94 protein-coding genes and 1 pseudogene (1 of these 95 cut by a window edge) are annotated in these 115,343 nt (G+C 65.1%); 35 read left to right on the forward strand and 60 right to left on the reverse strand.

Annotation, left to right across the window (positions count from 1 at the left end):
- The 15 genes from ACYVNQ_RS32765 to ACYVNQ_RS32835 all read right to left on the reverse strand — a co-directional run.
- Positions 1-336: MFS transporter (locus tag ACYVNQ_RS32765; protein ID WP_460908922.1), on the reverse strand; the 336-nt coding region annotated here is incomplete at its 3' end.
- Positions 337-634: 298 nt separating this feature from the next.
- Positions 635-2,368 (reverse strand): SpoVR family protein, encoded by a 1,734-nt coding sequence (locus tag ACYVNQ_RS32770; RefSeq protein ID WP_460908924.1) that lies wholly within the window; start codon positions 2,366-2,368, stop codon positions 635-637.
- A complete protein-coding gene (locus ACYVNQ_RS32775; RefSeq protein ID WP_460908926.1) occupies positions 2,365-3,633 on the reverse strand; it encodes a YeaH/YhbH family protein in 1,269 nt (422 codons plus the stop codon). The genes ACYVNQ_RS32770 and ACYVNQ_RS32775 overlap by 4 nt, the downstream gene beginning before the upstream one ends.
- Before the next feature lie 147 nt (positions 3,634-3,780).
- Entirely contained in the window at positions 3,781-5,703 is a 1,923-nt protein-coding gene (locus tag ACYVNQ_RS32780) for a PrkA family serine protein kinase (protein ID WP_460908928.1), read from the reverse strand.
- A gap of 1,042 nt (positions 5,704-6,745) precedes the next feature.
- Positions 6,746-7,507 carry a 2-keto-4-pentenoate hydratase gene (locus tag ACYVNQ_RS32785; RefSeq protein ID WP_460908930.1) on the reverse strand — a complete coding sequence of 254 codons (762 nt, stop codon included), beginning with the start codon at positions 7,505-7,507 and terminating at the stop codon, positions 6,746-6,748.
- 531 nt (positions 7,508-8,038) lie between these two features.
- Positions 8,039-9,829: a methyl-accepting chemotaxis protein gene (locus ACYVNQ_RS32790; protein ID WP_460908932.1), complete on the reverse strand. Its 1,791-nt coding sequence runs from the start codon at positions 9,827-9,829 to the stop codon at positions 8,039-8,041.
- Between the two features lie 393 nt (positions 9,830-10,222).
- Entirely contained in the window at positions 10,223-11,152 is a 930-nt protein-coding gene (rbsK, locus tag ACYVNQ_RS32795) for a ribokinase (protein ID WP_460908934.1), read from the reverse strand.
- Between the two features lie 107 nt (positions 11,153-11,259).
- Entirely contained in the window at positions 11,260-12,294 is a 1,035-nt protein-coding gene (locus ACYVNQ_RS32800; protein WP_460908936.1) for a LacI family DNA-binding transcriptional regulator, read from the reverse strand.
- A gap of 123 nt (positions 12,295-12,417) precedes the next feature.
- Positions 12,418-13,482 carry an ABC transporter permease gene (locus ACYVNQ_RS32805; RefSeq protein ID WP_460908938.1) on the reverse strand — a complete coding sequence of 355 codons (1,065 nt, stop codon included), beginning with the start codon at positions 13,480-13,482 and terminating at the stop codon, positions 12,418-12,420.
- Positions 13,479-15,083: a sugar ABC transporter ATP-binding protein gene (locus ACYVNQ_RS32810; protein WP_460908940.1), complete on the reverse strand. Its 1,605-nt coding sequence runs from the start codon at positions 15,081-15,083 to the stop codon at positions 13,479-13,481. Before ACYVNQ_RS32810 ends, ACYVNQ_RS32805 begins: the two co-directional genes overlap by 4 nt.
- Before the next feature lie 403 nt (positions 15,084-15,486).
- Positions 15,487-16,443, reverse strand: coding sequence for a substrate-binding domain-containing protein (locus ACYVNQ_RS32815; protein WP_460908942.1), 957 nt, complete (start codon positions 16,441-16,443; stop codon positions 15,487-15,489).
- A 254-nt stretch (positions 16,444-16,697) separates the two neighbouring features.
- Positions 16,698-17,675, reverse strand: coding sequence for a magnesium/cobalt transporter CorA (corA, locus tag ACYVNQ_RS32820; protein ID WP_460908945.1), 978 nt, complete (start codon positions 17,673-17,675; stop codon positions 16,698-16,700).
- Positions 17,676-17,877: 202 nt separating this feature from the next.
- Entirely contained in the window at positions 17,878-18,336 is a 459-nt protein-coding gene (locus tag ACYVNQ_RS32825) for a hypothetical protein (RefSeq protein WP_460908947.1), read from the reverse strand.
- Positions 18,337-18,538: 202 nt separating this feature from the next.
- Complete coding sequence (locus ACYVNQ_RS32830; protein ID WP_460908949.1) at positions 18,539-18,958, reverse strand: PIN domain-containing protein; 420 nt, start codon at positions 18,956-18,958, stop codon at positions 18,539-18,541.
- Entirely contained in the window at positions 18,945-19,187 is a 243-nt protein-coding gene (locus tag ACYVNQ_RS32835; RefSeq protein ID WP_460908951.1) for a FitA-like ribbon-helix-helix domain-containing protein, read from the reverse strand. The genes ACYVNQ_RS32830 and ACYVNQ_RS32835 overlap by 14 nt, the downstream gene beginning before the upstream one ends.
- 175 nt (positions 19,188-19,362) lie before the next feature.
- Here ACYVNQ_RS32835 and cydX point away from each other — a divergent pair, with 175 nt between their 5' ends.
- Positions 19,363-19,521 (forward strand): cytochrome bd-I oxidase subunit CydX, encoded by a 159-nt coding sequence (gene cydX, locus ACYVNQ_RS32840; RefSeq protein ID WP_460908953.1) that lies wholly within the window; start codon positions 19,363-19,365, stop codon positions 19,519-19,521.
- The gene (locus ACYVNQ_RS32845; protein ID WP_460908955.1) at positions 19,518-20,123 is read left to right on the forward strand and encodes an AAA family ATPase; all 606 of its coding nucleotides are present in this window, start codon (positions 19,518-19,520) and stop codon (positions 20,121-20,123) included. Before cydX ends, ACYVNQ_RS32845 begins: the two co-directional genes overlap by 4 nt.
- 104 nt (positions 20,124-20,227) lie before the next feature.
- On the opposite strand, the gene ACYVNQ_RS32850 is transcribed toward ACYVNQ_RS32845, so the two are convergent.
- Both ACYVNQ_RS32850 and ACYVNQ_RS32855 read right to left on the reverse strand, forming a co-directional pair.
- Positions 20,228-21,325 (reverse strand): saccharopine dehydrogenase family protein, encoded by a 1,098-nt coding sequence (locus tag ACYVNQ_RS32850; protein ID WP_460908957.1) that lies wholly within the window; start codon positions 21,323-21,325, stop codon positions 20,228-20,230.
- A 250-nt stretch (positions 21,326-21,575) separates the two neighbouring features.
- On the reverse strand, positions 21,576-22,049 hold the full coding sequence (locus ACYVNQ_RS32855; protein ID WP_460908959.1) for an Lrp/AsnC family transcriptional regulator: 474 nt from the start codon (positions 22,047-22,049) through the stop codon (positions 21,576-21,578).
- 295 nt (positions 22,050-22,344) lie between these two features.
- Between ACYVNQ_RS32855 and ACYVNQ_RS32860 the strand changes: the two genes are divergently transcribed.
- The 3 genes from ACYVNQ_RS32860 (at position 22,345) to ACYVNQ_RS32870 (ending at position 25,209) form a co-directional block, all read left to right on the forward strand.
- On the forward strand, positions 22,345-23,745 hold the full coding sequence (locus ACYVNQ_RS32860; RefSeq protein ID WP_460911172.1) for a nucleobase:cation symporter-2 family protein: 1,401 nt from the start codon (positions 22,345-22,347) through the stop codon (positions 23,743-23,745).
- A 332-nt stretch (positions 23,746-24,077) separates the two neighbouring features.
- Complete coding sequence (locus ACYVNQ_RS32865) at positions 24,078-24,581, forward strand: Spy/CpxP family protein refolding chaperone (RefSeq protein ID WP_460908961.1); 504 nt, start codon at positions 24,078-24,080, stop codon at positions 24,579-24,581.
- A 190-nt stretch (positions 24,582-24,771) separates the two neighbouring features.
- Positions 24,772-25,209 (forward strand): PGDYG domain-containing protein, encoded by a 438-nt coding sequence (locus ACYVNQ_RS32870; RefSeq protein WP_460908964.1) that lies wholly within the window; start codon positions 24,772-24,774, stop codon positions 25,207-25,209.
- Positions 25,210-25,399: 190 nt separating this feature from the next.
- Here ACYVNQ_RS32870 and ACYVNQ_RS32875 read toward each other — a convergent pair whose 3' ends face one another.
- From ACYVNQ_RS32875 to ACYVNQ_RS32895, 5 genes are all read right to left on the reverse strand, one after another.
- Entirely contained in the window at positions 25,400-25,765 is a 366-nt protein-coding gene (locus tag ACYVNQ_RS32875) for a DUF3022 domain-containing protein (RefSeq protein ID WP_460908966.1), read from the reverse strand.
- A 39-nt stretch (positions 25,766-25,804) separates the two neighbouring features.
- On the reverse strand, positions 25,805-26,620 hold the full coding sequence (locus tag ACYVNQ_RS32880; protein WP_460908968.1) for a YhfC family intramembrane metalloprotease: 816 nt from the start codon (positions 26,618-26,620) through the stop codon (positions 25,805-25,807).
- Positions 26,621-26,723: 103 nt separating this feature from the next.
- Positions 26,724-27,902 (reverse strand): LacI family DNA-binding transcriptional regulator, encoded by a 1,179-nt coding sequence (locus ACYVNQ_RS32885; RefSeq protein ID WP_460911174.1) that lies wholly within the window; start codon positions 27,900-27,902, stop codon positions 26,724-26,726.
- 2 nt (positions 27,903-27,904) lie between these two features.
- Positions 27,905-28,396 (reverse strand): hypothetical protein, encoded by a 492-nt coding sequence (locus ACYVNQ_RS32890; protein ID WP_460908970.1) that lies wholly within the window; start codon positions 28,394-28,396, stop codon positions 27,905-27,907.
- Between the two features lie 61 nt (positions 28,397-28,457).
- Positions 28,458-29,357 carry a LysR family transcriptional regulator gene (locus tag ACYVNQ_RS32895; RefSeq protein ID WP_460908972.1) on the reverse strand — a complete coding sequence of 300 codons (900 nt, stop codon included), beginning with the start codon at positions 29,355-29,357 and terminating at the stop codon, positions 28,458-28,460.
- 130 nt (positions 29,358-29,487) lie between these two features.
- Between ACYVNQ_RS32895 and ACYVNQ_RS32900 the strand changes: the two genes are divergently transcribed.
- The 6 genes from ACYVNQ_RS32900 to ACYVNQ_RS32925 all read left to right on the forward strand — a co-directional run bounded on the left by ACYVNQ_RS32900 (position 29,488) and on the right by ACYVNQ_RS32925 (position 36,204).
- The gene (locus ACYVNQ_RS32900) at positions 29,488-30,576 is read left to right on the forward strand and encodes a YeiH family protein (protein WP_460908974.1); all 1,089 of its coding nucleotides are present in this window, start codon (positions 29,488-29,490) and stop codon (positions 30,574-30,576) included.
- 247 nt (positions 30,577-30,823) lie between these two features.
- The gene (locus ACYVNQ_RS32905) at positions 30,824-31,561 is read left to right on the forward strand and encodes a glutathione S-transferase (protein WP_460908976.1); all 738 of its coding nucleotides are present in this window, start codon (positions 30,824-30,826) and stop codon (positions 31,559-31,561) included.
- A gap of 176 nt (positions 31,562-31,737) precedes the next feature.
- Positions 31,738-33,471: a ClcB-like voltage-gated chloride channel protein gene (locus ACYVNQ_RS32910; RefSeq protein WP_460911176.1), complete on the forward strand. Its 1,734-nt coding sequence runs from the start codon at positions 31,738-31,740 to the stop codon at positions 33,469-33,471.
- A gap of 208 nt (positions 33,472-33,679) precedes the next feature.
- Positions 33,680-35,014, forward strand: a complete 1,335-nt coding sequence (locus ACYVNQ_RS32915) for a C45 family autoproteolytic acyltransferase/hydolase (RefSeq protein ID WP_460908979.1) — start codon at positions 33,680-33,682, stop codon at positions 35,012-35,014.
- 475 nt (positions 35,015-35,489) lie between these two features.
- Positions 35,490-35,741, forward strand: coding sequence for a hypothetical protein (locus tag ACYVNQ_RS32920; RefSeq protein ID WP_460908982.1), 252 nt, complete (start codon positions 35,490-35,492; stop codon positions 35,739-35,741).
- Between the two features lie 232 nt (positions 35,742-35,973).
- The gene (locus ACYVNQ_RS32925; protein WP_460908984.1) at positions 35,974-36,204 is read left to right on the forward strand and encodes a DUF2795 domain-containing protein; all 231 of its coding nucleotides are present in this window, start codon (positions 35,974-35,976) and stop codon (positions 36,202-36,204) included.
- A 105-nt stretch (positions 36,205-36,309) separates the two neighbouring features.
- On the opposite strand, the gene ACYVNQ_RS32930 is transcribed toward ACYVNQ_RS32925, so the two are convergent.
- Entirely contained in the window at positions 36,310-36,930 is a 621-nt protein-coding gene (locus ACYVNQ_RS32930) for a TetR/AcrR family transcriptional regulator (protein WP_460908985.1), read from the reverse strand.
- 367 nt (positions 36,931-37,297) lie between these two features.
- On the opposite strand from ACYVNQ_RS32930, the gene ACYVNQ_RS32935 reads away from it, so the two are divergent.
- From ACYVNQ_RS32935 to ACYVNQ_RS32945, 3 genes are read left to right on the forward strand one after another with little or no spacing between them, the layout of a single operon-like run.
- A complete protein-coding gene (locus ACYVNQ_RS32935) occupies positions 37,298-38,368 on the forward strand; it encodes an efflux RND transporter periplasmic adaptor subunit (protein WP_460911178.1) in 1,071 nt (356 codons plus the stop codon).
- Positions 38,365-41,547: an efflux RND transporter permease subunit gene (locus tag ACYVNQ_RS32940; protein WP_460908987.1), complete on the forward strand. Its 3,183-nt coding sequence runs from the start codon at positions 38,365-38,367 to the stop codon at positions 41,545-41,547. Before ACYVNQ_RS32935 ends, ACYVNQ_RS32940 begins: the two co-directional genes overlap by 4 nt.
- Before the next feature lie 20 nt (positions 41,548-41,567).
- On the forward strand, positions 41,568-43,025 hold the full coding sequence (locus tag ACYVNQ_RS32945; protein WP_460911181.1) for an efflux transporter outer membrane subunit: 1,458 nt from the start codon (positions 41,568-41,570) through the stop codon (positions 43,023-43,025).
- Positions 43,026-43,121: 96 nt separating this feature from the next.
- On the opposite strand, the gene ACYVNQ_RS32950 is transcribed toward ACYVNQ_RS32945, so the two are convergent.
- Positions 43,122-43,775, reverse strand: a complete 654-nt coding sequence (locus tag ACYVNQ_RS32950; RefSeq protein WP_460908989.1) for a hypothetical protein — start codon at positions 43,773-43,775, stop codon at positions 43,122-43,124.
- A 732-nt stretch (positions 43,776-44,507) separates the two neighbouring features.
- On the opposite strand from ACYVNQ_RS32950, the gene ACYVNQ_RS32955 reads away from it, so the two are divergent.
- The 9 genes from ACYVNQ_RS32955 to ACYVNQ_RS32995 all read left to right on the forward strand — a co-directional run bounded on the left by ACYVNQ_RS32955 (position 44,508) and on the right by ACYVNQ_RS32995 (position 54,774).
- Positions 44,508-45,356: an EboA domain-containing protein gene (locus ACYVNQ_RS32955; RefSeq protein WP_460908991.1), complete on the forward strand. Its 849-nt coding sequence runs from the start codon at positions 44,508-44,510 to the stop codon at positions 45,354-45,356.
- Positions 45,357-45,374: 18 nt separating this feature from the next.
- Entirely contained in the window at positions 45,375-46,271 is an 897-nt protein-coding gene (locus ACYVNQ_RS32960) for a TatD family hydrolase (RefSeq protein WP_460908993.1), read from the forward strand.
- Between the two features lie 88 nt (positions 46,272-46,359).
- Positions 46,360-47,535, forward strand: coding sequence for a 3-dehydroquinate synthase (locus ACYVNQ_RS32965; RefSeq protein WP_460908995.1), 1,176 nt, complete (start codon positions 46,360-46,362; stop codon positions 47,533-47,535).
- Positions 47,532-48,662, forward strand: coding sequence for a metabolite traffic protein EboE (eboE, locus tag ACYVNQ_RS32970; protein ID WP_460908997.1), 1,131 nt, complete (start codon positions 47,532-47,534; stop codon positions 48,660-48,662). Before ACYVNQ_RS32965 ends, eboE begins: the two co-directional genes overlap by 4 nt.
- Positions 48,640-50,004 (forward strand): alkaline phosphatase family protein, encoded by a 1,365-nt coding sequence (locus ACYVNQ_RS32975; RefSeq protein ID WP_460908999.1) that lies wholly within the window; start codon positions 48,640-48,642, stop codon positions 50,002-50,004. The genes eboE and ACYVNQ_RS32975 overlap by 23 nt, the downstream gene beginning before the upstream one ends.
- Positions 50,001-50,738: a UbiA family prenyltransferase gene (locus ACYVNQ_RS32980; protein ID WP_460909001.1), complete on the forward strand. Its 738-nt coding sequence runs from the start codon at positions 50,001-50,003 to the stop codon at positions 50,736-50,738. The genes ACYVNQ_RS32975 and ACYVNQ_RS32980 overlap by 4 nt, the downstream gene beginning before the upstream one ends.
- A gap of 49 nt (positions 50,739-50,787) precedes the next feature.
- Positions 50,788-51,597 carry a VOC family protein gene (locus ACYVNQ_RS32985; RefSeq protein ID WP_460909003.1) on the forward strand — a complete coding sequence of 270 codons (810 nt, stop codon included), beginning with the start codon at positions 50,788-50,790 and terminating at the stop codon, positions 51,595-51,597.
- A 90-nt stretch (positions 51,598-51,687) separates the two neighbouring features.
- The gene (locus ACYVNQ_RS32990; RefSeq protein ID WP_460909005.1) at positions 51,688-53,631 is read left to right on the forward strand and encodes a hypothetical protein; all 1,944 of its coding nucleotides are present in this window, start codon (positions 51,688-51,690) and stop codon (positions 53,629-53,631) included.
- Positions 53,632-53,676: 45 nt separating this feature from the next.
- Positions 53,677-54,774: a ferritin-like domain-containing protein gene (locus ACYVNQ_RS32995; RefSeq protein WP_460909007.1), complete on the forward strand. Its 1,098-nt coding sequence runs from the start codon at positions 53,677-53,679 to the stop codon at positions 54,772-54,774.
- Positions 54,775-54,836: 62 nt separating this feature from the next.
- Here ACYVNQ_RS32995 and ACYVNQ_RS33000 read toward each other — a convergent pair whose 3' ends face one another.
- Positions 54,837-55,754, reverse strand: a complete 918-nt coding sequence (locus ACYVNQ_RS33000; RefSeq protein WP_460909009.1) for a LysR family transcriptional regulator — start codon at positions 55,752-55,754, stop codon at positions 54,837-54,839.
- Between the two features lie 289 nt (positions 55,755-56,043).
- Between ACYVNQ_RS33000 and ACYVNQ_RS33005 the strand changes: the two genes are divergently transcribed.
- Positions 56,044-56,895 (forward strand): type 1 glutamine amidotransferase domain-containing protein, encoded by an 852-nt coding sequence (locus tag ACYVNQ_RS33005; protein ID WP_460909011.1) that lies wholly within the window; start codon positions 56,044-56,046, stop codon positions 56,893-56,895.
- 34 nt (positions 56,896-56,929) lie between these two features.
- Here the strand turns inward: ACYVNQ_RS33005 and ACYVNQ_RS33010 are convergent, their stop codons facing one another.
- The 5 genes from ACYVNQ_RS33010 to ACYVNQ_RS33030 form a co-directional block, all read right to left on the reverse strand.
- Positions 56,930-57,931, reverse strand: coding sequence for a beta-ketoacyl-ACP synthase III (locus ACYVNQ_RS33010; RefSeq protein WP_460909014.1), 1,002 nt, complete (start codon positions 57,929-57,931; stop codon positions 56,930-56,932).
- Between the two features lie 89 nt (positions 57,932-58,020).
- A complete protein-coding gene (locus ACYVNQ_RS33015; protein WP_460909016.1) occupies positions 58,021-58,365 on the reverse strand; it encodes an acyl carrier protein in 345 nt (114 codons plus the stop codon).
- Positions 58,366-58,411: 46 nt separating this feature from the next.
- Positions 58,412-62,320 carry a type I polyketide synthase gene (locus ACYVNQ_RS33020; RefSeq protein ID WP_460909018.1) on the reverse strand — a complete coding sequence of 1,303 codons (3,909 nt, stop codon included), beginning with the start codon at positions 62,318-62,320 and terminating at the stop codon, positions 58,412-58,414.
- Positions 62,321-62,357: 37 nt separating this feature from the next.
- Positions 62,358-63,635, reverse strand: a complete 1,278-nt coding sequence (gene ccrA / locus ACYVNQ_RS33025) for a crotonyl-CoA carboxylase/reductase (RefSeq protein WP_460909020.1) — start codon at positions 63,633-63,635, stop codon at positions 62,358-62,360.
- 82 nt (positions 63,636-63,717) lie between these two features.
- Positions 63,718-64,476 carry a glucose 1-dehydrogenase gene (locus ACYVNQ_RS33030; protein ID WP_460909022.1) on the reverse strand — a complete coding sequence of 253 codons (759 nt, stop codon included), beginning with the start codon at positions 64,474-64,476 and terminating at the stop codon, positions 63,718-63,720.
- A 151-nt stretch (positions 64,477-64,627) separates the two neighbouring features.
- On the opposite strand from ACYVNQ_RS33030, the gene ACYVNQ_RS33035 reads away from it, so the two are divergent.
- From ACYVNQ_RS33035 to ACYVNQ_RS33055, 5 genes are all read left to right on the forward strand, one after another.
- Entirely contained in the window at positions 64,628-65,725 is a 1,098-nt protein-coding gene (locus ACYVNQ_RS33035) for a carboxymuconolactone decarboxylase family protein (RefSeq protein WP_460909024.1), read from the forward strand.
- A complete protein-coding gene (locus ACYVNQ_RS33040; protein ID WP_460909027.1) occupies positions 65,722-66,192 on the forward strand; it encodes a MaoC family dehydratase in 471 nt (156 codons plus the stop codon). Before ACYVNQ_RS33035 ends, ACYVNQ_RS33040 begins: the two co-directional genes overlap by 4 nt.
- Before the next feature lie 303 nt (positions 66,193-66,495).
- Positions 66,496-67,293, forward strand: a complete 798-nt coding sequence (locus tag ACYVNQ_RS33045) for an acetoacetate decarboxylase family protein (protein WP_460909029.1) — start codon at positions 66,496-66,498, stop codon at positions 67,291-67,293.
- A 262-nt stretch (positions 67,294-67,555) separates the two neighbouring features.
- Positions 67,556-67,948, forward strand: a complete 393-nt coding sequence (locus tag ACYVNQ_RS33050) for a cupin domain-containing protein (protein ID WP_460909031.1) — start codon at positions 67,556-67,558, stop codon at positions 67,946-67,948.
- 124 nt (positions 67,949-68,072) lie between these two features.
- Positions 68,073-68,960 carry an alpha/beta fold hydrolase gene (locus ACYVNQ_RS33055; protein WP_460909033.1) on the forward strand — a complete coding sequence of 296 codons (888 nt, stop codon included), beginning with the start codon at positions 68,073-68,075 and terminating at the stop codon, positions 68,958-68,960.
- On the opposite strand, the gene ACYVNQ_RS33060 is transcribed toward ACYVNQ_RS33055, so the two are convergent.
- Positions 68,957-70,018: a methyltransferase gene (locus ACYVNQ_RS33060; RefSeq protein ID WP_460909035.1), complete on the reverse strand. Its 1,062-nt coding sequence runs from the start codon at positions 70,016-70,018 to the stop codon at positions 68,957-68,959. The genes ACYVNQ_RS33055 and ACYVNQ_RS33060 overlap by 4 nt on opposite strands.
- Positions 70,019-70,186: 168 nt before the next feature.
- On the reverse strand, positions 70,187-70,942 hold the full coding sequence (locus ACYVNQ_RS33065) for an aldolase (protein WP_460909037.1): 756 nt from the start codon (positions 70,940-70,942) through the stop codon (positions 70,187-70,189).
- Positions 70,943-71,387: 445 nt separating this feature from the next.
- Between ACYVNQ_RS33065 and ACYVNQ_RS33070 the strand changes: the two genes are divergently transcribed.
- Complete coding sequence (locus ACYVNQ_RS33070) at positions 71,388-72,701, forward strand: MFS transporter (RefSeq protein ID WP_460909039.1); 1,314 nt, start codon at positions 71,388-71,390, stop codon at positions 72,699-72,701.
- A gap of 125 nt (positions 72,702-72,826) precedes the next feature.
- On the opposite strand, the gene ACYVNQ_RS33075 is transcribed toward ACYVNQ_RS33070, so the two are convergent.
- Both ACYVNQ_RS33075 and ACYVNQ_RS33080 read right to left on the reverse strand, forming a co-directional pair.
- Positions 72,827-73,336, reverse strand: a complete 510-nt coding sequence (locus ACYVNQ_RS33075) for an ester cyclase (RefSeq protein WP_460909041.1) — start codon at positions 73,334-73,336, stop codon at positions 72,827-72,829.
- Positions 73,337-73,526: 190 nt separating this feature from the next.
- On the reverse strand, positions 73,527-74,297 hold the full coding sequence (locus tag ACYVNQ_RS33080; RefSeq protein ID WP_460909043.1) for an SDR family oxidoreductase: 771 nt from the start codon (positions 74,295-74,297) through the stop codon (positions 73,527-73,529).
- A gap of 545 nt (positions 74,298-74,842) precedes the next feature.
- Between ACYVNQ_RS33080 and tssA the strand changes: the two genes are divergently transcribed.
- A complete protein-coding gene (gene tssA / locus ACYVNQ_RS33085) occupies positions 74,843-75,916 on the forward strand; it encodes a type VI secretion system protein TssA (RefSeq protein ID WP_460909045.1) in 1,074 nt (357 codons plus the stop codon).
- 58 nt (positions 75,917-75,974) lie between these two features.
- Here tssA and ACYVNQ_RS33090 read toward each other — a convergent pair whose 3' ends face one another.
- The 21 genes from ACYVNQ_RS33090 to ACYVNQ_RS33190 all read right to left on the reverse strand — a co-directional run bounded on the left by ACYVNQ_RS33090 (position 75,975) and on the right by ACYVNQ_RS33190 (position 106,124).
- Positions 75,975-76,397 carry a hypothetical protein gene (locus tag ACYVNQ_RS33090; RefSeq protein WP_460909047.1) on the reverse strand — a complete coding sequence of 141 codons (423 nt, stop codon included), beginning with the start codon at positions 76,395-76,397 and terminating at the stop codon, positions 75,975-75,977.
- A complete protein-coding gene (locus ACYVNQ_RS33095) occupies positions 76,394-79,750 on the reverse strand; it encodes a serine/threonine-protein kinase (protein ID WP_460909049.1) in 3,357 nt (1,118 codons plus the stop codon). Before ACYVNQ_RS33095 ends, ACYVNQ_RS33090 begins: the two co-directional genes overlap by 4 nt.
- A gap of 10 nt (positions 79,751-79,760) precedes the next feature.
- Positions 79,761-80,480, reverse strand: a complete 720-nt coding sequence (locus tag ACYVNQ_RS33100; protein ID WP_460909051.1) for a PP2C family protein-serine/threonine phosphatase — start codon at positions 80,478-80,480, stop codon at positions 79,761-79,763.
- On the reverse strand, positions 80,477-82,303 hold the full coding sequence (gene tagF, locus ACYVNQ_RS33105; RefSeq protein WP_460909053.1) for a type VI secretion system-associated protein TagF: 1,827 nt from the start codon (positions 82,301-82,303) through the stop codon (positions 80,477-80,479). Before tagF ends, ACYVNQ_RS33100 begins: the two co-directional genes overlap by 4 nt.
- A complete protein-coding gene (gene tssM, locus ACYVNQ_RS33110; RefSeq protein WP_460909055.1) occupies positions 82,300-85,884 on the reverse strand; it encodes a type VI secretion system membrane subunit TssM in 3,585 nt (1,194 codons plus the stop codon). Before tssM ends, tagF begins: the two co-directional genes overlap by 4 nt.
- 4 nt (positions 85,885-85,888) lie before the next feature.
- Positions 85,889-87,298, reverse strand: a complete 1,410-nt coding sequence (gene icmH, locus ACYVNQ_RS33115) for a type IVB secretion system protein IcmH/DotU (RefSeq protein ID WP_460909057.1) — start codon at positions 87,296-87,298, stop codon at positions 85,889-85,891.
- Entirely contained in the window at positions 87,295-88,632 is a 1,338-nt protein-coding gene (gene tssK, locus ACYVNQ_RS33120; protein ID WP_460909059.1) for a type VI secretion system baseplate subunit TssK, read from the reverse strand. The genes icmH and tssK overlap by 4 nt, the downstream gene beginning before the upstream one ends.
- A gap of 89 nt (positions 88,633-88,721) precedes the next feature.
- Entirely contained in the window at positions 88,722-90,746 is a 2,025-nt protein-coding gene (gene tagH, locus ACYVNQ_RS33125; protein ID WP_460909061.1) for a type VI secretion system-associated FHA domain protein TagH, read from the reverse strand.
- Positions 90,743-91,195 carry a DUF6931 family protein gene (locus ACYVNQ_RS33130; RefSeq protein ID WP_460909063.1) on the reverse strand — a complete coding sequence of 151 codons (453 nt, stop codon included), beginning with the start codon at positions 91,193-91,195 and terminating at the stop codon, positions 90,743-90,745. Before ACYVNQ_RS33130 ends, tagH begins: the two co-directional genes overlap by 4 nt.
- Entirely contained in the window at positions 91,123-91,347 is a 225-nt protein-coding gene (locus ACYVNQ_RS33135) for a pentapeptide repeat-containing protein (protein WP_460909065.1), read from the reverse strand. The genes ACYVNQ_RS33130 and ACYVNQ_RS33135 overlap by 73 nt, the downstream gene beginning before the upstream one ends.
- A gap of 111 nt (positions 91,348-91,458) precedes the next feature.
- A complete protein-coding gene (locus ACYVNQ_RS33140) occupies positions 91,459-93,387 on the reverse strand; it encodes a type VI secretion system Vgr family protein (protein WP_460909067.1) in 1,929 nt (642 codons plus the stop codon).
- A 6-nt stretch (positions 93,388-93,393) separates the two neighbouring features.
- Complete coding sequence (locus ACYVNQ_RS33145; protein ID WP_460909069.1) at positions 93,394-94,890, reverse strand: tetratricopeptide repeat protein; 1,497 nt, start codon at positions 94,888-94,890, stop codon at positions 93,394-93,396.
- Between the two features lie 17 nt (positions 94,891-94,907).
- Positions 94,908-97,703, reverse strand: coding sequence for a type VI secretion system ATPase TssH (gene tssH, locus ACYVNQ_RS33150; RefSeq protein WP_460909071.1), 2,796 nt, complete (start codon positions 97,701-97,703; stop codon positions 94,908-94,910).
- Between the two features lie 86 nt (positions 97,704-97,789).
- The gene (gene tssG / locus ACYVNQ_RS33155) at positions 97,790-98,806 is read right to left on the reverse strand and encodes a type VI secretion system baseplate subunit TssG (RefSeq protein ID WP_460909073.1); all 1,017 of its coding nucleotides are present in this window, start codon (positions 98,804-98,806) and stop codon (positions 97,790-97,792) included.
- Positions 98,770-100,656 (reverse strand): type VI secretion system baseplate subunit TssF, encoded by a 1,887-nt coding sequence (tssF, locus tag ACYVNQ_RS33160; protein ID WP_460909075.1) that lies wholly within the window; start codon positions 100,654-100,656, stop codon positions 98,770-98,772. Before tssF ends, tssG begins: the two co-directional genes overlap by 37 nt.
- A 5-nt stretch (positions 100,657-100,661) precedes the next feature.
- Positions 100,662-101,165 (reverse strand): type VI secretion system baseplate subunit TssE, encoded by a 504-nt coding sequence (tssE, locus tag ACYVNQ_RS33165; RefSeq protein WP_460909077.1) that lies wholly within the window; start codon positions 101,163-101,165, stop codon positions 100,662-100,664.
- A gap of 22 nt (positions 101,166-101,187) precedes the next feature.
- Entirely contained in the window at positions 101,188-102,087 is a 900-nt protein-coding gene (locus tag ACYVNQ_RS33170) for a type VI secretion system accessory protein TagJ (RefSeq protein ID WP_460909079.1), read from the reverse strand.
- A 103-nt stretch (positions 102,088-102,190) separates the two neighbouring features.
- Positions 102,191-102,694, reverse strand: a complete 504-nt coding sequence (locus ACYVNQ_RS33175) for an Hcp family type VI secretion system effector (protein ID WP_460909082.1) — start codon at positions 102,692-102,694, stop codon at positions 102,191-102,193.
- Positions 102,695-102,813: 119 nt separating this feature from the next.
- The gene (tssC, locus tag ACYVNQ_RS33180; protein WP_460909084.1) at positions 102,814-104,307 is read right to left on the reverse strand and encodes a type VI secretion system contractile sheath large subunit; all 1,494 of its coding nucleotides are present in this window, start codon (positions 104,305-104,307) and stop codon (positions 102,814-102,816) included.
- Between the two features lie 8 nt (positions 104,308-104,315).
- A complete protein-coding gene (gene tssB / locus ACYVNQ_RS33185; protein WP_460909086.1) occupies positions 104,316-104,837 on the reverse strand; it encodes a type VI secretion system contractile sheath small subunit in 522 nt (173 codons plus the stop codon).
- Positions 104,838-105,059: 222 nt separating this feature from the next.
- Entirely contained in the window at positions 105,060-106,124 is a 1,065-nt protein-coding gene (locus ACYVNQ_RS33190) for a hypothetical protein (protein WP_460909088.1), read from the reverse strand.
- Positions 106,125-106,554: 430 nt separating this feature from the next.
- Here ACYVNQ_RS33190 and ACYVNQ_RS33195 point away from each other — a divergent pair, with 430 nt between their 5' ends.
- From ACYVNQ_RS33195 to ACYVNQ_RS33205, 3 genes are read left to right on the forward strand one after another with little or no spacing between them, the layout of a single operon-like run.
- A complete protein-coding gene (locus ACYVNQ_RS33195; RefSeq protein ID WP_460909090.1) occupies positions 106,555-107,490 on the forward strand; it encodes a hypothetical protein in 936 nt (311 codons plus the stop codon).
- Positions 107,487-108,374: a c-type heme family protein gene (locus ACYVNQ_RS33200; protein ID WP_460909092.1), complete on the forward strand. Its 888-nt coding sequence runs from the start codon at positions 107,487-107,489 to the stop codon at positions 108,372-108,374. The genes ACYVNQ_RS33195 and ACYVNQ_RS33200 overlap by 4 nt, the downstream gene beginning before the upstream one ends.
- A gap of 20 nt (positions 108,375-108,394) precedes the next feature.
- Positions 108,395-109,876: a serine/threonine-protein kinase gene (locus ACYVNQ_RS33205; RefSeq protein ID WP_460909094.1), complete on the forward strand. Its 1,482-nt coding sequence runs from the start codon at positions 108,395-108,397 to the stop codon at positions 109,874-109,876.
- A gap of 97 nt (positions 109,877-109,973) precedes the next feature.
- On the opposite strand, the gene ACYVNQ_RS33210 is transcribed toward ACYVNQ_RS33205, so the two are convergent.
- The 4 genes and pseudogenes from ACYVNQ_RS33210 to ACYVNQ_RS33225 form a co-directional block, all read right to left on the reverse strand.
- Positions 109,974-110,861, reverse strand: coding sequence for a LysR family transcriptional regulator (locus ACYVNQ_RS33210; protein ID WP_460909096.1), 888 nt, complete (start codon positions 110,859-110,861; stop codon positions 109,974-109,976).
- A gap of 274 nt (positions 110,862-111,135) precedes the next feature.
- Positions 111,136-112,131 (reverse strand): annotated as a pseudogene (gene gnd / locus ACYVNQ_RS33215) (phosphogluconate dehydrogenase (NAD(+)-dependent, decarboxylating)); the annotation flags it as partial.
- Between the two features lie 333 nt (positions 112,132-112,464).
- The gene (locus ACYVNQ_RS33220) at positions 112,465-113,049 is read right to left on the reverse strand and encodes a BPSL1445 family SYLF domain-containing lipoprotein (RefSeq protein ID WP_460909098.1); all 585 of its coding nucleotides are present in this window, start codon (positions 113,047-113,049) and stop codon (positions 112,465-112,467) included.
- A gap of 145 nt (positions 113,050-113,194) precedes the next feature.
- Positions 113,195-114,016 (reverse strand): aldo/keto reductase, encoded by an 822-nt coding sequence (locus tag ACYVNQ_RS33225; RefSeq protein WP_460909100.1) that lies wholly within the window; start codon positions 114,014-114,016, stop codon positions 113,195-113,197.
- Positions 114,017-114,198: 182 nt separating this feature from the next.
- Here ACYVNQ_RS33225 and ACYVNQ_RS33230 point away from each other — a divergent pair, with 182 nt between their 5' ends.
- Positions 114,199-115,161: a LysR family transcriptional regulator gene (locus ACYVNQ_RS33230; protein WP_460909103.1), complete on the forward strand. Its 963-nt coding sequence runs from the start codon at positions 114,199-114,201 to the stop codon at positions 115,159-115,161.
- A 141-nt stretch (positions 115,162-115,302) separates the two neighbouring features.
- Here the strand turns inward: ACYVNQ_RS33230 and ACYVNQ_RS33235 are convergent, their stop codons facing one another.
- Positions 115,303-115,343 carry the 3' portion of a hypothetical protein gene (locus ACYVNQ_RS33235; protein WP_460909105.1) on the reverse strand. The gene runs 328 nt beyond the window's last position, so the window shows 41 of its 369 coding nt (coding positions 329-369); its start codon lies off the right edge, out of view; it ends in the stop codon at positions 115,303-115,305.

A 115,343-nucleotide genomic window follows, 5' to 3' on the forward strand; every position in this document is an offset into this window, starting at 1 on the left:
CGTCGGCAACACGGCGATCACCAGCGAGCCGCCGCACATCATGAACACCGACACCATCATCGCGAAGCGGCGCCCGCGCTTGTCGGCGAGGCGCCCGAAAAACCAGCCGCCGATCGGCCGCATCAGAAAGCCCGCGGCAAACACGCCGGCGGTATTGAGCAGCTGCGTGGTGGTATCGCCCTTCGGGAAGAAGGCCGGCGCGAAATACAGCGCGCAAAACGAGTAGACGTAGAAATCGAACCACTCGACGAGATTGCCCGACGACGCGCCGACGATCGCGAAGATGCGCCGGCGCGTGTCCTGCGCGGAGGAGGTAAATACAGTCTGATCGACCATGATGCTTTGTCTTCCTGTCTGGAATGGAATGAGCGGTCGTATTGCCGCTTTCAGCGTTGCTTTCAGGACGCATCGCGCCACTCTGCGAATTTTATCTATATGTAAGAATTCGCGGAGTCCGAATGTTACCCGATATCGCGCTTGTTCCAGACGTGCTCTATACAAAATCCTCATGAAAACGCGGCCCGCGCTGCAGCATTGGATGGTGTGCGCGGGCTGGAAAACAAAAAAGCCAGCCTTGTCGAGGCTGGCTTTTTAACCGGATCGCCGTAAGCGATCAGAAAGTACCGTAAGCGCGCTAGGCCCGGATCGTCGGTGCTGTGTAGCGACACTCGTAGCGTTTGCGCACCGTGCCGTTTTCGTCGACGCTTTCCAGATACACGTCGAACTGCCACAGCCGTGCCATGTGCTTCAGCACTTCATCGCTATCGCCGGACAGATGCCGGTTGTCGCTCATGAAGTGGCGCAGCGTCAGGCTCCGGTCGCCGCGCGTATTGACCGACCACACCTGGATGTTCGGCTCGCGGTGGTGAATGTCGTACTGCCGCGACAACGACTGGCGCACGTACTGGTAACCACTGTCGTCGTGAATCGCCGACACTTCGAGCGCATCGCGCATGTCGTCGTCGAGCACCGAAAACAGGCGCATTTCGCGAATCAGATGTGGCGACAGGTACTGCGCCACGAAGCTCTCGTCCTTGAAATTGCGCATCGCGTAGTGCATCGCCGGCAGCCACGGACTACCCGCCAGTTCCGGGAACCACTTGCGGTCTTCCTCGGTGGGGTTTTCACAGATGCGGCGGATGTCGCTCATCATCGAAAAGCCCAGCGCATACGGGTTGATCCCGCTGTAGTAAGGCTTCGTCACCGGCGGCTGGTACACCACGTTGCTGTGCGAGTGCAGAAACTCCATCATGAAGCCGTCTTCGAGCTTGCCCTCGTTGTACATCGTGTTGAGCAGCGTGTAATGCCAGAACGTCGCCCAGCCTTCGTTCATTACCTGGGTCTGACGCTGCGGATAAAAATACTGGCCGACCTTGCGCACGATGCGGATCACTTCGCGTTCCCACGGCTCGAGCAGCGGCGCGTTCTTTTCCGCGAAATACAGCAGGTTTTCCTGCGGCTCGGGCGGATAACGATCTTCCGCTTCCTCGGGCAACGGCACATGCTTGTTCGGCAGCGTGCGCCACAGTTCGTTCACTTGTGACTGCAGGTACGCCTCGCGTTCGCGGCGCGCGGCAAACTCTTTCTGCAGCGACAGTTTCTGCGGCCGCTTGTAGCGATCGACGCCGTAGTTCATCAGCGCATGACACGAATCGAGCAGCTCTTCGACCCGGTCAAGGCCGAAGCGCTCTTCGCATTCGGCGATGTAGTTCTTCGCATAGACCAGATAGTCGACGATCGCGTGCGCATCGGTCCACAGCTTGAACAGGTAGTTGCCCTTGAAGAACGAGTTGTGGCCGTAGGCCGCATGCGCGATCACCAGCGCCTGCATCGTCATCGTGTTCTCTTCCATCAGATACGCAATGCATGGATTCGAATTGATGACGATCTCGTACGCGAGGCCCATTTGCCCGCGTCGATAACTCTTCTCGGTGGCAAGGAAGTGCTTGCCGAACGACCAGTGGCGATAGTTGACCGGCATACCGACGGATGCGTACGCATCCATCATCTGCTCGGAGCTGATCAGTTCAAGCTGGATCGGATAGACGTCGAGCTCATATTGCTCTGCAACATGCGAAATATGAGTGTCGTACTCTTCGATCAGTTCGAAGGTCCAGTCGGACGGACACGGCAACGGCCGTCGGTCGGCAACGTTCATACGGACTTCCCTTTGCCCTTGGGTGGGCGCCCCGGTTTGTCCTTGTGCGCGAGCAGCCTGCTGCGGCCCGCCTTTTCCGGAATCCGGCACATACGTCTTGTGTGCGCCGGCACCGGCGTCGGCATGCTGCACCTTGCTATCCGTCTGCACGCCTTTCTTGCGCTCCGGCTCGGAACCGGGCGCGTCGTCCTGCGAGTGTCGATTGGTCATGCTTCCACGTGCTTTTCGAACAGTTCGCGGAACACAGGGTAAATGTCCGCGGCTGATTCGACCTTTTTCATCGCCATATGCGGCACGCTGTGCGCAAGCTGCGCATATTCGAGCCACAGGTTCTGTTCTTCCGGCGTCACCTGGATGTACGCAAAATACCTTACCTTCTCGAGAATGTCATCTGCAAGGATCTTGCGGCATTTCGGAGAATCGTCGGTCCAGTTATCTCCATCCGACGCTTGCGCGCCGTAAATATTCCATTCAGTGGGCGAATAGCGTTCGTCGAGAATCTTCTGCATCAGCTCGAGCGCGCTCGATACGACCGTGCCGCCGCTTTCGGTTGAATGGAAGAAGGTGTCTTCGTCCACTTCTTCAGCGCGCGTGTGATGGCGAATGAACACCACCTCGATACGCTCGTAATTGCGCTTCAGGAACAGGTACAGCAGGATGAAAAAGCGCTTCGCGAGATCCTTGCGCTGCTCGTCCATCGAGCCCGACACGTCCATCAGACAAAACATCACCGCCTGGCTCGATGGCTCCGGCTGCTTCACGCGGTTCACGTAACGCAGGTCGAACGGATCGATAAACGGAATGCGCCAGATGCGGCCGCGTAGATGGTGAATCTCTTCTTCGAGCAGCTTGATCTCGTCGCGGCGATCGGCCGGATCGGCCTTCATCTCTTCGAGCTGCTTTTCGAGCTCGTGCAGATCGTTGACGAGCGGCGCACCGAGCGCAATGCGCCGGCCCAACGCGCTGCGCAGCGAGCGCACCACGTCGATGTTGTTCGGCGTGCCTTCGGCCGCCCAACCCGCACGTACGGCCTTCCACGTCGGGACCGCGAGCAGATGGGTTTTGACCAGACGCGGCAGTTCGAGGTCATCGAAGAAGTACTGCATGAATTCTTCGCGGCTCAGCTCGAACACGAAGTCGTCCTGGCCTTCGCCTTCGTTGCTCGCGCTGCCACCGCCGCCCCCGCCTCCACCGCCTTGCGGGCGCGCAATCTTGTCGCCGCGGATGTAGTCGGAGTTGCCTGGATGCACCATTTCACGCCGGCCGCCCGGCCCGTGCCGGAACGACGGTTCCGCAATGTCCTTGCGCGGAATCGTGATGCTCTGCGTGGTTTGAATGTCCTTGATGCTACGGTCGCGCACCGCGTCGGACACGGCGCGCCGAATGTAGCCCTTTACGCGGCGCAGAAAGCGCTCGCGGTTTGCGATGCTCTTGTTCTTGCCTGCCAGCCTGCGGTCGATGATTTGATGAAGCACACCCAGTCTCCCGCTCCGATTTCGAACACGCGAGACGCAAGTGGTGCATGCAACCTCAGGTCCATGCAGCCTGCGACTCGCAGAAGGCCCACGCGAGCACGGTTCGCTGTTGCTCGAACCCGCCGCGCGGGCTGCACATCACACGTGTCATGACGACTTGCGCACGCGCAGATACCAGTCACACAAGAGCCGCACCTGCTTCGGCGTGTAGCCTTTGGTGACCATCCGGTTGACGAAGTCTTCGTGCTTGCGTTGTTCCTCCGCCGACCCTTTCGCATTGAACGAGATGACCGGCAAAAGTTCTTCCGTGTTCGAGAACATCTTCTTTTCGATCACGACGCGCAGCTTCTCGTAGCTGATCCACGCAGGGTTCTTGCCGCCGTTGGCCGCCCGCGCGCGCAACACGAAGTTCACGATCTCGTTGCGGAAGTCCTTCGGATTGCTGATGCCCGCCGGCTTCTCGATCTTCTCGAGCTCGGCGTTCAGCGAAGCGCGATCGAAGCTCTCACCCGTGTCGTGGTCGCGGAATTCCTGGTCCTGAATCCAGAAGTCCGCATACGTGACATAGCGGTCAAAGATGTTCTGACCATACTCCGAGTACGACTCGAGGTACGCGGTCTGGATCTCCTTGCCGATGAACTCCGCGTAACGCGACGCCAGCACGTCCTTGATGAACGACAGGAACTTCTGTTCGGTTTCCGGCGGGAACTGTTCGCGCTCGATCTGCTGTTCGAGCACGTACATCAGATGCACCGGGTTGGCTGCCACTTCGCTCGTATCGAAGTTGAACACGCGCGACAGGATCTTGAACGCGAAGCGGGTCGATACCCCCGTCATGCCTTCGTCGACGCCGGCGAAATCGCGATACTCCTGGAACGACTTCGCTTTCGGATCGGTGTCTTTCAGGTTCTCGCCGTCGTACACCTGCATCTTCGAGAACAGGCTGGAATTCTCGGGTTCCTGAAGACGCGTGAGCACCGAGAACTGCGACATCATCTTCAACGTGCCCGGCGCACACACCGCGGTGGCCAGCGACGAGTTGCGCAGCAGCTTCTCGTAGATCTTCATTTCTTCCGAGTAGCGCAGGCAATACGGCACCTTGACGACGAAGATCCGGTCGAGCAGTGCTTCGTTGTTACGGTTGTTGCGGAATGCTTTCCATTCGGACTCGTTCGAGTGCGCGAGGATCACGCCATCGAACGGAATCGCACCGAATCCTTCCGTGCCTTTGAAGTTGCCTTCCTGGGTCGCGGTCAGCAGCGGGTGCAGCACCTTGATCGGCGCCTTGAACATTTCGACGAACTCGAGCAAGCCCTGGTTGGCCAGACACAAACCGCCGGAGTAGCTGTACGCATCGGCATCGTCTTGCGCGTATTGCTCGAGCTTGCGGATATCGACCTTGCCGACCAGTGACGAAATGTCCTGGTTGTTTTCATCGCCCGGTTCGGTCTTCGCAATACCGATCTGACGCAGCACCGAAGGATAGCGGCGCACCACGCGGAACTTGCGGATGTCGCCGTTGTACTCGTGCAGCCGCTTGACGGCCCACGGGCTCAGAATGCTCTTTAAATAGCGACGCGGAATGCCGTATTGCTCTTCGAGCACCGGGCCGTCTTCGTCGTAATCGAATAGCCCAAGCGGCGATTCGTTGACGGGCGAACCCTTGATCGAATAGAACGGCACGCGTTCCATCAGTTGCTTGAGACGCTCAGCAATAGACGACTTACCACCGCCTACCGGCCCCAGCAGATAGAGAATCTGCTTCTTCTCTTCGAGCCCCTGAGCAGCATGCCGGAAGTACGACACGACCTGCTCGATGACTTCTTCCATTCCGTAGAACTCACGGAACGCGGGGTATACCTTGATGACCTTGTTCGCGAAGATCCGCGACGTGCGCGGGTCGTTACGCGTATCGATCTGTTCAGGCTCTCCGATTGCCGTCAACATGCGTTCGCCAGCAGTGGCGTACGCGGCGGGATTGTCTTTGCAGAGCGCGAGGTACTCTTCGAGTGAAAACTCCTCCTCTCTGGTTCTCTCGAAGCGGGTCGCGAAACTGCTGTAGATATCCATGCTACCTCCTCGCCGAAGTCTGATTCGATGCCGTGCGCGGCGCGCTATCAGGAAACGACATCGCTCGAATTCATCCTAAACCCTTTTAAATTTTTTTTCACGAACTACGTTAAGAAATCGCGTGGCAGCGAACACTGGCAAGCTTCACTTGTGATCGCCGTTTCGTCCACCTACAATCTTGCGCCGCTCGCGACGATCGATGCGCGAATCAAAGCGGCCCTGCTGCGCGATTGCAGTACTGCATGCAAGCTACCTCAATGCGCGAAAACGTGCTGCCCTGCACGTGTCGTTCAAGCGTTTTCGGCACCTTCTCAAACACGTCTTGCGCGCGCCGTTGGCCGCCCCACATTGCAGCCGATATTGCGCCACATGGAGGCATGCCCGACCTGCACGCTCCCGCATTTACCCGTACGCAATCACACCTGGTGGCACAGCGCGCGTACGTGATGCATGGATGCGTGGCGTGCGCTGTTACATCTTGGTTCACGCGCTGTTATTACTGTGACCACGGTGACCGCATTTACCGCATTACCGCCTTTACGTTAACGCACGAGCCGCACCAACGTCGACACTGCAACCTGCTGTTACACGTTTCGCATCGGCACGTGCCAGACATTCGGCCCCGCATACCGCATTTCGTTCAACGCTAACTGACAACGCCGGAGCCAACCTGCCGGTAGCGTTTGCCCTTCGTCTCTGCAATGTGACGTTACACATAGCGTTACAGACGACGTTACAGATAACGCTACGCACATGATGCAAACGTTGCAGCGCGGCGATTCATTCCGATACCCGCGTCGTGCGCAGGGTTAGCTCAATGCGGTTCGCACCGGCATGCATCGATGCGTGTGCGTGCCCCCGCCTCGCGCGTCCGCTGTAACAGATGCCCTTAGCCTTATAACGATCGGGGCTTGCAATGTCTGCATCGGTAAATACGCGATGGCTGCATGCGATGCGCGATCGATATTCACTGCTGCGATGCTCCGCACGAAGCAGTAGCACGAAGCGCGCACGCTCGGCCCGCCGCGTGCGCCCCCTATGCTTACGTCAATTCGATTTCGACTTCGCCGAGGCCATCGATACGGCCGCGCACGATGCCCGGCTCGCCGATCCTGTGTGCGCCGACGTACGAGCCGGTAGTGATGGTCCAGTCGGGCTCGATCGTGATGCCCATCGCCGCGCAATGATTGACGAACCAGACCAGCAGTTCGCGCGGATCGCCTGCCGGATTGCCCGGTGCGTCGGGCACCAGAGACGCATTCTCGAAGCTCAGTTCGAGGGCCGGCGACACGAAGTCGAAATGGCGCACGAGGCTCGCATACGGCACGGGCTGGCCGGCGACCAGCGCGCCGTTATTTTGAGCATCGGCAAGTTGTGCGAGCAGCGCGACGTTCGGCCACTCGTCAAAGCGGCTGTCGACAATTTCGAGTGCCGGCAACGCGCTGCCGACCAGCGCGAGCACTTCGTCGCGCGCATAGGTTTGCCCGCGCGGCGCGACCGGCCCGGCGAAGCGAAACGCGATTTCGAGTTCGATCAGCACGTGAAAGAACGCCTGACGCTCGAGCCGCGCCGGCGACTGATAAGTGAGCGACGCGGGAATCGGCGCCCCCGACGCATCGCCGCCCGGCGACTTGGCACCGATTTTCCACGCGCCGGTGCGCACGCCGAGCCCGGCGATCACCGCCTGCTGGATCGCATACGCTGTGGCGGCGTCGGGCGGCAGGCTTTCGGCCGGCAGCGTTTCGATTGCGCGATGCTGGCGACGGGCCGCGATCAGGCGTTGCGTCAGATCAGGTTGCGTCATGTCGTTCCTTTCTGGCTGGCGTGTAACCGGAATACGAAGACAACGTGCGCGCTCAGGCGGACCGCCGCAGATTCAGAGACACGCGAACGCCGGCTTTCAGTCTCTTTCATTCTGGCTGGAAGCGGTTTTAATGCGCTTTCGGAATTCTTGCCGCCTCGGCACCCGCTATGCACCGCAGGTGCAAGCAACAAAAGGGGCAGCCGCGCCTGAGAATGTACCGGAACAAAGTCACGCCGGGTCGATTCCAGCACAGAGAATGCCAGAAGGATCAGGGGGCTCAACAAGGGGATGGTTGCCGCAGCGTCGCAGCCTGCGCTGCCGCGCGCGCGAACGGCGCGGCTGCTGCGGCAGCGACGTTGCGCGCGCGCCGCCAACCGTAACGAAGCCGTGCAGGATCAGGCTGCACGGCGGGCCGCGCGGCACGCTTCACGGAGCTCGACGCGCGCGCCGCTACGCGCATGCCGTGTAACTATTTCCGCTACCCGTGAACCGCGTGCAGCGCGCACCGAACCGGTTGTATCGACAACTGTGTCAGAAGGTTTCCCAGTCGAGATCAGCCGCTGCCGTGGCAGCCACTGCTGCGGGTCTGGGCGCGGCAGGCTTCGACGACGCAGTGGCGATCGGCGCAGTCGCCGGCTTCAGCGCCGCCGCGTTCGCTTTTGGCGCACGCCTTGGCGACGGCCGCACCGCGCTCGTGCTGCGCGCGGCAAAACCGGGCTCGCGCGGCGCGCTGCCGGACAGCGGCCGGTAACCTTGGCTACCCAGGTTACCCAGCGGGTTCCCCGCGAGCGACGCCTCTTCGACGTCGAACACCGAGACCGCCTTGCGCAGCTTTTGCGCCTGATCCTCGAGCGACTGCGCGGCAGCTGCGGCCTGTTCGACGAGCGCGGCGTTCTGCTGGGTCGCCTCGTCCATCTGCGTGACCGCGCGCGCGACCTGGTCGATGCCGCCGCTCTGCTCGCTCGACGCCGCGGCGATCTCGCCCATGATATCGGTCACACGCTGCACGGCGCTGATGATGTCGGTCATCGTGCGGCCCGCCTCGTCGACCAGCGCGGTGCCCGATTGCACGCGCTCGACCGAGGTATCGATCAGCTCCTTGATCTCCTTGGCCGCCGCCGACGAGCGCTGCGCGAGGCTGCGCACTTCGCCTGCGACCACCGCGAAGCCGCGCCCTTCTTCGCCGGCCCGCGCCGCTTCGACCGCCGCGTTCAGCGCAAGGATATTGGTCTGGAACGCGATGCCTTCGATGATCGCGATGATGTCGGCGATCTTCGTCGAGCTCTGGTTGATCTCGCCCATCGTGCCGACCACCTGGCCGACCACCGCGCTGCCCTTGTTAGCAATCTCCGACGCGTTGGCAGCCAGCTGGCTCGCCTGACGGGCATTTTCGGCGTTCTGCTTCACGGTGCCGGTCAGCTGTTCCATGCTCGCCGCAGTCTGCTGCAACGCGGAAGCCTGCTCTTCGGTACGCGACGACAGGTCGATATTGCCGGCTGCGATTTCGCGGGTGGCCGTGGCGATCGAGTCGCTGCCAGTACGCACCGAGCGCACCGTGTCGGTCAGGCTGCGCTGCATTCTGGCGATGCCGTCCATCAACTGCCCCATTTCGTCGCGCGAACGGGCGACCACCGGGCGGCGCAGATCGCCGGCGGCGATCGCGTCGAAATGGTCGAGCGCGTCTGCCAGCGGCTGCGCGATCGCGCGACGCAGCGTCAGGTACGAGAACAGCGCCGCGGCGAGCCCGGCGACGATCGCCGCGATACACACGATGCGAAACGTCGCGAACGTGCTTTGCGACGACTCGTAGTCCACCCGCGCCGAATTGAACTGGAACTTGCGCAGTTCGTCGGCGGTATTGGCCATGTCGTTGTAGGCGACCTGCAGCCGCTTGGCGCCGTCGACCACCTTGGCCTGCTCGTTGGCGCTGACGATCGCGACGAACTGGTCCATCACCTGGTACAACGCGTCGCGCTTCGCGGTGACCTGCTGGGTGACGCGGTCTTCCTCGGCGTCACGCGGCAGCGACAGGTAACGCTTCCAGCCGTCCTCGGCCTGGGTGCGCATTTCGCGCGCGCGCCCGAGCGTGGCCGGCACTTCCGGTGTGCCGAGCAGGAACGCCGCGCGGTCCAGCGCAAGGCGTTCGCGCGCAGCGAACATCTCCATCTTGTCGATCGCTACCGCGGCCGGCATTTCCTCGTTGTATGTGCTGTGCGCCGCGTCGTTCGCGCGGTTCATGCCAAATAGTCCCAGAACGCCGATTGCCGCCAGCAATACGGCCAGAAAAGCCATCGCCACGCCGATGCGCGCGTTGATCGTCATGCCTTTGCTCATTTTTCCCTGTGCCTGTCGAGAGTGGTCGCTGCGGATGCAGTCTGTGCGTGTGTGACTGAAAACGACGCCTTCTTTTGTGCGGCGCTCTGAGCGCGTTTACGACAAGACTTAAGGAATCTTGAAAATTCTATATAGTATGAGGATTATCCCTAATGCATACGTAAAAGCTGCAACGCCGGTTCATGTGCTCGTCACAACCAGAATTTACTAAGGGATACGACCTATTGCGCTGCGGCGTTGCTGAGGCGTGGCAGCGCGAGTTGCTGCTGTGCCAGGCTGGTCATCAGGCACCGTTCGGTGAAAGCAATCCACCGCTGTAAACGTCGACGGCCGGCCTTGCCGGCCGGCCGTCGTGGCATCTGAAAGTCGGTGCGCCGACGCTTACGAAGCGTCCAGCTCCGCGCGCGTCGGAATCGACGGCTGCGCGCCGGCGCGCGTCACCGACAGCGCTGCTGCGCGCTGGCCGAAACGGATCGCATCGCCGACCGCCGCGCCTTGCGCGAGCTGCGCGGCAAAGCCGCCGATAAAGGTGTCGCCCGCCGCGGTCGTATCGACTGCGGCCACGCGCGGTGCTGCGAAATGCTGCGGCACGCCGTCGTCGAGCACGGCCAGCACGCCTTGCGCGCCAAGCGTGACCAGCACGTTGCGCGCGCCCGCGCGGCGCAACGCGGCCGCCGCCGTCGCGGCCTCTTCCGGCGTGCCCACCGGCAGGCCGGTCAGCATGGCCGCTTCGGTTTCGTTGGGGATCAGGTAGTCGATCAGCGGCAACCAGCCGGCCGGCAGCGGCCCGGTGGCAGGTGCGGGGTTCAGCACGACGGCCTTGCCGAGCCGGCGCGCCGCGGTGAGCGCCGCCTGCACCGCATCCGGCGGCGTTTCCAGCTGGCACACCACTACGTCTGCGGCAGCCAGCACCGCTTCATGGCGCGCGATGGTGTCCGGCGTGAGCTCGCCGTTGCTGCCGGCGATGATCACGATCGCATTCTGCGAGCCGTCGTCGACGATGATCAGCGCGACGCCGGTCGGCGCCGACGGGCTGGTTTCGAGCGCCGCACAGTCGATCTGCTCGGCTTCGAGCCCGGCGCGCAGTTGCGCGCCGTTCGCATCGGCGCCGACCCGGCCGAGCATCGCCACCTGCGCGCCGAGGCGCGCGGCCGCGACCGCCTGATTGCCGCCCTTGCCGCCCGGCACCTGCGCGAAGCTCTGTCCGGCGAGCGTCTCGCCGGGCTGCGGCAGGCGCGCCGCGCGTGCCACCAGATCCATGTTCAGGCTGCCGACCACGGCCACCCGCGCGCGCGCTTGAGTCGATGCCACGCTGTTGTCTCCTTCGTTTGTTTATTCAGTTGCACAGCGGCACGGCGGCCGCTGCATGTCCCGCTCAAACCAGCCGCGGGCCGCACACCGCGTTGCGGCCGCATCCATCACGCCGGCACGCTGCCTTTGCGCCGCGCACCGACCCACGCTGCGGTCGATTCGCGCAACACCAGCCTCGGCGCGATCACCCGGCGCCGGCTCGGCGCCCCGCTTGCGCCGCCCGTCACGCGGTCGATCAGCGTCTGCGCGGCCAGGTCGCCGAGCGCGCGCACCGACTGGCCCACCGTCGACAGCGCCGGATACGTAAAGCGCCCGAGCTCGATATCGTCGAAGCCGATGATCGAGCAGTCGCGTGGCACCTGCATGCCGCGTTCGGCGGCCGCACGCAGCGCGCCGATGCCCATCATGTCGTTGCACGCGAAGATCGCCGACGGCTGCATCGTATCGAACAGTTTGCTGGCCGCCCAATGTCCGCCCATGCCGGAAAAATCGCTTTCGACGATCGCATCCGGCGGAATATCGATGCCGCGTTCGGACATCGCGCGAATAAAGCCGTGCACGCGCATCGCGCTCACCGCGGTCTCGACCGGCCCGGTGATGCAGCCGATCTTCGCGTGGCCCAGCTGCAGCAGATGGCGCGTAGCCAGATAAGCGCCTTTCTCGTGGTCGATCTGCACGAGGTCCGCCTTCACGCCTTCGATGTTGCGATCGACGATCACCAGCGGCTCGCGCGAATTGGCGAGGGTCTTGGCCAGCACCGCATCGTCGCCGGCCGACGCGACGATCAAGCCATCGATACGCTTTTCCTGCAGCACGCGCAGATAGCTGCGCTGCTTTGCAGGGTCGTCGTCGGAATTGCAGAAGAACACGCAGTAACCATTGCGCGCGCAACCATCCTCGATGCCGCGCGCCAGCTCCGCGAAATACGGGTTCGTACTGTTCGGCACCACGAGGCCGATCGTTGTCGTCGAGCGCGCTTTCAGCGAACGCGCAACCGCCGACGGCACGTAGTTCAGCTGGCGGATCGCGCGTTCGACCTTCGCCCGCACATCCGCCGAAACGGGCCGCGAGTTGTTCACGACGTGCGATACCGTCGTAAACGACACGCCCGCCGCCGCCGCTACATCCTTGATCGTCGCCATATCCTGTTGCTCCCTGCCTGTATTTACCGCGCCTCGGCACGGCCCACGCCGCCGCCGTCATGCCTGCAAAATGTCATGCGCGCCGCGGCGCGCTGCTGCCATACCGCCGCCGCGCGATCCTCGTCAGACACGCTTGCGGCGACTGCGGTACGTATCCAGCACGACCGCCACCACAATCACCGCGCCCGTAATGATGCGCTTGGTTGGCTCGTTTGCGCCGATCTGCGCCAGCCCGGCCGCCAACACCGAGATGATCAACACGCCAAAAAAAGTGCTGATCACCGAACCGCGCCCACCCATCAGGCTCGTGCCGCCAATCACGACGGCGGCGATCACCTGCAGCTCGACGCCGGCGCCCGCATTCGGGTCGGCGGCTTCGAGCCGCGAGATCTGAAACAGCGCCGCGAGCCCCGACAGCGCACCCATCAACGCAAATACGATCACCTTGTAAGGCTTCGGGTTGACCCCCGCCAGCCGCACCGCTTCCTCGTTCGTGCCGATGCCGATCAGATAGCGGCCGAATACGGTGCGCGTCAGCACCAGCTGCGCGACGATCATCACCGCCACCGCGATCAGAAAGGCCGGCGAAATGCCGAGCGCGATCGGGTTCGACAGGAAATCGAAGGCGTCGCCGATATAGGCGGTGCGCGAGTTGGTCATCTGGTACGCGAGGCCACGCGCCGCTTCGAGCACGCCAAGCGACACGATGAACGACGGGATGCGCCAGCCGACTGTCACCCCGCCGGTGATCGCGCCGGTCAGCGCGGCCGCCGCGAGGCCGAGCGCCGCGGCCGGCAGCGGCCCCCAGTGCCACTTCAGCGCCACCACGCTGACCACCGACGCACCCAGCGCCAGCACCGAACCGACCGACAGGTCGATGCCCGCGATGATCAGCACGAAGGTCATGCCGACCGACATCACGACCAGATCCGGAATCTGGTTCGCGATCGTGATGAACGTGTCGTACGTCAGGAAATGCGAACTCAGCACCGAGAACAGCGCGATCATCGCCAGCAGCGCGCCGGCGAGCCCCAGGTAATTCGAAAAGCCGAGCCGCGTGCCGGCCGGTTTGCCGCTTGCCAGCGGCGCCGACGGGTCGGCCGCGGCGGCCGGCTGTGCGGCCGGCTGCGCGGTTGACTGCGCCGCGCCTCGCGGGTTGGACTGCGGGTCGATTTGACGCTCGTTCATTGCAGTCCTCCTCGCGCTTCCGTACCCACTTGTCCCGCCGGCTTGCTCAGCAGCGCTTCGCGCTTGCGATAGCCGGCAAACGCCGCCGCCAGCAGCGCGTCCTGCGACCAGCCGTCGCGTTCGAACATGCCCGTCAACTGGCCGGCCGACATCACGCCGATCCGGTCGCAGATCAGCATCAGCTCGCGCAGGTCGCTCGACACCACCACCAGTGCGCGCCCCTCGCGGGCGAGCGCCCCCATCAGCCCGTAGATCTCGAATTTGGCGCCGACGTCGATGCCGCGCGTCGGCTCGTCGAACAGCAGCACCTTGCAGTCGCGCGCGAGCCACCGGCCGATCACGACCTTCTGCTGGTTGCCGCCCGACAGCTCGCCGACCGGCTGCGCAGGCCCCCACGTGCGGATATGCATCGCGTCGATCTGCTGTTGTGCGAGCGCGTTTTCGCGCCCCGCGTCGACCACGCCATGCCGCGCGATCCGCCCGATGTTGCCCAGCGAGATGTTCGCGGCGATCGGTTGCGGCAACAACAATCCTTCGCCCTTGCGGTCTTCGGTGATCAGCGCAATGCCTTGCCGCACCGCATCGGCCGGCGAGCCGATCTGCACCGGCGTGGGCGGCACGCCCGGTGCGGCGGCGAGCGACACCGTGCCGCGGTCTTTCAGGTCGGCGCCATAGATGAGCCGCATCAACTCGGTGCGCCCCGCGCCGATCAACCCGCTGACGCCGAAGATCTCGCCGGCGCGCACCTCGAACGACACGTCGCGCACCACGTTCGCGCGGCCCAGTCCATCGACCTTCAACAGCGGCGCGCCGATCCGGCGCTCGCCCAGGTCGATCCGCTCGCCGATTTCGCGGCCCACCATCAGCGTGACGATCTGGTCGCTGGTCAGGTTCGCCATCGCGTCGACCCGCACCAGCCGGCCGTCGCGCAATACCGCGATCTGCTCGGCGACGCGCGCCAGTTCTTCCAGCCGATGCGAGATATAAACCAGCGCGACGCCGCGTGCTTTCAGGCGATCGATCTGCTCGAACAGCAGATCGACTTCGCGCGCCGTCAGCATGGCGGTCGGCTCGTCGAGAATCAGCACGCGGCAATCGCCGATCAGATTGCGCGCGATCTCGACCATCTGCTGATGGCCGATGCCCAGTTCGCCGACCAGCGTGTCGGGATCGATCGCGTCGAGCCCCACTTGCGCCATCGCGTCGCGCGCGTCGCTGCGCAAGGTGCCGCGGTCGATCCAGCCGAGGCCGAACTTCGCGCGCGGCAGGCGATTCAGAAACAGGTTCTCGGCGACGGACAGCGTGGGCAGCAGGTTCAGCTCCTGCATCACCATGCGCACACCCAGCGCCTCGGCACTGGTGCGGCTAGTCGGCGCATACGGAGCGCCGGCCAGTTGCATGGTGCCGGCCGTAGGCGTAACGAGGCCGCCGATGATTTTCGACAGCGTGCTTTTGCCTGCGCCGTTCTCGCCAGTCAGCGCCAATGCTTCGCCGGCGCGCAGCGTAAGCGCGATATCGGACAACACCGGTTCGGCATAGGTCTTGCCGATTCCGGTCACGGACAGGACGGCAGGTGATGCGTCAGGGTCGGTCAAATCCATTATGTTCGAGGTTTCCGGCCGCCGCAGCGGGCCTCGTCCGCCGGGTACCGTCGGCGGACGAGGCAGCGCAGGACAGCCACGCAGGTCATGTCGACATATTGCGCACAAGGCACGCACCGGTCCCCCCGAACCGTTTTCGAACGACGCCCGGCAAGCCGGGCGCCCGTTCGGCGCATGCCCCACGCACACCATGCCGGACGCAAATATGCGCCGCGTTGGCCGTCATGACGCTTAACTCGATAACGGCTACGCGACAGATTTCTTTAACGTTTATTGAATAACCGCAGTGAAATTCGAAACGGTGAATCAATGCGCATAGATTCAGCGTGCAAGCCTTCGCCAGAGACGCAATAGCGTTCGCGATTCACGCACGCTAATGCGCATTGCTTGCCGCTTTTACCCACTATTTAGTCACGAGATCGACCGGCGTTTCGACTACGCCGGACAGTTGCGACTGCTTCTTGTGCTCGGACAACGCCTTCAACGCGGTATCGATACCGAACACCGCCTGCTTGGCCGCGTATTGATCGGCCGTGGCCAGCACGCGCCCGTCTTTCAGCATCGGCTTGATCGCGTTGATGTCGTCGTAGCCGACCACGTACACCTTGCCCTGCTTGCCTGCGGCCCGCACCGCCGACACCGCGCCGATCGCCATGTTGTCGTTGCCGGCCAGCAGCGCCTTCAGGTTCGGATACTCGTTCAACATCGCAGAGGCAACCGCATTGCCCTTGTCGATTTCCCATTCGCCGGACTGCACCGATACCACCTTTGCATTGACTTTCTGCATCGCGTCCTTGAAGCCCGCGGTGCGCTGCTGCGCATTGGTGGTGGTCGACACGCCTTCGATAATGCCGACCTCGTCGCCGGCCTTCAGCTTCTGCGCGAGGTAGTTGCCGACTTTCTCCGCGCCCTTGCGGTTGTCGGGGCCGACGAACGGCACGTTCAGATCCTTCGATTTCAGTACGTCGGGATCGAGCCGGTTGTCGATGTTGACGACGATGATGCCGGCATCCACCGCTTTCTTGACGACCGGCACGAGCGCCTTCGAATCGGCCGGCGCCAGCACGATCACGTCGACCTTCGACACGATCATCTGCTCGACGATGCGGATCTGGTTGGCGGTGTCGGTTTCGTCCTTGATACCGTTCGTGATCAGATCGAACGCAGCTGAGTTGTGCTGTTGATAATCTTTTGCGCCGGTTTCCATGGTCAGGAAGAACTCGTTGGCGAGCGACTTCATGACCAGCGCGACCTTCGGTTTTTTGGCGGCCTGCGCGTAAGCCGGCGTATACGGCAGTGCGGCGACGGCGGTCAGGGCAACCGCGGCGGCAAGCACGCGGCGACGAATGCGTTGGTTCATTGCTCTTATCTCCTGTTGTTAGTGACGGCAGGCCAGGGGGTTGCCCTAAGCCGTTAAGCCTTATTTATCAGCGCTCGCAAACGTTTGCGGGGCTATTCTCAACGCATCAGCTTACTCGTGTCAACGTTTGCAGGTGTTGCGCCGCACCGCAGACCCACCCGGTATGGTCATGGTCTGGCCTGCATATGTTGCGCACTGCACCTGCCGCGTTGGGCGTCGTGCCTTGCACGCTCTAGCCACGCCCAAGCCACGCTCTATAACCAGCCGACGCGCCGGAAGCGCCAGTACAGGATCATATCGACCACCGCCATCACGCCGAGACAGATCGGATAGCCATACGCGTAGTGCAACTCCGGAATCTTCTCGAAGTTCATGCCGTAGATGCCGGCGATCATCGTCGGTACCGCGAACAGCGCGGCGTACGAACCGAGCCGCTTGGTCACTTCGTTTTCCGCCAGCGAGATCATGCCGAGGTTCACCTGGATCGCGGTGACGATCATTTCGCGGCGGCCTTCGATGGTGCGCACGATCCGGTCGAGGTGGTCGTAGATGTCGCGGAAGTACGCCTGCATGCCGTCGCAAACCGTCGGGATGCGCCCGCCGGTCAACTGGCTCATGCCCTCGAGCAGCGGTGCGACGTGATGTTCGATGAGCACGAGGCGGCGCTTTAACGAATACAGGTCTTCGATGATCGCGCGCGACGCGGCCAGCGTGTGCTTCGAGAAGATGCGGTCTTCGATCTCTTCGATCTTGCTGCCGAGCGTTTCGAGAATCGGGAAGTAGCGATCGACGATGTTGTCGGCAAGCGCGTAAAGCACGAACGCGGCGCCCTGCCTCAACAACTGCGGCTCGCGCTCGCAGCGCGCACGCACTTCCTGAAAACCGTGACGCGTGCGGTTGCGTACCGAAAGCACGAAGTTGCTGCCGACGAATACATCGACCTCGCCGATCAGCAGTTCGCCGTCGTCGTCGAGTTCGAGCGTGTGCATCACCGCGAACAGCACCTCGCCGTACTCTTCGATTTTCGGCCGCTGGTGGCCATTGCGCACATCTTCGATGGCCAGTTCGTGCAGGCCGAACTCGTGCTTCAGCACTTCGAGTTCACCGGGGCCCGGATCCTTCAGCGCGACCCATACGAAGCACTCCGGTTTCGCCACATAGACGCTGATGTCGTCGATTTCGATATCGGCCAGCTTCCGGCCGTCCTGGTACGCAGCGCAATTGATCAACATGGTGAATACCTTACAAACGGATACGGGATCATGGCTCGGCAACGCACGGCGCGGGCCGCGCGGGCCGTCAATAGTACGGGCGATGTTAGGGTGCGGGAAGCGATCTGTCGAATCGGAGCGGTGCGTGGTTTCGCTGCACGTCGTTTTACACCGCGGTTGTACACCACGGTTTTACACCGCGGTTGCGCACCGCGGTATTTCGCTATTGCGCGACCCGGCGCAGCACGATGCGGTGGTCGCGGTCGAACGTCACGCTCGCGCGGTTCGTGTAGCGCGGGTCCGCGGTCACGACAAACTGCAGTTCGCGCACCGGATCGAACTGCGTCGACACCGCCAGACGATGCGTGCCCGGCGTCAGATAGAACGTCACATGTTCGCCGTTCATCAGATCGGTGACCTGCTCACCGTCGACATAGACCTGGGCGCTGCGAAACCGCACGATCACGTCGTCCGAGCGTTCGCGCCGCAGGTCGACGGCAGGCTTGCCGTTGCCGGGTTCCATCGGACCTTGCTTGAGGATGCGCTCGGCGGGCACTGCCTTGAACGGCACCGGCTCGGCGGGCGTTGCCCCGCATGCCGCGATGCATGCGGTGACGACGGCGAGCAGTACGTAGCGCAACGCGTCAGTCAAGGTCGCAGGGGTCCGGCTGGATCGCGGCATGACTCGTCTCCGTGAACGGATAAAGGTAGGTGCGGGGAAACTGCGCGGTAACTGCAGCCTAACTAACTTCAGGCTCACTACGATGGCATGCGCCGCAACGGCGGGGAACGGGTTGCGGCTGCTTGCAAATGCTACGCAGTGTAGAACGCTGGCATGCGCTGACGGCGCGAGCCTGGACCTCGGCGCGCAAGACTCGTTGCAGCTAGGTGCCGAACGGGTTCATCACGCGCGCGCCGGTGTCGGCGAAGTCTTGCGTATTGCGCGTGACGACGGTGAGGTTGTAGATCAGCGCGGTCGCGGCGATCAGCTTGTCGATGGAATGCTCGGCGTGCGGCACGCGCAAGCGGCCCCACGTTTGCGCGACGTCGTCGTCGACCTTCAGGATATGGCTCGAGAACGATTCGACGATCGTATTGAGCCACCCTTCAAGCCGCGCGGCCTGATCGGCATCACCGCGATAGCGCATCAGGTCGACGCCGCGCCGCAACTCGCCGACCGTCACGACCGACAGATACAGCTTCAGGCCTTCTTCTTTCGCACGTGCGAAAAACGCCTGCACACCCTTGTCGGCGCGACTGTGCTTGCGAATTTCGCTAATGACATTGGTATCAATCAAATACATCTCTGCCCTCCCCAATATCACTGTTATTCACACGCTCGAAATCGGCATCCTCACCGACATCGGGCATCTTCACCAGCAATTCGACGAAGCTGAGCTTTGGGGGCTGGTGCAATGCCTGCGCCAGTATTTCCCGATGTTCTGCTTCGACGCTACGACCATGCGCCGCCGCCCGTTCACGAAGGCTTTGCACCAGCGCTTCATCCAGACCACGAACCAGCAAGTTGGGCATTCCCATCTCCGGACCTCCGAATGTGATATCAATGCTATCACCGGGAGAATGAAAATGAAAGGAATTTTCCGGGGGCGGTGCACGACCTGCCGCGACGCTTGCGTGCGGCGCGCTTCCCGGTCAAGATCGGCGCACGTTCGGTGCAGAACAGCGGCATAAAGGCGGGGAGGTTTCCATGTGGTATTTCAGCTGGATGCTCGGCATTGGCGTCGCGCTGGGCTTTGGCATCATCAACGTGATGTGGCTCGAAGCAAGCGGCAAGCTGATGCACGACACCGACCTGCGCGAGACGCATGGCGCAGCTGGCACGCCCACCGATCCTCCGTCCACGTGAGCTCCCTGACGTTTTTTTGCGGCCATGCGGGCACCGGCAAGACCACGCTCGCGCGCCGGCTGCTGCGTCCGCTGATGCAGGCAACCGGAGAGCCGTTCTGTCTGCTCGACAAGGACACGCTGTACGGCCGCACCGGCGCCGCGACGATGCAGGCGCTGACCGGCGACCCGCACGATCGCGACAGCCCGTTGTTCCTGCAGCATCTGCGCGACCCCGAATACGGCGGGCTGATCGATACCGCGCGCGACAATCTGCGGCTAGGCGTCAGCGTGCTGGTGGTGGCGCCGCTGTCGCGCGAGATTCGCGAGCGGCGGCTGTTCGATCGCGCGTGGCTGGACATCGCCGGCGACATCCGGTTGCAGGTCGTCTGGGTGAGCACGGAGGAAGCCACCGCTCATGCGCGCATCGCCGCGCGCGGCGACCCCGCCGATGCGTACAAGCTCGCGCATTGGGACGAATACCGGCAACGCCGCTTCGAACTCGCAGACAGCGCGCGTACCGGCGTGCTGGTGTTCGACAACACCGCACCCACACAGGCCGACTTCGACGCATTGCTGCAAAAGATCGCGGGCCACCCACTTGCGCCGGGCAGCCCGCTGTAGAGAAGAAGGGAGAACGGCCACACGCCGGCGCCGATCAACCAGACAGCCGACCGGCACCTACGTGGCACCTACGTGGCACCTAAGCGACGCCCCCGCGCCGACGCTCAGACCGTCGCCATCGCATCGAGCGGCTGGCCTTCGTACAACTGGCCGAAGCGGTTGCCAAGGAACTCGCGCAGCGGCACCTGTTCCTGACGCACGAAACCGCTTTGCGGCAATTGCTGTTCGCGGAACAGGTCGAGCACCGCGCACATCGCGCCGGCGGTGGTGATCTGGATCGCGCTCATCGGCATGCCGCACACGGTCTTCGCGAAGATCTTGCGCGTGAACACCTCTTGCACCAGTTGGCCGTCGCGCAGGCCGGTCACCGTGATGAACACCAGCACGACATCCTGCGCGGTCGACGGCACCGAGCGGCGCATGACCGTCTTCAGCGTGTCGCGGTCGGTGGCAAACCGCAGGTCTTCGAGCAGGAACTTCATCAGATCGCGATGGCCCGGGTAGCGCACCGACTTGTAGTCGAGCGATTCGACCCGGCCCGCCAGCGTTTCGCATAGCGTGCCGAGCCCGCCCGACGTATTGAAGGCCTCATACTCGATGCCGTCGAGCGAGAAATGCTCGAGTCCTTCGAGTGGCTGCACCCATTGCGTGCGGTTGTCGCGAATCGCTTCGCAGGGCTGGCAATATTCGTTGATCAACCCGTCGACGCTCCACGTCAGGTTGTACTTCAGCGCATTGGTCGGAAACTCGGGCAGCGCGCCGACCCGCATCTTCACGTCGCGAATCTCGGTGAAGCGCTTGGCCAGCTCATGCGCGGCAATGCCGATGAAACCCGGCGCCAGACCGCATTGCGGCATGAACGCGTGATCCGCGCCATCGGCGAGCGCGCGGATCGCGTGGGTGGCGCGCACGTCCTCGGTCAGATCGAAGTAGTGAACCCCGGCGCCCTTCGCGGCCGACGCGACATTCACTGCGAGGTAGTACGGCAATGCGTTGACCAGCGCGTCGAAGCCTTGCACTGCGGCGCGCAGCGCGGCGGAATCGGCGGAATCGACACGGCGGGTGGGAATGCCCTGGGCAGCGAGCTTATCGAGCGCGTGCGGGTCGCGGTCCAGCGCGAGCACTTCGTAGTCGCCGGTTTCGCGCAGCATATGGGCAATGGTGTGGCCGATCAGGCCGGCGCCGACAATGGCAATTTTCATGCGCTTCTCCTTGTTTTATCGATGTGCTGATCGGTGTCTCGATCGATGTGGCGGGCGAGCCCTGCACAAAGTTTACGGAGAAGGCGAAACAGTTCCTACGCGCAGAATGCTGCGTATCGACCAGGGTTTTCGTCGATCTGACGACGAGTTCAGTCAATTTGACGAAAACTTGTTAAAAACGCGTAAACGCGCGTCTCAACCCCAGCGTGTCGACCCGAACGTGTCAGCCCGAGCCGCTCGCCCCACTCGCTCAACCGCGGTCACCACCGATCGTGCCGCGGTCGATCTTGCGCGCCAGGATGATCGATGTAGTAGTGCGTTCGACGCCCGCCAGCGTGCCGATCTGATCGAGCAGTTCGTTCAGGCGCTCCGGCGAATCGGCGCGCAGCCACGCAACGTAATCGAATTCGCCGCTCACCGCGCACAGCAGTTGCACTTCGGGCATGCGGCCGAGCCGTTTCTGCACGTCGGGCCCGAACTTCGGCGCGATGATGATGCCCACATACGCGTAGATGCTCGCATCGAGCACGTCCTGGCCGAGCCGCACGCCATAGCCCGCGATCACGTTGGTGCGCTCGAGCCGCTCGATACGCGACAGCACGGTGGTACGCGCAACCCCAAGCTGACGCGCGAGATTCGCCACGCTCTCGCGCGCGTTGTTCTGTAGCAGCGCAACGAGGTTGCGGTCGAGGTCGTCGAGTTGATCGAGGCGCGGTGGTCTCATCGAAAGCGGAAATGGCGAGGCGTTGAAGAGTAAGCGCCGCGCATCGATGGCGCGCGGCACAGCGTGTTCCGGCGTGCTACAGCGTGTTCCTGATTATGCCCGGGTTCGCCGCGCCGACGTGAGTGTCGGCGCATATCGGAGCGCGCCCGGGCGCTTGCAGAACGACCGCTCGCCGCCCCATCCCGCCATTATTTTTTTGCGGCGAAACTTCGGGCCCCGCACTACGATGATCGGAAACGCGCGCGAAGCAACGGGCATCGGCGGGAATAATCGCGCGCCGCGGTTGTTTCATACGATGCCGCGGCATCGCAGCGCACACAAAACACAACCGACACCGACAAGGGAAAACATGAACACTGTCCATCCATGCGACGAGCGGCTGCCCGCAGGCCGCCTGCTGACGCTGGGCTTCCAGCATGTGCTCGTGATGTACGCCGGCGCGGTGGCGGTGCCGCTGATCGTCGGCGGCGCGCTGAAGCTTCCCAAAGACCAGGTTGCGTTCCTGATCAGCGCCGACCTGTTCGCATGCGGCATCGCCACGCTGATCCAGACGCTCGGCATCGGCATGTTCGGCATCCGGCTGCCGATCATCATGGGCTGCACGTTCACGGCCGTGAGCCCGATGATCGCGATCGGCACCAACCCCAGCCTCGGCATACTCGACATCTTCGGCTCGACGATCGCATCGGGCGTGATCGGCATCCTGCTTGCGCCGGCGATCGGCAAGCTGCTGCGGCTCTTCCCACCGGTGGTGGTCGGCGCGGTGATCGCGGTAATCGGGCTGTCGCTGATGGAAGTCGGCATCAACTGGGCGGCGGGCGGCGTCGGCAACCCCGACTACGGCAACCCGGTGTATCTGGTGCTGTCGCTTGCCGTGCTGCTGCTGATCCTGTTGATCAACCGCTTCGGCCGCGGCTTCGTCGCGAATATTTCGGTGCTGCTCGGCATCGTCGCCGGCTTTGCGGCCGCTGCGCTGCTCGGCCGCGTCGATCTGGCCGGCGTCGCCACCGCGCCATGGCTCGGCGTGATCCTGCCGTTTCATTTCGGCATGCCGCGCTTCGACGCACTGTCGATCGTCACGATGGTGATCGTGATGTTCGTCACGTTCATCGAATCGACCGGCATGTTCCTCGCGGTCGGCGACATGGTCGGCCGCCCGGTCGATCAGCGTGCGCTGGTGCGCGGACTGCGCGTCGATGGCCTCGGCACGCTGATTGGCGGTGTCTTCAACGCGTTCCCTTACACGTCGTTTTCGCAGAACGTCGGCCTCGTCGGCATCACGGGTGTGCGTAGCCGCTTCGTGTGCGCGGCGAGCGGCGTCATTCTGATCGTGCTCGGCCTCGTGCCGAAGATGGCGCAGGTAGTCGCATCGATTCCGGCCTTCGTGCTGGGTGGCGCCGGCATCGTGATGTTCGGCATGGTCGCGGCCAACGGCATCAAGGTGCTGTCGAACGTCGACTTCGCGAAGCAGCAGCACAACCTGTTTATCGTCGCCGTCAGCATCGGGCTCGGGCTCGTGCCGGTGGTCGCGCCACAGTTCTTCGCGAAGCTGCCGCCTGCGCTGTCGCCGCTTCTGCATAGCGGGATCCTGCTGGCTGCCGTGTCTGCGGTGCTGCTGAACCTGCTGTTCAACGGGCTGCACGGCGAGAGCGCGGCGCTGGGCGACATCAAACGCGTGAGCCGGGATTTCGAATAGCTTGCCGCGGCACACTGCATTTGCATTGGTGCCGCGCGCCGGTTGAAATCGATGCACACGCATCGATTTCAACGTTCAACATGCAGCGCCGCGTTGCACGCGCCATGCGACCGATGCTTGCATGGCGCCTGCCTTGACCATTCGCAAGTATTTCCCTCTGATTTCGGTTGTAAGCAGTTGTCGCATTGACGTCGCAATGCGTCGATATCGTGCTATTAATAGCGTCCGGCGGGCCGGTTCTCGCGTTCGACGCGCGCTACCGGCTCAAGCTTCATTGCTGCTTTTGCACCGTCTTTGCCATGCTTTCGATACAACAGACATCAGGAGTCTCGATGAAAAAAATGCTCGTTTTGCTCGCTTCCGCAGTCTCGATCAGCAGCGCTTTTGCGCAAACGCCCGCACCCGCTTCCGGGCCCGCGATGGCGATGTCGGCATCCGGCGCCGCCGGCAAGATGCGCCATGAACAGCGCGTCGAAGATCGCATCTCGTACCTGCATTCGCAGCTGAAAATCACGTCGCAGCAGGAAACGCAATGGAACGCGTTTGCCGACGTGATGCGCAGCAACGGCGAAACGATGGGCAAGCTGTTCGAAGCGCGCCGCGAGAACAAGAACGTCTCCGCACTCGACGACATGAAGCAGTACGCGGACATCGCGCAAGCGCACGCGGACGGCACCAAGAAGCTGGTCGATGCGTTCCAGCCGCTGTATGACGGCATGTCGACGGAGCAGAAGAAGCTGGCGGATACGACCTTCCGCGAAGCGCCGCCACAGGGCGGTGCGCGTCATCGTCCGTCGCACGGCAAGAAGGCGGCGCCGGCTAACGATGCGGGTTGAAGCCCGGGTTCAGGTGCGGGTTGGCGTAATACAGTAGCCGCAACGCGACGCACACGAAATGCTGCACCGAACGCCTGCCCTCACCGGCAGGCGTTTTTCATTTTACAAAGCGCTTATCTGGCATCATGCGGGTCTCTTCGCCGCGCCGGCCTTGCCGTGGGCGCGATGCCAACCCGCCTCTGTGTCATTCATGCTCGAACTGAAAAACCTCGATCTGCGCAACGATCCGCGCGCGCAACGCGTCGTCAAGGACGAAACTGTCCATGTCGAATTCGCCGCCGGCAGCGGCGCCTTGATGAGCCTCGAAGGCCCGAACCGCTATCAGGCCGGCGATGCGCTGATCACCGGCGCGGGCGGCGAGCGTTGGGTCGTGTCGCGCGATCGCTTCGATGCGAAGTATCTGCCGGCCGATACCGCGCTCGCGCATGGCATGCCCGGCCCGTATCGCAACCGGCCGGCCGTCGTGCTCGCGCGGCAAATGGATGAAGCGTTCTCGCTCGCGCGCAGCGCCGCGGGTAGCGACGTGCTGCATGGCGCAGCCGGCGACTGGGTGATGCAATACGCGCCGGGCGACTACGGCGTCGTGCAGGCAGCGCGCTTCGCGAAGGTGTATCGCAGCGCGCGGTAGCAGCGCACGCGCGGTACTCCCGCGTCATTGCACGAACACGTCGTCGTGCAGGCAGGTCGTCGCACGACGAGCACACCATCGCGCTGCCATCGCACCGCGAACACACGACGTCGGGCACACCATCGCACCGCGAACACCCGACGTCGGGCACACCATCGCACCGCCAACACCCGACGTCGGGCACACGCCCTCATGCAAACTCGTCGCCGAACTCGAGCGTCACTTCACGCGGCACGGCTTCGCCATTTGCGTACTGCTCTTCGAGCGACCCGATGGTCGCCTCGACATAAGCGCGCAGCACCGCAAAACTGCGCGCCCGCTCGCGCACCGGCAACGCGCGATAGCGCGCGAGCGCCGCCGGCACAAAGCCGATCTCGAGCGTGATGCGCCGCGCGGCAGCGCCAAAGCGCATCGCCACCCACTGCACGACGAGGCTTGGCGTGCCGTCGGCACGCGGCCGCTCGACGAAGTGAGTCTGCTCGGGAAACAGATCGCTGATCACGCGCGCGAGCTCCTCGATGTCGGGGCTCGCACACTCGTACAGGTAGGCTTCCATGGCGGGCTCAAAAAAGTTGAAGGAAATGTCGTAGCGTGCTCAGGCCGGCTGCGACGCGCGCCGGAACAGTTTCACCAGCCCGATCGCAAGCGGCACCGCAAGCAGCACGTAGATCGTATCCGCCGCCCAAAGCGGCAGCGTATGCGTTTGCGTCAGCGCGGCCGGCACTTCGAGCAGCGCGTGCGCGACGATCGCGAGCGGCAACACCAGCCGCGAGCCGGCACGCACGCCGCGCCACACCAGCACCGACAGCCCGAGCTGAAACACCAGCGCCGCCGCGCGCTCGATGATGAACACGCCCGCCGCGGCCGGCGACAGGCTCACCACCAGCAGATGAATGCGCATCAGCGTATCGAGCGGCAAGCCCGACAGCGCGCTGCCCAGTTGCCCGCGATCCTCGAGATACGCGAAGCCGATCCACTGCAGTTGCACCAGCACGCCGGCGAACCACACTTCCGCGCCGCCATGCCCGAGGCCATACGCGAGCGCCACCGACTCGCGTTGCCGCGCGGCCGGCAGGTCCGGGTGCCGGGTCAGCGCGCGCTTGAGCAGCAGCCGCAGCGCGCCGTACCGCCCGATTTCCTGGCAAATGCCGATCAGCAGCGCGCCGGCGATCACGAACACTACCGGGTTCTGGAGCCACGCGGCGGTGGTCGGATTCATCCGCAGCAGATAATCGTTCATGCCGCGCTCGATCAGCATCGAGAACAGCGCGAACACGGCGATACCGGCGATCGCATCGCGCCGGTCGAGCGCCAGCGGGCGGCGCAACTTGAGGTACAGCACGATCGGCAACGCGGCCATGAACAGCGTCGCGGCGACAAGGCACGCCAGCGTGAGCGGTGAAACGGGCATGAGGCTCCTTACGGGATTCGGGTCGACAAAAGGTCGGCCGGCAGCGCGCGGCAGACCGTGCGGCGCGCAAGCTATCGCGCGCCGCAGCCCGAATCATCGCAGATCAGCGCGAAGTCGACGCGCGCTCGATCAATTCCCCCTGCAGCAGACAGTCGCGCGCCGCGGTCGCGCCGCCTGCGATCCGCTCGTGCAGGAACTCGACTGCCCGGTAGCCGATTTCGTAGGTCGGCTGGCGCACCGCGGTAATGCCGGTCAGTTCGGCCCAATCCGGGTCGTCGATCGACAGCAGCGCGATGCGCGTCTGCCACGACGGGCCGTAGTGCTGTTTCAGATGGCGCGCGAGACAGAGCGCGACCGGGCCGTTGGCGGCGAACAGCGCGAGGCGGCGCGGGGAGGCGTTGGCGTTGGCGTTGGCGTTGGCGTTGGCGTTGGCGTTGGCGTTGGCGTTGGCGTCGAAGCCTTCGCCAGCATTCGCATCAACGCCAACTCCACCACCTGCACCGCCACCCAATCCCGCCCCCAGCCACGCATCCAGCGCCGCCAGCGTGCGTTCGACCGCGCACCGGTCCGTCAGATCGAGCACGACGGTCTCGCCACGCACCTGCGGATGCGCGCGCAACGCGTCGCGAAACGCCGCCTCGCGCGCGCGCCGCGAGCTCACCTCATTGAACGGCTGCACGACAAAGCAGATCTCGCCGAACCCGCGCTCGACCAGATGCTGCACGCCGAGCGCCGCGGCCGCCGCGTTATCCAGGCCGACCATATCGGCCGTCACGCCGTCGATGGTGCGGTCCACCAGCACGGCCGGCACGCCGCCGTCGCCGACCGGCCGCAGCGTCTCCTCGCGCACGCCAAGCGCATTGACGATCACGCCTTCGACGCGATACGTGGTCAACAGCTGCAGATAGCGCCGCTCCATCTCCACTTCATTGGCCGCATGGCAGACGAGCGGCATGTAGCCGAGCGCCTGGCACGCCGCCTCGACGCCTTGGAGCACCTCGATCGAATACGGGTTGGTCAGATCCGCGACCAGCATGCCGATCAGCCGGTTGCGGCCGCGTTTCAGACCACGCGCCATCTGGTTCGGCTGATAGTCGAGCCGCTCGATCGCGAGCCTGATGCGTTCGCGCAGGTCCGGCGACAGCACGTTCATCTCGCCGTTCAGATAGCGCGAAATACTGGTTTTGCCGGTGGCCGCTTCGCGCGCGACATCGCTGATCGTCGCGCGGCGCGGAGGTACCCCAGCGGCCGGGTTGACCGGCGGCCTGAACAGGGTCGTCATGCTCATCGCGCGAGCCCCTCGCGGTGTGCGACGTTGCGCGCCAGCGCGGCATCGGCGGCGACCCGCGCGTCGTGTGGTGCGGCATTCACTTTTACGACCTGCGCACGCTCGCGCAACCAGGCGAGTACGTCCGCAGGCAGCGGTTGGTACGCGACAATGCTGCTTTTCATCGAATCGATTTCCTTGTAGAGACGCGGCCAGCATGCATGAATGCGTGCAATCAGCGCAGCGTTCATGAGCACGTAGGATGCCGCAGACGAGCCGATCGAATCATTAAGATAGCGGAGCGCCTGTAAGCCGACTGTCGCCCCGGCGGCGACATGCCGGGCGATGAGCCATTGTTGAGAATCGACGGCACAGCCCGACACGAAACCGTATGCACCGACGGTCCCGCAAAAATACTGCGTGGGCAGCGGCACAAGCATCAGCGACCGGAAGGTTTCGCTACAATTCCGTACCGTTTCGGGCGTCGGGAATGCCTGTTCGGCGCGCACGGCGCGCCTTACGCTGCGACTTGCCCGCAGGTCTCGCAAAAGTGATCTGCAACTCGCGTCGCTACACGCCCGCTGCGTCGCCGTCAGTCAGGCACAGCGCCAGAAACTGCCCGACCAGCCGCGACGGCGCACTGGCATGCGGCACCAGAATCGAAAAGCGCCGCGTCAGCGCCTGCGGGCCGAGCGAGCCGCGGCACAGTGCATCGCCCTCATGGCGCATCGACATCGCCGAGACAAAGCCGATACCCATGCCGGCGCGCACCGCCTCCTTGACGCCCTCGACACCGGCGATTTCGAGCCCCACCCGCATCGGCACGCCGGCCGCCGCAAACGCTCGTTCGACCAGTTGCCGCACGCCCGAGCCCTCCTCGCGCAGCACCAGCGGTTCGGCGCCCAGTTGCGCGAGACAGATGCCGCCCGCCGCAGCCGCCGCGAGCGGATGGGTGCGCGGCATGATTGCGACGATCTCGTCCTCGCGCCACGCATGCACGGCGGTATCCGGCGGCAGATCGGCGCCGACCACGCCTTCGATCAGCGCGACGTCGAGCGCCGCGAGCGCGCTGACGATCTCGGTGGTATTGCCGCCCGCGGTGTGCAACGTCACGTCCGGATAACGCCGCTGAAAGCGCGCAACCAGATACGGCAGCAGATAGCTGGCCGGCGTGGTGCTGGCGCCGACGCGCAGCGTGCCGCGCTCCATGCCGCGCAGCGCGTCGCGATACGCATGCGCCTGGCGCCACGTGTCGCGCAGCCGCGCCGCATAGCTCGCCAGTTGCTCGCCGGCCGGCGTCAGCCGCACGCCGCGGCCGTCGCGCTGATAGAGCGGCTCACCGAACTCGTCCTGCAGTTGCCGCAGCTGGCCGGAAACGGCCGGCTGCGACAAATGCAACGCAACCGACGCGCGGCTGATGTTCCGGTGTTCGGCGACGGCCGCAAACGTTATAAGCTGATCGGGGGTCATGGCGCATGAAATATCGGATCAGCCTATATATTAAGTCACAAATGACGATTTATGATATCGATATATTCAAACTAGGATTAGGCATCCGTTGAGCAATGTCTCGACTCATCAACGCCAGAGCCTGATCACCATGTCTACCGTTCATTTTCAGACTGTTCCCGCCGCCGCGTCAGCCACCCGCGGCCAGTTAAACGGCATCCTGTTCGTCGCGCTGTTCGCCGGCGCGGTGACCAGTATCGCGTCGCTGCCCGCCGTCGCGGGCCTCGGCTTGAGCCCGCTGATCGTCGGCATCGTCGCCGGCGCGATCTACGGCAATGCGCTGCGCGACGGTATGCCCGACAGCTGGGCAGCCGGGGTCAACTTCTCGGCGCGCAGGCTGCTGCGTATCGCGGTCGCGTTTTTCGGGCTGCGCGTGAGCCTGCAGGAAATCGCCCAGGTTGGCCTGCCGGGGCTCGCCGAATCGCTGCTGATCGTGCTCAGCACACTGGCGATCGGCACGTGGGCCGGCATCAAGCTGATGAAACTCGATCGCGACACCGCGCTGCTGACGGCAGCCGGCAGCGCGATCTGCGGCGCCGCCGCGGTGCTCGCGTTCGAATCCACACTGCAATCGAAGCCGCACAAGAGTGCGATGGCGGTCGGCAGCGTCGTGCTGTTCGGCACCTTGTCGATGTTCCTGTACCCCGCGCTGATGCGGGCCGGCTGGCTGCATCTCGATACCGTCGGGGCGGGCCTGTTCTTCGGCGGCACGATTCACGAAGTGGCGCAGGTGGTCGGCGCGGCCAGCAACGTGAGCCCGGAGGCAACCCATATTGCGACGATCGTCAAGATGACGCGGGTGATGCTGCTGGTGCCGGTGCTGCTCGCGGTGGGCATGTGGGTGAACCGCGCGCCGCGTGGCGCCGCCGCACCGGGCACGACTGGCGCGGCGCAGCCCGGCAAGCCGCGCAAACTCGCGGTGCCGTGGTTCGCGCTCGGTTTTCTTGCGTGCGTCGGCGTGAACTCGGTGCACGTGTTGCCGCATGCCGCCACCCATACGCTGAACCTGCTCGACACCTTCGCGTTGACGATGGCCATGACCGCGCTCGGCATTGAAACCCGCATCGCGCAGATTCGCGAAGCCGGTCCGCGCGCGCTGACCACCGGTTTGATCCTGTACGTGTGGCTGTTCTTCGGCGGGCTGGGGATTACATGGGCAGTCCAGCGTCTGCTCGGTTGATGCGGCGTCGAGGTGCGCGCGCAGTGGATCGCGCGCCGCCTGCGAGCCGGTGTTGCACACGGTTTGATCGCCCTGCCATGCGCGGGGCGTTCGGCGTTTATGGCGGTGGTGAGATCTGCAATTTTTGCGGTGTTTCGCGGTGCGCGCAGCAGGCCCGCAACGTGCACGCAGGTGCCCGGCAAACCGGGTATGCGCGCCCTGCATCCGCACCGCATCGCAGCCTGGAATACTCAACGAGGACCGATCGATGGCTTACGAACTTTACTACTGGGATGGCTTGCAGGGCCGCGGCGAATTCGTGCGGCTCGCGCTGGAGGAAGCCGGCGCCGCTTACGTCGAAGTGGCACGCGGCAGCGAACGCGACGGGCTCGGCAGCGGCGCGATGATGGCGCTGCTCGGCAGCAAGGAAGAGCCCTACCCGCCGTTCGCGCCACCGTTCCTGAAAGACGGCGACCTGCTGGTGGCGCAAACCGCGAACATCCTGTTCTATCTGGGCCCGCGGCTGGGTCTCGCGCCCAACGTCGAAAGCCTGCGTTACGTCGCCAACGGCCTGCAGCTGACGATCGCCGACATGGTCGCGGAAGCGCACGATACGCATCATCCGCTCGCTTCGAACCTGTACTACGAAGAGCAAAAAGATGCCGCGAAAGTACGCGCGAAAGACTTCATCGAGCATCGCATTCCGAAGTTCATGCGCTACTTCGAGCGTGTACTGAAGCAAAACCCCGCGGGCGATCAGTACATGGTCGGCGATGCGCTGAGCTACGTCGACCTGTCGATGTTCCAGCTGATCGACGCGCTGCATTACGCGTTTCCACGCGCGATGAAGACCTTCGGCAAGCACTACCCGCTGCTCGCGGCACTCCACGACCGGGTGCTCGCGCGCCCCAGGATCGCCGCCTACCTCGCGTCGCAGCGGCGCCTTCCCTACAACGAATCGTGCGTGTTCCGCCACTACCCGGAACTCGACCAGGACGCACGCTGAGCGCCACTGTACGGCGCGCTTCCCGACCACGCAGCCCCCACGCCCGCCCGAGCTCACGCCCGATGAACGACGGAACCACCCCGCACACCGACCCACGGCCCCACCCCGAAGCCGCCGCGCCCGAAGAGCGCGATGCTATCCTTGCGCGCGATGCCAACCAACCCACTGGGTACTCCGTGCTCTCGTTCCTGCTAAGGCTGCGCACTCGCGCGGCGCGCCTGTTCCGGCTGTCCGATGCGCATACGATGCTGGTCTGGTCGGTGATCGTCGGCGTCGCGGGCGCGTTCGCGACGATCGCGTTTCGCGAAGGCATCGCGCTGTTGCAGCGGCTGTTCACCGGCAGCGACGGCGGCCTCGTCGACATGGCGCGCGGGCTGTCGTGGCAGACCCGCATCCTGCTGCCAACCTTCGGCGGCCTCGCCGCCGGCTTCCTGCTGTTGATCGCACGGCGCGGCCAGGACAAGAAATCGAGCACCGACTACATGGAAGCCGTGGCCATCGGCGACGGCGTGGTGCCGGTGCATTTGAGCCTGTGGCGCTCGGTGTCGTCGCTGTTCACGATCGCGAGCGGCGGCTCGATCGGCCGCGAAGGCCCGATGGTGCAGCTCGCGGCGCTCGCCGCTTCGCTGATCGGCCGCGTCGTGCACTTCGACCCGCCGCGACTGCGTCTGCTGGTCGCGTGCGGCGCGGCCGCCGGTATCACGTCGGCATATAGCGCGCCGATTGCCGGCGCGTTCTTCGTCACCGAAATCGTGCTCGGCTCGATCGCGATGGAAAGCTTCGGTCCGGTGGTGGTCGCGTCGGTGGTCGCCAACATCACGATGCGCGAGTTCGCCGGCTACCGGCCGCCGTACGAGATGCCCGCGTTTCCGCCGATCGCCGGCATCGAGGTGCTGCCGTTCGTCGGGCTCGGCCTGTTGTGTGGCGCGCTGGCGCCGCAGTTCCTGCGCCTGATCGACGGCTCGAAGGCCGGCTTCAAACGGCTGCCGTTGCCGCTGCCGCTCAAGCTCGCGCTTGGCGGCCTCGCGGTCGGGATCCTGTCGGTCGGCTCGCCCGATGTGTGGGGCAACGGCTATAGCGTGGTCAACTCGGTGCTGCATTCGCCGTGGACCTGGAACGCGCTGGTGATGGTGCTGGTCTTCAAGGTGCTCGCCACTGCGGCCACGGTCGGCTCCGGCGCAGTGGGCGGCGTGTTCACGCCGACGCTCTTCATGGGCGGCGTGCTCGGCTCGCTGTTCGGCCTCGGCGTGCACGCACTGTTGCCGCTGCACACGTCGGCACCGTTCGCGTACGCGATGGTCGGCATGGGCGCGTTCCTCGCCGGCGCCACCCAGGCGCCGCTGATGGCGATCATGCTGATCTTCGAAATGACGTTGAGCTACCAGGTCGTGCTGCCGCTGATGCTGTCGTGCGTGGTCGCCTATTTCGTCGCGCGCGCGATCGGCAACCGCTCGATGTACGACATCACGCTGCATCGAAACCGCGAGGAGCAGGAACGCATGCGCCTGCGCTCGACGCAGATGCGCGAGCTGATCCGCCCACCGCAAACCGTCGTGCAGCCCAGCGCCACCGTGCAGGACATGACACGCGTGTTTCTCGAATATCCGGTCAAGTATCTGTACGTGACCGACGACACCGGCAGCTTCCTCGGCGTGGTCGCGCTGAAGGACATCACGTCGGACCTGCTCGCGAAACACGACACGTCGGCGCGCACCGCCGCCGACTACCTGCAGCCGCACTTCGACGTGCTGACACCCGACATGCCGCTCGGCGTCGCGCTGCAGCACTTCCTCGCGTTTCAGGGCGAGCGGCTGCCGGTGGTCGAGAGCGTCGCGCGGCCGAAGCTGGCCGGGGTGGTCTACAAGACCTCGCTGCTCGATGCGTACTTCCGGATGAACCCGCATCGCTGAGTTGCGCGGCGCACGCTCTGATACGAAACGTCACAACTGGCCGCGTGCAAAGCGCGGCAAAATCTCTAAAATAAATTCACCAGAAAGCGACCCGCCGGCTGCCTGCACAAGCCGCGCTGCCGAGCACGGTTAACCGCTTGACGTTAACCCGCATCGAAGCGCCGCGCTTCGTTCGCAGAGACACCGAGCGCTACGACCGGGAGCGAGAATGAGCGAACCTTCGATCGATGCAGTACGCCGCGACCACGCGGGCTGGATCTTTGTGCATATCGAAGGCGAACCGTACGATCGCGGCGAGCAGCACGGCCAGTTGCTGGCCAGCGAAATCCACAATGCAATCCGCACCGCCCGCTACCTCGCGAAGTGGGACACCGGCGAAGACTTCGACACCTTCGTCAACGCAGCGGTCGCGCAGTTCGCGCCGCGCCTCGACACCGAATTTGCCGACGAAATCCAGGGCATCGCCGATGGCGCGAAACTGCCGTTTGCCGAAGTGCTGGCGTGGAACGGCTACATGGACCTGCTGCAAAGCTGGTGGCCGACGCACGTCGCGGCCCAACATCCGCGCGGTGCGATCAAGCCGTGGCGCGGGCGGCGCGGCCACCACTGCAGCGCTTTCATTGCGACCGGCAATGCGACGCGCGACGGCCGCATCGTGATGGCGCATAACTCGTGGGACCGCTACGCGGCCGGCGACGCATTCAACGTGGTGTTCGACATCGTGCCGGACTCCGGCCACCGCATCCTGATGCAAGGTCTGCCCGGCTGCATTTCGAGCCTGACCGATTTCTGGGTCACGTCCGCGGGCCTGATGATCACCGAGACCACCATCTCGAACTTCACCGGCTATCACGCGGCGGGCGCGCCGGAGTTCTACCGCTCGCGGCGCGCGACGCAATATGCGAACACGATCCGCGAATGGTGCGACCTGTTCGCGGTCGCGAACAACGGCGGCTACGCGAACAGCTGGCTGCTCGGCGACACCCGCACCGGCGAGATCGCGCGCTACGAACTGGGGCTGCGCTCATCCGGTTTCGAGAGCACGAAGAACGGCTTTTACAGCGGCTACAACACCGCTACCGATCTGAAGATCCGCAACCAGGAATGCGCCGACGAGGAAGATTACTCGGACGTGCGCAGAAACGGTGCACGGCGGCTGCGCTTCATGCAACTCGAACAGGAGCATCAAGGCAAGATCGATCTCGAACTTGCGAAGCAGATGATTGCCGACCATCACGACGTCTACCTGAACCGCGGCGACCATCCGTGTTCGCGCACGATCTGCGGGCACCTCGAACTGGACGACGCGCGTCTGCCGGGCTCCGACCACGGCCCGTTCAATCCGTGGGGCGCCAACGACGGCAAGGTGATGGACAGCGAGATGGCGCGCGACATGTCGTTCTATGCGCGCTGGGGCCACCCGTGCGGGCGGCCGTTCGACGCGCAGGCGTTCATGCAGCGGCATCCGCAGTGGAACTGGCTGAACGGCTATATGCGCGACCGGCCGTCGTGGCCGTGGACGCGTTTCGGCGCGTTGCGCTAAGCGTGTATGGCGCGACGCAGCAGCGCTGCCTCGCGCGTCGCGTCGTGCGTCGCGACGCGCATGGCGCATGGCGTGGCGGCATAACCAGTCGCAGTATGGCTCCCACGCGTCGCGTGGCGCGGCCCGTCCGGTACGACCGTTCGCGACGCGTGGCGCGGTTTGCTGCGATGATCGGCTTGCAGCAACCTGTCGACGACGCCAGCGGCGCATTCAACGGTGTTCAACCTGTTCTTGTCTGAGCACTGAACTGGGCACTAAGCCGAGCACTGGACAGAGCGCCGAACCACGCGCCACTGCGGCCTTCGCCGCTTCTCAGTGCGCTTGAAAAATTTACTGTCTAAGATGGTAGCTCTGGCACGGCGCTCGCAATGCGCAGCCGTGCCCTGGCGAACGCCGCTCGTGCGATCACGTGCCGCTCGCCGATGGCATAGCGCTTGCGAGAGATCCTGCGCTGCATAGCAAAGGAGGTCGGGCGATGAAAACCTCGACGCTGTTGACCATGGTAACGTTGTCGGCCTCATGCTTTGCCACGCCGGTACACACCGCGCGCGACGGCATGACCGACGTCGTCGCAGAACGCATGAACGCCGCGCCGGTCGCACCGCCCGCGCCGGACATCGCGGCGCAGACCAACATCCGGCCCGATCGCTGGCAGCACATCACGCTGCCGAAGTCGCGGCATCCGGAGCGCGGTTACGCGTCGCACGCGGTAAAGCTGCAAACGTGACGGCGTGCGACGCGGTCGTGCCGGTTGCTCTGGCTGCGTTGGCTGCGTTGGGCTGCGAGCCTGGCCGTGTGTTCGCCAGCTTCATTGGCACGCGCCGACGTCCATCTGCGCCGCTCATCCGCGCAGTTGATTCCAGCAGCTCATTCCTGCAGTTAGTCTCACGCAGTTTGTCCCACGCATCCCACGCAGTGAGTCCCCTTCACCCGCGCACACGACAGCGAGGAGCGCACTCATGACCCAAGCGGACATCCCCCGCGAACCGATCGATCTGCAGATAGCCGATGTGCTGCGCGAAGCGGCCTATCCCGCCAACAAGGACGCACTGGTCGACACCGCGCGCGAAGCCGGTGCGAGCAACGAAGTGATTGCGATGCTCGATGGTTTGCCGGAGCAGGATTACGCGGATATCGAGGCGGTTGAAAAACTGCTCGGCAGCAATTTCGGGCCGGGGCTCAGCCTGTAGCGACGTAGCGATGTAGCCGTGTAGCCACGTAGCAATGCCCAGCGCGTCCGGCTCGCGCCGTCACCCGCTGTCACGCAATCGCCGTCAGTCCGGATCGCGCAACCGTCACCCGCCTTCCCGGCCGAACACGACCCGCGCGAAAAATCCCGCCAGCACCGTCTCGGCCACATTGCCGGTCACATTTTGCGGATCGACCGTGTGCAGAAACTGCACGCCATCCACCAGCCCCATCAGCCCCATCGCGAGTGTCGTCGCAGGAAGAGGTAAAGGCGTGCCGACACGCCGCGAGAATTCGCTGATGTATTCGGCCAGCTCTTCGCGCTTCTCGTTCAGGAACGCATTGAAGCGGACCCGGAAGCGCGCGTCGCGCACCGCCAGCAGCTTCGCCTCGACCCATAGCAGGAAGCACTGGTTGTTGAACGGAATGCGGCTGTAGTACAGCAGCACGCTCTGCTCCATTTCCTCGCGGCTCGCCCCTTCCTTGAAGATCTCCTGCAGGTCGGCCTGCATCGCTTCGTGATCGCGCCGCAGCAGTTCCAGAAATAGCTCCGGCTTGCTGCGAAAGTTCGAATAGAACGCACCGCGCGTGTAGCCGGCCGCTTCGGCGATGTCCTCGACGCTTGCGCCGACGAAGCCCTTCTTCATGAAGATGGTCAGCCCAGCATCCATCAGACGCTGGCGCGTCTGGTCTTTGCTCTGTTCTCGTGTCAGCCGTTGGCGTTTCATGGGCGGCAGTCTAGCACCGAATATTTCGATTCAGCTTTGCACTCGGATACAGGTGTGTATTAGAATCCAGCCCAACATGTCATGCAACCGCACAGCGTCAGGTGTTCGATCGGCGCCACACGGGTTGCTCCGCTCTCGGTTGCCTGGAGTCATCGTGATTCGTTCCGGTGCTTTTTCTGATCGCGGCGCGCCGTCGTCGCCGCGCTCGCCGTCGTCGCCCCCTTCGTTGGTCCCCGCGTCCCAGTCCGCCACACCAGACCGCTCGCCGCGCCTTTCGTGGTCTGAGCGGCTCGCTAATGCGCCACGTGATGCTTCGCTTCGCGCGCGACTAACGCGCCGTCTTGCGTGGGCCTGTGCGTTCGCCGGCCTGGTTGCGCTTACCGCATGTCAGAAGAAAGAAAGCACCGTGCAGACGCCACGGCCGGTCGTGGCGGTCGCCGTGCATGCGGACGGTCAGCCGCTTGCCGCGACGCTGCCCGGCGAAGTGCAGGCGCGCTATTCGACGCCGCTGTCGTTCCGCATCGCCGGCAAGCTGGTCGAGCGCCGCGTGCGGCTTGGCGACACCGTGCAAAAAGGTCAGATCGTCGCGCAGCTCGACCCCGCGGATGCGCAGAAGAATGCCGCCAGCGCGGCCGCGCAACTCGATGCGGCCCAGCATCGGCTGGTCTACGCAAAGCAGCAACTCGAACGCGACAGCGCCCAGGCGCACGAAAATCTGATCGCGCCTGCGCAGCTCGAACAGACCGAAGACGCTTATGCGTCCGCCGCGGCACAGCGCGAACAGGCCGCACAGCAGGCCGCGCTCGCGAAAGACCAGCTGCAGTACGCAACGCTTGCCGCCGACCACGCCGGCGTGATCACCGCCGAGCAAGCCGATACCGGGCAAAACGTGACGGCCGGCCAGGCGGTGTACAGCCTCGCGTGGAGCGGCGACATCGACGTCGTGTGCGACGTGCCCGAAAGCGCACTCGCTGCGTTGCGAGTCGGTCAAGGCGCGCGCATCACCCTTGCGGCGCTGCCCGGCCGCACGCTGAACGCAAGCCTGCGCGAGCTCTCGCCGGCAGCGGATCCGCAAAGCCGCACGTGGCGCGCCAAACTGACGCTCGCCACCGTCGATCAACCCAATCCCGACGTGCGCCTCGGCATGACCGCGAATGTCGCGTTCGATGCGGGCGGCGCGTTGCATGCGCTGTTCACGCTACCCGCCACCGCGCTATTTCACGACGGCACGCAGCCCGCGGTATGGGTCGTACGGCACGGCAGCGATGTGCTCGAACTGCGCCGCGTGCAACTCGCGCGCTACGACGAACGCACGATCTCGATCGCGCAAGGACTCAACGACGGCGAACGCGTCGTGCTGCAAGGCGTGCATACGGTGACGGCCGGAGAAAAGGTCCGCGCCATTGCGCCGCTGCATCCCGAGGATTTCGCGTCATGAGCCTGCAGCGAGATCAACACGAGCCGAACCCACGCAACGAACCACACGATCGTCACGACAGCGCATCGGAAGGCCGCTTCAATCTGTCCGCATGGGCTTTGCGCCATCAGGCGCTGGTGGTGTTCCTGATCGTGCTGGCCACCGCGTTCGGCATCCTCGCGTACACCCGGCTCGCGCAATCGGAAGATCCGCCGTTCACGTTCCGCGTGATGGTGATCCGCACCTTCTGGCCAGGCGCGACCGCGCGCCAGGTGCAAGAGGAAGTGACCGACCGGATCGGCCGCAAGCTGCAGGAAACCCCATCGATCGATTTTCTGCGCAGCTACTCGCGGCCCGGCGAATCGCTGATCTTCTTCAACATGAAAGACTCGGCCTCCGCGAAGACGGTGCCCGACACATGGTACCAGGTGCGCAAGAAAGTCGGCGACATCGCCGGTACCTTGCCGCGCGGTGTTCAAGGGCCGTACTTCAACGACGAGTTCGGCGACGTCTACACGAACATCTACACGCTCGAAGGCGACGGCTTTTCCGCCGCGCAGCTGCACGACTACGCCGACCAGTTGCGCACCGTGCTGCTGCGCGTGCCGGGTGTCGCGAAGATCGATTACTTCGGCGATCCAGACCAGCACGTGTACGTCGAAATCGCCAACACGCAGCTGACGCGCCTGAACATTTCGCCGCAGCAGATTGCGCAGGCGATCGATACGCAGAACAGCGTATCGTCGTCCGGCACGCTGACCACGTACGACGACCGCGTGTTCGTGCGTCCGGACGGCCAGTTCAACGACCTGAATGCGCTGGCCGACACGCTGATCCGCGTGAACAACCGCTCGTTCCGGCTCGGCGACATCGCGACGATCCGGCGCGGCTACGACGACCCGCCGGTCACGCAGATGCGCTATGGCGGCAAGCCGGTGCTCGGCATCGGCGTGACGATGGAACCGGACGGCGACGTGATCCGCCTCGGCAAGGCGCTCGACGTGCAGATCGCCGCACTGCGCGCGCAATTGCCGGCCGGCCTGAAACTGGCCGAGGTGTCGAGCACACCGCACGCGGTCGCACTATCGGTCGACGATTTCCTCGAGGCCGTCGCCGAAGCGGTAGCGATCGTGCTGGCCGTGAGCCTCGTGTCGCTAGGCCTGCGCACCGGCATGGTGGTGGTGATCTCGATCCCGGTGGTGCTCGCGGTCACTGCGCTGTGCATGTATCTGTTCGATATCGGCCTGCACAAGGTGTCGCTCGGTACGCTGGTGCTTGCGCTCGGCCTGCTGGTGGACGACGCGATCATCGCGGTCGAGATGATGGCGGTAAAGCTCGAACAGGGCTGGAACCGCACGCGCGCCGCGGCCTACGCGTACACCAGCACCGCCTTTCCAATGCTGACCGGCACCCTCGTTACGGTCGCCGGCTTCCTGCCGATCGCGCTCGCGAAATCGAGCACCGGCGAATACACACGCTCGATTTTCGAGGTGTCGGCGATCGCGCTGATCGCGTCGTGGTTCGCCGCGGTGGTGCTGATTCCGTTGCTCGGCTATCACCTGCTGCCCGAGCGCAAGCGCGCCGCGCACGAGGCCAACCAGGCACACGACGGCGAGCATCAGATCTACGACACGCGTTTCTACCGGCGTCTGCGCGGCTGGGTCAGCTGGTGCATCGAGCGGCGTTTCGTCGTGCTCGGGCTGACCGTCGTGCTGTTCGTCATCGCGATGGCGGGCTTTACGCAATTGCCGCAGCAATTCTTCCCCAGTTCGGATCGGCCCGAGTTGCTGGTCGACGTGCGGCTGCCGGAGGGCGCGTCGTTCGACGCGACGCTGCGCCAGGCGCAACGGCTCGAAAAAGCGCTGGTGGGCAGGCCTGAAATCGACCACGTGGTCGATTTCATCGGCAGCGGCGCGCCGCGTTTCTATCTGCCGCTCGACCAGCAATTGCAGCAGCCGAACTTCGCGCAGTTCGTGATCACCGCAAAGAGCGTCAAGCAACGCGAGCAACTCGCGCAGTGGCTCGAACCGATGCTGCGCGAGCAGTTTCCGGCGATTCGCACGCGTCTGTCGCGGCTCGAGAACGGGCCGCCGGTCGGCTACCCGGTGCAGTTTCGCGTCAGCGGCGACGACATCGCCACGGTGCGTGCGATCGCCGACCGCGTAGCCGCGACGATGCGCGCCGACACGCGCACGTCGAATGTGCAGTTCGACTGGGACGAGCCTGCCGAACGCTCGGTACGCTTCGAACTCGATCAGAAGAAAGCCCGCGAACTGGGCGTGTCTTCCGCAGATGTATCGAGCTTTCTGGCGATGACGCTGTCCGGCTATACGGTCACGCAATACCGCGAACGCGACAAGCTGATCAGCGTCGATCTGCGCGCGCCGAAAAGCGAACGCGTCGACCCGGCCGCACTGCTCGCGCTCGCGATGCCGACACCGAACGGCCCGGTGCCGCTCGGCACGCTCGGCCATATGCGCAACACGCTCGAATACGGCGTGATCTGGGAACGCGACCGGCAGCCCACCATCACCGTGCAATCCGACGTGCGCGCCAACGCGCAAGGCATCGACGTCACGCATGCGCTCGACGAGGCGCTGCGCAACGTGCGCGCGTCGCTGCCGGTCGGCTACCGGATCGCGATCGGCGGCTCGGTGGAGGAAAGCGGCAAAGGCCAGAGCTCGATCAATGCGCAGATGCCGGTGCTGGTGATCGCCGTGTTCACGCTGCTGATGATCCAGCTGCAAAGCCTGTCGCGCGTGCTGCTGGTCGTGCTGACCGCGCCGCTCGGGTTGATCGGCGTAGTGATCACGTTGTGGCTGTTCGGCAAGCCGTTCGGCTTTGTCGCGATGCTCGGCGTGATCGCGATGTTCGGCATCATCATGCGCAACTCGGTGATCCTGGTGGATCAGATCGAGCAGGACATCGGCGCCGGCCACCAGCGCTTCGATGCGATCGTCGGCGCAACGGTGCGACGCTTCCGGCCGATCACGCTGACCGCGGCCGCCGCGGTGCTCGCTCTGATTCCGCTGCTGCGCTCGAATTTTTTCGGGCCGATGGCTACCGCGTTGATGGGTGGCATCACGAGCGCGACGGTGTTGACGCTGTTCTATGTGCCCGCGCTGTACGCAATCTGGTTCCGCGTGCGCGGCAACGAACGCGATCCGCTGCCGGATGCATCGGCTCACACGGGAAACTGATCATGTCCACTCGCTCGCTGATGCCGCGTATGCGCCTGCTGTGTGCCGCGGGCACCTTGCTGGGCGCGGCGGCATGCTCGTTCGGGCCCAGCGGCACGCCGCCCGCCATGCCCGCCCCCGCTCACTACGGCGCGCAGCCGCAGCCCGAGCAGACAGTCGCCGCACAAGGCATCGCGCAACGCTTCGTAGCCGGTGCGCAACCGGTACCGCAATGGTGGAAGCTATATCGATCCGATGCCCTCGACGCGCTGGTCGACGAAGGCCTGCGCAACAGCCCGACGCTCGCCGCCGCCGACAGGAATCTGGCCGCCGCGCACGAGCAGTTGCGCGCGCAGATCGGCAGTTCGCTGTGGCCGACCATCGATGCCGGCGCACAGGTATCGCGCCAGCGCGCGCTGGCGATTCCCGAGATCGGGCCCAATACCTTTCAGTACAACGTGTTCGTCGGCCAGTTGCAGGCCCAGTACACGTTCGATCTGTTCGGCGCGGTGCGCTATGCGAATGCGGCGCTCGCACAGCGCGTCGACTTGCAGGCGTATCAGTTCGACGCGGCACGGCGCGCGCTGGCAGCCAATATCGTATCGGCCGCGCTCAGCGCGGCTACCCTCGACGCGCAAGTCACGACGACCGGGCGGCTCGTCACGCTGGCCAACCAGCAGGCCGCCGATACGCAGCGCCGCTACGCACTCGGCGCGCTACCGCACAGCGATCTGTTGAGCGCGCAACAATCGGCGGCGTCGCTCGCCGCGGGTTTGCCGGCACTCCGGCAGCAGGCACTGACGACGCGCCACGCGCTCGCGGTGCTGCTCGGCCGCACACCGGACCAGGCACCGCCCGCACTCGAGCTCGCGCAATTGCATCTGCCGGACGAAGTGCCGGTAGTCGTGCCGTCCGAACTGCTGCAAGCGCGGCCCGATATCCAGGCAGCGGACGCGGCGCTGAAAGCCGCGGCCGCCGACGTCGGTGTCGCGACCGCCCAGCTGTTTCCGAGCATCACGTTGAATGCGTCGATGGGCCAGGGCGGCTTCAGCTGGCCGGCGGCGCTGTCCGGCGCGGGCGCGCTGTGGGGCATCGCCGGTTCGCTGTCGCAGCCGATCTTTCACGGCGGCGCGCTGCTCGCACAGCGGCGCGCGGCGCTCGCCACCTATGAGGCCAGCGCATCGCAATACAGGCAGACCGTGCTCAGCGCGTTTCAGAATGTTGCCGATACGCTCGCGGCGCTCGAGCACGACGCGCAGTCACTCGACGCGGCGAACGACGCAGCGCGCGCCGCGCAACGCAATTTCGACGAAGCCAGCGCACGGCAACGGCTCGGCGCGCTGCCGCCCACTGCCGTGCGTAGCAGCGAGCAGCAATGGCGCAACGCGCGGCTCGATGAAATCCGCTATACCGGCGCGCGGCTGGCCGATGCCGCTGCGCTGTTTCAGGCGATGGGCAATCCGCCTCCCGACCAGACGCACCTGCGTGCCGCGCAGTGAGCGGATGCCGCACGTATCGAGCCGTGCGCGGCACTTCGTCGTGCGCCGCAGCGCGCGCCTCCCGGCGTTGCGCAGTCACGCGCTCTCGCGACTTTCTCACGTGCGCCGTAACAGCGCGAGCTCCTGCTTGATACGGAAGTATTTTCGACCGGCGGCCATGACCGCTGTCTGATGCGTCAATAACACCTCTAACTGCCTGTCGTACGAGCTATTCATGTTCCGCAACTGCGCATCGATCTGCGCTACGCGCGGAGAATTCGGTGAAGCCTGCCCCTTTTCATGTTCGAGCCGCTCGATGTCGGCTTTGAGCCGGCCCCTTTGCTCGGTCGCCAGCCTGTGTCTATGCGTAGCTTCGTTCATCTCGCTGTCGGCCTTGTCGAGCCGCCACTGCAGATCGCTGCGCCGCGCGGCAAACTGCGCTTCGTTCATCTCGCGAGCATTGAGCTCGGCTCGACCGGCGACGTCGTAAGTGCCGCTGTTCCCCCCGGTGCGCAACAGGTGCCGGTTATCGTCGTCCATGCCGCCGCCCTTGCCGAGCGCGCCCCCGCCACCGCGTAGCCGCAGCACCGAATGACCGCTTGCCGCCGCGCTCTGCTCGCGGCCCCCAAACGACAGCGCGTGCGGCTGCACGAGCGGCCCGGTGCGCGCACCGCCTGTGTTTTGCGCAACCGCACGGTCACGCATTGCCGCATCGATCTGCGCATCGTGCGCAGCGGTATGGATCAATTCGCCGACGTGAAAGCTTGGCATAGGGCACCCTCCAGGTAATCGCGGTTGAACCGCCCAGCGTCGCCGGGCGATCCGTGCGCGCCAGCGCACTGCAGGTCATTAGACCAGCCGGCCTGCAAGCAGTGTGATGCCGGGCCATGCAATTGCAATTTATTCTATTTTCATGTCATTTATTTGCCCGACGGTTTTTCGTATCGACAGTCCTCGTATACCGGGATCTTTTCATTTTCGTGAAATACGGATTATGCCTTTTCATAGATTTCATTCTTTATCCTGCAGAAAATTCTGATCATCTTTTTCGCATAACATGTTCAATGAATAAAGCACTGACAACTTTTTGCAGTACCGTTTAAGTTCGTATATATTGCGTTCCACAGCGGCAGCCGATAGCCGCAGGCGACAACTACAACGTGCCCCGGAACCACGAGGCTTCGATAACCATTCAGAGCGAGACCGTAGCGCCGCAGCGCACCCGCATCCGCCTAAGCTTTTCAGGGGCGCAGCACCCGACAGGTGCTGCGTGGATCAACACGCCGTGATGAATCGACCGAATGCCGGAACAGCCCACGGCGATTCGCGTTCATTGCCGTCACTTGAAAATAAAACGTATCGCGCATGGAAAGTCGCCCACACAATGCCGCTGCGGATTTTATCGAACCCCTTGCCAGGCGTTTAACGCCCGGCGCCTATGCTTTCCTGATATCCGCACTCAATGAAATACGCACTGGCGCGTCGAAAGAGCGGCGTGCGCAATTGCTTTCGCTAGCGAGCCGCCATGTCAGGCCCGGCCCGCTGCTCGCGCTGGATGCAGACGAACGGCAGGCGATCAGAGGCGCCGCCGGCGACCCCGCAAACGAAGCCGCGAACAAACCCGTGCGCTGCGATCCCGAGCGCTGGAGCGTGCTGGAAACCTTGCGCATCGTGTTGCTGCTCGCATCCGCCGACCTCGAAAGCGAGGGCTTCCCCGGCGTGTTCGAACATCTGTTCCGCTTCGCCGACCACGGCGAATGCTGCGCGCTGTATCGCGCGCTGCCGCTGCTGCCGCGCGGCGAGCGCTTTGTCTGGCGCGCCGGCGAAGGCTGCCGCAGCAATATGCGCACGGTGTTCGAAGCCGCCGCGTGCGATTCCCCCTACCCGGCCGCTCACTTCGACGATGCGTCGTGGCGCCAGCTCGTGATCAAGGCGCTGTTTATCGACGTGCCGCTGTCGCGCATCCACGGCCTCGACCAGCGACTCTCGCCGGAACTCGCGCGGATGGCGCTCGATCTGGCCGACGAACGGCGCAGCGCGAGCCGCAGCATCGCGCCGCAACTGTGGCTGTGTCTCGGCCCGCACGCGGGCGAACGCGGGCTGCAGGCGCTGCGGCATGAACTGGCCACCGGCGACGACGCGGCCCAGCGCGGCGCGCTGCTCGGCCTCGCGCGAGCCGGCGCGCTGGCGTACGACAACCGCAGCAACGGCAGCCACGACAGCAGCGCTAACAACAGCAACGCCGCCGACAACCACACCACCTGGCAGCGCAGCGCCTGCGAACGCCACGCGCAGTTTATCGAGCGCGCCCGCGCCGGCCATTTCACGCAACACGTACTGCAGTTCGTCTAACCCTCGTCAGGAGCCGCCGTGAGATTTTTCGACCCGCATATCCATATGACGTCGCGCACCACCGACGACATCGAGGCCATGGCCGCCGCCGGCATCCGTGCGGTGATCGAGCCGGCGTTCTGGCTCGGCCAGCCGCGCACGAATGCGGGCAGCTTCATCGACTACTTTTCCAGCCTGATCGGCTGGGAACGGTTTCGCTGCGCGCAGTTCGGCATTGCGCACTACTGCGCGATCGGCCTGAACTCGAAGGAAGCGAACAACGAAGCCCTTGCGCGCGAAGTACTCGAGCTGATTCCGCATTTCGCGCTGAAGGAAGGCGTGGTCGCGATCGGCGAGATCGGCTACGACGAGATCACGCCGGCCGAAGATTTCGCGTTTCAGGCGCAGCTCGATTTCGCACGTCAGCACGACATGATGGTGATGGTGCATACGCCGCATCGCGACAAGAAGAACGGCACGAAGCGCTCGGTCGACGTCGCGCGCGAACACGGCATCGCGATGCACAAGCTGGTGATCGATCACAACAACGAGGAAACCGTACGCGACGTGCTCGACGCCGGCGCGTGGGCCGCCTTCACGATCTATCCGAACACCAAGATGGGCTCCGAACGGATGGTCGAAGTGGTCCGCCAGTACGGGCCCGAGCGAATCATCGTCGACAGTTCGGCAGACTGGGGCGTGAGCGACCCGCTGTCGGTGCCGAAGACCGCGCGGCTGATGCTCGAACGCGGCATTGCCCGCGCCGACGTCGAAGCGGTGTGCTGGGGCAATGCGCTTGATGCGTACGCGCAATCGCAGCAGATCGACGTTGCCGCTCTCGACGAGGCGCCGCGTCTGGACCAGCGTGCGCTGTTCGCCGACAACTCGGTGCTGCGCGGCCAGGCGCCGCGCATCGACGAACCGGTACCGAACTAGCGTACGGGCGGCCGGCTGCAACTCGCCGCAACGGGCCGCACCTCGCTGCACCGCTTCCCTTTCCGCGCTTGGCCACACAGGAGCCCTTATGCTCGAACACCGCATCGACCAGACTTTCGAGGTCAGCTACAGCTACCCCGTGTGCTTCACGCGCCGCGCGCTCGAGCCGGCCAATCCCGTGCTCGCCGATCTGATCCGCCATACGACGGCACACGGCACGAGGGCGCGCGTGCTGTTCGCGGTCGATGCAGGCCTCGCCGACGCGCGCCCCGAACTGCCGCGCGCAATCGGGCGTTACGCGCAAGCCCACGGCGATGCACTCGAACTGGTGCGCCCCGCGTGGATCGTGCGCGGCGGCGAAGCCGCCAAACACGCATTGCAGGAGGTCGATGCGCTCTACGCGTTCGCACGCGATTTCGGCCTGTGCCGGCACAGCTACGTGATCGCGATCGGCGGCGGCGCAATGCTCGACGCAGTCGGCTTCGCGGCCGCCACGGTACACCGCGGCGTACGGCTGATCCGCCTGCCTTCCACCGTGCTCGGCCAGAACGATGCGGGCGTCGGCGTGAAGAACGCGGTCAACTGGCACGGCCGCAAGAACTTCGTCGGCACCTTCATGCCGCCGTTGGCGGTGGTCAACGATTTCGACCTGCTGACCAGCGTGCCCGCCGCCGACCAGCGCGCCGGCATCGCCGAAGCCGTGAAGGTCGCGCTGATTCGCGACCCGGTGTTTTTCACGCAGCTGCAGCAGCAGCGCTTCGAACTGGCCGCGCTCGCGCCGCATGCGATGGAGCCGATGATCGTGCGCTGCGCGCAACTGCATCTGACGCAGATCCGCCGCTCCGGCGACCCGTTCGAACGCGGCAGCGCGCGGCCGCTCGATTTCGGCCACTGGTCCGCGCACAAGCTCGAGGAAATCTCCGGCCACCGCCTGCGGCATGGCGAAGCGGTGGCGATCGGCATTGCGCTCGACGTGCTGTATTCGCGGCGCATCGGCATGCTCGACGACACCGCCGCGCAGCAGGTGCTGACCACGCTGCGCGACATCGGCTTCGTGCTCGACGATCCGGCGCTCGACCAGCTCGATGTCGAACGGGCGCTCAACGAGTTCCGCGAACACCTCGGCGGGCGGCTGTGCATCACGCTGCTCAAGCGCATCGGCGAAGGCATCGAAGTCGACCGCATCGACAGCGCCGCGATGAACGAATGCAAAGCCGAACTACGCGAACTGCGCACCGTCGCGTTGCAGGAGGACGCGGCGTGAAACGCAACTTCCCGCTGACCTACTGCACCAACATCTACCCCGGCGAAGCGTGGGCCGACGTACGGCGCAATCTGCAGGAGCACGCACTGCATGTGAAAGAAGCCTGCTCCGCCAGCCACACCTTTCCGCTCGGCTTGCGGCTTTCGGCGCAAGCCGCGTTCGAACTCGACGACGCCGAAATCCAGCGCTTTTCCGCATGGTGCGACGAGCACGATTGCTACGTGCTGACGCTAAACGGCTTTCCATACGGGTCATTTCACGGCACGGCCGTCAAGGCAAACGTTTATCTGCCCGACTGGCGCGACCTGCGCCGGGTCGTGTACACCAAACGGCTCGCCGACATCCTCGCGAAATGGACACCGCCGAGCCGCACCACGTCGATCTCGACGGTGCCGATCGCGTTTCGCGAAGGCTTCTCTTCGCAAGACTGGCCGGCCGTCAAAACCAACCTGTTCGAAGTGGCCGCGCATCTCGCGCGGATCCGCGAGCAAGGCGGCCCGCTGATCCGCCTCGCGCTCGAACCCGAACCGCACTGCGTGCTGGAGCGCACCCGCGAAGCGGTCGAACTGTTCGAGCGGATCGACTTTCCCGACTCGCTGGCGGCGCACGTCGGCGTCTGCTTCGACTGCTGCCATCAGGCGGTCGAGTTCGAAAGCGCAGCCGATTGTCTCGCGCAACTGGCCAGCGCGCGCATTCCGGTTGCCAAGGTGCAGGTGTCGTCGGCGTTGCGCGCACGCGGCCAGGCGGTTGCCGATCTGCTGCAATTCGATGAACCGACCTATCTGCATCAGGCCGTCGTACTAAGACGCAACGGCGAACTGCAACGCTTTGCCGACCTGCCCGATCTGGCCCGCTGGCTCGAACAGGGAGAAACGCCCGAAGAGTGCCGCGTGCATTTCCATGTGCCAGTTTTCCTCGGCGAACTTGGCGGCACCGGCGTCGGCACCACGCGTTTTTTCCTCGAAGACTGTCTGCCGCGGCTGCCCGAAGGCACGCCGCTCGAAGTCGAAACCTATAGCTTCGGCGTGCTGCCCGCGTCGTTGCGCCTCGCTTCACTCGGCGATTCGATTGCGCGCGAGCTGAACTGGGTCAGGGAGACCCTCGATGCAGCGCACCGCCGTCATTAACGTCGTCGGGCTGACGAAAAACCTGCTCGGCGAACACACGCCGCGGCTGCGCGCGTTCAGCGATGAAGTGGCGAGCATCGACGCGACGCTGCCCGCGCTCACCTGCTCGGCGCAGACCACTTACCTGACCGGCAAGCGGCCGGCCGAGCACGGCATCGTCGGCAACGGCTGGTACTTTCGCGAGCTCGACCAGGTGCTGCTGTGGCGGCAAAGCAATCGCCTCGTCGAAGCGCCGCGCATCTGGCATCTGGCACGCGAACGCGATCCGTCGTTCACCTGCGCGAACACGTTCTGGTGGTACGCGATGGCCACCGACGCCGACATCACGCTGACCCCGCGGCCACTCTATTGCGCGGACGGCCTGAAGCTTCCGGACTTCTATACGCAGCCCGCCGGACTGCGCGACACGCTGCGTGAGCAGCTCGGGCAATTTCCGCTGTACGACTTCTGGGGGCCGCGCACGACGATTCGTTCGAGCCGCTGGATCGCGCAGGCAGCGCTCGCGGTCGAACAGCAATTCGCACCGACGCTGAACCTGATCTATCTGCCGCATCTGGACTACTGCCTGCAGCGCACCGGCCCGCACGGCGACCTCGCCGCAGACCTGCGCGACATCGATACCGTGTGCGGCGAACTGATCGACGGCCTGCGGGCGCGCGGCGTCGAGATCGTGGTGCTGTCGGAATACGGCATCGTGCCGGTCGAACGGCCGGTGCATATCAATCGTGCGCTGCGCGACGCAGGCTTCGTCGCGATCAAACGCGACCTCGGCCGCGATTATCTCGACACCGGCGCATCGCGCGCGTTCGCGGTGGCCGATCACCAGATCGCGCACGTCTATGTGCGCGATCCGCGCGACCTCGAGGCGGTGCGCCGCGTCTGCGAAAAGCTGCCCGGCGTCGGCGAAGTACTCGACGAAACCGGCAAGCAGCACCACGGCGTCGCGCACGCACGCGCCGGCGAACTGCTGCTGCTGGCCGAACCCGACAGCTGGTTCACCTACTACTTCTGGCTCGACGACGCCGCCGCGCCCGACTACGCGCGCACCGTCGATATTCACAGCAAGCCGGGCTACGACCCGGTCGAACTGTTCGTCGATCCGCAGATCCGCTTTCCGGCGCTGAAGATCGGCACAAAGCTCGCGCGCAAGGCGCTCGGCCTACGCTACACGATGGACGTGATTCCGCTCGATGCGACGCTGGTGCGTGGCTCGCACGGCATCCGCACCGCCAACGGGGACGCGCCGATCCTGATGAGCTCGCGCCGCGGCAAGGTCCGCGACAGCCAGCTCGCCGCGACCGACGTGTGTGCCAACCTGCTGCAGCATATTTTCGAACCATGAGCACGCTCGGGCTGAATCAGCGCTTCTACGCGATGCTGGCGCTGTGCCGCGTCAGCAACCTGCCGACCGTTTGGTCCAACGTGCTGACCGCCGCGGTGCTGTCCGACCTGCCGGGCAACACGCAGAACATCACCGGCGCGCTGTTGCTGTGCTTCGCGCTGTCCTGCTTCTATTGCGGCGGGATGGGGCTAAACGATCTGTGCGATCTCGAACACGACCGCGTGCACCAGCGCTACCGGCCGATTCCGGCTGGCCGCATCACGCTCGCGCACGCGCGGGTGGTCACCTTCGCGCTGTTTGGGCTCGCGCTGTTTTCGTTGCTGGTCACGCCGCATCGTGCCGGGCTCGCAGCAGGGGTGGCACTGTTTGCGGTGATCTGGCTTTACGACCGCTTCCACAAGGCTCATCCGTCCACGGTGCTGGCGATGGCCAGCGCGCGGCTGCTGGTTTATGTGGTCACCGCGCTCGCGCTGTGCGGCGGCGTGCCGGCACAGGTGTGGCTGGCGGGAGCCGTGCAAGCGGGATACGTGCTGGTGCTGACTCTCGTGGCTCGCTATGAAGGCAAGACCGCGGCGCGACGATATGCATGGCCGGTGATTCCGTGGATGCTCGCCGCGATCGCGCTGCTCGATGGCGCCGTGCTGGCGGTGCTCGTGAACCCGGTATGGCTGTTGGCGGGCGTCGCGGGAACCGCGCTGACGCGGGCTGCGCAGCGTTATGTGCGCGGCGACTGACACACCTGAACCTGCCCTCCAACTGCAACGCACCGACGCAAGGAGCACCATGAGCCACTCTTTCGATCAACGCCCCGTCACGCTGACGTCGCGCTGGTTCATCCGGCCCGGCCGCGAAGCGGCGGCCGATGCAGCACTACGCGAACTCGCGCGCGACGTCGAGCGCGACGAACCCGATACGCTGACCTACCTCGTGCATCGTCCGCGGCGCAGCGATGCGACGCTGCAATCGCTGCCGCCGTCGGATCCGCTCGCAGTACTGTTCTTCGAGACCTATCGCGATACCGCGGCGTTTGTGCGTCACGTGAATGGCCCGTTGTTTACCACGTTCGTCAAACGTCACGGCGAACTGTTTACCGCATCGGACAGCAAACCCGGCAGCGCACCGTTCATGCTCGTCGAATTCCTCGAAACACATGCAGGCTTCGTGCGCAGCGCTCAAACCACGGCTACCGTGGCGGCCAGCGCGCCGGCATCGAACCCCGCCAATCGCCACCCGGGCGTCATGTTCGAGATCATCGCGCGCGATCAGGCGACGCTAAAGACCTTCTACAACGACGTATTCGGCTGGAACTACGAAACCGGCACGGGAGGCTTTGCCTACATTCCGTTTCCGGCGCGCGTCACACCGCTGCTCGGCGGGATCGGTCAGACCGAGCCGAACACGCCCGGCTACGAGCCCGGCAAGAACTTCTATCTGCGCGTCGACGATCTCGACGCGGCGATCCGCCGCGCGCTCGAGCATGGCGGCACGCGTTATGTCGACCCGGTCAGCGTCGACGGCTACACCTTCGCGATGGTGAAAGACCCCGAAGGCAACGCGATCGGCCTGATCAAACCGTTTGATGCGTCGCTTTGAAGCGTCACCCGACAACCCTTCCTGAATCCGCCTGCGGATGCAGCGCCACTGCGATGTACCGAGTTAGCGAAATTCCCTCAAGGAGACAAGATGAGCTACTTGCAATTTCCGAGGCTTGCGTTCACCGGCAAGTTTCAGGCTGACGTTTCGACCGTCAACAACGATCCCCGCCACTTCGATTCGAAAACCTTCGAGCCGGAGTTCCAGCAGTTCTCGACGAGCAGCGCCCTGAACGGCTGGTGGAACCCCACCGGCACCGCGATCCTGCGCTTTGACAGCTGCACCGTGAAGAGTCTGCGCGACCGCGCCGGCCGCCTGCTGACCGACCTGTCTGCCGACCCGCTGCTGGGCTGCAACGTGGGCAACTCGCTCGACCGGCCGTCCGGCAAGATGGTCGATCTCGATACCGACTGGCAGCTCGCGTCGAATATCTACGGGCTGTCGGTGTCGCTGGTCGGACGCGACGGCAAGCCGATCATGACGGCCCGCTACGAATCCAATCCGTTTCGCGACCTGTGGTTCGCACGCGCGTCCGGTGGCGGCGACATGGGCGCATCGGCGATGTTCCAGTCGATTCTGACCGACGTGATCTGGCATCGCGACGACCTGCACAGCCCGTTCCTCGACCAGCTGCGCGACGCGTCCGAACGCGACGCGCTATCGGTGCGGCTCACCACCTACGGCTACAAGCAAAAGGTCAAGAACGATGCCGGCGAACTGGTGCCGGATTTCGGCTATGGCACGCTGATCGGCAACATCGGGCCGGCCATCGCGAGCCAGCCGCGCTCGTTCATCCTCGGCCGCCGCTTTATGCCGACCACGCAAAACGCCGCCGGCGATATGGCAAGCACGACCGGCATCGGCTGCTTCTCGTCGTTTATCGACACTGCGACGAACACGCTGCAGGTCGACCTGAGCAATGCGTTGCCGATCAATGCAAAGAACCAGATCGCGCAAACCGGCGGCCTGCAGTTCGCGGTGCTGCGCGATGAGTCGATCACGCAGCAGACCGAGCTTGGCCAGCACGACTATGTCGTGCTTGGCAACGTCGACCAGTCGCAGGATCTGCAGATGATCGAAGGCGGCATTCAATCGTTGCCGCTGTCGAACGACATGCTGCTGGCGCTGCGCGGGAAACCGCTCGCGATCGTCCAGACGGTGGAAACCCCCACCGGCCCGGTGGTGCAGGTGAACGTGCGCGAAGCGCCGTACGGCCTCGAAGTGCGGCCGGAGACGTTCACGTTCAAGCTCGATCCGAACGACAGCCGCGCCAACCGCGCGGAAAGCGTGCTGTACGCGGCACAGTATGGCGAACCCTGCGTGAACCGCGCACTGAACTTCTGGATCGGCTCGCCCGCGCCGGACTTCAGCAACACGCCCGCCAGCCAGGCGCCGGGCGCAACGCCCAAAGCGCTGCTGCCGGTCAACAACATCCCTGGAGACGGGCTGCACATCACGCCCGCCGACGTGCGCACCGATGCACGCGGCCAGGTGCGCATCACGGTGGCGGGGCCGGAAACAATGGGCAATCCGCGCGGCTACATCGACGGCCAGCTGTACGTGGTGTCGTACAACTTCGCCGGCGACGATACCGCCATCCAGCAGCCGTTCGACAAGATCGCCGCGGTGGTCTACAGCACCTTTCCTGCGCAAGGACAAACGATCGACCTGAACCACCCGAGCTGGGAAGACGTACAGCCGATCCTGCAGCAGTACGCGAATCTGTACCCGGTGATGAGCAAGGGCCTGTTCGATTTTTCGAAGAAGGAAGTGGCCGATTCCGCCGCGTTCATCATGCACTTCGTGTTTGACAAACCTGTCGACGATCCGGACCAGATGCCGGTGACGCGCGACCTGTCTTCGACGAAGCGCCGCATGTTGATCAACTACTTCAACAATGTGATGCAGCAATCCGGCAAGACGCTCGACCGCCAGAAGCTGTTCGGCCAGCGCTGCCCGATCCGCTCGCTCGCTGGCAACCGCGAAGACGCGCCCGTGACGGACCTCGCGCTCTCCAAGCTCGGCAAGCGCTAAAACCGGCCACCCCACATTGCATACATAGAACAGGACAACATCATCATGTTGAAGATTCGCAAAGAGATCATCAGCAGGTTGCAGGCGACCAGCAATATCACGGATGTTCAGGAACTGCTGGCGGGTGCCGTGTCGCTCGAATACTCGACGATTCCACCGTATCTGACCGCGCTGTTCTCGATCAAGGATGGCAACCAGCAGGCGCGTGCGCTGGTGCATTCGATCGTGGTCGAAGAGATGCTGCATATGACGCTGGCCGCCAACACGCTGATTGCGATCGGCGGCAAGCCGCGCATTCTCGAAGATGCGTTGAAGCTGTATTATCCGGGCCCGCTGCCGATGTGCGTCGACGAAGGCCTGACGGTCACGCTGGCTTCGTTGACCAAACAACAGGTAGGCGAAGTGTTCATGGGAATCGAACGCCCGGACACCACCGCAATCCTGCCCGGCGAGATGGCCTTGCGCGCCGAAGCGGCGCAGACCAGCTATGCGTCGATCGGGGTGTTCTATCAGGCGATTCTGAAGAAGCTCGGCGAGCTGGTCGCACAAGGCCAACACATCTTCCGTGAACCTCGTCTCGAACAGCAGATCGATATCAGCAAGTGGTTCCCGCCTGAGATCAAGTCGTTTCCTGACGGCAAGGTGCACTCGATGGAATCGGCCACTGCGGCGCTCAACACGATCATCTGGCAAGGCGAAGGCGTGCAGATTCGCGACGACCGGATCGACCCGTTCGAAGGGCACGACGGCAACTATGCGCACTATTTCAAGTTCGGCGAGATCTTCTACGGGCATCGGCTGGTGCCCAACCGGGATGCACCGTCCGGATGGTCGTACACCGGGGATGCGGTGCCGCTCGACGAGAGCAACATCATCAACCTGAAGCGCAATGCGGCGCTGTCCGATTACCCGCGGGGCAGCGGCGCGCAGATCGCCGGCAAGCAGTTTTATGAGGCCTATCACAGCTTGCTGGTGGCGCTGGATCAAACCTTCAACGGGCACCCCGAGCGTTTGAACGCGGCGCTTGGCATCATGTTCGAGCTGAAGCTGGTGGCGCAACAGGTGATGCAGTTCCGTCTCGAAGATCAACCGGTGCCGTTGTACGCGGCACCGCCGTTCATGCGCACGCACGAACCCCGGTAATTCGCCGCAAGCGGTTCACCGCCCCTGTATGCAAAAGGGGCGGTGAACCCGCCCATGCCCGCTTATCGCGCGGCCAGTTCATCGAGAACGAAGTCGACAAACGCCCGCACCCGCACCGACAGATGCCGGTTGCGCGGATAGAGTACTGAGAACGGCCGTGAACGCCCATTGGCGCTCTGCAGGATCTCGACCAGTTCGCCGCGCGCAACCGCTTCCTGCGCGATGAACTGATAAATCTGAAATATCCCCGCGCCGGCACGGGCAAGGTTCACGCAACCCAGCACGTCGCCATGCACGCGATAGCGGCTCTCGAATTCGAAACTCAGGTCGCCGCCATCGGCATCGCGCAACCGCCACGGAACGGGGCGCCCATTGCTTGGCAAAACAAACTGGATGCAGTCGTGCTGCGCCAGATCGGCAACGCTGGCCGGCGTGCCGCGACGCGCAAGATAGGCCGGCGCGGCATAGAGCCCAAGCCGCACATTCTCCAGCGGCCGCGCGACCAGTTGCGAGTCGGGCGGATCGCCCCGCCGGATCGCCAGATCGAAACCATCGTTGACGAAATCGATGTTGCGATTGGAGATGTCCAGCTCCACCTCCACCGTCGGAAAGGCCTCGCAGAAGCGGGCCACCAGCGGCACCAGCCGGAAGTGGCCATAGGTCGTCGGTGCGCTGATCCGCAATACGCCCCTCGGCTCGAGCTGTTTGCCGGTGATGGCCCGTTCGGCGCCGGCAATCTGTTCGATCGCCTGCCGGCATTCCGCGTGGTAAAGCGTGCCCTCCGCGGTCAGGCTGATGCGTCGCGTGGTGCGCGTGAACAGGCGCACGCCGAGCCGCTCTTCAAGCCGCCCAATCGAACGGCTGACCGCACCCGGCGTAATGCTCAATGCCTGAGCCGCCGCGACGAAGCTGCCCAGCTCCGCGGTCTTGCAGAACAATTCAATGCTGCCTAGCTGGATCGGCTCGAAGGTTCGCGTCATTCGCTACGCCATGTAACTTGTGAAGTGGTCTCGGGTTGGTTTATCGCCACCGCTCGACGCAATAGAGTTCTATCAGCGGTGCCGCCTGTCTGCGACCCACCGCCGCCGCGGAAAACCGTTCACCACCCTGCTGACGCTTAAAGAACTCACCATGTCGATATTTTCCTCAAAGCCTGTGCGCCCTCATCACGCCATCGAGGCGAACACTCCCTCCACCGAACCGCTGCGCACGCGCAGATCGTGGCAGTCGCGTGTGCTACGCCCGATCAGCGCGTTGTGTGCCATAGGCTTGGTCGCGGCCGCAACGCTGGCGCAGAATACCGCAACGGCGCAGACGCCGTCGCAGGCCGGGCAACGCAAGGTGCTAGTGATCCTGTCGAGCGCGCATCAACTCGATCTGCGCGACGGCAAGGAATACAACACCGGCTACTATCTCGACGAGCTGGCCGTTCCGCTGCAGAAGCTGATCGCAGCGGGCTACACGCCGGTATTTGCGAACCCGCAAGGCGATGCCGCTTCGTTCGATCCGGTGTCGAACGACAAGATGTTCTTCGGCGGCAGCGAGACCGCGCGAGCCCAGGCAGAACAGTTCGTGCGCAGCCTGCCCGGCGTCCAGCATCCGCAGACCTTGACGCAGATCGCCGCACAGGGCACGAGCGGCTACGTCGGCATTTTCATTCCGGGCGGCCATGCGCCGATGCAGGATCTGTCGCATGACAAGACGCTTGGCAAGATCCTATTGAGCTTCCACGACACGGGCCGGCCGACCGGGATTATCTGTCATGGTCCGACTGCGCTGCTTTCCACGCTGCACGATCCGGAAGCGTTCCGCAACGCGATGGTGGCCGGCGACTTCATGAAGGCGGGCCAGCTCGCCAGCGGCTGGCCGTACGCCGGCTATCGCCTGACCGTGTTTTCGACCGGCGAGGAACATGCGATCGAAGGCAAGGGCCAGCAACTCGGCGGCGACGTGAAGTTCTACGCGGCCGATGCGCTTTCATTGGCGGGTGCTCACGTCGATCGGATCGGCATGTGGCAGCCGAACGTGATCGAAGATCGTGAGCTGGTGAGCGGCGAGCAGCCGTTTTCGTCCGATGCGTTTGGCGATGCGTTCGTCGCCAAGCTGAAGCAGAAGACGTAAGCGCGGGTTGTGCTGTGGGCGCGCGTCGATCGGCTTACCAGCGGATCAGCGCTGCGCCCCATGTGAATCCGGAGCCCATGGCCGGCGTCAGCACCAGATCGTTTTCCTTGATGCGGCCGTCGGCCACCGCTTCGGCCAGCGCCAGCGGAATCGACGCCGCCGACGTGTTGCCGTGATGATCGACTGTCGATACCACTTTCTGCATCGGCAGATGCAGCTTTTCACCCACGGTCTGCACAATGCGCTGGTTGGCCTGGTGTGGCACGACCCAGTCGACGTCTTGTTGCGTGAAGCCATTCGCTGCAAGTGCTTCTTCTGACGCTGCAGCAAGATTGACCACCGCATGCAGAAACACTTCGCGTCCGGCGAGATGCATTTTGCCGGCCGTTTGCGTGGACGACGTGCCGCCGTCCGTATAGATCTTGTCCTGATGCCGGCCATCGGAATGAAGGTGGGTCGACAAGATGCCCTTGCGCGGCCCTTCCGTTTGCCGCTCGGCGCGCAACACTATCGCGCCCGCGCCATCGCCGAACAGCACGCAGCTATTGCGGTCGCTCCAGTCGATCACGCGCGACATCGTTTCCGCACCGATCACCACGGCGGTACGCGCCTGACCGAGCCGTATCATGTTGTCGGCGATCGCCAGCGCCACAACGAATCCCGAGCAGACCGCCTGCACGTCGAACGCCATGCCGCCATGCATGCCAAGCTCAGCCTGCACGCGCACGGCCGTTGCCGGCATCGTGCGATCCGGCGTGCACGTCGCCAGTACGATAATGTCGACGTCGGCACCCGACAGGCCGGCCTGTTTCAGTGCCGACGACGCTGCGCGAATCGCGAGGTCGGAGGTGTTCTCGCCCTCTGCGGCAATCCGCCGTTCCTTGATGCCGGTGCGTTGGGTAATCCACTCATCCGACGTGTCGACCATCTGGGCGAGTTCGTGGTTTGTCATCCGGCGCTCGGGCAGCGCCGATCCGCATCCGGCTACGCGCGCGCTCCAGCCAGTCGTTGCGTGAGAGTGGACTACGGCGTTCATTGACTGTGTTCCTGTGATGGACGTTCAAACGTCGCAGCGAGATGTTCGTTCGCTGCGACGCCTGCGAATCGACGAATAGCGGGCACGCGTTACCAGTTGCCGGCGCCGCCGGTTGCATCGTTCGACACCGCTGCGCCTTCCGACGCATTCGCCGCAGCCGGTTTGACGCGGGACACCAGATGCCCGGCGAGCGATGCGAAGGTCGGATAGTCGTACAACACCGTCTCGTCGATCTTGATGTTGAGCCGTTCTTCCAGGAAGAAGGCCAGTTCGACCGAGTGCATCGAATCGAATCCGGCTTCGGCAAAGGTCTGATCGAGATCGGACGGCACTTTCAGATTGTTGGCCTCGGTCCATTGCTGGATCCACGCGAGGATATTCTCCGCGCTGACGTTGACACCCTCTGCGGATGAAGTTTCCAGTTGGCTGCTCATGCGTCGACTCCAAAGAATGTGAGTGGGCGAGAAAAAACGGGGTGAACTACGCTTGCGTCACGCGAAGATCAGGATCCGCCGCGGCGGTTTCAGCGCCAAGGAAGTGTGAAAGCGCTTGTGCCGAGGGCTCGCGAACGATCGAGTTGTGATCGGCATCAAACATCTTCGCCGTGATCTCGCCGGTGGTCAGCGCGCGTAATCGGGCGACGAGCTGGTCGCGGGTGGTCGCGCTTTTTCCGCGCGTGGCCAGCGCGTAGAGCATCGGCGCGCGGACCTGCGGTTGCCGGTGCTGCGCGATCGCGACAGCGTTCGCCGCGTGCAGCCGCGACAGATGGGCAAACACCTGCGGCTGCGCACGACGGCGGGCAGCGGCCAGATAGAAATCGTCATCCAGCACCGCGTTAAAGCGGTCGTCCTTTAGCAACAGCTCAACTCGCTGTGCGTCGTGTTCGCAGCTGAAATCGCCGACGATATGCTGCAGCCGGGCGGCAAACTCGCCGTCAAATGGCGTGTCGACCACCAGCAACGGCGGCGCATCGCGACCCTCGGCTTCCCATTGCGCAGCGATTGCATGCGCAAGCAATCCACCGAACGACCAGCCGCCGAGCAGATCGGGCACCCGGCCGAGCGCGTCGACAATCGCGCAACGATACAGCGAGGCCATCTGCTGGATGGAGAGGTAGCGCACCTGCCGGTCCGGGTCCGAATAAGGATGGCGGATCGCAATGATGGTCGGGTCTCCCGGCCATGCAGCGGCGAGATCCTGATAGCACAACACGTCGCCGCCAACTGGATGCAGCAGCACGATGGCGGCACCACGCCCTTCCCGCAACCGCACCGTTAGCGCGCGTACATCGATATCGTCGTGCTCGTCGCCACGCGGTGCTGCGTCGCGCCTTTCGCCGGCGCTACCGGCTAGCGCGACAGTGTCGCCCGCAGGCGACGCTTGCGAAGCAGCAAAATAATCCGCCAGCGTGACAAGCGATGCGCCTTTCGCAAGCATCGACATCGGCGGCATTTTCCCGAACCTCTGATGCAGGCGCACCCGCAGCTCCGTCAACGCAAGCGAGTCCATACCCTGGCGGACGAGCGGCAAGTCATCCACAAGCATGACGGTGTCCGATGCAACCGACGCGACCACTGAACGCAGTGTCGCAAGCAGCTGCGCGCGTTTTGCATCCGCGGACGAACCCGCTGCATTTGGTTCGGGTTGCGCGGTTGCCGGCTGTTGCGCGACGGCTTCGTCGATATCCGCGATCTGTTGCCTAAGCTTCGCGACGTCATGCGCAGCCGTGCCCTGCTTGCGCTGCGGGAACGGCAATTCGAATCGATCTTCGTCGAACGGATAAGTCGGCAGCATCGCAGGCCGCGGCGCGTCGCCGTACAGCTTGCCCCATGCAATCGCATATCCCGCGCTGTAAAGATGCGCACAGGCATGGACGAAACCGGTCGTCTCCGTCTCCTCGTCGCCGTCCGGCCCATCGGCAAGCGACGATATCGCGCACTGCCAGTCTCCCGCTGCCGCCGTACGGGCCAGCTTCGAAAGCGCCGCACCGGGGCCCACTTCGATAAATGCGGTGTTGCCATCGAGCGCGGCGTGCAACGCGTCGTGAAACCGGACCGGTTGTTCGACCAGATCGAGCCAATGCTCGACATCGGCGATACCGTCCGTGGCCAGTTGCCCGGTGAGCGTCGATACGATTGGGATGTTCGCGGGCGACAGCTTGAGCGGCTCCAGCGCGCGCCGGAACGCATCGCGCATCGATTTGAGCATCGGCGAGTGTCCAGGGGTGTCATAGGTCTTCAGCAGCGACACCCGCTTGCCCTGCGCCACCATCGCATCCTGAACTTGCGCGACCGCTTCCTGCGTGCCGCTCACTACCGTCTGCCCTGGCCCATTGATGCCGGCCACGAACAGATACGTGCCGAAGTCGAACTGCTGCGATAGCTCTTCGACGCTGGCCGCCACCGCGAGCATCGCGCCCGGCGGCGTCTGCGTATCGAACAGACGGCCGCGCGCCTCGACCGCCTTCAGGCCATCGGCGAGCGTCATCACGCCGCCGATCACCGCGGCCACATGCTCGCCGAGCGAATGCCCGATCAGCAGGTCGGGCTGCTGCCCGAGTTCCATCCACATGCGTGCGAGCGAGAAGCACACGACGAAATGGGCCAGTTGCCCTGGATGATGACGCACCGTTGCCGGATGCTGCCCGCGAATCGCAGCCAGCACGTCACGCGCGGTTTCGTTGCCTAGTTCGCGAAGGCAGCTGTCCGCGAACCTGCGGAACAGCCCGTTGCCATCGTAGAGATCCGCGCCGATACCGGGCTGCCACGCGCCCTGACCGGGGAAAAGGAAGGCGAGGCGCGGCTTTCTGGCGGCATCGCCTGCGTGCCATTTTCCGGACGGATTGCTGCTGAGGAAATCGTCGATTGCGTCGATGAAGTCCTCGTTGCTGGCGCCGACGAAGGCGACCCGATGTTCGAAATGATCCCGTTTGACGCTGGCCGTGTAGCAAACATCGCGCAGCGACACCACGGCATTGACCAACATGTCCCGATAGGCGCCGGCGAGCCGCATTCTTGCCTTCTGCGAGCGCCCGGAAAGCGTCAGCACGCGTTCGCGCCCGACGCTGCCGGCAGCAGGCTCGCTTTCATGCGACGCGAGTATCAGATGAACGTTGGTGCCGGTAATGCCAAAGCCGCTGACGCCGACCCAGGCTTTTTTCGCATCGAGCTCTACGCCGTGTCGCGGAATGTCGAGTTGCGCACCGTCCCATCGAAAACGCGGGTTCGGCGTCGCAAAGTTGACCTGCGCCGGCACATACCGATGACGCAGAACCAGAATCGCCTTGATGATCGCCGCCATCCCGGCGGCGCCTTCGAGATGCCCTACCTGCGCCTTCACAGATCCGACCAGGATCGGCTTTTGCCGCGTCACGGCCCGCGTATAGACGTTGCGCAGCGCCGACAGCTCGATCGGATCGCCTAGCGACGTGCCCGTGCCATGCGCCTCGACGTAGGCGACGTCCTCGGGGCGCACGCCGGCGCGCTCCATCGCATGCCGGATCACGGCTTCCTGGGCCGCGCCGTTGGGCGCGGTCAGGCCATTGCTCGCGCCGTCGCTATTGATCGCGGAACCGGCCAGCACCGCATCGATGCGATCGCGTTGCGCGAGCGCGTCGTCGAAACGCTTGAGTACGATCGCGCCACCGCCTTCGCCGCGAATATAGCCGTCCGCGCTCGCATCGAACGGACGACAGTTCCCGGACGGCGACATCGCCTGCAAACGCGCCACGCCGATGGTTTCTTCAGGCCCGAGAATCAGGTTCACGCCGCCCGCGATCGCCACGTCGCAATCGCCGGTCCGCAAGCTCTGCGCCGCCAGATGGATCGCCGCGAGCGACGACGAACAGGTCGTGTCGATAAAGATCGCGGGACCGCTGAAACCGAGCACGTGTGCGACGCGCCCCGGCGCCATCGCACGCAGATTGCCGAGTTTCGAGTACGTCGTGATACCCGACGGATCCCCCGACCAGACCGAGCGACGGCCGTAATCGGCCTCACCGGTCGTCATGAACAGCCCGACTCGCTTGCCGCGCAGCTGGCTGGGAACGAGGCCGGCATTTTCGAGCGCCGACCACGTCAGTTCCAGCATCCAGCGCTGCTGCGGATCCATCTCGAGCGCCTCGGCCGCCGAGGTGCGAAAAAACGTGCGGTCGAAGCAGAACGGATCGTCGACATAACCCGCTACGCGCGAATACGTCGTGCCGGGTTCATCCGGGTCCGGCGAATAATACGCATCGATATCGAAACGCTCGCGCGGTGTCTCGCGAATCGCCGATCGCCCCGAGTTCAGAAACTGCCAGTACGTCGATGGCGAAACGCCGCCACCCGGAAAGCGAAACGACATGCCGATGATGGCCAGCTGCCCGGCGTTTGCGTGTGACTTGTCCATAAGATTTTCAATGCACCCATGCCTGCACGGCTATGTTTCAGGGGCGGCGTGCCGCGTCGAGATCGTCGCTGCTGCTGGCCTGCACCAGCACCGCCATGTTGCCGGGCAGGTGCTGATTCGCGCGTATCTTCGTGTGCGCGTCGGGCAGCCGGTTCCACGCAAACACCTCGGACAGGCACGGATCGATCCGGCCGCTCGCGACCAGCCGGTTGGCTTGCGCGGCCTCCTTCAGGCTGGCGAAGTGACTGCCCTGAATCCGTTTCTGACGCATCCAGATGTAGCGCGCGTCGCAGGTCAGGTCGTAGCCGCTGGTCGCGGCGCAGAACACCACCATGCCGCCGCGCTTGACGACGTAGCAGGACGCCGCGAACGTGTTACGGCCCGGATGCTCGAACACCATGTCGACATCGCGCTTTTCGCCGAGTGCGTCCCAGATCGCCTTGCCGAATTTCTTCACGCTATCGACATACGCGGCATATTCGGTTGCCGAGTCGATCGCGGGAGGCGGCCCCCAGCAGGAAAACTTCGAGCGATTGATCACCCCGACCGCACCGAGGCGCCTGACGAATTCCGCCTTGGAATCGTCCGACACCACGGCGACCGGGCGCGCGCCGGCCAGCGCAGCCAGCTGGATCGCCATGGTGCCCAGACCGCCCGCGGCGCCCCACACCAGTACCGTCTGGCCCGGCCCCAACACGTGCGGCTCGTGGCCGAACAGCATGCGATAAGCGGTGGCAAGCGTCAGCGTGTAGCAGGCGCTCGCCGACCACGTCAGGTGTTTGGGGCGCGGCATCAGTTGCGTGGCCTGTACGCGCGCAAACTGCGCAAACGAACCATTCGACGTTTCGTAGCCCCAGATCCGCTGCGACGGCGACAGCATCGGATCGCCGCCATTGCACTCTTCGTCTTCGCCGTCGACCTGCGAACAGTGCGCGACGACCTCGTCGCCGACGCGCCACTTGCGCACGTTGCGGCCGACCGCCCACACGATGCCCGCCGCGTCCGAACCGGTGATGTGGTACGGATCGTCATGCAGATCCAGCACCGACAGCGGTTGACCGAGTGCCGCCCATACGCCGTTGTAGTTGACGCCCGCTGCCATCACCAGCATCAGCACGTCGTTCGCGCCGATCTCCGGCACGGGCACGATTTCCTTCGTGAACGCGGCATGCGGTTCACCATGGTTCTCGCGACGGATGGTCCACGCATGCATGCGGCGCGGCACCACGCCGGTGGGAATCGGCTGGCCGATTTCAAACAGTTCGGGCCGATCGGCTCGTGAATCGACAGCCATCTCTAACAGTTCGGTATCCATGTTTTCAATAGAGAGAGTTGTTGGGCGTGCGGGTTCGCAACGACGTGCCGCCTATCCCGCCGCATGCGCTGTCAGATGCGCTTCAGGCCGCAGCCATACCGCCGTCTACCGACAGCGCGGTGCCGGTGATGAATGACGCGTCATCGCTCGCGAGGAACACCACGCCCTGCGCCATTTCCATCTCGGTGCCGAGCCTGCCAACCGGATGAAAAGCCTTGATCTGATCGGTCATGCCCGTCTCTTCGAGGAATGTCTCGACCATCGCCGTGGCGACGAACGCGGGGCAGATTGCATTGACCCGGATGTGCTGCTTCGCGTACTCGAGCGCAGCCGCTTTGGTGAGACCGATGATCCCCGCCTTGGACGCGTGATAGCTGCTGCCGCCGAATGCCGAAGCGACGATGCCGTACGTCGACGACATATTGACGATCGCCCCGCCTCCCGCCTTCAGCATCTCGGGTATCTCGTACTTCATCGACAGGAACATCCCCTTCAGGTTGATGCCTGTCACGAAGTCCCATGTCGATTCGTCGGTTTCGGCGAGCGGCTTGCCGAATACCTCGACCCCTGCGTTATTGAATGCCACGTCGAGCTTGCCGAATGCGGCTACCGTCTGGGCAACCGCGTTCGCACAATCGTCGGCGATCGACACGTCGGTCCTGACGAAAATCGCCTCTCCACCTGCAGCGCGGATTTCGTCGACGACGTCTTGCCCTTCCTGTTGCCGCCGCGATGCAATGGCCACCTTTGCGCCTTCTTTCGCAAACAGCAGCGCAGTGGTCCTGCCGATCCCCGAACTGCCACCGGTCACGAGCGCGACCTTTTCCCCGAGCTTTGCCAACGCAGTCTCCTTTTCAGGTTCAACCATCGACGATGTGTAGCGGTGGCGGATTCTATGCTGTGCAAAACGCACCGCGACGTCAGTTCACAAAAATTCAGACCTGCGAAAATGCCTGGGCAACCTGAATGCCTCTTTAGCAAAAGAAGCGTTGATGGAAGTGACAATTGTTCATTTTTTCAGGCGGTTTCCGGCCAGTACCATGCGCAATCCGCTATGCACACGAATTGCAAAAACACCTATGTACGAACAGGGCCGATCGCTACACGACATTGGAATGGAGATCATCCGCTCGATCGGAGACGAGGGTTTCGACAGCCTGAGCGCTGCGTTGGACAGGCTTGATCCCGGCTTTAAGCGTCTGCTCATCGAAGGCGGTTACGCCGGCCTCATTGCGCGCCCTGACCTTGCGCTAAAGCAGCGTGAGCTCATCACCGTCGCCATGCTCGCGACGATGGGCAATGCGGAGTCCGCACTTAAGTATCATGCCGCCGGCATGCTGAACACAGGCTGGCCCCCGGAAGCATTGCTTGAAACGGTTTTACATACGCTGGTCTATGCGGGCGTGCCGGCGGCATTGGCGGGCGTGCGCATCGTTGCCGCGGTCTTTGACGAACGAGGCATCGGCATCGAGCATGTGTCGCGTAGACAGGCACTGACGCCGAGGGATCGGGAGCTCGCCACACTGGCCATCGCGATTGCCCGGGAAAACCAGTCGGCCGCAGTCCGCCTGCATCTGGAAGCGTGCCTGCGGCTCGGCTGGACGCGTAGCGAATTGACCGAAGTCCTGATCCAGTCGACCGGTTACGTCGGATGGCCGCTGATTCTGCCGCTAACGAGGATCGCGCTGGAGGTCTTCGAAGAAGCCGGAGCAGACATGCCTGCCGCCGCGGCCGCGACATTGCCCGGGTTCGCTTTGCCGAAAGGCGTCGCGGACCTGTCGCCTGTGGTCGCTCACTACGTCGAAGCGCTCGGCTTGCAGACCAGCCCGCCCGAATCGAAAAGCGACGCGCGGGCGCGCCGTCTGTCGGACATCGCGAGCCTGACCTGTCTCGCCCGCAGCGCCGACACCGAAGTGTTATCCGCATATGTGAAAGAAGCGCTATCGCTCGGCGCCACGAGGCAACAGATCGTCGATGCGATATTGAGCGCGATGCCCCATGCGGGGGTGCTCCCGACACGGCATGGCCTGTCGGTGGCGAACGATGTTTTCGACCGGCAGGTCCAGACGACAACGGAGATTCGAACATGAACGACGCAGGCGGGTACGACCTGGAAGATCTGGTGATCGGCATGAACGCATGCTTTACCAAGACCTTGACCGAGCGCGACGTGGTTCTCTTTGCGGATGCAAGCGGCGACACCAACCCGGTTCATCTCGACGAAGAGTATGCGAGGCGCACCCGCTTCGGCGGGCGTATCGCACACGGCATGCTGTCCGCGTCCGTCATTTCCGCGACCATTGCTACGCGTCTACCGGGCCCGGGCTCCATCTATCTGTCGCAAAGCCTGAGCTTTCGGCGCCCGGTGAAGATCGGCGAGACGGTCCGTGCCAGCGTCACGGTGAAGGAGATTCTGAGCAGTCGCCGGCGCGCGGTACTCCAGACGATCTGCGAGGTGGATGGCCGTGTGGTGGTCGAAGGCGACGCGGTGGTATTGCCGACCTCGCTCGCGGAGCGTCTGAAAGAGTTGGCCGCGACGCAAGGTGCGGCAATCTGACGAGCGTGGCTACGGTGGACTGAAGACCGCGCCTGCGCGATACGCCACCCGGCATGCGCTTCTTGCGCAATCTCTCCGGTTCAAGGCGGCATAAATGCTATGCACGTCACTGCATGGCTCGCGGCACCGATCTGCTCGATACTGGCTGCGCCGCCCGCGTGGCTGGCAAACGCAGCGTCGGCCGCCGCAATTGAATGCCCGGCAACTAGCGATGCCCGATGCAGCGCAAGACGACACGAGTGCGCGAGCTATGCTTCAATCAAGCTCCTCTCGTGACGACGCTACCTTGCAAAAGGATATTCAATGAGCAAACTGAAAGGCTTTTCGCTGCCGCGCACACCCGATGGCAAATCCAGCCTCGCGCCCACGCCGCCGTGGCACTACGTTGCCAATGCGCTCGCGGTCGAGTTCTCGGTCGACAGCGAACGCGCAGCCGCGTTCCTGCCTGACGGTCTGACCTTGAGTTCCGACCGCGCAGCCGTCTACTTCGCCGACTGGCAGTCCGTCACCGAGAGCGGCAATGAAAATCTCGATCCGATCCGCAGCCAGTACCGGGAAACGATTTTCCTGTTGTCGGCGCAGTTCGATGGCGCGCCGGTGGCCTACTGCCCGTTTATCTGGGTCGACCAGGACATCTCGCTGATGCGCGGTCTGACACAAGGCTGGCCCAAGCAGATCGGCTCGGTGTGGATGACCCGCGCTTATGACCTGCCTTCGAAAGCGACACCGGTGGTGGGTGATGGCGGCACGTTCGGCGCGACGCTATCGTTCAAGGATCAGAGGCTCGCCAATGCGCGCGTAACGCTGCGCGAAAAGACCGACCGTTTGCCCGATCCGACCTTTGCTGGAGCCGTCAACGTTCGTTATTTCCCCGACCTGACGCAGGGCAATCATCAGCGGCCGCTGGTGCACGACCTCGTACAGCTCAAATCCAGAGATACGCAAATCGGCGACATCTGGAAAGGCGAAGCAAGCCTTGAAATCTTCGAGACGCTCACTTCCGAACTGTCTGCGTTGCGGCCGGTCTCGGTAGGCGCCGGCTATCGCTTCAGTTTTGCTTTCACCGTCGACGACGTGCGCGTGCTGAAAGATCTGCGATAACGCGCGCAGTCGAATCCTTAATGAAGTTTGTGTATGACCAGGATCGCGTTCCTCGGCTTGGGCGCCATGGGATTCCCGATGGCGGGCCGATATCCGCCTGCGCATAGCAGGTGTATGACGGCCAATCGAAGCGATCGCGCGCGGCAGGCCGCTTGTGCCGATGCGCAACGCAATCGGTCATTCGACCGATACCGGTTTGCCGCAGGCGCGATGACACTAATCGGGCCTTCACTATTCACGGACCGGGAAAATCATGCGCTCGATGCGGATAGCCGCTGTTACAGGATCAGTTGCGATTGCAGCGCTGTTGTCTGCTGGCGCGTTCGCCCAGCAGCAAGCGATCACGCGAACCACACTGCAAAGCGTGGCACTTGCGCAAACCGGATACACGATCGAAACGGTGTCGATCGTCGTCGCGCCGCATGCGGCGGTCGCCCGCCATACGCACCCCGGCGTAGAGATGGGTTACGTGATCGCGGGCACCGGAACCCTGACGGTGGCAGGACAGCCGGTACGCATGATCAAGGCAGGCGACACGTGGGCGATCCCCGAAGGCACGCCTCACGCGTTGAGCAACACCGGCGATCAACCGGAGCAGATCGTATCGACGTTCGTCGTACAAAAAGACCAACCGTTGTCTTCGGCCGCACCTTGATGGCGCCAAATGCAAAGTGTCGTGGTGGATGGCGCAAAGATCGCCTATCGTAAGACGGGTGGTCACCCGCCCGGAATGCCGGGTTCCGTCAACGTTTCGGAAAGACGATTCTCAGGAGAGGTCCATGAGCCAGAAGTCTGCCTGCCCCGCGACGCATCACCAAAGCCTGACCGTAGACGGCGTGAAGATTTTCTACCGCGAGGCCAGTCCGAAGGACGGCCCGGCCGTCTTGCTGCTACACGGGTTCCCGACGTCCTCGCATATGTTCCGCAATCTGATTCCGTATCTGGCGGACCGATATCACGTTATCGCGCCCGACTATCCCGGCTATGGCCAGAGCGATGCGCCCGACTTCAAGTCGTTTTCGTACACGTTCGAGAAGTTCGGGCAACTGGTAGACAGCTTGCTGCAACAGTTGGGCGTAGAGCGCTATGCGATGTATGTGATGGACTACGGCGCACCGGTCGGCTGGCAACTGGCGTTGAAGCATCCCGATGCGATCACCGGGCTGATCATCCAGAACGGCAACGCCTACGATGAGGGGCTAAAGGAGTTCTGGGATCCGATCAAGGTCTACTGGGCCGACGGAAAAAAGGAAAGCCGCGACAAGCTGCTAAACCTGGTCGCGCTGGAAACCACCATTTTCCAGTACACCGATGGCGTATCCGACAAGACGCGCATTTCGCCCGACAACTGGACTCACGATCAACCGCTGCTGGACCGGCCAGGCAACGCCGATATCCAGATGGACGTCATGTACGACTATCGCAACAATTTGCCGCTGTATCCGAAGGTGCAGGCGTGGCTGCGGGACAAACAACCGCCGGCGCTGATCGTCTGGGGCAAGAACGATTTTATTTTCCCCGAGCCCGGTGCTCATCCTTATAAGCGCGATTTGAAAGACCTCGAATTCCACCTTCTCGACACCGGGCATTTCGTGCTCGAGGATAAAGCGGACGAGGTCTTCCCGCTGATTCACGACTTCCTCGACCGCAAGGTGGCAGGCGCTTAAACAGGTTCCGCTTCGAGCAGCGAGAACACCGTCGAAGTCGGCTTGACCGATGTCAGGCGAAAACCCGCAGCCGCGAACAGCGTTTCGAATTGCTCGCGGCTGCGCTCCTTGCCGCCTAGCGTGACCATCATCATCAGGTCGAGCAGCGGCCCCGTAGGCTGCGAACCGTGGTCGGCCACCAGCATCTCCGATACCAGCACGCGACCCCCTGCATCGAGCGAACGCCTGCAATTGCGCAGTATCGCGATGCACGATTCGTCGTCCCAGTCGTGCAGGATGAAACGCAGCAGGTACAGGTCGGCAGCCGGCGGCGGGTCTTTCAGGAAATCGCCGGCAAAGGTCGAGAAGCGCGCTTCGATGCCGAGCGTGCGTGCCGCGTCGGCTGCCTTCGCGACCACAAACGGCAAATCGAATACCGCGCCTTGCAGTTGCGGGTTGTGCTGCATCAGCGTGTGGACGAAGCTGCCGCTTGCGCCACCCACGTCCACCGCGAGACGCACGCGCTGCGTGTCGATCAGCGCCATCACATCGGGGCCGAAGTCCTGTGAAAAGCCCTTCATTGCGTCCGCGAAGATCGCCGCGTCGTCTGGGCGCTCTCCCAGCCAGTTCCACAGGCTGCAGCCGAGCGCGTCGACCGCCTGCGGCTTGCCTGAGCGCAGCGCTTGCGCGAGGCGCCCGAACGACCGCCAGAATGGATCGAAGGTCTGCAGCATCGCGCGGCTGCGCAATGAACGCGGATTGTCCTTGCGCAAGGTTCCAAGCAGCGAGGTCGCGGCAAAGCGCCGGGTCGGTTCGTCATAAGTCATCAATCCGACCGACGCGCACGCGCGCATGAAGCGGAACGTGGCATCTTCATTCAACGCTTCTGCGGTTGCAATTTCTTGCGCGCTCCTTGGGCCGTTGCCCAGGTGTTCCGGCAGGTTATACGCGCTGGCCACGCTCGCAATCTGCGTAAGCCGATAGCCGACGATCATCTGCGTCATTCTGGCGTAGTCGTCCGGCGTGCCGAACGTTGCGTCTGCAACCGTTGCTGCGGTGGTACTGGAACCCGATGTCATGAATATGCCTCCGGTGTGCATTGACTGCACGTCGCGCGCAGTGCGCAAAATCGGCATGTATTCTGCGATTTCAGTTGCCAGAACACATGCACCCTAAGCAATAACACCAGACCCAACCTCGAAATTCCGCTGCAACGCGGCGTCAAAACTGTATTTCAATACTCCGCCTTAGCCTCGATCCGCCTGCCGGCACCAGTAATCGAACGTGCCCTTGACGATCGACGGCTTGAGCAGATAATCATGCGCCTCCGCGGCAAGCTCGTCCGGCACCGGTGTGATCGGCCCGAACACGCGCGCCCGGATCTGCATGCGCGCAGCCCGCTCGAGATACACCGCCAGATAGGCGGCTTCTTCCACGTAGCCGCCGGTCGTCAGTTGCCCGTGATGCGCGAGCAGAATGCAGCGCTTGTCGCCCAGGGCCTTCGAAATGATCACGCCTTCCTGATCGGCAATCGGCACACCAGGCCAATCGGCAAGAAACGCACAGTCGTTGTGCAGCGGCGTCATGTCCATCTGCGCGATCACCAACGGTTGGCGCGCCGCGACCAACGCCGATACATACGGCGAATGCGTATGAATAATCGCATGGGTTTGCGGCCGCGCTTCGTACACCCACAGGTGAAAACGCGTTGCCGGATTAGCCATGCCCTTGCCGCTAATCGTGTTCAGGTCCGCGTCGACTTCGATAAAGTCGTCCGGTGTCGCCTCGTCGAAACCGAGGCCGAAACGCAGCGTCCAATAGCATTTCGGCTTGTCCGAGCGCGCCGTGATCTGGCCGGCAAGGCCCGCTTCCTGTCCTGTCATCGCCAGAATGCGGCACGCGTATGCGAGGCGCTCTTCTATCGTGCGCTCCTTCGTCTGCAGGTTTTCCTTCATCTCACGCGTCGCGCGTTCGTCGAAATATTCCTTCGCCCGTAATTGCATCGCTGCCTCCATTCGCAGAACTCCGTTGTCGCGCCGCATGCGCTTGTCGATTGCGAAACGACGCTGCGCTCATCGAGCCGCACGCTTGCCGTTTCGTCAGCACGAGTATTAGGCAAGCAGCCGCGCGAAGCCATGCAGCGCGGTTCATAGCAGTTATGCGGCTGCATCGCTCACCGGCACGGCGACGCCCGGGCTGTCACGCACGGCACGCACACAGGCACGCCGCGCTTCATAGCTGCTATGACCTCCTCGCTATAGCTCGCTCAATATGCGCCGTCGATACTCCGTCCCATGCGCCGGATCCGGCCGCATGCCACCCCCGCTTTTGAGCTGAACCGAGCCGAAGCAGTGCAGCGATGCGCTAGCGCCGGCTGGCAACAGGCCGAGCGAGCGGCAACGAACCCGCGCCGGCCTGACGCCGGACGCAACAGCATGGAGGAGAAACATGTCGACCCCCACCACCGGCAGCGTGAGCGCCGACCACGGCGGCACGCCGCACGCGTCGCGCCGCTACGCGGTCGTCGGCATCGCGAGCCTGATCGGCACGACCATCGAGTGGTACGACTTTTTTGTGTACGGCACGGCCGCGGCGCTGGTGTTCAACAAGATCTTTTTCCCGGCGTTCGATCCGGTCACCGGCACGCTCGCCGCATTCGGCACGTATGCGGCAGGCTTTTTCGCAAGGCCGGTTGGCGCCGTCGTATTCGGGCACTTCGGCGACAAGGTCGGCCGAAAGTCGATGCTGCTGCTCACGCTGGTGATGATGGGCGTGCCGACCGTGCTGATCGGCCTCGTGCCGACCTATCACAGCATCGGTTACTGGGGCGCGGTGCTGCTGGTCGTGATGCGCATCGTGCAGGGTCTCGCGATCGGCGGCGAATACGGCGGCGCGGTGCTGATGGCGGTCGAGCACGCGCCGCGCGGCAAGAAGGGTTTTTTCGGCAGCCTGCCGCAGGCCGGCGTGGCGTTCGGCCTCGTGCTGTCTTCGCTGGCGATGTCGGCAGTCGGAAAAATGCCGCAGGAAGCCCTGCTCGCGTGGGGCTGGCGCATTCCGTTCTGGGCCAGCATTGTTCTGCTGACGGTCGGCTGGTTCATCCGTCTGCGTATCGCGGAATCGCCGGATTTCGAACGCGTCAAGGCGCGCGGCCAGCAGGTCCATGCGCCGGTGCTGCACGTGCTGCGGAACCATAAGCGCGAATTGCTGACGGTGGCGGGCGGCCGTCTCGCGGAAGTCACGTGGTTCTATACGGTGGCCACTTTCGCGCTGTCGTATGCGACGCAGCATCTGCATATCGCGAGCGGCACGATTCTGCATGCGGTGATCTGGGGCGCGGCTGCTGCGCTGTTCACGATTCCGCTGGCCGGCTGGCTTGGCGACAAGCTCGCGCACCGCTTTGTATTCGGCCTCGGCTGTGTCGCGATCTGCGGCTTTGCGTTCGGCTTTTTCGCGCTGCTCGGCGCGCCGGGCACCACGTCGCTCTATATCGCGATGCTGGTCGCGCTCGCAGGCGTGTATGCGCTGCTGTATGGGCCGGAAGGCAATCTGTTTTCGGCGCAATTTCCCGCGTCGGTGCGCTATAGCGGTATTTCGCTCGCGGTGCAGACCTCAGGCGCGATCGGCGGCGGCCTCGCGCCGGTGATCGCAACGTGGCTCGTCAAGCTCGATGGCGGCGGGTCTGCGTATCTGTCGTGGTATCTGGTCGTGCTGGGGCTTGTTGCGCTGGTTTCCGTATCGCTGATGCGCAAGGACGAGGCTTGAAACAACGCCGGGGCCGCCGCGAGCATTTGCACGCGGCGGCCTCGGTGGTGATGCAACATCGAGCGTATCCGAATCGTCGAACACTGCACACGCGTGACGCCGGTCGATGCGTGTGCCGTCACTTCCTACTGCTTGATCACACCCAGTTGCTTAAGCAAGGTCAGGTTGTCTTCCAGATGCCAGTTGTCGGCGATCTTGCCGTCCTGCACACGGTAAAGATCGAACGCCTGAAAATCGATGCTCTGGTTATTTCCCTGAATGCCCTTGAACTGACCGGTGAAATGCCCCTTGAAATGCAGATGAAGCATCGCGCGATCGCCGACCACGGTCATATCGTCGACTTCCGAAGTCAGGTCGGGCACCGCCGCGCGAAATGCCTTCGACGCCTGCAGCGCACCTTCGAGCCCCGGCGCACGTCCCGCAGGCAGCGTACGGTCGACGAAATCGTCGCTCAGCGAGCGCCGCGCGTAATCTTCGTCGCCGGTGTTCCAGAACGCCGCGTAGCGCAGCGCGGCCCGTTCGACCGATAGCGTGTGCGCCGAGTGATCGGCAAGCGTCAGATGGTGCGGTACCGGCAGGTTTTCGCCGGCGGCCAGTGCGGGGGTTGCTGCCGCGGTTTCTGCCGCAGTTGTCATGGCGACACAACATGCCGCGACGCCGAACGTCGCGCAGACTCTGTTCACTACTCCAGGCCGCTTCATTCCTTGCTCCTTTGCTTGATGGAAAATAAATGCAGACAGCCGCAGCCAGCCGCTGCGGCCTCATGTGTCCAGCTGGCCCGCTGGCCGCGCACCTGCCCGTGCAGTTGCGCGCCGCGCCACGCCGTCAAACCGATTTGATCTCGCCGCCGTCCATCCGCAATGACGAGCCCACGATCCAGCGGCCCGCCGGCGACAGCACGAACGCCATCAGCTCGGCGATATCTTCCGGCTTGCCGTAGCGCGTGATGCCGGCCTGCTCCGGGAATTTCTCGAGTGCCTCCGCGGCCGTCATGCCGTGCGTGGCCGCGTACTTTTCCATGTACGAACGGCGCCGGTCGGTCAGCACCGGTCCCGGCAGCACACTATTAACCTGCACGCCATCGGTCACGCCGCGATCGGCAAACGCCTTGGCCATCGCGACGATCGCCGCATTGACCGTCGCCACTGCGGCAAAGGTCGTTTTGGGCGCCTGCGCCGAATTGCCGGACGTGAAGATCACCGAACCGCTCGACTGCTTCAGCGCTTCCCACGCGTGAATCGCGAGACGCCGCGCGCCGTGCAGCTTCAACGCGAAGCCGTCGTCCCACTGGTCGTCGGTCATATCGAGCACGTCGATCTGCGGCACCGCGCCGGCAATATTGACCACCGCGTCGATGCGGCCGAAGCTCTGCAGGGTCTTGTCCACGGTTTGCCGCGCGGCGGCCGGATCGCGCAGATCGAGGCCGAGCGTCAGCGGTGTTGCACCCGCCGCGCGCACCGACTGCGCCGTCTGTTCCAGCAGATCCGCACTGCGCGCCACCAGCACGAGGCCGTCGAAGTCTCTGGCGAGACGGATGGCGGTGGCCTGTCCGATGCCCCGGCTTGCGCCGGTTACGATTGCGATACGCTTGCTCATGTCAAAACCTCCGGATAGTTGAATCGTTCAATCCCGGTTTGCGCGCAAGCGGTCGGCTCGCTTCGATACGGATTCCGTACCATTGCGGTTTGGGCCGGTGCTCGAGCTGCCGGCCTGAACCACACGACTGTTTGCGGCTCGGGAGTGAATTCAGTATCGAAGATGCAGACAGAACGAGCTATGGACCATCGTTCATAGCTGGTATGATCCGGCCCCTTGCTTCCATCGGGCTTTCAGTGGCGGGCGTTAAAGGCAGGTATCGCAGGTATCGAAGGGCTGCCGCAAGAATCGACGCGATTTGATGCGAGGCACGGCGGAATAACTTGCCGCCCCCTGCTGTTGTTGGCAATGAAGGCGCGCTTTGCTGCACATCCGTTCGGGTAGCGCGTGCCCACCGCGACCGGCGCGCACGCGAAGCGCCGGCGCGGCCGTTGCGCACGGCCGGAATGCCGGCAAACCCGCATCGTCAGTCCGAACCGCATCTCGTGCAGCATCAGCTGCCCCGGATGCGCTTTCGCAAGAAACCCCTCGCCAGTCTCCATGCCATGACGCAATTCGATCTCGACACGCTGCTTGCCCCCATCGACGACGCCTCGCCTGCAGGACCCGACCTCGAATACGACCCCCAGTTCAGCGAACTCGAGCGGGCGGCCACACCGAAAGCCGAGCGCTCGATCGGCGACACCGTCAAGGCCGCCGAAGAACCCGACTGGGGCAAGGTCGCGCCGCTCGCGCAGGCGTTCTTCGCGCGCAGCAAGGACCTGCGCGCGGCCAATCACCTCGCCGCGGCGTGGACCCGCACCGAAGGCCTCGCCGGCTGGACCGCCGGGCTCGCGCTGGTGCGCGCGCTGCTGGACAACTATTGGGAAGGCGTGCACCCGCAACTGGACGCGGAAGACAACAACGACCCCACGGCACGCGCCAACGCGCTGATGCCGCTTGGCGATCCTCAAAGCCTGCTCGGCTATTTCCGCAGCATGGTGTTCGTGCAGTCGCCGCGCCTCGGCCGCTTTACGCTGCGCGATCTGCGCATCGCAAGCGGCGCATTGAGTGTCGAGCCATCTGCGAACGCCAGGCCGCTGCCCACCATGGTCGAACTGGAAGCCTGCTGTATGGATTGCGACGCGGAGCTGCTGCCCACCGCGGCCACCCTGCTGGCGCAGGCGCTCGACCATGCGCAGGCACTCGACGCGCTGCTGGCCGCGCAACTCGGCACGCTGAGCCCGGATCTGTCGCGGCTGGTGGCGGATGTGCAGGAGCTGAAGAAATTCGTCGATGCGCAGCTCGCGCGGCGCTTCCCGGAACTGGCGGCCGCGGCCGCTCAAGCGCAAGCCGCGGCCGACGCGGATGCCGCAGCCGGCGCGCAGCCGAGCGCAGATGCGCAAGCTGCAGCCGCTGAGCCGGCGCGCGCGCGCGGCATCCAGAATTCGGAAGACGTGCTGTTGCGTATCGACGAGATCTGCGAGTACTACGACCGCAACGAGCCGTCGAGCCCGGTGCCGATCCTGCTGCGGCGCGCGCGGCGGCTGGTCGGCAAGGGCTTCGAGGACGTGCTGCGCAATATCGCGCCCGGCGGCCTGTCGGAACTGCAGATGCTGCTCGGGCCGGACGCGGATTGACGCGAACTGACGCAATCTGACGCAGATTGACGCACCGTTACGCCGCGCTGCGGCCGCGTCAGACTGGCCGCAGCATCAGCCAGTAGTACAGCGCCGCACTCGCGCACACCACGCCAAGCGCGCCGACCGACCACGCAACCCGCCGCCAGCCAGGCCGCGCGGCCGGCATGGCCGGTGCGGCGACTGCGCCGTGTCGGGCTATGGGCTCGCCTGCCGCCGCGCGGGCAGCGCTGGCATCGGCGGGCACGCCATAGGGCGCGGCCACGGTGCCTGCCGCCGCCATCCGCCGCACGGTGTCGCGCTGGGTGTCCTGCCCAGATCCGTGCTGCGGCGATCCCAGGTGCGCAGCATACCCATTACGCAGCCGCTCCAGCAGTTGCCGGCGCCGCAGCCGGTATTCGTCGCGCGTCAGGCGGCCGAGCCGATGGGCTTCGTCGAGCGTTTGCAGCGCGAAACTCGCCTGTTGTTCCGGTCCGTTCATGCACGCCGCTCCAGCAGCCGTTGCGCCGGCCCTGCGCGCTCGCCGCGTTCGAGTGCCGCCGCGGGCGGCAGCGGCGTTGCATCGCTGCGGCCGTTCAACGTGTCGCCGCTCCTCACGCGCAATTGCGCCAGCAAGCCGCGCAAGCCGCCCACCGGCAGTTTCAGACTGACGTTCAGATCGCTCTCCAGTTGCTGCATGCCGTCCGGATCGATCGCCTGCGCCGCATCGTAGCGGGCTTGCAAGCCCTCGTAGTCGACCTGCGAAATCGGCTTGCGGCGCGCATCGAGCAACGCGCCCGCCAGTTCGTAGCGCTCCGCGGCGTTGCCCAGCTCGGGCCGCTCGTCCAGCGTCTGCGCGCCCTGCCCGACGAGGCTCGCGGCAGCGCCGAGCTTGCCTTGCTGGCACAGCGCGCGCGCCTTGCCCAGATACGCGGCGCTGACGAGCCGCTGCCCTTCGCCGGCGAGGAACGGCTGGTCGGGCTGCAAATCGCGAATCCGCGCGAGCGCCTGCTGCGCGGCCTGCGGGTCGTTCGCCGCGGCGGCGCGCCGTACGGCGTCGATACGCGTGGCAACCTCGGCATCGGCGCTTTGCTGCTCGACCTTCTGCTGCGCCAGCAGCGCCTGCAGACGGTCATGCTGCTCGACCAGCGCGGCCGACTGCGGTGCGTAGCGCAAACCGAACTCGACCAGTTGCAGGCTGGCTTGCACCGCCAGCGGATCGCTCACCTGCGCCGCCTGCGCCGCGATGCCGTCGGCGAACGCATCGAGCGCCTTCTGCGTGGCCGGCGAGCTGTCGTTTTGCAGCGTCGCGAGCGCGGCGGACGCGGCGCCCTGCCATTCGGCGCCAGGCACCGGCTGCGTGGCCAGCTGCGTCAGCGTATCGCGCGCGTCGACCACGTTGATCGAATCGGGCCGCTCCACCCCTGGATGCGCGGCGGCGAACGCCACCGCGCTCGCCAGTTCGGCGTTGCGTGTCTTCAGCCGGCTCGAGTCGGGAAACAGCTTCAGTGCGGTGGCGAGCTGCGCGCGCGCTTCGTCGAGCCGGTTTGCCCCGATCGACTGGCCCACCGCGAGGTCGTATTTGATCTCGAGGCGCGGGCTACGCAGCAGCGCGCTGCGCGGATCGAGCGTGCGGATGCGCGCCAGAATCTGCACCGCGTTGTCCATTTGCCCTTCGAACAGCGCGCCCTGCTCCAGCGCCTGATCGAGTTGCGTGTTCAGCGTATTGAGCATGTCGTTGCGCTGATCCTCGATCTGCTTGCGACGCAGGTCGAACGCAGTCGAGAACAGCTTCATGCGGTCGCGCAGCTGGAACACGTGGCGCGCGCCCGCGTAATCGAGGCGATCCTGCGCGGGGTTCCAGTACGCGTCGAGCCGGCCCAGCAGAAAACTCTGGATCGCATCGCTCTGGTCGAGCACCACGCGCCGACGTGCGTTGCTGTCGAGGCTGTCGAGCGCGGCGAGCGCCTGGTCCTCGGTGGTGTAGCGGTTCGGACTGTCCGGCGTAAAGCCGGCCACTACCTGTTCCAGATGATGCTCGCGCACATATCCATGCAGCGCCCAGCCGCCGGCGGCCAGCACCGCCAGCGCCACCGCGCCGGCGAAATACGGCACCATCCGCTCGCGCAGGTCGCGCCGCCGCAGGCCTTCGAGCAGCGCCGCGGCGCCTTGCAGACGCCCCGCCTGTTCGAACGCCACGCTGTCGCACAGCGCCTTGTACTGACGCTTCGACAGCCCCGGCACCAGCGGCGGGCGGCGCCCTTCGGCAAGCGCGGTTTCGGCACTGTGCTTGTCGAATGGATGGCGGCCGGTGAGCAGTTCGAACACCACGCAGCCGAGCGCATAGACGTCGTCGGCCGCGCTCGGCGCCTTGCCTTGGGTCATTTCGAGGCTCGCATAGGCAGGCGTCAGCGCGCCCAGCGTGCTGGCATCGAACACCGTGTGATCGCCGGCACTGCTGTGCGCATCGCCGCCGAATTTGCCGGCGCGCGCGATGCCGAAGTCGAATACTTTCGGCACGCCGGCGCGCGTGACCATCACGTTGCCCGGCTTGAAATCCGAATGCACGACGCCGTTCGCATGCGCGCGCTCGAGGGCGCGCGCCATGCCTTCGATCAGCGGCCAGGCGGCGGCGATCGACATGCCCGCATACGCGCGTTCGCGGATCAGCGTGCGCAGATCGGTGCCGTCGATGTACTCCATCGTCATAAAGACGATCGTGCCGTCCTTGTCGAAGTCGTAGACCCGCACGATGTGATCGTGCGCGAGCTGTTGCGCGCGGCGTGCTTCGCGCTGCAGCGCGATCAGCGAATCCGGGTGGCGGCGGAACTCGTCGTTCAGCACCTTGACCGCGACATACGGATCGCGGTCGCGCGCTTCGACCTTGCGCTCGTCGCGCGCCAGATAGACGACGCCCATGCCGCCGCGGCCCAGCTCGCGTTCGAGCAGAAAGCGCCCTTTCAGCAGCATGCCGACGCGCGCGTTCTCGCCGCCCTGCGCTTGCGCGACGCGGCGCCAGCTCGCCTGATTCAGGCTGCTGTCGCCGCCGCCGGTGGCCGTGCCGCTGGTTGCGCTGGTTGCGCTGGTGCCGGTGCGCGTGCTGGTGCGCACGCCGCTGCCGGTGGCCGGCTTGACGATCGTCGCGTCGTCATGGCGCGTGTCGTTTGCGTAGCTGGCCGAGGCAGACGACGCAAACGCCGCGGACGATGCGGGCTGTACGCGCGTCAGGTCCGCAGCGGGCTCGCTGGCAGCCGATGCGGCAGCCGGCGCAGGAGCTGCGGCGGACGCAGCCGCTGCGGTGCGCGGCTGCACGCGCGTCAGATCGTAGGCGTCGGCGTGCGCATCGACTGAAGCCGCGCTGGCGTCGTGCTCATCTGCGCCGTGCGCAACGGTGTCACGGGTTGAACCGCGGGCTTCCTCGTCATCGCAGGCTTCGGCAGCGGGCGCTTTGGGCGCTTCGTGTGCTTCGGGCGCCTCGTGTGCTTCGGGCGCCTCGTGTGCTTCGGGCGCCTCGTGTGCTTCGGGCGCCTCGTGTGCTTTGAGCGCCTCGTGTGCTTCGGGCGCATCGTGTGCTTTGAGCGCCTCGTGTGCTTCGTGTGCTTCGTGTGCTTCGGGCGCCTCGTCCGCCTCGTGCACCGTATGGCCGTCGCGCTGCAGCGAAGTCAACCGCTGCGCGAGCGCCTCGGCGATCTGCGCATCGAGCAAGCCTTGCTGCTGCAGCCGCTGCAGCAGGTCGAGATCGCTGCGATGCGCGGCTGCGTCGCGCGTACCGCGCGTGGCCATCGCCTCGAATAGCGCCGACAGCACAAGCCGGTCCTCGCGCCACGCGTCAATCAGATTTTTCAGGTCGTTCATAGTGGCCTCGTCACGGCGCTTCGAGCCGCACGATCACGGCGGAGAGGTTATCGCGCGCGCTCCGTTGCAGCGCCTGCGCAAACAGCTGTGCGAGCCATTCGCGCGGCGCCGCCGGCGCGCGGCACGCGACGTCCAGCTCCGCATCGCTCAATTCCTTGTTGATCCCGTCCGAACACAGCAGAAACTGCATGCCGGGCCGGCTGCCGGCCACGGTCCAGTCGACGAACAGCTGTTCCTCCGCGCCGACCGCCCGCGTCAGCACGCCTGCGCCCGCCTGCGGACGCGCATTCGCGCCGAACTGCGTGACATCGCTCTTGACGCCGTGCACATGGTCCTCGGTCAGCTGACGCAGCGCGCCGTCTTCGTACACATAGGCCCGGCTATCGCCGACCCAGCCGCACAGCACGAAGTCGCGGTCGTGCACCAGCACCACCACCGTCGATGCGATCACGTCGACGCCGCGCTCGTGCGCCACCGCGCGCAGCTCGGTATTGACCTGCTGCAGGCTGTCTTCGATCGCTTCGATAAAGTCGTCGACACCCTGCTCGCGGGTCAGCGCGCCGAGCCGCTCGACGATCAGCGCGCTCGCGTAATCGCCGGCCGCGTGGCCGCCGAGACCGTCGGCGACCACCCACAGGCCGAGGTCGTCGCGCACCAGGATCGCGTCTTCGTTGTGTCGGCGCACCTTGCCGGTCTCGGTGTGACCGGCGGACACGTAGCGGCTCGTCATGCTTCTACTCCCAGCACCGCCAGCGGCCATTGCGCCGGCTCGATCATCAGGTCAGCGGCAAGACCCGCGTCGGCCGCGAGCTGCTCGCGCGCGGCGGCGCAGGTCGGCAGGCCGAGCGCCGCGGCAATCTGCGCTTGCGGCAGTTCCATCAGGCGGCGCGTGACCAGCAGCAGCAGGCGGTCGCCGGCTTCGAGCACGGTGCGCGCTTCGTCGTGATGCGGCGTGCCGGCGGCACCGAGGCCGGGCAGCGCGAGCCATGCGCTGCCGAACAGCAGGTCGTCGAATTCGCCGCCGGCGCCCGCCGCACGCTCGACGAACAGCGGCCGCAGCTGGCCCTGCCGCCAATGCCACGCGAGCGCCGCGCCGAAGCGCATCAGCCGCGCTTCGCCGGCTTCGAAACGTGCTATCAGCACCGCGCCGTCTTCCTCGACGAGGCCCGCCGACGCGGCCCGCGCGCCGTATAGCGGCTGGTTTAGCGCGAGCAGGTTCGCCTGCAGCGACGCGAGGTCTGGCGCGCTGGCCAGCGCGGCCGCGCGGATGACGCGCGCAGCACGGCGGCGCGCATCGAAGGGACCGTCGTCCGCGCATAGCAGCAGCGTGCGGCCATGGTCGAGCGGCAGCAGCGCGGCGGCGGGCGGCGTGTCGAGGTCGGCGTACGCGGGTTCATCAACGCCCGCGCGAGCGCGGGCGGCCGGGGCTTCGGGTGGCGCGTCGGCCGCATGAGCGTCGCGCAGATCGAGCGGCGCGTACGGTTGTGCCGCGGCTTGCATGAGGTCCGGCGCGGCGGCATGCGTGAGCGGCTGGGGTTGCGTTTGCACATGCAGTTGCGTTTGCCCGTGCAATTGCGTTTGCCCATGCAGTTGCGTTTGCCCGTGCAATTGCGCTTGCCCGTGCAATTGCGCTTGCCCGTGCAGTTGCGCTTGCCCATGCAGTTGCGCTTGCCCATGCAGTTGCGCTTGCGCGTGCAGTTGCGTTCGCCCGTGCAGTTGCGTTTGCCCGTGCAGTTGCGTTTGCCCGTGCAGTTGCGTTTGCCCGTGCAGTTGCGTTTGCCCGTGCAGTTGCGCTTGCCCATGCAGTTGCTCTTGAATCGGCATTTGCGCTTGCAACGGCATCTGCGCTTGCATCGGCACCTGCGCTTGCATCAGCGCTTCCGGCTCCCGCACAACTTCGCCAGTCGGCTCCAGCAACAGCGCGTAACTGCGCGGCAAGCCGCGCGTCGCCACCAGCCGCTCGGCGCGCTGCGTCCACCACAAACACCACGCGCCCGGCTGCGCGCCAAGCTGCTGCCATGCCTGCGCGAGCAGCGCGCCGGCCGCGGCATGCGGTGGCACCGCCTGCTGCCACTGCCCGCTGGCCCAATCGAGACCGCGCCAGTGCACCGCCTGCGCGTGTGTGTCGGCAAGCGGATTCGGCAGCGCGGCCAGCCACGCATCGAACGTCTCGACGCTGACCGCCTCGTACAACGCCCGCTGATAAACCCGCTCCAGCGCATCGAACCACGCACCGTTGGCAAGCACGCTCGTCGCGTCGTCGCTGCAAGGCGCCGCCAGCACCAGCGGAAAGCCTCGCCCGAGCCGGTCCTCGGCCGGACCGACCAGCCCGCACCATGCGCCGTTGCCGCATACCTGCGCGGGCAGCACGAAACGCCACGCCGCGCCGGCGCGCCAGACGGCGCTCCATTGCGCGCCAAGCTCACGGCGCGCGCTGTCCACCGCGCGCTGGAAGTGCCGGTCCCAACCGTCGACGAATGCGGTCGGCAAGCGCCGCTGCACGAAATCGCCCGCGCCCGGCAGCTTGCCGAAAAAGCCGACCGCGCCGTTCATCGCGGACACCTGAAGCGGTGCGCCGGATTATTGCCGAACGGATTGGTCAGGCTCGCCGGCTGGATCGGCAACTGCACCGCGTGGCCGGCGAAACTGAAGGTCGCGACATAGCGCAGATCGCCCTGCTTCTGCAGATGCCCGGCATCGAGCGCATGAAACAGCGCCCAGTCGCCGTCGAACTTCAGCGGCGTGCCGACCGCGACACCCGCGGTGTCGACCGCGCTGATCACCACATGGCCCGGCTGCGGGCCGGGCCACGTCATCGCCATGCTGGCTGGCGTGCTGCCCGTGTACTCGTACTTCTGCCCGTCGATCTCGACGCTCAACTTCGCGATCGCGCTATCGAGTTGCGGCGCGAGCAGCGTGAAGCCGACCTGCGGCTGCGCGCCGCCGCGGAAATAGCTCTGGCGGATCTCGTCGGCGGTTTGCGCGGTGGCGAGCACGGCGGCGGGCGCAGCCGGCACGCCAGGCTTGTAGCGCCACGTGCGCCCGCCGCTGTCCACCAGCTTCGACAGCGTCGACTTGAAAAAGCCATCGAAGCGGCCGCCGTTGCCGAACAGGTCGGCGAAGTTTTGCAGCGGGATATCCGAAGCTCCGCCGGCCGCGAACGGGTAGCGGCCATCGACGAAGCTCGGGCAATCGTTGCCTGCCGCCGCGCGGAACTGGTCGGCCAGTGCCGCGCTGCTGCCGCTCGCCACCAGCGCCGCGCTCTTGCCGGTCAGCCCGGCGACGAGGCTCGCGACCTGCGGCGGCAGCTGGCCGCCTTCCTGGCGCGCCGCGAGCAGCGCCGGGTTGTTCTGCGCGGCCGGGTCGCTCAGGTCGTTCATCGTCAGCAGCGCCTTGCTGAGCTGGTCGAGCACGCCGACCGTGTGATCGAGCGGCGTCGCGCCGGGCGTGCCGGCGCTCAGCTGGTTCAGCGACGCGAAATGCGCTTCGATCGCCGCGCCCGGCGCCGGCGCGGCGTCGTTTGCATCGGCGCCGCCGGCATTCGCCCGCGCGTTCGGCACGCCGTACGGCAGGTTCGCGCCGGAATAGCGCAGCTCGCGCGCGAGATGCGTATTCAGCGCGCGCCGTGCCACGACGTTTTCGCCGACCGTTTTCGCCTGCGCCTGCGCATCCGAAGCCGCACTGCCCGCGCCGCCGTTCTGCGCGACACCGCGCAGCAGGTCGCTGGTGTTGTCGCGCACCAGGTTCAGCAGCGCCTTCAGCGGCGAACTCGGGCCCGACAACCTGGCGGCCAGCGCGCTCGCATCCTGAATGCTCGCGACCGGCTGCAACTGCAGATCGGCCAGCAAGCCGTCCCACGCGTGGATGTAGTCCTGCTCGTACAGCGCCAGCACCTGCTGCTCGAAACGCGAGCGCGCCAGCGGATCGATGCGGGTCACGCCGAACACCCAGTCATCCTTGACAAAGCCGTCAACCGACTGGTCGATGCCCTTGTCCACTTCCGACGCGAAATACGGCCGTGTAAACAACGCCGGCAGCGGCTCGGACAGCGGCGCGCCGCTCTTGCGGCTGAACACGTTGCCAAGCAGCCCGAGCGTCTGGTCGAGCCGCACCGGCGGCGCGCCGGAACGCTCGGCGTCGAGCTTCACGCGGCCGTAGATCAGCGTCGACAGATCGGCGGTCTTCAGTGTCGCGCGCGCCTGATCGATCAGCGCCTGGTCGAGCGGCAGCGCGCGCGGCTTTTGCGGATCGTTCAACAGCGCGCTGAAATGCTTGTCGAGCGCTTTCTGGATCGGCGGGTCCTGCGGGAACAGCCGCTGCCATTCGATACGTGCGAGCGCGGCCAGCTCGCCGGCCTCCAGATGCTGCGGCTCGCCGAGCATCAGATAGCCCTTCAGATAGTCGTACAGCGCCTGCGGATCGTTTGCGCTGGCCGTCAGCCCTTCGCGAAAACGCACACCGGCGCCGGGCAGCAGGCTGCCGTTCAGTTCGCGCAGATACGCGCCATGCACCTGGCGCAGCAGCGCATGGCCCTGGAACAGACCGAAGCGCATCGACAGCGGCACGTGTCCTTCGTACTGGCCCGCGACATCCTGCGCACCCGACACCACTTCGAGCCGTTCCAGCGCACGCGCGAAATAGCTCTTCAGATCGGGCGCGCCGGCGAGGCTATCGTTGGCCGGAAAATCCTTCAGCGCGTCCTGCACCTCGCCGACGTAGCTGCGGTTGCGCGCGTAGCTGGTTGCCAGTCCCGCCACCAGCAGCGCGGTAATCAGCGCGATGCCCGCATACGCGCCGGCCTGCAGCAGGATTTTCTGCCGTTCGACGCGCGGGTTGGTGCCGGCAAAGCCCGATTCGCGGAACAGCACTTCCTTGAGCAGACGCTCGACAAAAAACGTGCGCCGCTGCGCGTTCGGATTCTGCACGCGCGCCGCATCGACACCGAAGGTGCGCGCCACCGCGCTCAACATGCGGTCGATCGGCGCGCCCTGCTGCGTGCCCGAGGTCAGATACGCGCCGCGCAACAACGGCGGCGCGCCGTACTGATGCGGCGCGAACACGCCTTCGACGAACTGCTGCGCGAGCTCGCGCAGCGCGCCCAGCTGCTGCGGAAAACTCAGCACCGCGGCGCGCCGGCCGCGATCGCGTTCGGCATGCAGGCGCTCGATCACACGCGTATTGAGCCGCTCGAGCAGCAGATCGAACTCGGCGCCGAACTGCAGGCACGCGCTGCCGTCGATGGTGCGCTCGGCCGGAAACGTCATGCCCCACACCTGGCTGCGCAATTCCTGGCCGAGGTCGTCGAAAAACTCGCCGAAGCCGGCCACCAGATCGGCCTTCGTGAACACCAGATACACCGGCACGCCGACCTTCAGATGCTGCGCGAGCTCGTCGAGCCTGCGCCGCACCGCGCGGATATGCTGCTGGCGCGTGGTTTCGTCGAAGCTCAGCAGGTCCGACAGGCTCATCGTCACCAGCACGCCGTTCAGCGGGCGGCGCTTGCGATAGCGGCGCAGCAGCTTCAGAAACTCTTCCCACGCCGACGCATCGGCCTGCGCGTCGGAATCCTGGGTCGTATAGCGGCCCGCGGTATCGAGAAACACCGCTTCGTCGGTGAACCACCAGTCGCAGTTGCGGGTGCCGCCGATACCGCGCAGCGCCTCCTTGCCAAAGCGTTCGGACAGCGGAAATTCGAGGCCGGAATTCTGCAGCAGCGTGCTCTTGCCCGAGCCCGGCGGGCCGATCACCACATACCACGGCAGCGCATACAGGTTGCTGCCGTTCTTGCGGGTCTTGCGCAACGTCTCGATCGCTTCGGCAAAGCGCTGCTGCAACTGCGCGCGCTCGGCGGCATTGCGTTCGTCGGCGCTCGCGAGCTGCGCGTCCTGGCCCGCGAGTTCGCCGGACAGCTGCGCGGTCTTGCGCTTTTGCCGCCACAACACCAGTTGCACTGCCACCAGCCAGATCACCACCAGCGCCAGAATCAGCGCGAGCCGTGCCGATACGCTGGCAAGCGGCTGGGTATCGCCAAAGCCGATATACGGGCCGGCCAGCCAGATCAAGGCGGCCGCCAGCACGAGGCCGAGCGCCGTGTAGAACCACCGGGACGTGACCCAGGTTTTCAGCTGTTTCATGGGTTCAGTTCTCCGGAATAAACAGTATTTCCACCCGGCGATTGCGCGCCCGGTTAGCCGGCGTATCGACCGGTGTCGCGATCGGCTGCGACGAGCCGGCGCCATTGGAAGACAGCCGCCGCGGATCGTCGAGCCCTTGCGCGAGGATCTGCTGGGTGTTTTGCGCACGCGCGGTGGATAGCTCGAAGTTGTCCTTGAACTTCAGCGAGCGCACCGGCTGGTCGTCGGTATGGCCGACGATGATCACGCGGCCCTGCACCTGGTTCAGCGCCCACGTGATCCGGTGCAGCAGGCCGATCTGCGCCGCCGCGATATCGGCGCCGCCGGACGGGAACAGCTCGCTCGCGGCCAGCCGCACGGTGTCCTCGCCATCGGGCTTCTCGTCGACCGACAACTGGCCGGCCTGCTCCTGCGGCGCAAGCAATTGCTTGAGCGTCTTGCGCGCGACGGCCGGCTTCGGCGCGCTGGTCTGCGGCGGCGGCGCGTCCGCGAGACCGAGCTTCGCCAGCTGCGCGCTGACCGGCTCGCTCAACGCATTCAAGCGCGCATAGAAGAACAGGAACACCGCCAGCAGAATGAAAGCCGCGGCCAGCGCGACGACCCACCACGGCACGTAGCGCATGATCGGATTGCGCCGGTCCTCGATGCCACGCCAATGCGGCGCGAGCTCCGCCGCCGGCGCCTCGCGCAGGCCGCGAATGCGCCGGTACAGATCGTCCTGGATGTCCGCAAGACGGGCGAGGCCGCCTGGCTCGACCAGATAGCGGCCGCCGAAACCGAGCGCGAGGCAGATGTACATCAGCTCGATCAGATCGAGGTGCCGCGAAAAGTCCACCGACAGCCGGTCCAGAATCTGGAAGAATTTCGCGCCGCCATAGGTCTCGCCGTGAAACGTGACCAGCAGCGTTTTTTGCGCCCAGCCGCTCGAATCGCCCCATGGCGCATTGTTGACAGACTCGTCCAGCATCGTGCACAGCACATAGCGCGCCGCCATGATGGTCTGCTGGTTGATGCCGGCGTTCTGTGCATAGCTCTCGAAGCTGTGCACCTGGGTGACCGCCTGTTCGCGCAGCCGCGCGATATCGGCGGGGGCGGCGACGCTATGGCGCAATTGCACGGACAGCAGCAGCAACGGGTTGGCGGCGCGCACCAGCGGGTTGGCGACCCCGCTCATGAAATCGCCGAGTTCGGCGCGCAACGGCGGCGCGCCGGGGCGCGCAGTATTCGGGCCGCCCGTCGCGCCCGTCGCGCCCTGCGCTGCCTGCGCGCGCGGCGCGATAATGCGCGTCGCGTCGTCCGCGCCGCCTGGATTCGGGTTACCTGCGCCGGCCTGATTGCCCTGATTGCCCTGCGGGCGCAGCACGGTGGCGTCGCTGCGCGCGGTCGCGGCGTCGCGACGGTTCTGATCGCTCATGTCCGCACCGCCCACAGTTGCAGATCGAGGCCCGCGAAGCCGCTACCGAAATGCATCGCGAGGCCGCCCGAGGTCTTCAACATGCGCCACATCGGCGAGTTGCGATCGCATTCGAAATACAGGAATCCCGACGTGTACGGCAGCTGACGCGGCGCAACCGCCATCGGCGAGACGCCGATGCCCGGCAGCTGCAGATTCACCAGATCGCGAATCTTCTCGACTGGCCCGATCTTCGACTGGCTCGGCAACTGCCGGCGCATGTCTTCGGCCTTCATGTCGGCCTTCGCGGCCAGCACGAACGTGGCGTTGTCGAGCAGCGTCAGGTCCGGCACCACGCCGACCCACACGCCGTATTTGCGCTGCTGCAGCGGGATCGGCACCGCGCTTTGCTCGAGCACCGCGCTCAGCGCGATGCGCAACGCCGCGATCACCGGCTCGAACGACTCGCGCAGCGCCTCGTGGCGATACGGCGGAAAAGCCTGCGCGCGCTTGCCGACCGCCGTGAAGGTGGCGAGCTCGCCGGCCATCTCGACCAGCAGCCGGTAAAACTCTTCCGGATGCAACAGCGGCGCTTCGGCCAGATGCGCGACCAGCGGCTGATAACGGTTGATCACCTGCAGCATCAGAAAATCGGCGATCTCGGCAGCGCCGCCGCGATCGGTCTGCACGACCCGGCCGGCCAGCGCTTCGCCGCGCTGATGCAGCAGGCCCAGCAGCTCGGTCAGAAAAGTCGACAGCCGCTCGCCGGCCTGTACGTTCAGCGTGGTCGGCATGAACGCTTCGTCGAGTATCACGCGACGGTCGGCGCGGCATTCGACCAGATGCGCGAGCGGAATCTGCATCAGCCCTTCCATCGGCAGCACGTCCGGCACGAGACGCGCGCTCATGCCGGCCACTTCGAGCGCGGTCAGGCCTTCCATGCTTCCCGATGCGTCGCGCACTTCGGTTTCGCGCACGCGGTAGCGCAGCAGCTGGTCGGTCTGCGTGCCGGGCCAGCCGCTGTCGGGCTGCGTCGGCGAACGCAGCGGCAGCGTCAGATGAACGATCTGGTCGCGCCAGTTCGGCTCGATATCGAGCGGCGGCGGCAGCGGATCGTCGCCGGGCATCGCGAACGGCGTGCCGTCCGGAAACACGCCGCGCGCCCGCTTGATGCCGAGCTTGCCGATCGCCAGCAGGTCGCTCTCGAGCTCCAGTTCGTGAAAGCCCCACGCATGCGGGCGCAAGCCGCCGGCCCGCAGCTCGACGTAGCGCTCGAAATAGCGCTCCTGCTGCTGCATGTGCTGTGGCCGCAAAAACAGGCCTTCGCTCCATACCACTTTATTGCTGTGCGTCATGTCGGTGTGTCGTTTCGGTGTTCTGTGGTGTGGCGGTGGACCGTTCGATGTCCGCTGTCCGCTGGGTCTTTCAGCGCGCGCGGCGAGCCTCAGCTGTCGCGGCTTTTCAGGCGCGCCAGCTGGTCTTCGTAGGCGCGCGCGAATTCGTCGCCGAACAGCCGGCGAAAGCATTCGTCAGGATTCCTCGTCAGCGCTTCGAACTGCTCCTTGTAGCGTTCCCAGTGACGCGGCCGGCTGCCGAGCGTAAGGCGCCGCACGCCCTGGCCTGCCTCGGCTTCCTGCTCGAGACGCGCCGGATCGAAGTGCACCAGCAGCGCGTCGAAGGCCGAGCGCACGCCGGCCAGCATCGCCATCTGGTGATTGCGGATGTCGTGCGCCGCGTCGTGCAGCGCCGCAGTGCCGGCAAGGAAGCCGCCGGCAGGCGGCGCCAGCAGCCGCGCGACCGCTTCACCGGCGGTCGGCGCGAACTTCAGCGGGTTGTTCTCCGAGCGCTGGATCAGGGTGGCCGGCATGCGGAAGCTGTTCTTCAGTTCGGCGCGCGCGCGCAGCACGTCCATCAGCGAATCGACGGCGATCTCGAACATCTCGGCGAGTTGCGGGTGCTCGGTTGGGGCTGTGGGTTGAGCGACGGGTTGAGCGACGGGTTGGGCGACGGGTTGGGCGACGGGTTGAGCAACCGGTTGAGCAACCGGTTGAGCGACCGGTTGAGCGACCGGTTGAACAACCGGCTGAACGGCGGGTTGAGCAAGCGGCACGGCCGAGGACTGAGCTGCGGCTGGCGCTCGCGCGTCGGGTGCCGTACCGGCCGCTGCGTCGCCTACTGCCGAAGCGGCCTGCACAAACGGCGCCGGCGCGGCGGGCGGCACCGGCTGCGGTGCCGCGGCGCCTTGCGGCGCCATCGCAGGCTGCGCGACGGCCGCCCCCGACGATGCGGGTGCCGGCGCAACGGCCGGTGCCGCGGCTGCAGGCACGGGCTCGTCCTCTTGCAACGGCGGCAGCGGTAGCGGCAGCGGCAGCGGCAGCGGCACATCGAAATCCGTCGGCAGCGGTTGCGGCCACAACGAATCGCCAGCCAGCGGCTCGTGCACAGCCGGGATTGGCGCATCGTGAACATCGTGCCGCGCGTGCGTCGGGCCGCCGGGCGCCGCCCCGTCGACCGCGTCCGGTGCCTGAGGCTCGTGCGTCGGCCGATGCAAGGCCGGCGGCTCGCCTTGTGCGCCTTGTGCGCCTTGTGCGCCCTGTGCACCCTGTGCACCGTCGGGCTTCGCCGCGCTGCGCGCTACCCCGTGCGGCTCGTCCTGATGCGGCAGCGGCGCAGCAGCCGGTGCCATCCGCCACTGGCTGATGCTCACGTCCCAGTCTTCCGGCAACTGCGGCGCCTGCCCGCGCGCCGCTTCGACAGGCGGCGGACGATAGCGATCCGACACGCCCGGCGTGTGGTTCCAGCTCGGGCCGGCAGCCGGCGGCGCCGGATCGTCGAAATACGACGGCGGCGTATCGAACAGTGCGAGCGGATCGAGGCTCGCGCCCGGCGCCGGCGCATCGGCCGCACCGGGAATCAGTCCCTCGCCGCTGCGCGCGCCCGACGGCGGGTTGCTACGCGATGGCCCGAGCAGCAGACTCAGATCCAGCGGGTCGCCGGAGCCGCCTGGAACCGGTGCCGAGGGCCGCGCGAGCGCGTGCTCGTCAGCCGGCGCGGCCGGGTCCCGGTGCGGCGCGTTGTGCTGTGCATTTGACGGTGCGTGTTGCGGGAATTCGCGCTGCGTATGCCGTTGCGTGCTGTCGCTGTCGTCGCCGCAGATTTGCACGCCGATCTCGAAGGTATCGATCTGCAGCAGGTCGCCATCTTTCAGCGCGGCTGGGTCGCCTTTGCGCAGCGGCGTACCGTTCAGCAGCATGCCGTTGGTGCTGCGGTCCTCGATAAAGTAGATGCCGTTCAGATAGCGCACCTGCGCATGCAGCCGCGACACGCCCTCGGCATTGAGCACCCAGTCGCAATCCTGTGCGCGGCCGATACTGCCGTCGCGTCCGGCAAACCGCTGCTCGCGTTGCAGGCCGTCGCGCCCGGGCGCGTCGCCGTGGATCGAAAGCATCAGTTGTTGCGCACCGCTCATGTCGTTTCTCCATCGATTCCGTTCGGGGTACCCAGCAGATTCAGCGCGCTTCTGACGAACGCCACGCGGCGCACCACGAATTGCTCACGCACGTGGGCCGCAAGATGCGTCAGCGCAAGCGCCACGGCGCGCGCGGTCATCGCGGGACCGGGCGGCGCGGGCTTGTCGCTGCCCGGCGGCGCGAGGTCGCCGCCGGACCAGCCGGCTGCGGCTGCCGCCCATGCGCCGCAGCCGCCGAAGCGCTGCGCGCGGGCAAACGCGAGTGCCGCGCGGCGCGGCGCGTCGTCACTGTTGCGCACCCATTGTTCGGCGAGCGCAAGGCCCGCACGGTCGGTTTCGCCAAGCGCTTCGTTGCGCGCGCACTGGCATAGCCAGGCTACCGCGTAACGCCGCGGCAGCAGCCGCGCGACGAGCACCAGCGCATCTTCGGCGAGGCCCGCATCGAGCAACGCTTCGACCGCGACGCGCGGCGTGCCGACGCCCGGCGTAGCGACGCCCGGCGTAGCGACGCCCGGCGTAGCGACGCCCGGCGTAGCGACGCCCGGCGTAGCGACGCCCGGCGTAGCGACGCCCGGCGCGCCGACGCCCGATGTCGTCTCATCCGACGCCGCGCTACGCTGCCGCGCGGCAAGCGCCTCCAGCGTCGCGTGCGCGGCCGGCGAGCACTGCATGTCGCGCGCGGCCGCCATGATCGTGTCCATCGCGCGCGTCCTCACAGCACACCTGGCACCGGTACCGGCGGCACCGGCGCCGGCAGGATCAACGGCAGCTCGCCGGTCAGCAGCGCGGTAATCGTGCCGGCCAGTTCGAGCGTCTGCGACTGCACCAGCGTGGTCGCCTCGGAGATGATTTCCATCGCGCCGAGCGAACCGATGCCCAGATTCGCCTTCGAGCCGATCTGCATCGACACGCCCGCCTTCAGCCCGACGTCCATCACGCCTTCGATCTGCACCTGCGTGCCCTTGATGGTGATTTCGCCGGTGCTCTTCATCACGATGCTGGCGAGCCCGGTCACCAGTTCGATCTGGTTGCCGGCCTTCAGCGTGTAGTTGTGCGCGACGTCCACGTCGTGATCGTGTTCGGACTCTTCGCGCAGATCCTTCTGCGCGTGGATCAGCACCTGCTCGCTGCCCATCTTGTCCTCGAAGCGGATCTCGTTGTAATCGTCGCTGCCGCCGCCCTGGTTGCTGCGGCTCTTCACGCCGCTTTGCGTCTTGTTGTCGGGCAGGCTGTACGGCGGCATGTTGTCCGCGTTGTACACGCTGCCGATAATCAGCGGCCGGTCCGGATTGCCTTCCAGAAAACTCACCACCACTTCCTGGCCCACCCGCGGGATGAACTGCGCGCCCCAGCGCTTGCCGGCCCATAGCTGCGCGACGCGCACCGGGCACGAGTTGTCCGCATGCGGCTTGCCGGGCTGGCTCCAGAAGAACGTGACCTGCACGCGGCCGTATTTGTCGACGGCAATGTCTTCGGGCGTGTCGCCATACACCCGCGCGGTCTGCAGCCCGGCAATCACCGGCCGCGGCGTGTGCGGCATCGTGCGGAACGGCTGGCGGCTCTTGATGGTCTTGAAATCGCACTGGAACGGCTCTTCGCCGACGTCGCTGCCGCCGCTGCCCGCCATGTAATCCGGCTCGACGAGCCGCATCGTGGTTTCGATCACCAGGTATTCCTGGTTCGCGTCGGACAGCGGGAAGTCCTTCAGCCTGAACAGCACGCCGGCGCCGACGCCGCATGCGTCGGTATGGCCGTTCGAGATCGCCTGCGGCACGTTCAGTGCGTCCGCGCGCACGCGCGCCCAGCGCTGCGCATCGGATAGCTGCTGGTCGTAGCCGAACGTGTCGTACGGGTAGTCGTAAATGTCGAGGCCGCTGATGCTATGGGCGTCGTCGGTATCGGTCAGCTCTTCGGTCGCGAGCAGCGAGGCCTTCGGCTTCAGATAGTCGTAGTCGTCGAGCTGCACCTTGGTGGTATTGACCGTGTGTGCGGTCTGCCAGTCGCTGATCGACGCCTTCATCCGCTTGCCCTTTTCGGTCGGCGGCGCATAGGGAATCTGCTCGAAGCTCGGCACCGTGCTGTGCGCGCCGAGCGCATCGGCCAGCACCATCGTGTGCGTGCTGTCGCTATGCGTGAAGAAGTAATAGATGCCTTCCTGTTCCATCAGCCGGCTCAGGAAGTCGAAATAGCTCTCGCGATACTGCACGCAATAGTCGCGCGCCGGATAGTTGCCGGACAGGCTCAGCTTCAGGTCGCCATAGCCGAGCTCGCCGAGCACGGTCTGCACGATCTGCGGCACGCTCATGCTGCGATAGATGCGGCTGTCGCGCTTTCGGGTCAGCAGCCACGGCTTGGGCACCACGACGAAGTGGTACACCGCATAGCGAACGTTGTCGATATTGACGAAGCCATGCTGCTCGCCTTCGCAGACGATGCCGTTGAAATAGCGCGTATAGCCCTGCGGGCTCACCAGCTTGACGGTCATCGGCGTGCCAAGCAACGCGCGCAGGTCGACGTCCGGGGTCTTGCTGATGGTTTCCAGCTGGTACGAAAACAGTTTCCCGAGTGCTTCGTGCGCGGTCATGTTCGCGAACAGCAGGCTCGTGCCGAGCGTCGAAGTGAGCGTGATTGCGTGGGCCATCGGAATTCAAACTCCTGCGTCGATATCGATCTCCGCTACCACAACAGCCGTCGCTGGCCTTCTATTCCTTCGCAAATGCATATCGTCGCTCGCATCCGCGTTCGTCACGGGTTCTGCGCCCGCTTTCGCCGCCTTGCCGGCCAGCACGATCCAGCCGTCCACCCACCGGCCCGCTTCCTTGCGTAGTGCTTGCGCTTCGATATGCAGGTCGCTGAAGCCGGCTTTCGCGAGGCTTGTTTCGAGCGCCGCACGGCTGTGCTGATAGCGGCCGCTCGGTGCGAGCGCGTAGGCTGGAACGTCGGCGCCGGCAGCGCCGTGCAGCGCTTCGAGACTGAATGCGAGCTGCCCGCCCGCGCGCAGTGCGTGGCAGCTGGCGGCCAGCACCGCCGCGAGATCGCCGAAATAGACCAGCGTGTCGGCGCACACGATCAGATCGTAGGCGTGCGCATGCCGGCTCAGGAACGCCGTCAATTCCGCGCATACCAGCTCGTCGTAGCCGCCGCGGCGGGCCGCCTCGCCGAGCATGCCCTCCGACAGATCCACGCCGGTCAGCGTGCGGGCGCGCGTGCGCAACAACGGCGCGCACAGGCCGGTGCCGCAGCCGGCGTCGAGCACGTCGAGCGTGTCGGGGCCGCCGTCGCCCGCCACCGGCGCATACGCATCGAGCGCTTCGACCAGCGCCTGCGGCGCGCGGTAGCCGAGGTTGTTCACCAGCTGCTCGTCGAAGCTCAGCGAGAAATCGTCGAACAGCTTACGCACATATTCGTCGCCGGCCCGCGGCGGCGCGGCGTTCGCACCGCACGCGCACAGCATGTGCTGCGGGACCGGATCGGCGGGATCGTGTTCGCTCCACGCGCGATACACGCCTGCCGCCTCGTCGATGCGGCCCAGCCCGTACAGCGCCATGCCGAGCGCTTCGAGCGCGCGCAGATTGTGCGGGTCCAGTTCGAACGCGCGCCGCAGGCAGTCGACCGCCTGCTCGATGTCTGGCCGGCTATCAGGGTGACTGCACAGAAAACGGCCGAACCAGTAGTGGCCGCGCGCATCGTCGGGCGCCCGCGCCAGCCACGTGCGATACGCGCTGCGCGCCGCGTCGATGCGCTGCTGCACCTGCAGCACGATCGCCAGATTGCCGAGTGCCTGCGGATGCGCAGAGGCGATCGCGAGCGCACGGCGATAGCAGGCTTCGGCTTCCGTATGGCGGCCGCATTCCTTGTGGATGTTGCCGAGGTTGCTGTGCGCATCGGCGTGGCCCGGCGTCAGGCGCAGCGCATGGCCAACCAGTTCGACGGCCTCGTCGCTGTGGCCGCGCTGATGGCGCAGCACGCCCAGATAGTGCAACGCGTCGGGTTGCGCCGCATGCATGCGCAGCGCGCGGCGATAGTGTTGCTCGGCGCTGTCGAGTTCGCCGGCCTGATGCGCGCGCAGCGCCTGCTGCAACGCCTGCGCCGCGCCGGCTGCGGCTGGCCGCGGGCGCTGCGCGTAACGGGAGGTAGGGCTCATGGACATCCGGACCGTTGCTATGCGCCGATGGATTCACTGTGCGCGGCCACCGCGCCGGTCTCGTCGGCTGATGCGGCAGTGGCCTGCGCATCGTCACCGAACCGGTACGCAAAGTCCGCATCCACCACACTGACGCGCACGCCGCCGATCGCGTCGCCGCGCATCGTCCGCGCGAGAAACTCGCGACTGATTTCCGGCAGCATCGTGTTGGTCAGAATCGCATCGATCATGCGCCCGCCCGATTCGCTCTCGGTGCAGCGGCTCACGACCAGTTGCACGACGTCGTCGCCGTATTCGAACGGAATCCGGTAGCGCGCTTCGATGCGCTGCCTGATGCGGCCCAGCTGAAGTTTGACAATTTTGCCCAACATGTCGGTGCTGAGCGGGTAGTACGGAATCGATACCAGCCGCCCCAGCAGCGCCGGCGGAAACACCTTCAGCAACGGCTCGCGCAACGCCTTTGCCATGCCTTCGGGCTCCGGCATCAGCTCCGGATCCTTGCACAGGCCGGCGATCAGATCGGTGCCCGCGTTGGTGGTCAGCAGGATCAGCGTGTTCTTGAAGTCGATCAGCCGGCCCTCGCCGTCTTCCATCACGCCCTTGTCGAATACCTGGAAGAAGATCTCGTGCACGTCCGGGTGCGCCTTCTCCACTTCGTCGAGCAGCACCACCGAATAGGGCTTCCTGCGCACCGCCTCGGTCAGCACCCCGCCCTCGCCGTAACCGACGTAACCCGGCGGCGCGCCCTTCAGCGTCGACACCGTATGCGCCTCCTGAAACTCGCTCATATTGATCGTGATCAGGTTGTGCTCGCCGCCATACAGCGCCTCGGCCAGCGCGAGCGCGGTCTCGGTCTTGCCGACGCCCGACGTGCCGGCCAGCAAAAATACACCGATCGGTTTTTGCGGATTGTCGAGCCCGGCGCGCGAGGTCTGGATGCGCTTCGCGATCGTTTCCATCGCATGGTCCTGGCCGATCACGCGCTGGCCCATCAGGCTGGCGAGATTCATCACGGTTTCCAGTTCGCTGCGCATCATGCGGCCGACCGGAATGCCGGTCCAGTCCGCGATCACCGACGCCACGGCCTGATAGTCGACGCTCGGCAGGATCAGCGGCGTTTCGCCTTGCCGTTCGGCAAGCCGCGCCTGCAGGCTCTTCAGTTCCGCGAGCGCGGCGGCGCGCGCCGCGTCATCGAGTGCGGGCGCTGACGCCTGGTCTTGCGCCGCCTGTTCGAGCTCACTGCCGGTGCCTTCGACCGGCGCCGCATCGCCGCGCAGTTGCACGCGCAACGCCAGGATCTGTTCGACCAGCACCTTCTCTTCGGCCCACGCGGCATCGAGCCGCTGCAAACGCTCGCGCTGCGCCGCCAGTTTTTCGCTGGCCGCGGCCTCGCGCTCGGCCACGTCCACGCCGACGCGCTTCTCGCGCCCGATAATCGCCAGCTCGGTTTCGAGCGCCTGAATCCGCTTGCGGGTATCGTCGACTTCGGCCGGCACCGCGTGCTGGCTGACCGCCACGCGCGCGCAGGCGGTGTCGAGCAGGCTCACCGCCTTATCCGGCAACTGGCGCGCCGGAATATAGCGGTGCGACAGCTTGACCGCGGCCTCCAGCGCTTCGTCGAGAACCTGCACGCGGTGATGCTGCTCCATCACGCTGGCGACGCCGCGCATCATCAGGATGCCCTTCTCTTCGCCCGGCTCGTCGATCTGCACGGTCTGAAAGCGCCGCGTCAGCGCCGGGTCTTTTTCGATGTGCTTCTTGTATTCGGCCCACGTGGTCGCGCCGATGGTGCGCAGATTGCCGCGCGCCAGCGCCGGCTTCAGCAGGTTTGCCGCGTCGCCGGTGCCGGCCGCGCCGCCTGCGCCGACCAGCGTATGCGCTTCGTCGATAAACAGGATCACCGGCTTCACCGAGGCCTGCACTTCGTCGATCACCTGGCGCAGCCGGTTTTCGAACTCGCCTTTCATGCTTGCGCCGGCCTGCAGCAAACCGACGTCGAGCGTGCGCAACTGCACGTCTTTCAGCGGCGGCGGCACGTCGCCTTGCGCGATACGCAGCGCAAAGCCCTCGACCACCGCGGTCTTGCCGACACCGGCCTCGCCGACCAGCATCGGGTTGTTCTGGCGGCGCCGCATCAGGATGTCGACCACCTGACGGATTTCCTCGTCGCGGCCGACGATCGGATCGATCTTGCCGCGCCGCGCCTCGTCGGTCAGATCGATCGTGAACTGCTGCAGCGCCTGCTGCTTGCCCATTTGCGCGGGCGCCAGCGCGCCGCTTGCGTCGCCGGGCGCAGCCGCGCCGATCTGAAAACCGTCGGTGGGGCGCAGGCTGTCTTCCGGCGAGCCGGCGACGATTTCCGCAAAACTGTCCGCGAGCGTTTCCGGCTTGATCTTCGCGAATTCGCCCGACACGGCATGCAGCGCATTGCGCAGGTGCCGCGTGCGCAACAGGCCGACCAGCAGATAGCCGGTGCGCACCTGCGCTTCGCCGAACATCAGCGTGGCGAACACCCAGCCGCGCTCGACCGCTTCCTCGACGTCGCCGGACAAATCGGAGATCGTCGTCGAGCCGCGCGGCAGCCGCTCGAGCGCTTCGGTGATGTCGCGCACCAGGTTCGATGGATTGAGCCCGAAATGCTTGACGATCCGATGCAGGTCCGAGTCCTGCAACTGCAGGATCTGATGGATCCAGTGCACCAGTTCCACATACGGGTTGCCGCGCAGTTTGCAGAACACGGTGGCGCTTTCGATGCCCCGATAAGCAACTGCGTTGAGCTTGCCGAACAACGCGTTACGACTGATCTCGGCCATGGTCTTGTTCCTGTGACGGCGTACGCGGCCGCGGCAGCGGCCGCCGGTTCAATGAAAAACGCAATGGATAACGAAGGGCACTGCAGCTAGCCGACCGGCTTGACGATCACGTCGTCGGCGTCTCCCGGCTTCGCGTAACGGCCCATCCATGTGTTGAAACCCATCCGGCCCGCGCGGCCCATATGGGTCAGCGGCACCTCTTCCTTCTTCAGCACGAGCTGCAGATCCCAGCCCTTCTCTTCGCCCACATAGGTTTTCACCGCGGCGACGAACTGCTTCAGGCTCTCGCCGCCCGGCAGCAGACGGTTGAACTCGGCATGCGTGAGCGGCCCGACGCGCAGCCGGAAGCGCTGCTGCGCGCCGCGCACATGCGCGCCCAGCACCGCCGTGCGGCCCATGCCAGCCATCGCGACGCCCATGCGCAATTGCGCGTCTTGCGGCACGCGCATCCATTCGGCGACGAATTCGAGCACCTGTACCGGCACGCCGAAAAATTCCTGCAGCAGACTCTTCAGGCCTTCGGCGTTGCGCGCCTGCGGCACCAGCCGGCCGGCGAAAAAGCGCTTGTACTGATCAGGCAGCGCATCGCGCCGCTGCAGATGCGGCGTGGCCATGCCGATCAGCGCGCCGACATAGGTGCGAAAGCGGTCGTCTTCGGGCCGGTCGAGCTGCACGGTCGGCTGCGCATCGGCCCAGGCGCGGTAGAACAGGCTCAGCATCCGGTGGTGGAAGATGTCCGCGAACGCGACGAAGGTCGGGTCCTTCGCGTTGCGCTGCCGGTCCACCGCGTATTCGCTCAGGTGATTCGGCAGCGCGCCGTTCGGCCCGAACAGCCCGAGAAAAAGGCCATGGAGCCGCGCCGGCCGCGTGCCGCTCTTCGGCTCGAAACGCTCGATGCTGCGCGGCGGGAACTCGAGCGTCGCCGCGTGCGCGAGCCGCACCGGGTCTTCGGCCGCGCGCGTCGAACGCGCGAGCCGCGGCGCTTCGGGATACGCGCATTCGAGGCGGCGCAGCGCCTCGAAGAATTCGAAATCCTCCGGCCGCTGCGCCAGCGCTGCTTCCAGCGCTACAGGATCGGGCGCTTGCCGAGCATGGCGGGCCATCGGGCTACCTCGTTGCGTTCGAGCGTGACGAGCACGGTCTCGGTGAAGGAATTGAGCGATACGTAACGCGCGAAAAAGTGCTGCATCACCGAGCCGAGCAGGAACGCGCCGGTGCCTTCGAAGGCAGCGTCGTCGCAGGTCAGCGTGATTTCGAGGCCGCGGCCATAGGTGATCGGCCCCGCAACCGGTACGCGCCGCGTCGCCGGCAAGGCCTTCACACGCTTGATCCCTTCCACCTGGCGGCGGGCGCTCGCATCGAATTCGTCGCAGTACAGCGTCAGCATTTCGCGTAGCGCGGCGGCGCCCTCGTCGCCGTCTTCGTCGAGCAGCGACAGATAGTTCAGCTGCAGATGGCTGATCAGCCGCCACGCGGTCTCGCCGGTCGCGGTCGGCGCACGCGGCCGCGTCGGACCCGCGACGCAGCGGATCGACGCGACTGGCGCGTCGGTGTCGAGCGTGAAGTCGGTATACGACTTGCCCACCGGCATATGCAGCGGCAAGTCGCGATTGGTGCACAGCATGCGCATGCCGACCTGACGCAGCGAGCTCGAGTACGGCGCGTCGTTCGCATCGACCAGCGCAATAAAGGTCTCGCTGCCGACGTAGCTGGAGCGCGGCCCCTGCTGCTTCTGACGGGTCGACAACAGGCGCGGCTCGCGGCGCAGCGTATAGAACGCCGCCTGCCCGCCATGCCACGTGCGCTGGTTGCTGCCATAGAACGGCAGAAAGCTCTGCTCCGGCTCCTGACGGTCGCCGAAGCCCTGCACGTCGTACACGCTGTGGATTTCGAAGTCCATCGGCCGCGTGCGGTCGCCGAGCACGTGATATTCGGTCTTGCCCTGCTGCAGATGGATACGGTCTGAGCGCCGCTCGAACAGATTGATCGCCGGCGTGCAGAACAGCCGGAAGTTGTCCGCATCCACCGCGTTGTGCAGCCGCGCGACGCTGCGCTCGAGCCACACGACGATCTCGAACTCGTTGCCGTGCGCACGCGCGAGCAAACGCCGCAAGCCGGTAAATTCGGTGAACAGGAAGCGCTCCGGGCACGCGAAATATTCCTGCAGCAGGCGGTAGCCGCTAAACGAGCGGGCGCCGTACGGCAGCAGCGCGTCCGCATCGTCGAAGCCTTTTGCCTGCAGCGCGGCGGCCTCGTAATGCTGCTCGGCGAGTTCGCCGGTGGCGGTAGCGGTGCGCGCCGTGTAGCCTGCGGCGTTCGCCAGTAGTTGCTCGTACAACAGTTTCGGCAACTCGTCGGCGCCGGCCAGGAACACCGGCAGATTGTCGAGCGCGAGCGTCTTCGCCTGCGCGCCGGCCAGCGTGCGGAACTTCAGCCGGATGCCGGCGCGCACCGTGCGGCCCGGCGGCGGCACGAGGCCGGCCGCGGCCAGCGCGGCCGGCGTGTCGAAATAGCGCGCGTCGTTCAGTTCGAGCGGCCACAGCGTCACGTCGTGCGCGGTGCGGTATTCGCACGGCGTACGCTCGCCGAACCCGATCAGGCTGCGCAGCACCGTATGGCGCGCCACCGCGTGGCCGGCCGGCGGCAGGTCTTCGGCGGTATCTGGACGCAATTGCACGACCGCCATCGATGGAATCGGCGCGAGGTAGTGCGGGTAAATCATCTCCAGCAGGTGTTGCGTAAACACCGGGTATTGCGCGTCGAGTTTCAGCTGCACGCGCGCGGCCAGAAACGCAAAGCCTTCGAGCAGGCGCTCGACATAGGGGTCCGCGCACTCGAAGCCTTCCAGGCCGAGACGGCCGGCAATCTTCGGGTACTCGCGGGCGAACTCGGCGCCCATCTCGCGCACGTGCTGCAATTCGCGGTTGTAATAGCGCAGAAAACGTGGATCCATGGCGCTCAACCGAAGCTTGGCGAAACGTGAAACTCGCCGGTTTCCAGATCGAGATCGGTGCGCAGATACAGCGATAGCGGCAACGGCTGCGCCCACATCTGCGCTTCGATACGGAAACTCAGCGAACGGCTGTCCATGCGCGACTCGTCGAGATTCACGCTGACCTGCACGGTGCTTGCGACGAGCCGCGGCTCGAAGTTGATCAGCGCCGCGCGAATGCGGTTTTCCAGCACGCTCGCCTCGACGCTCGCCAGCGCGGTGCCGGTCAGATCGGGAATGCCGAAGTTCAGCACCGAGGTGTCGACGTGCGGATGCTCGGCCAACTGCTCGCTGCTCCAGTGGCGCGTGCAATTGAGCAGCCAGCCGATATCGCGCGTCACGCATTCGCGCAGCCGCGACGCGGTGATCACGCGTTCTTCGCGGCTCTCGTCGGGCCGCTCGCGCGCGAGATCGGTGAGCCGGTCCAGCAGCGACGGCTGCAAGCGTTCCTGCGAGGTCAGTTCTGCCATGGGGAGCGTGCTTAAGATGGACTCAATGTGCGGCGGGGCCGCGCGACGATGCGGCGGCGTTGCTTTCAGGTGCGGCAGCGGTGTCTACGTCTATGTCGGCGTTGACGTCGAACACGATCGAGCGCACGTCGAGCAGCGGATATTCGCCGGCTTCGGTGGCCAGCATGCGCTGGCCGCTGCCGACGAAACAGTCGCTGCCGAGCTCGTGCCAGTCGGTGCGCTGCGCAAGCGCAAGCTCCGCATCGCCGGACTGTTCGCTACCGCAATAGCGGCACGGCACAAAGCCGATCGCTTCGCCGCCGTTGCTCCACGTAATCTGCACGGGCGCCCAGATCTTGTCGCGCAAGTCCGACGGCGCGTCGAACTTCAGTTCGCGGATGCGCGCGAACGGCACCCATGCGTAGCCGCCCTTCAGAATCACTTCGAGACATGGGCCGAAACGCGGGTCCGCATCGGCGAGCCATTCGAAACGCGTGCCATCGATCGTGCCGCTCACCGCTTCGGCCTGCTCGAACGCCGTTGCACGCAGCGCGAGTGCATCGGCAATACGGTTTTCATGCAGCCACTGCAGCGATTTCAGCAGCAATGCGTGCCATGGCGCCGGCTCGCCGATCAACGTCGGGCTGCGCGTGCCGGCAAACACGGCGGCACGCTCGCGCTCGCCGCGCAGCGCGAATTCGTAGGCGGCGACCATCAGCGCATTTTGCGCATCGAGTTCGCCCGCGACCCGCAGCTGGTTTTCTGCGCGCTCCCACTGGCCGAGCAACGCCAGCAGCTGGAACAGAAACACGCGGCGCGCCGCATCGGCGGGCTGGCTGCGCACCTGCGCGGTCAACGCCTGCAGCGCGTCGTTCAGGCGGCCGTCCTTCAGCAGGGCTTCGGGACTGGCTGCGATGGGGGCATTCGGCGTGGAAGCGCTCACGATAAGGGATCTGATGAAGTGGAAATCGGACGCACCCGCGCACGCGATTCGCGCCGCTGCTGCGGCAGCGCGAACCGGCACGCGGGTACTGCTGCAACTGCGCTTACTGCTTGGCGACCTGCTGGATGTCGTACGTGAAATCCTTGGTGCCGCCGCTTGCCTTGCCTTCGTCGTCTTGCGGCTGGAACGAATACTTGAACTTGCCGAAGTGCAGCGTGATGTTTTCGGTCAGACGCTCGTCGCCGCCGCTGCCGCCGGTCGAGACCGACGTGACCAGCACGCCTTCGCTCAGCTCGATCGTTACGAAGTCGGTCTGCTGGCCGGTTGCATTGGTCACGTACAGATACGCGTTATCGACCCGCGCACCGGTACACACTGCCTGCAGCAACGCATTCGAGCAGCTGTCGACATACTTGGTGACCGTGATGTCCTGGATATTGGCCTTGCCGCCCGATGCGTAGCCCGCGCCGGTATGCAGGTTGCCGGTGTTGCTGCAGCCCCACGACCACGCGATGATCGGCACTTCGTTCTTGTGCTTCGAGTGATTGGATGCGCCCTGGATCGTGACCGATCCGGAGCCGAACTTCAGGTGCATGTCGAATGCCATGATGGATTCCTCGTTTGCGAATGGATGGGTTCGAGGGTTCGAACGTCAGGCCGTGCGGTAGAGCGGCGCGCCGCACGGCCGGGTTGCATGGCGGCGAACCGCCGGTGGATTTAAAAAGATCAGGCGGCCTTTGCCGACGGCAGCCGCGACACGAGCCGCAGCGACACGGTCAGACCTTCGAGCTGGTAATGCGGCTTCAGGAAAAACTTCGACGTGTAATAGCCCGGGTTGTCCTCCACTTCTTCGACCACCACCTGCGCGGCCGCCAGCGGCTTGCGCGCCTTGGTTTCCTCGCTGGAGTTCACCGGGTCGCCGTCGACATAGTTCATCACCCAGTTCGACAGCCAGATTTCCATCTGCTCGCGCGTGCTGAACGAGCCGATCTTGTCGCGCACGATGCACTTCAGGTAGTGCGCGAAGCGGCAGCACGCGAACATGTACGGCAGGCGCGCCGACAGATTCGAATTCGCGGTGGCGGCCGGATCGTCGTATTCTTCGGGCTTGGCGACCGACTGCGCGCCGATGAACGCGGCGAGGTCGGAGTTCTTGCGATGCACGAGCGGCATCAGGCCCATCTTGTCGAGTTCGGCCGAGCGGCGATCGGTAATCGCGATCTCGGTCGGGCACTTCATGTCGACGCCGCCGTCGTCGCTCGGGAACGTATGCACCGGCAGATATTCAACCGCACCGCCCGACTCCACGCCGCGAATCCGCGTGCACCAGCCGTAGTGCTTGAACGAACGGTTGATGTTCACCGCCATCGCGTAGGCCGCGTTCTGCCACGTGTACTTCGCCGAATCCGCGCCTTCGGTGTCTTCCTCGAAATCGAACTCGTCGACCGGGTCGGTTTTTGCGCCGTACGGCAGACGCGCCAGCGTGCGCGGCATGGTCAGCGCCAGGTACTTCGCGTCGTCCATTTCGCGCAGCGAACGCCAGCCGGCGTAATCGGGCGTCGTGAAGATCATGCCCAGATCGCGCGGGTTCGACAGCTCGCTCCAGCTATCCATGCCAAGCAGGCTCGAGCCGGCCGCGGCGATGAACGGCGCATGCGCGGCCGCGGCCACCTGCGAGATGCCGCGCAGCAGTTCGATGTCCTGCGGGCCGTGGTCGAAGTAGTAGTCGCCGATCAGGCAGCCGTACGGCTCGCCGCCGAGCTGGCCATATTCTTCTTCGTAGATCTTCTTGAACACCGGGCTCTGGTCCCACGCGATGCCCTTGAAGCGCTTCAGGTTCCTGCCGAGCTCCTTCTTCGACACGTTCATCACGCGGATCTTCAGCATCGCGTCGGTTTCGGTATTGGTGACCAGATGATGCAGGCCGCGCCATGAGCCTTCGAGTTTCTGGAATTCGGCGTGGTGCAAGACCTGGTTCAGCTGTTCGCTGAGCTTGCGGTCGATCTCGGCCACGTACGCATTGATGGTTTGCGTCAGGTCGTCGGAGACGATGTTCGAATCGCGCAGCACGTGCTCGGCGAGCGTGCGCACCGCGGCTTCTACTTCCTCTTTCGCGCGCTCGTTCTTCGGCTTGAATTCCTTGTTCAGCAGCGCTGCAAAGTCGCCGCCCTGGGCGCTTTCGGTGAGCGCGCCGTGCTCTGTCTGCTTCTGGGTTTCCATGTTCGATGTCACTCCTGTTCGGTTGCGGCGTCGTCAGCCTTGGGGGCGGCAGCCAGCGACTGCAGCAGCGCCGGATCCTTCAGCGCCTGCGCGATCAGCTTCTCCGCGCCGGCCTTGCCGTCCAGATAGGTGCCGAGGTTCGCGAGCTGGGTGCGCGCCTCGAGCAGCTTTGCGAGCGAATCGACCTTGCGGGCCACCGCGGCCGGCGAGAAGTCGTCCATGCTCTCGAAGGTGATGTCCACTTCGAGATTGCCCGAGCCGGTCAGCGTATTGGGCACGGTGAAATTGACGCGCGGCTTCATCGACTGCATGCGGCTGTCGAAGTTGTCGACGTCGATCTCGAGCGCCTTGCGCTCTTCGATCGGCGGCAGGTCGCCCGCATTCGCGCCGGACAGATCCGACATCACCCCCATCACAAACGGGATCTGGACTTTCTTCTGCGCGCCGTACAGCTCGACGTCGTATTCGATCTGCACACGTGGCGCCCGGTTGCGCGCGATGAATTTCTGACTGCTCTGTTTGGTGGCCATGCGCTTATTCCTTTGGGATGCGTAGGATTGAAAGGAGTCGACGGTTGAGCGTGCTATGGGTGCGCCAAAATCGTCGAGCTTGCCGGATGCTGCGTTGCCTCTGCTGTCGTCATGTCGGTCCTCGTCTCGCTGGGTTCGCCATGAACCTGCAACAGGCAGTGCGGCGCGGCAAATCTGGTTTTGCTACCGGGTGCGCTTGCGAAGCGCGACTACCCGACCCTGCTAGCGGAACAGGTTGTCCGCATCGGTTAGCGGCACATTGGCGCGGCGCATACGCTCGACGGCCTGCTTGACCTTGCTTTGACTGTGAAAATACGGGCTCATCCAGTACGGCGCGGAGATCCCGTCGTGGCCGGAGGGCGTCGCGGCGTCCGGCAACGCGCCGGTGGGCACATAACCGCGCGTCTGACCCGGCTGCGGGTCCGGCAATCCAAGCCGCGTGCCCTCCGCGATTCGTTGCTGCGCCTGTTGCAACGCTTGCTGGCTTTGCCGTGCCGCGCCCATCACTTCGAGCACCAGCGGCACCACCGAGTTATGGATCGCAATCTCGCATTCGGAACAGCTCGCCCACGCTGCCGGCCGGTACTTTTCCGGCCACGATGACTTCACCACACCCGCCAGGTCGCCGCCTACATGCGTGCGCCCTTCAGCGATCACGGTCTGGGTTCTGCCGCCGTGGTAACGCTGTTCGTCCGCGCGCCAATACTTGAACGAATAGTTTTGGGCAAAAAAGCAATGAAGATCCTGAGCGAGTTGCAGTTTCACTGCACCGGCGAAGTTATTGCCATGCGCGCCGGCCATGCCGTAGTTCTCCAGTGTGAAGAAGCTGTAGTCGTCCCGATCTTCGGCACGGCTGCCCACCAGATTTCTGGAGATCCACCCGGCGTCGCTCGTGACATGCAGCAGGCGCGTGCCTTTCTGCAAGATTCCAACCGGCACGTGACGGATGAAGTCGTTGAGGTTGCGCCGCTGCAGCGGCGGGCTCTCGCCGTTCACGCCACTGCGCCGGTACAGTGCCTTCTTCCAGTCGCCGGTAACGAGGCTGCCGTTTTTCAGCACGAAGCCGCCGGGCTGCGCATCTTTTGCGTCGCTGCCCGCGAACATGCAATCCCTGCAACCATCGCACTGCTGATTCAGGTTTTGAGTTCCGAGCCGATCCGAAGACACGATATAAGGCAGATCCATCCACTGCTCCCTAATGAAAATTGGCGTAACGTCAATGCAAGGATCGATGGCTTCGCCCGATTCGATGGCCTGGCCCGTTCGACAACAGTTGATCGCGCCCATTCATTCCATCCGCACTGCCGATCAGGCCGTATTGCACTTCGCCCCGGCTCGCGCCGGCACGGGTCGCATTCGCATTCCGTGCCACTAGAACAGAGCGACAGGGGCTTCTATTCCATCAATCATGAAACCGGTTCTCATGCATTTGCGGTGTGGTCCGCGTGCGTGCGCGGGCGATGCTGGTCGAAGCGAAGTTAGCCGGCCGCGCGGAACCGTTCCGCAAAGCCGAACCCGTCGCACGCAAACGCAGATGCGAAGAAATAGCCACCCATACGAACTCAACGCACCTGCAGTGAGATCGATTGCGCAGCGCTGCAGGGCCAATGCGAAGCGTGGAATAAGCAGGCGAGCCTGACTGTTGTATTGAACACAGCGCACATGCGATATGTGCGTCGCTACCGGCCCGACAAAACTTTCAAGGAGATGCTTCCGAATGGGATTCAGCATGCCCGCGCGCCTTCTGCTGTTCGGACTGTTGGCCATCGCTTCGCATGCGCACGCACAGTGGGCGCTCGTGCAGGCCGATGCGCCGGCGCGCGCGATTCACGATACGAGTCGCTACGTGCCGCAGTCCGGTCAGCGTTTTGCGCTGAACGACATGATTGAAACTTCCGCGCAAGGCGGCCTGCAACTGCAGGATCCCGAGGGCAACGTCGTGGCGCTCGGCGCCGACACGCAGGTGATGTTGACGCGCGATGCGCATGTCGTACTGCTACGCGGCTGGCTCAAGGTGCTGCATACCTGTACCGGCGCACGCCCGCGCTGCGCGATACCGGCGATCGACACCGTGCGGCTGCGCTATACGCCGGCCAACGGCTCGGCTGCAGTGATTGCCGCGTCGCCTGCCGGATATCCGCAAGCGGATGCGGTATTCGTCGAAAGTGGCACGCTGACGCTGCTGTCGCTTGCGCCGGCATACGGCAGCAAGGTTGCGCCGGCGCAGTTGCCGATGCATCAGTTCGCGGTATGGCGCGCGGCGAGCCCGGCGCTCGTGGTGACACCGAGCCCGGATCCGGCGTTCGTCGCCGCCATGCCGGTGGCGTTTCGCGACGCGTTGACGGCGCTGCCGCTGCCCGCGGCCCCAACATCGGCAGCGACAGCAGCGGCAGCGCAGGAAAAACCGCTCCCGGTCGACTACGACGATATCGCCGACTGGCTGAATAGCCCGCTCGCGATTCGCACCCAGCCGGGCACGCGCTTTACCGAACGCTTTCGCACGCGGCTCGCCGACCCGGCGTTTCGCCGCGCGATCGACCAGCACCTGGGCACGCTGCCCGAATGGCGTGCGCTGCTGTATCCGCCGCCTGCGCCGCCGCACCATGCGACTGCGGCGCCTTCTGTTTACCGCTCACTATCGAACCGCCCATGAAGCTGTCGCTCGCCATCAAATTCAATCTCGTGTTTATCGCGATCTTCGCGATCGGGCTGATCGCAGCCGGCTTTGTCGCAGATCGCGTACTGCAGCAGCAGGCGCTCGACGAAACGAAGCACGATGCCGACGTGCTCGCGAGCGCGGCCAGCGCGATGCAGAACTACACCGCGCAACACATCACGCCGCTGCTCGCGACGCAGATCAAATATTCGTTCGTGCCGGAATCGGTCCCGGCGTTTTCCGCCATCGAGATGCTCAACACGCTGCAGAGCGCGTTTCCGAACTTCTCGTACAGGTCGACCATGCTGAACCCGACCAATCCGCGCGACCGGCCCACCGACTGGGAAACCGAGGTCATCGCGCATCTGCACGATCATCCGGAGCTCAAGGAAGTGACCGGCCAGCGCCGCACGCCGGGTGGCGTGCAACTGATGTTCCTCGCGCGGCCGAGCCGCATCAACGATTCGGCCTGCCTGCAATGCCATAGCACGCCGTCCGCCGCACCGCGCACGATGCTCGACAAGTACGGCCCGGCCAACGGCTTCGGCTGGACCATGCACGACGTGATCGGCGCGGAGTTCGTGTCGGTGCCGATGTCGCAGTCGATCGCGCGCGGCCGCGCGGTCTGGCGCAGTTTCATGCTGGCGTTGAGCGCGGTGTTCGCGGTGGTGCTGGTGGTGCTCAACGTGATGGTGCATTTTCTGGTCACGCGCCGGCTGCAGACACTGTCGCGCGCCGCCGACGAAGTGAGCCTGGGCAAGCTCGACGGCGTCGAACTGCCGACCGGCGGCGGCGATGAAATCGCTTCGCTGGCCGTATCGTTCGGGCGGATGCGCACGAGTCTGGTGGCAGCCTTCGAAATTCTCGACGAACAGCATTGAACCCGCCACGCGAGAAACCGATGCCCTTTTCAAGCTCCACGTTGCCGCAGAAAATCGGCCGTTATCGGGTCGAGCGTGTGCTTGGTAGCGGCGCGATGGGCGTCGTGTATCTGGCCAACGATCCGCATATCCAGCGTCAGGTCGCGCTGAAAACGATACGCAGCGAGCTGCTGCGCGACCAGCCGGCGCATGCGGACGCCGAACTGCCGGCGCGCTTTGTCAACGAAGCCCGCGCCGCCGGGCGGCTCGTGCACCCGCATATCGTGTCGGTGTTCGACTATGGCGAAACCGACGGCATTGCGTATATCGCGCTCGAATATGTGCGCGGCGAAAACCTCGCCGAACGGCTCGCGCAGCATGCGGGCAGCGGCACCACGATCCCGCTCGCGCGCGCGCTGGTGTGGTTCGCGCAACTGCTCGACGCGCTGTCGTATGCGCACGAAGTCGGCGTGATCCATCGCGATATCAAGCCCGCCAATCTGCTGATCGCGCAACGCGGCGAATGCAAGGTGACTGACTTCGGCATCGCGCAGCTCGACACCGGGCGGCTCACGCGCGCCGGCATGATGATCGGTACCCCGAGCTATATGTCGCCGGAGCAATTCGCGGGCAACGAAATCGACGCGCGCAGCGATCTGTTTTCCGCCGGCGTGGTGCTCTATGAAATGCTGACCGGTGCGTGCCCGTTCGCCGGCGCCCCCGCTGCAGTCATGCAGCAGGTGATGAACGAGATGCCCGCCGCGCCGTCGACGCGGGTGGCGAGCCTGCCGGCCGAGCTCGATGCGATGGTGCTCAAGGCGCTCGCGAAACACCCGGACCAGCGCTATGAGTCGGCGCAAAGCTGGCGCATCGCCGTGCTGAGCCTGCTCGATACGCTTGCGACGAGCGGCGATCCGGATCATACGGTGCTGGTGGCGCCACTTACGCGTGCCGCTCTGGAACCGCCGCGTGCGGCGGCGGACCAGTCGCTTGCGGGGACCACCGCGGCCGCGGCAGGCGCCACGCCGGTCGTCTGGCCGCGCGAGTTGCTCGCGCAACTCGAGGCCGCGCTCGCCAGCCATGTCGGGCCGGTCGCGTCGCTGCTGGTGCGGCGCGCGGCGGCACAGGCCGGCGACTCGCAAACCTTGTCCGCGCAGCTGGTGCGGCATCTGCCCGACGACGCGGCGCGCCGCAAGTTCGATGCGCTGCTCGAACGGCATGCCGCCGCAGCCAGCGACGCGGCGACGCGCGTGATGCCGCTTGCCGATGCGGCGCGTGCCAACCACCCCGCGGGCAATACCGCCGCGAGCGCGACACTGCTGGATCAGGCGCAAGTGGATGCGGCCGTGCGCCAGCTGGCGACCCACCTGGGGCCGATCGCGCGGATCGTCGCGGCGCGTGCCGCGAAGGGCGCGGATACCGCAACGTTTTATGCGCGCCTCGCCGACGCGCTGCCTGCGTCAGCCGATCGCGATCAGTTCTTGCGCGCGCTCGATGAGCCGCCGGCGGACCCATCGCGTTGATTTGCGCCGGATCGCCGGATGCCGGTTCGGCGATCTGTCGATCCGTCGATCCGCCGCGAAACCAGAACCCGGCCCAAGCTCGGACCAGGCCCGGCCTTTAGTCCTTCGGCGCGCTTTCGAGCGCGATCTGCAACACCAGCGCGGTCATCGCCGACAGCGGTCGCCCGCGCCGCGTAATCGCGACGATGCGCCGTCGCATCAGCGGGTGTGCGATCGGAATGCCGACCAGCTGGTATTCGAGCAGCAGCTTCGGCGGAATCAGGCTCGGCAGAATGCAGTGGCCGTGGGTCAGCGAAACCAGCTTGAGCATCGCGTCGACGGTTTCGACTTCGGCCGCCACGCTCGCATCGAACGCGCGCGTATGCAGCATGCGCCGCAACGCGTAGCTGGCCGGGAACATCACGAGCGGCGGCGTCTGCTGGTCCAGCACGACGCTCGCCTGTTGCGCGAACGGCGAGCCTTGATGCACCACGAAGCACATGTCTTCTTCGAACAGCGGCGTGATTTCCAGTGCGTCGGACGCCACCGCAGAATCGTAGACGAAGCCGATCTCGGCCCGCCCCGCTTCGACCAGTTCGACCACGCCCGGCGAGCTGCGGCCGAGCAGCGACACGTTTGCGTGCGGCCGCTGCGCCATGAAGCGCGCCAGCACCTCGCCCATGAAGTAATAGCTCAGCGTGTGGATCGTCGCGACGTTCAGGCTGCCGGCGGTAATGCCGTGCTGGTCGCGTAGTTGCAGCACCGAGTTGTCGATCAGCTGATACGCCGAGCGGGCCGCTTCCAGCAGCTTCTGGCCCGCCTCGGTCGGCTCGACGCCGCGCCCATGGCGCACGAACAGCGGCTGGCCGATATAGCTTTCGAGGCTGGCAAGCTGGCGGCTCAGGCCGGACTGCGTCAGCGAAAGCGCGTCGGCCGCGCCCGACAACGATTTGTAAGTTGCGATCTCGACGAACAGGCGCAGTTGATGATCGAGGTTGCCTTTCATGTGGAATCCTGTGCGCGACGCATGGCGGCCGGCGTCATGGTGTCACGGCGCAAGCGTGCGCCCCGCGCGATTCTACGGGCCGGTCGAACCCCTGCCAAGCTGGCTGACGGCGCGGATGGCGGCGGCGTGCCGCGGCGGCCGCAGACGTGCAAGGACGAGAGGCCGTGTAACGACGCACGGGCAAAGCACGGGCGACGCAAGGCAAGCATGACGACGCGCGACGCGGCGGACCGCGCGCCGCGCGCCTCCGCCGACTGCCGCGCGCCCGTGATGCTTACTTGACCGGAAACTCCTTGTGCCCGCCGAAGCCGAAGCGCATCGCCGACAACATCCGCTCCGCAAACGACTCCGCGTCACGCGAGCGGAAGCGCGTAAACAACGCCGCGGACAGCACCTGCGCCGGCACCGCCTCTTCGATCGCCGCTTCGATGGTCCAACGGCCCTCACCGCTGTCGGCCACTTCAGTCGAGTAACCCTGCAGCTGGCCATCGTGCGCGAGCGCGCCGGCGGTCAGATCGAGCAGCCACGACGACACCACGCTGCCGCGCCGCCACACTTCGGCGGTATCGGCCAGATCGATGCTGTAGCGCTGGTCTTCGGGCAGTTCCGGCGCGTTCTTGTGCTTCAGGATGTTGAAGCCTTCCGCGTAAGCCTGCATCAGCCCGTATTCGATGCCGTTGTGGACCATCTTGACGAAGTGCCCCGAGCCGACCGGGCCCGTATGCATATAGCCGTTCTCGACACGCGCATCGCGGCCGTCGCGGCCCGGCGTAGCCGGAATCTCGCCGCGTCCCGGCGCGAGCGTCGCGAGGATCGGGTCGATGCGTTGCACGGTCGCCTGATCGCCGCCGATCATCATGCAGTAGCCGCGCTCGAGCCCCCACACGCCGCCCGAGGTGCCGACGTCGACGTAATGCAGGCCCTGCTCGCGCAGTTGCACCGCGCGGCGAATGTCGTCCTTGTAGAAGCTGTTGCCGCCGTCGATGATCACGTCGTCGGCGCTGAGGAGTTTGCGCAGATCGTTCAGCGTGTCTTCGGTGATCTTGCCGGCCGGCAGCATCAGCCAGACCACGCGCGGCGCGGCGAGCTTCGAGACCAGATCGGCCAGATCGCTCGCGCCGGTGGCCCCCTCCTTCGCGAGGGCGTCGGTCGCCTGCGGACTGTGATCGTAGACCACGCAACTATGTCCGCCCCGCATCAGACGCCGCCCAATATTGCCGCCCATACGCCCGAGGCCCACGATACCGATTTGCATGATGTATCTCTCCTTTGCGGTTGAGTTTGTCGCTGACGAAACGCCTGCCCGGTCGCGTCAGCATGACAGACTGAGCAGCACGAACCGTGCGCCGGCGCGCGGCACACCGAACCACAGGATACGCGCGCCGCGGCGCGAGCACAGCGAGGTATTGCCGGTCCCGGCAGCCGCCAGGGGTGGAGTCGTACCGATTTCGCGCCGCAAGCCGGTGTCGACCTTGCGCCCGGCTCCTTCACGCGATCCAGCCCTCATTGGACGCGCCCTGCATTGCGCGACGAACACGCGAATTGCGGACCACACCTGCAACGCGCCCGTACCCGGGCTTGCGCCACTCAAAACGCGCGTCGTTCAGATGATCAGCCGCGAAATCTTCGAGCCTTCCAGCGACACGCCCGCCATCAGCCCGGCGTTGGTCATCACGATCGCTTCGACCGGGCTGGTCGCGGTGGAGGTATCGACATTGCCGTTTGCGCCGATCTTCAGCACCGCGACCGTCGCGTCGACGCCGGCGGCCCAGCCCTGGCTGCGCCTGAACTCGTCGAGCGCGTCCTGCGTCATGAACAGCAGCACGATCGCCTTCGACTGCGCGCCGATCTGCAAGCCGAACGACGCCGCGGTAATGCTGTAGTAACCGTTGGTCTGCCCGTCGACGCGTAATGCGCCCTGCCCGTACTGTCCGCCGATCCAGAAGCCCGCCGAGATCACCGATGGAAACACCAGGATGCCGCGCGACTTGCCGACCAGCTCGCGCGAGCCCTGTACGGTCTCGTACATGCGCGTGACGGTCGCGTCGACATCGGCTTCGATGGTGCGGCGGCGGCCCGCGTTTGCGCCATCGGAGTTGTCCGACGAAATCGGCGTGGTGGTGCAGGCAACGAGCCCGCCTGCGGCGGCGAGCGCCGTGGTAGCAGCGATGAATCGGCGACGGTGCATGCGCTTTCCTCCCTGTAACGCGAGTCGATGGATCGGTCCGTGCGCCATTCGCGACGCACGAATACCGGCCACGTTACTTGTGCGCATCGCCGGTGGCAAGTCGTGACACTACGGGAGGGGATGCCAGCAGACGCTTGCGACGGGGTTACGCGTTCCAGTCCGGCGCAAACGGCGGCTGCACATAGCGCTGGTCTTTCGGCAGCCCGGCGATCGCTGCGCGGTCTTCGTCGTCGAGACGGATACGCAAGGCTTCGAGGTTGGCGCGCTGGCTTTGTGCGCGCTGCGCTTTCGGGATCGCGATCACATCGTCCTGATCGAGCAGCCACGCCAGCGCGATCTGCGCGGCGCTCGCGCCGTGCTTGTCGCCGATGCTCGCGAGCAGCGGGTCGCCCGCCGCGCGGCCCTGCGCGAGCGGCGCGTAGGCAACCAGCGGGATCTGCTTCGCGCGCAGATAGTCGAGCATGCGCGCCTGGCTCAGGAACGGGTGGTACTCGACCTGCAGGCACGCGATCGGCGCGCCGACCTCGTCGACCGCCGTCTTCAGTTGCGACAGATTGAAGTTGCACACGCCGATCGCGCGCGTGCGGCCTTCTTCTTTCAGCTTGATCATCGTCTCGAGCACGGCCGGCAGGTTCATGTCGGGCGACGGCCAGTGCACCATGAACAGATCGAGATAATCGAGCTTCAATTGCGCGAGGCTCGTATCGAACGAGCGGCGAATCGCGTCGGGCTGCAGGCTGTCGTGCCAGACCTTGGTGGTCACGTGCAGGTCGCCGCGCGCGATGCCCGAGGTGGCCAGCGCAGCGCCGACTGCCGCTTCGTTCTGATACATCATCGCGGTATCGATATGGCGATAGCCGAGCTCGAGCGCGCTTTCGACCACCGGCTGGCAATCCATGCCCCGCATGCGGAACGTGCCGAAGCCGAGCCGCGGGATGCGGATGCCCTGGGTTTCGATCGCTTCCATTACTGCTCCTTGAACTTGAAAAAGTGGCGTGACATGGCAATGCAACCGGTTCCCGCACAGGCCAAAGGCGGGCGCCAGTTGCGGCATGCGCCACTGTCGCACTTCAGCACCGGTGAATAAAGTACGCGCCGTTCAAATGACCCGTGATTAAAATCACGAATCATGCGACCAGGAGACATCAGATGGGATTCGACAGCCGGCTGCTGTCAGGCGTTACGGTGCTGGCGGCCGTGGCCGAGAGCGGCAGCTTCGTGCGGGCCGCGGAGACGCTCGGGCTGTCGCCCTCCGGCGTGAGCCGCGCGATCGGACGGCTCGAAAAGCGCATCGGCGTGCGCGTGCTGGACCGCACCACGCGTTCGCAGACCCTGACCGACGAAGGCCGCAGGCTGTACGAAGCGGTCGGCCCGCACCTGCTCGGTATCGAGGAAGCGGCCAGCGCCGCGTCGGGTTCCGTCAACGCGGTGCTCGGCAAGCTGCGCGTGAACATCGATCCGTTCTTTTCGCGCACGGTGCTGGCCAAACGCCTGCCGGAGCTGCTGCGCCGCTATCCGCAACTGTCGGTCGAGCTGATCATGCGCGACGCGGCCGGCGACCTGGTGGCCGACGGCTTCGATCTGGCGGTCCGTTTCGGGCCGCCGCCGACGGGCACGCTGGTGGCCCGCAAGCTGCTCGACACGCGCGTGCTGACGGTTGCGGCACCGGCCTATCTCGCCGGGCACGGCGTGCCGCTGCGTCCCGAGGACGTCGCGCGGCATCAGCGGATCCTGTTCTACAACCCGGTCACGGCCAAGCCGTTCGAATGGGAGTTTCATCGCCACCGGCAACGCGTGCAGATTCCCGCGGCGGGCCGGCTGCTGGTGTCCGATGTCGATACGATGCTGGTCAGCTGCACCGCGGGCGCGGGCATTGCGCAGATCATGGACCTCGGCGTCGATCATCTGATGGCGGCCGGCGCGTTGACCGAGGTGCTGCCCGACTGGCAGGAGGAGCGCTTTCCGCTATATGCGCTGTACCCTTCGCGGCGGCACCAGGCGGCGAAGGTCAATGCGTTCATCGATTTCTGTCTGGAGACGCTGGCGCCGACGCTGGCGGGGGATCGTGCGCGCAAGGCGGTGGTGCAGAAAGTGGCGGGGAAAAGGCGTTGAGGGGTGGTGCGCTGGGGTCGCGTTGGGGTCGCGTTGGGGTCGCGTTGATATCGCGTTGGGGTGGCGTCGGGGTCGCGTTGATAGCGCGTAAGGCGGCGCCGAGCCGGCACGACGGTGATGAATCGACGCGTGCGCGCCGCGCTACGCCTCTGAGGTGAGCGCGTATCCGGTCGGCGTGGACT

It is taken from the genome of Paraburkholderia jirisanensis (genome assembly GCF_054782355.1).

What these genes read in the sequence shown, in the direction of transcription:
- ACYVNQ_RS32770 (WP_460908924.1), bottom strand. Translation starts at nt 2,368, where the DNA reads ATGACCAATCGACACTCGCAGGACGACGCGCCCGGTTCCGAGCCGGAG.
- ACYVNQ_RS32780 (WP_460908928.1), bottom strand. Translation starts at nt 5,703, where the DNA reads ATGGATATCTACAGCAGTTTCGCGACCCGCTTCGAGAGAACCAGAGAG.
- ACYVNQ_RS32785 (WP_460908930.1), bottom strand. Translation starts at nt 7,507, where the DNA reads ATGACGCAACCTGATCTGACGCAACGCCTGATCGCGGCCCGTCGCCAG.
- ACYVNQ_RS32790 (WP_460908932.1), bottom strand. Translation starts at nt 9,829, where the DNA reads ATGACGATCAACGCGCGCATCGGCGTGGCGATGGCTTTTCTGGCCGTA.
- ACYVNQ_RS32800 (WP_460908936.1), bottom strand. Translation starts at nt 12,294, where the DNA reads ATGGCGACGATCAAGGATGTAGCGGCGGCGGCGGGCGTGTCGTTTACG.
- ACYVNQ_RS32805 (WP_460908938.1), bottom strand. Translation starts at nt 13,482, where the DNA reads ATGAACGAGCGTCAAATCGACCCGCAGTCCAACCCGCGAGGCGCGGCG.
- ACYVNQ_RS32810 (WP_460908940.1), bottom strand. Translation starts at nt 15,083, where the DNA reads ATGGATTTGACCGACCCTGACGCATCACCTGCCGTCCTGTCCGTGACC.
- ACYVNQ_RS32815 (WP_460908942.1), bottom strand. Translation starts at nt 16,443, where the DNA reads ATGAACCAACGCATTCGTCGCCGCGTGCTTGCCGCCGCGGTTGCCCTG.
- corA (WP_460908945.1), bottom strand. Translation starts at nt 17,675, where the DNA reads ATGTTGATCAATTGCGCTGCGTACCAGGACGGCCGGAAGCTGGCCGAT.
- ACYVNQ_RS32825 (WP_460908947.1), bottom strand. Translation starts at nt 18,336, where the DNA reads ATGCCGCGATCCAGCCGGACCCCTGCGACCTTGACTGACGCGTTGCGC.
- ACYVNQ_RS32830 (WP_460908949.1), bottom strand. Translation starts at nt 18,958, where the DNA reads ATGTATTTGATTGATACCAATGTCATTAGCGAAATTCGCAAGCACAGT.
- ACYVNQ_RS32835 (WP_460908951.1), bottom strand. Translation starts at nt 19,187, where the DNA reads ATGCCCAACTTGCTGGTTCGTGGTCTGGATGAAGCGCTGGTGCAAAGC.
- cydX (WP_460908953.1), top strand. Translation starts at nt 19,363, where the DNA reads ATGTGGTATTTCAGCTGGATGCTCGGCATTGGCGTCGCGCTGGGCTTT.
- ACYVNQ_RS32850 (WP_460908957.1), bottom strand. Translation starts at nt 21,325, where the DNA reads ATGAAAATTGCCATTGTCGGCGCCGGCCTGATCGGCCACACCATTGCC.
- ACYVNQ_RS32855 (WP_460908959.1), bottom strand. Translation starts at nt 22,049, where the DNA reads ATGAGACCACCGCGCCTCGATCAACTCGACGACCTCGACCGCAACCTC.
- ACYVNQ_RS32860 (WP_460911172.1), top strand. Translation starts at nt 22,345, where the DNA reads ATGCCGCGGCATCGCAGCGCACACAAAACACAACCGACACCGACAAGG.
- ACYVNQ_RS32865 (WP_460908961.1), top strand. Translation starts at nt 24,078, where the DNA reads ATGAAAAAAATGCTCGTTTTGCTCGCTTCCGCAGTCTCGATCAGCAGC.
- ACYVNQ_RS32870 (WP_460908964.1), top strand. Translation starts at nt 24,772, where the DNA reads ATGCTCGAACTGAAAAACCTCGATCTGCGCAACGATCCGCGCGCGCAA.
- ACYVNQ_RS32875 (WP_460908966.1), bottom strand. Translation starts at nt 25,765, where the DNA reads ATGGAAGCCTACCTGTACGAGTGTGCGAGCCCCGACATCGAGGAGCTC.
- ACYVNQ_RS32880 (WP_460908968.1), bottom strand. Translation starts at nt 26,620, where the DNA reads ATGCCCGTTTCACCGCTCACGCTGGCGTGCCTTGTCGCCGCGACGCTG.
- ACYVNQ_RS32885 (WP_460911174.1), bottom strand. Translation starts at nt 27,902, where the DNA reads ATGACGACCCTGTTCAGGCCGCCGGTCAACCCGGCCGCTGGGGTACCT.
- ACYVNQ_RS32895 (WP_460908972.1), bottom strand. Translation starts at nt 29,357, where the DNA reads ATGACCCCCGATCAGCTTATAACGTTTGCGGCCGTCGCCGAACACCGG.
- ACYVNQ_RS32900 (WP_460908974.1), top strand. Translation starts at nt 29,488, where the DNA reads ATGTCTACCGTTCATTTTCAGACTGTTCCCGCCGCCGCGTCAGCCACC.
- ACYVNQ_RS32905 (WP_460908976.1), top strand. Translation starts at nt 30,824, where the DNA reads ATGGCTTACGAACTTTACTACTGGGATGGCTTGCAGGGCCGCGGCGAA.
- ACYVNQ_RS32915 (WP_460908979.1), top strand. Translation starts at nt 33,680, where the DNA reads ATGAGCGAACCTTCGATCGATGCAGTACGCCGCGACCACGCGGGCTGG.
- ACYVNQ_RS32920 (WP_460908982.1), top strand. Translation starts at nt 35,490, where the DNA reads ATGAAAACCTCGACGCTGTTGACCATGGTAACGTTGTCGGCCTCATGC.
- ACYVNQ_RS32925 (WP_460908984.1), top strand. Translation starts at nt 35,974, where the DNA reads ATGACCCAAGCGGACATCCCCCGCGAACCGATCGATCTGCAGATAGCC.
- ACYVNQ_RS32930 (WP_460908985.1), bottom strand. Translation starts at nt 36,930, where the DNA reads ATGAAACGCCAACGGCTGACACGAGAACAGAGCAAAGACCAGACGCGC.
- ACYVNQ_RS32940 (WP_460908987.1), top strand. Translation starts at nt 38,365, where the DNA reads ATGAGCCTGCAGCGAGATCAACACGAGCCGAACCCACGCAACGAACCA.
- ACYVNQ_RS32945 (WP_460911181.1), top strand. Translation starts at nt 41,568, where the DNA reads ATGCCGCGTATGCGCCTGCTGTGTGCCGCGGGCACCTTGCTGGGCGCG.
- ACYVNQ_RS32950 (WP_460908989.1), bottom strand. Translation starts at nt 43,775, where the DNA reads ATGCCAAGCTTTCACGTCGGCGAATTGATCCATACCGCTGCGCACGAT.
- ACYVNQ_RS32965 (WP_460908995.1), top strand. Translation starts at nt 46,360, where the DNA reads ATGCTCGAACACCGCATCGACCAGACTTTCGAGGTCAGCTACAGCTAC.
- ACYVNQ_RS32975 (WP_460908999.1), top strand. Translation starts at nt 48,640, where the DNA reads ATGCAGCGCACCGCCGTCATTAACGTCGTCGGGCTGACGAAAAACCTG.
- ACYVNQ_RS32980 (WP_460909001.1), top strand. Translation starts at nt 50,001, where the DNA reads ATGAGCACGCTCGGGCTGAATCAGCGCTTCTACGCGATGCTGGCGCTG.
- ACYVNQ_RS32985 (WP_460909003.1), top strand. Translation starts at nt 50,788, where the DNA reads ATGAGCCACTCTTTCGATCAACGCCCCGTCACGCTGACGTCGCGCTGG.
- ACYVNQ_RS32990 (WP_460909005.1), top strand. Translation starts at nt 51,688, where the DNA reads ATGAGCTACTTGCAATTTCCGAGGCTTGCGTTCACCGGCAAGTTTCAG.
- ACYVNQ_RS32995 (WP_460909007.1), top strand. Translation starts at nt 53,677, where the DNA reads ATGTTGAAGATTCGCAAAGAGATCATCAGCAGGTTGCAGGCGACCAGC.
- ACYVNQ_RS33000 (WP_460909009.1), bottom strand. Translation starts at nt 55,754, where the DNA reads ATGACGCGAACCTTCGAGCCGATCCAGCTAGGCAGCATTGAATTGTTC.
- ACYVNQ_RS33010 (WP_460909014.1), bottom strand. Translation starts at nt 57,931, where the DNA reads ATGAACGCCGTAGTCCACTCTCACGCAACGACTGGCTGGAGCGCGCGC.
- ACYVNQ_RS33015 (WP_460909016.1), bottom strand. Translation starts at nt 58,365, where the DNA reads ATGAGCAGCCAACTGGAAACTTCATCCGCAGAGGGTGTCAACGTCAGC.
- ACYVNQ_RS33020 (WP_460909018.1), bottom strand. Translation starts at nt 62,320, where the DNA reads ATGGACAAGTCACACGCAAACGCCGGGCAGCTGGCCATCATCGGCATG.
- ccrA (WP_460909020.1), bottom strand. Translation starts at nt 63,635, where the DNA reads ATGGATACCGAACTGTTAGAGATGGCTGTCGATTCACGAGCCGATCGG.
- ACYVNQ_RS33035 (WP_460909024.1), top strand. Translation starts at nt 64,628, where the DNA reads ATGGAAGTGACAATTGTTCATTTTTTCAGGCGGTTTCCGGCCAGTACC.
- ACYVNQ_RS33040 (WP_460909027.1), top strand. Translation starts at nt 65,722, where the DNA reads ATGAACGACGCAGGCGGGTACGACCTGGAAGATCTGGTGATCGGCATG.
- ACYVNQ_RS33045 (WP_460909029.1), top strand. Translation starts at nt 66,496, where the DNA reads ATGAGCAAACTGAAAGGCTTTTCGCTGCCGCGCACACCCGATGGCAAA.
- ACYVNQ_RS33050 (WP_460909031.1), top strand. Translation starts at nt 67,556, where the DNA reads ATGCGGATAGCCGCTGTTACAGGATCAGTTGCGATTGCAGCGCTGTTG.
- ACYVNQ_RS33055 (WP_460909033.1), top strand. Translation starts at nt 68,073, where the DNA reads ATGAGCCAGAAGTCTGCCTGCCCCGCGACGCATCACCAAAGCCTGACC.
- ACYVNQ_RS33060 (WP_460909035.1), bottom strand. Translation starts at nt 70,018, where the DNA reads ATGACATCGGGTTCCAGTACCACCGCAGCAACGGTTGCAGACGCAACG.
- ACYVNQ_RS33065 (WP_460909037.1), bottom strand. Translation starts at nt 70,942, where the DNA reads ATGCAATTACGGGCGAAGGAATATTTCGACGAACGCGCGACGCGTGAG.
- ACYVNQ_RS33070 (WP_460909039.1), top strand. Translation starts at nt 71,388, where the DNA reads ATGTCGACCCCCACCACCGGCAGCGTGAGCGCCGACCACGGCGGCACG.
- ACYVNQ_RS33075 (WP_460909041.1), bottom strand. Translation starts at nt 73,336, where the DNA reads ATGACAACTGCGGCAGAAACCGCGGCAGCAACCCCCGCACTGGCCGCC.
- ACYVNQ_RS33080 (WP_460909043.1), bottom strand. Translation starts at nt 74,297, where the DNA reads ATGAGCAAGCGTATCGCAATCGTAACCGGCGCAAGCCGGGGCATCGGA.
- tssA (WP_460909045.1), top strand. Translation starts at nt 74,843, where the DNA reads ATGACGCAATTCGATCTCGACACGCTGCTTGCCCCCATCGACGACGCC.
- ACYVNQ_RS33090 (WP_460909047.1), bottom strand. Translation starts at nt 76,397, where the DNA reads ATGAACGGACCGGAACAACAGGCGAGTTTCGCGCTGCAAACGCTCGAC.
- ACYVNQ_RS33095 (WP_460909049.1), bottom strand. Translation starts at nt 79,750, where the DNA reads ATGAACGACCTGAAAAATCTGATTGACGCGTGGCGCGAGGACCGGCTT.
- ACYVNQ_RS33100 (WP_460909051.1), bottom strand. Translation starts at nt 80,480, where the DNA reads ATGACGAGCCGCTACGTGTCCGCCGGTCACACCGAGACCGGCAAGGTG.
- tagF (WP_460909053.1), bottom strand. Translation starts at nt 82,303, where the DNA reads ATGAACGGCGCGGTCGGCTTTTTCGGCAAGCTGCCGGGCGCGGGCGAT.
- tssM (WP_460909055.1), bottom strand. Translation starts at nt 85,884, where the DNA reads ATGAAACAGCTGAAAACCTGGGTCACGTCCCGGTGGTTCTACACGGCG.
- icmH (WP_460909057.1), bottom strand. Translation starts at nt 87,298, where the DNA reads ATGAGCGATCAGAACCGTCGCGACGCCGCGACCGCGCGCAGCGACGCC.
- tssK (WP_460909059.1), bottom strand. Translation starts at nt 88,632, where the DNA reads ATGACGCACAGCAATAAAGTGGTATGGAGCGAAGGCCTGTTTTTGCGG.
- tagH (WP_460909061.1), bottom strand. Translation starts at nt 90,746, where the DNA reads ATGAGCGGTGCGCAACAACTGATGCTTTCGATCCACGGCGACGCGCCC.
- ACYVNQ_RS33135 (WP_460909065.1), bottom strand. Translation starts at nt 91,347, where the DNA reads ATGAGACGACATCGGGCGTCGGCGCGCCGGGCGTCGCTACGCCGGGCG.
- ACYVNQ_RS33140 (WP_460909067.1), bottom strand. Translation starts at nt 93,387, where the DNA reads ATGGCCCACGCAATCACGCTCACTTCGACGCTCGGCACGAGCCTGCTG.
- ACYVNQ_RS33145 (WP_460909069.1), bottom strand. Translation starts at nt 94,890, where the DNA reads ATGAGCCCTACCTCCCGTTACGCGCAGCGCCCGCGGCCAGCCGCAGCC.
- tssH (WP_460909071.1), bottom strand. Translation starts at nt 97,703, where the DNA reads ATGGCCGAGATCAGTCGTAACGCGTTGTTCGGCAAGCTCAACGCAGTT.
- tssG (WP_460909073.1), bottom strand. Translation starts at nt 98,806, where the DNA reads ATGGCCCGCCATGCTCGGCAAGCGCCCGATCCTGTAGCGCTGGAAGCA.
- tssF (WP_460909075.1), bottom strand. Translation starts at nt 100,656, where the DNA reads ATGGATCCACGTTTTCTGCGCTATTACAACCGCGAATTGCAGCACGTG.
- tssE (WP_460909077.1), bottom strand. Translation starts at nt 101,165, where the DNA reads ATGGCAGAACTGACCTCGCAGGAACGCTTGCAGCCGTCGCTGCTGGAC.
- ACYVNQ_RS33175 (WP_460909082.1), bottom strand. Translation starts at nt 102,694, where the DNA reads ATGGCATTCGACATGCACCTGAAGTTCGGCTCCGGATCGGTCACGATC.
- tssC (WP_460909084.1), bottom strand. Translation starts at nt 104,307, where the DNA reads ATGGAAACCCAGAAGCAGACAGAGCACGGCGCGCTCACCGAAAGCGCC.
- tssB (WP_460909086.1), bottom strand. Translation starts at nt 104,837, where the DNA reads ATGGCCACCAAACAGAGCAGTCAGAAATTCATCGCGCGCAACCGGGCG.
- ACYVNQ_RS33190 (WP_460909088.1), bottom strand. Translation starts at nt 106,124, where the DNA reads ATGGGCGCGATCAACTGTTGTCGAACGGGCCAGGCCATCGAATCGGGC.
- ACYVNQ_RS33195 (WP_460909090.1), top strand. Translation starts at nt 106,555, where the DNA reads ATGGGATTCAGCATGCCCGCGCGCCTTCTGCTGTTCGGACTGTTGGCC.
- ACYVNQ_RS33200 (WP_460909092.1), top strand. Translation starts at nt 107,487, where the DNA reads ATGAAGCTGTCGCTCGCCATCAAATTCAATCTCGTGTTTATCGCGATC.
- ACYVNQ_RS33205 (WP_460909094.1), top strand. Translation starts at nt 108,395, where the DNA reads ATGCCCTTTTCAAGCTCCACGTTGCCGCAGAAAATCGGCCGTTATCGG.
- ACYVNQ_RS33210 (WP_460909096.1), bottom strand. Translation starts at nt 110,861, where the DNA reads ATGAAAGGCAACCTCGATCATCAACTGCGCCTGTTCGTCGAGATCGCA.
- ACYVNQ_RS33220 (WP_460909098.1), bottom strand. Translation starts at nt 113,049, where the DNA reads ATGCACCGTCGCCGATTCATCGCTGCTACCACGGCGCTCGCCGCCGCA.
- ACYVNQ_RS33225 (WP_460909100.1), bottom strand. Translation starts at nt 114,016, where the DNA reads ATGGAAGCGATCGAAACCCAGGGCATCCGCATCCCGCGGCTCGGCTTC.
- ACYVNQ_RS33230 (WP_460909103.1), top strand. Translation starts at nt 114,199, where the DNA reads ATGGGATTCGACAGCCGGCTGCTGTCAGGCGTTACGGTGCTGGCGGCC.